This is a genomic window from Bradyrhizobium sp. CB3481 (genome assembly GCF_029714305.1).
In the GTDB taxonomy this organism is placed as follows: Bacteria; Pseudomonadota; Alphaproteobacteria; order Rhizobiales; family Xanthobacteraceae; genus Bradyrhizobium.
The window spans coordinates 3,503,500-3,617,001 of sequence record NZ_CP121647.1; the positions used below are offsets into that span (position 1 = coordinate 3,503,500).

The 113,502-nt window shown below is 60.5% G+C and carries 102 protein-coding genes, 1 tRNA gene and 5 pseudogenes (1 of these 108 only partly in view); 57 read left to right on the top strand and 51 right to left on the bottom strand.

The window, feature by feature from the left end:
- The first annotated feature begins 117 nt into the window (after window positions 1-117).
- The 3 genes from QA643_RS16945 to QA643_RS16955 all read left to right on the top strand — a co-directional run bounded on the left by QA643_RS16945 (window position 118) and on the right by QA643_RS16955 (window position 2,793).
- Window positions 118-702, top strand: coding sequence for a MarR family transcriptional regulator (locus tag QA643_RS16945; protein WP_283034235.1), 585 nt, complete (start codon window positions 118-120; stop codon window positions 700-702).
- A gap of 82 nt (window positions 703-784) precedes the next feature.
- Window positions 785-1,360 (top strand): DUF4166 domain-containing protein, encoded by a 576-nt coding sequence (locus QA643_RS16950; protein WP_349253289.1) that lies wholly within the window; start codon window positions 785-787, stop codon window positions 1,358-1,360.
- Window positions 1,357-2,793 carry a TIGR01777 family oxidoreductase gene (locus QA643_RS16955; protein WP_283034237.1) on the top strand — a complete coding sequence of 479 codons (1,437 nt, stop codon included), beginning with the start codon at window positions 1,357-1,359 and terminating at the stop codon, window positions 2,791-2,793. The genes QA643_RS16950 and QA643_RS16955 overlap by 4 nt, the downstream gene beginning before the upstream one ends.
- 10 nt (window positions 2,794-2,803) lie before the next feature.
- Here the strand turns inward: QA643_RS16955 and QA643_RS16960 are convergent, their stop codons facing one another.
- A complete protein-coding gene (locus QA643_RS16960; RefSeq protein ID WP_283034238.1) occupies window positions 2,804-4,327 on the bottom strand; it encodes a PAS domain-containing sensor histidine kinase in 1,524 nt (507 codons plus the stop codon).
- A gap of 82 nt (window positions 4,328-4,409) precedes the next feature.
- A complete protein-coding gene (locus tag QA643_RS16965; RefSeq protein ID WP_283034239.1) occupies window positions 4,410-5,264 on the bottom strand; it encodes a LysR family transcriptional regulator in 855 nt (284 codons plus the stop codon).
- Window positions 5,265-5,382: 118 nt separating this feature from the next.
- Between QA643_RS16965 and QA643_RS16970 the strand changes: the two genes are divergently transcribed.
- Window positions 5,383-5,805 (top strand): 4-oxalocrotonate tautomerase family protein, encoded by a 423-nt coding sequence (locus QA643_RS16970; RefSeq protein WP_283034240.1) that lies wholly within the window; start codon window positions 5,383-5,385, stop codon window positions 5,803-5,805.
- Window positions 5,806-5,826: 21 nt separating this feature from the next.
- Here the strand turns inward: QA643_RS16970 and QA643_RS16975 are convergent, their stop codons facing one another.
- Window positions 5,827-6,126, bottom strand: a complete 300-nt coding sequence (locus tag QA643_RS16975; RefSeq protein WP_283034241.1) for a hypothetical protein — start codon at window positions 6,124-6,126, stop codon at window positions 5,827-5,829.
- Between the two features lie 89 nt (window positions 6,127-6,215).
- Window positions 6,216-6,944, bottom strand: coding sequence for a lipoyl(octanoyl) transferase LipB (lipB, locus tag QA643_RS16980; RefSeq protein WP_283034242.1), 729 nt, complete (start codon window positions 6,942-6,944; stop codon window positions 6,216-6,218).
- Between the two features lie 63 nt (window positions 6,945-7,007).
- Here lipB and QA643_RS16985 point away from each other — a divergent pair, with 63 nt between their 5' ends.
- Together QA643_RS16985 and QA643_RS16990 are read left to right on the top strand one after the other, a co-directional pair.
- Window positions 7,008-7,250 (top strand): FliM/FliN family flagellar motor switch protein, encoded by a 243-nt coding sequence (locus tag QA643_RS16985; RefSeq protein WP_171712315.1) that lies wholly within the window; start codon window positions 7,008-7,010, stop codon window positions 7,248-7,250.
- A gap of 94 nt (window positions 7,251-7,344) precedes the next feature.
- Window positions 7,345-7,429: transfer RNA gene (locus QA643_RS16990), tRNA-Leu, on the top strand.
- 731 nt (window positions 7,430-8,160) lie between these two features.
- Here the strand turns inward: QA643_RS16990 and QA643_RS16995 are convergent.
- Window positions 8,161-9,039 (bottom strand): GNAT family N-acetyltransferase, encoded by an 879-nt coding sequence (locus tag QA643_RS16995; RefSeq protein ID WP_283034830.1) that lies wholly within the window; start codon window positions 9,037-9,039, stop codon window positions 8,161-8,163.
- 316 nt (window positions 9,040-9,355) lie between these two features.
- Between QA643_RS16995 and QA643_RS17000 the strand changes: the two genes are divergently transcribed.
- From QA643_RS17000 to QA643_RS17010, 3 genes are all read left to right on the top strand, one after another.
- On the top strand, window positions 9,356-10,279 hold the full coding sequence (locus tag QA643_RS17000; protein ID WP_283034243.1) for a glyoxylate/hydroxypyruvate reductase A: 924 nt from the start codon (window positions 9,356-9,358) through the stop codon (window positions 10,277-10,279).
- A gap of 11 nt (window positions 10,280-10,290) precedes the next feature.
- Window positions 10,291-10,647, top strand: a complete 357-nt coding sequence (locus QA643_RS17005) for a cupin domain-containing protein (RefSeq protein ID WP_283034244.1) — start codon at window positions 10,291-10,293, stop codon at window positions 10,645-10,647.
- A gap of 209 nt (window positions 10,648-10,856) precedes the next feature.
- Window positions 10,857-12,314 carry an NAD-dependent succinate-semialdehyde dehydrogenase gene (locus QA643_RS17010; RefSeq protein ID WP_283034831.1) on the top strand — a complete coding sequence of 486 codons (1,458 nt, stop codon included), beginning with the start codon at window positions 10,857-10,859 and terminating at the stop codon, window positions 12,312-12,314.
- A 134-nt stretch (window positions 12,315-12,448) separates the two neighbouring features.
- Here the strand turns inward: QA643_RS17010 and QA643_RS17015 are convergent, their stop codons facing one another.
- On the bottom strand, window positions 12,449-13,138 hold the full coding sequence (locus QA643_RS17015) for a haloacid dehalogenase type II (protein WP_283034245.1): 690 nt from the start codon (window positions 13,136-13,138) through the stop codon (window positions 12,449-12,451).
- 314 nt (window positions 13,139-13,452) lie between these two features.
- Between QA643_RS17015 and QA643_RS17020 the strand changes: the two genes are divergently transcribed.
- Window positions 13,453-14,829, top strand: coding sequence for an aspartate aminotransferase family protein (locus QA643_RS17020; protein WP_283034246.1), 1,377 nt, complete (start codon window positions 13,453-13,455; stop codon window positions 14,827-14,829).
- A 13-nt stretch (window positions 14,830-14,842) separates the two neighbouring features.
- Here QA643_RS17020 and QA643_RS17025 read toward each other — a convergent pair whose 3' ends face one another.
- From QA643_RS17025 to QA643_RS17035, 3 genes are all read right to left on the bottom strand, one after another.
- A complete protein-coding gene (locus QA643_RS17025; RefSeq protein ID WP_057859868.1) occupies window positions 14,843-15,319 on the bottom strand; it encodes an Lrp/AsnC family transcriptional regulator in 477 nt (158 codons plus the stop codon).
- A gap of 114 nt (window positions 15,320-15,433) precedes the next feature.
- A complete protein-coding gene (locus QA643_RS17030) occupies window positions 15,434-16,759 on the bottom strand; it encodes an FAD-binding oxidoreductase (RefSeq protein WP_283034247.1) in 1,326 nt (441 codons plus the stop codon).
- Window positions 16,760-17,028: 269 nt separating this feature from the next.
- Complete coding sequence (locus tag QA643_RS17035; RefSeq protein WP_283034248.1) at window positions 17,029-17,169, bottom strand: hypothetical protein; 141 nt, start codon at window positions 17,167-17,169, stop codon at window positions 17,029-17,031.
- Here QA643_RS17035 and QA643_RS17040 point away from each other — a divergent pair.
- From QA643_RS17040 to QA643_RS17085, 10 genes are all read left to right on the top strand, one after another.
- Window positions 17,168-17,308: a hypothetical protein gene (locus QA643_RS17040; protein ID WP_283034249.1), complete on the top strand. Its 141-nt coding sequence runs from the start codon at window positions 17,168-17,170 to the stop codon at window positions 17,306-17,308. The genes QA643_RS17035 and QA643_RS17040 overlap by 2 nt on opposite strands.
- 141 nt (window positions 17,309-17,449) lie before the next feature.
- Window positions 17,450-19,141, top strand: a complete 1,692-nt coding sequence (locus QA643_RS17045) for an ABC transporter ATP-binding protein (protein ID WP_283034250.1) — start codon at window positions 17,450-17,452, stop codon at window positions 19,139-19,141.
- Window positions 19,138-20,805, top strand: a complete 1,668-nt coding sequence (locus QA643_RS17050; protein WP_283034251.1) for a peptide ABC transporter substrate-binding protein — start codon at window positions 19,138-19,140, stop codon at window positions 20,803-20,805. Before QA643_RS17045 ends, QA643_RS17050 begins: the two co-directional genes overlap by 4 nt.
- A 74-nt stretch (window positions 20,806-20,879) precedes the next feature.
- Entirely contained in the window at window positions 20,880-21,830 is a 951-nt protein-coding gene (locus tag QA643_RS17055; RefSeq protein ID WP_283034252.1) for an ABC transporter permease, read from the top strand.
- A gap of 38 nt (window positions 21,831-21,868) precedes the next feature.
- Window positions 21,869-22,747: an ABC transporter permease gene (locus QA643_RS17060; protein WP_283034253.1), complete on the top strand. Its 879-nt coding sequence runs from the start codon at window positions 21,869-21,871 to the stop codon at window positions 22,745-22,747.
- A 44-nt stretch (window positions 22,748-22,791) separates the two neighbouring features.
- Window positions 22,792-24,102: an FAD-binding oxidoreductase gene (locus tag QA643_RS17065; protein WP_283034254.1), complete on the top strand. Its 1,311-nt coding sequence runs from the start codon at window positions 22,792-22,794 to the stop codon at window positions 24,100-24,102.
- Between the two features lie 205 nt (window positions 24,103-24,307).
- The gene (locus QA643_RS17070; RefSeq protein ID WP_349253277.1) at window positions 24,308-25,135 is read left to right on the top strand and encodes a GNAT family N-acetyltransferase; all 828 of its coding nucleotides are present in this window, start codon (window positions 24,308-24,310) and stop codon (window positions 25,133-25,135) included.
- A gap of 11 nt (window positions 25,136-25,146) precedes the next feature.
- Window positions 25,147-26,340 (top strand): alanine racemase, encoded by a 1,194-nt coding sequence (locus tag QA643_RS17075; RefSeq protein ID WP_283034256.1) that lies wholly within the window; start codon window positions 25,147-25,149, stop codon window positions 26,338-26,340.
- An 84-nt stretch (window positions 26,341-26,424) separates the two neighbouring features.
- Entirely contained in the window at window positions 26,425-27,888 is a 1,464-nt protein-coding gene (locus QA643_RS17080) for an aldehyde dehydrogenase family protein (RefSeq protein WP_283034257.1), read from the top strand.
- 170 nt (window positions 27,889-28,058) lie between these two features.
- A complete protein-coding gene (locus QA643_RS17085) occupies window positions 28,059-29,381 on the top strand; it encodes an FAD-binding oxidoreductase (RefSeq protein ID WP_283034258.1) in 1,323 nt (440 codons plus the stop codon).
- A 324-nt stretch (window positions 29,382-29,705) separates the two neighbouring features.
- Here QA643_RS17085 and QA643_RS17090 read toward each other — a convergent pair whose 3' ends face one another.
- The 3 genes from QA643_RS17090 to QA643_RS17100 all read right to left on the bottom strand — a co-directional run bounded on the left by QA643_RS17090 (window position 29,706) and on the right by QA643_RS17100 (window position 32,326).
- The gene (locus tag QA643_RS17090; protein WP_283034259.1) at window positions 29,706-30,125 is read right to left on the bottom strand and encodes an FAD-linked oxidase C-terminal domain-containing protein; all 420 of its coding nucleotides are present in this window, start codon (window positions 30,123-30,125) and stop codon (window positions 29,706-29,708) included.
- Window positions 30,028-31,149, bottom strand: coding sequence for an FAD-binding oxidoreductase (locus tag QA643_RS17095; protein ID WP_283034260.1), 1,122 nt, complete (start codon window positions 31,147-31,149; stop codon window positions 30,028-30,030). The genes QA643_RS17090 and QA643_RS17095 overlap by 98 nt, the downstream gene beginning before the upstream one ends.
- Window positions 31,150-31,387: 238 nt before the next feature.
- A complete protein-coding gene (locus QA643_RS17100) occupies window positions 31,388-32,326 on the bottom strand; it encodes a LysR family transcriptional regulator (protein ID WP_283034261.1) in 939 nt (312 codons plus the stop codon).
- A 210-nt stretch (window positions 32,327-32,536) separates the two neighbouring features.
- Between QA643_RS17100 and QA643_RS17105 the strand changes: the two genes are divergently transcribed.
- The 6 genes from QA643_RS17105 to QA643_RS17130 all read left to right on the top strand — a co-directional run bounded on the left by QA643_RS17105 (window position 32,537) and on the right by QA643_RS17130 (window position 38,432).
- Window positions 32,537-33,619, top strand: a complete 1,083-nt coding sequence (locus QA643_RS17105; protein WP_283034262.1) for an ABC transporter ATP-binding protein — start codon at window positions 32,537-32,539, stop codon at window positions 33,617-33,619.
- A gap of 35 nt (window positions 33,620-33,654) precedes the next feature.
- On the top strand, window positions 33,655-34,371 hold the full coding sequence (locus tag QA643_RS17110) for an HAD family hydrolase (RefSeq protein WP_283034263.1): 717 nt from the start codon (window positions 33,655-33,657) through the stop codon (window positions 34,369-34,371).
- A gap of 15 nt (window positions 34,372-34,386) precedes the next feature.
- Complete coding sequence (locus QA643_RS17115) at window positions 34,387-35,694, top strand: FAD-binding oxidoreductase (protein WP_283034264.1); 1,308 nt, start codon at window positions 34,387-34,389, stop codon at window positions 35,692-35,694.
- A 27-nt stretch (window positions 35,695-35,721) separates the two neighbouring features.
- Window positions 35,722-36,768 carry an ABC transporter substrate-binding protein gene (locus QA643_RS17120; RefSeq protein ID WP_283034265.1) on the top strand — a complete coding sequence of 349 codons (1,047 nt, stop codon included), beginning with the start codon at window positions 35,722-35,724 and terminating at the stop codon, window positions 36,766-36,768.
- Between the two features lie 69 nt (window positions 36,769-36,837).
- On the top strand, window positions 36,838-37,650 hold the full coding sequence (locus QA643_RS17125; protein ID WP_283034832.1) for an ABC transporter permease: 813 nt from the start codon (window positions 36,838-36,840) through the stop codon (window positions 37,648-37,650).
- Complete coding sequence (locus QA643_RS17130; protein WP_283034266.1) at window positions 37,647-38,432, top strand: ABC transporter permease; 786 nt, start codon at window positions 37,647-37,649, stop codon at window positions 38,430-38,432. Before QA643_RS17125 ends, QA643_RS17130 begins: the two co-directional genes overlap by 4 nt.
- A gap of 816 nt (window positions 38,433-39,248) precedes the next feature.
- Here the strand turns inward: QA643_RS17130 and QA643_RS17135 are convergent.
- Together QA643_RS17135 and QA643_RS17140 are read right to left on the bottom strand one after the other, a co-directional pair.
- A complete protein-coding gene (locus tag QA643_RS17135) occupies window positions 39,249-40,316 on the bottom strand; it encodes a methyltransferase (protein ID WP_283034267.1) in 1,068 nt (355 codons plus the stop codon).
- A 6-nt stretch (window positions 40,317-40,322) separates the two neighbouring features.
- The gene (locus tag QA643_RS17140; RefSeq protein ID WP_283034268.1) at window positions 40,323-41,606 is read right to left on the bottom strand and encodes an amino acid ABC transporter substrate-binding protein; all 1,284 of its coding nucleotides are present in this window, start codon (window positions 41,604-41,606) and stop codon (window positions 40,323-40,325) included.
- Window positions 41,607-41,821: 215 nt separating this feature from the next.
- Between QA643_RS17140 and QA643_RS17145 the strand changes: the two genes are divergently transcribed.
- Window positions 41,822-43,372, top strand: coding sequence for a winged helix-turn-helix domain-containing tetratricopeptide repeat protein (locus QA643_RS17145; RefSeq protein ID WP_283034269.1), 1,551 nt, complete (start codon window positions 41,822-41,824; stop codon window positions 43,370-43,372).
- A gap of 69 nt (window positions 43,373-43,441) precedes the next feature.
- Here the strand turns inward: QA643_RS17145 and QA643_RS17150 are convergent, their stop codons facing one another.
- A complete protein-coding gene (locus QA643_RS17150) occupies window positions 43,442-44,374 on the bottom strand; it encodes a helix-turn-helix domain-containing protein (protein WP_283034270.1) in 933 nt (310 codons plus the stop codon).
- Window positions 44,375-44,470: 96 nt separating this feature from the next.
- Between QA643_RS17150 and QA643_RS17155 the strand changes: the two genes are divergently transcribed.
- Window positions 44,471-44,950 carry a nuclear transport factor 2 family protein gene (locus QA643_RS17155; RefSeq protein ID WP_283034271.1) on the top strand — a complete coding sequence of 160 codons (480 nt, stop codon included), beginning with the start codon at window positions 44,471-44,473 and terminating at the stop codon, window positions 44,948-44,950.
- 221 nt (window positions 44,951-45,171) lie between these two features.
- Here QA643_RS17155 and QA643_RS17160 read toward each other — a convergent pair.
- A pseudogene (locus tag QA643_RS17160) lies at window positions 45,172-46,551 on the bottom strand (IS1182 family transposase).
- Window positions 46,552-46,951: 400 nt separating this feature from the next.
- Between QA643_RS17160 and QA643_RS17165 the strand changes: the two are divergent.
- The gene (locus QA643_RS17165) at window positions 46,952-48,049 is read left to right on the top strand and encodes a hypothetical protein (protein ID WP_283034272.1); all 1,098 of its coding nucleotides are present in this window, start codon (window positions 46,952-46,954) and stop codon (window positions 48,047-48,049) included.
- Between the two features lie 297 nt (window positions 48,050-48,346).
- Here QA643_RS17165 and QA643_RS17170 read toward each other — a convergent pair whose 3' ends face one another.
- Window positions 48,347-48,583, bottom strand: coding sequence for a DUF1127 domain-containing protein (locus tag QA643_RS17170; RefSeq protein ID WP_283034273.1), 237 nt, complete (start codon window positions 48,581-48,583; stop codon window positions 48,347-48,349).
- 163 nt (window positions 48,584-48,746) lie between these two features.
- Here QA643_RS17170 and QA643_RS17175 point away from each other — a divergent pair.
- Window positions 48,747-48,938, top strand: a pseudogene (locus tag QA643_RS17175) (winged helix-turn-helix domain-containing protein); the annotation flags it as partial.
- On the opposite strand, the gene QA643_RS17180 reads toward QA643_RS17175, so the two are convergent.
- Entirely contained in the window at window positions 48,851-49,825 is a 975-nt protein-coding gene (locus tag QA643_RS17180; protein ID WP_349253278.1) for a hypothetical protein, read from the bottom strand. The pseudogene QA643_RS17175 and the gene QA643_RS17180 overlap by 88 nt on opposite strands.
- 382 nt (window positions 49,826-50,207) lie before the next feature.
- Here QA643_RS17180 and QA643_RS17185 point away from each other — a divergent pair, with 382 nt between their 5' ends.
- The 5 genes from QA643_RS17185 (at window position 50,208) to QA643_RS17205 (ending at window position 55,105) form a co-directional block, all read left to right on the top strand.
- On the top strand, window positions 50,208-51,212 hold the full coding sequence (locus QA643_RS17185; RefSeq protein ID WP_283034274.1) for a hypothetical protein: 1,005 nt from the start codon (window positions 50,208-50,210) through the stop codon (window positions 51,210-51,212).
- Between the two features lie 14 nt (window positions 51,213-51,226).
- Window positions 51,227-51,577, top strand: coding sequence for a hypothetical protein (locus tag QA643_RS17190; protein ID WP_283034275.1), 351 nt, complete (start codon window positions 51,227-51,229; stop codon window positions 51,575-51,577).
- A 680-nt stretch (window positions 51,578-52,257) separates the two neighbouring features.
- The gene (locus tag QA643_RS17195) at window positions 52,258-52,725 is read left to right on the top strand and encodes a hypothetical protein (protein WP_283034276.1); all 468 of its coding nucleotides are present in this window, start codon (window positions 52,258-52,260) and stop codon (window positions 52,723-52,725) included.
- Between the two features lie 260 nt (window positions 52,726-52,985).
- Entirely contained in the window at window positions 52,986-53,885 is a 900-nt protein-coding gene (locus tag QA643_RS17200; RefSeq protein ID WP_283034277.1) for a hypothetical protein, read from the top strand.
- Complete coding sequence (locus QA643_RS17205; protein ID WP_283034278.1) at window positions 53,882-55,105, top strand: caspase family protein; 1,224 nt, start codon at window positions 53,882-53,884, stop codon at window positions 55,103-55,105. Before QA643_RS17200 ends, QA643_RS17205 begins: the two co-directional genes overlap by 4 nt.
- A gap of 254 nt (window positions 55,106-55,359) precedes the next feature.
- Here QA643_RS17205 and QA643_RS17210 read toward each other — a convergent pair whose 3' ends face one another.
- The 5 genes from QA643_RS17210 to QA643_RS17230 form a co-directional block, all read right to left on the bottom strand.
- On the bottom strand, window positions 55,360-55,845 hold the full coding sequence (locus tag QA643_RS17210) for a hypothetical protein (protein WP_283034279.1): 486 nt from the start codon (window positions 55,843-55,845) through the stop codon (window positions 55,360-55,362).
- A 182-nt stretch (window positions 55,846-56,027) separates the two neighbouring features.
- Entirely contained in the window at window positions 56,028-56,627 is a 600-nt protein-coding gene (locus QA643_RS17215; protein ID WP_283034281.1) for a hypothetical protein, read from the bottom strand.
- Window positions 56,628-57,811: 1,184 nt separating this feature from the next.
- Window positions 57,812-58,639, bottom strand: a complete 828-nt coding sequence (locus QA643_RS17220) for a hypothetical protein (RefSeq protein ID WP_283034282.1) — start codon at window positions 58,637-58,639, stop codon at window positions 57,812-57,814.
- 274 nt (window positions 58,640-58,913) lie between these two features.
- A complete protein-coding gene (locus QA643_RS17225) occupies window positions 58,914-60,179 on the bottom strand; it encodes a hypothetical protein (RefSeq protein WP_283034283.1) in 1,266 nt (421 codons plus the stop codon).
- The gene (locus tag QA643_RS17230) at window positions 60,151-61,014 is read right to left on the bottom strand and encodes a hypothetical protein (RefSeq protein ID WP_283034284.1); all 864 of its coding nucleotides are present in this window, start codon (window positions 61,012-61,014) and stop codon (window positions 60,151-60,153) included. Before QA643_RS17230 ends, QA643_RS17225 begins: the two co-directional genes overlap by 29 nt.
- 147 nt (window positions 61,015-61,161) lie before the next feature.
- On the opposite strand from QA643_RS17230, the pseudogene QA643_RS17235 reads away from it, so the two are divergent.
- Window positions 61,162-61,281 (top strand): annotated as a pseudogene (locus QA643_RS17235) (GMC oxidoreductase); the annotation flags it as partial.
- A gap of 52 nt (window positions 61,282-61,333) precedes the next feature.
- Here the strand turns inward: QA643_RS17235 and QA643_RS17240 are convergent.
- From QA643_RS17240 to QA643_RS38675, 3 genes are all read right to left on the bottom strand, one after another.
- A complete protein-coding gene (locus QA643_RS17240; protein WP_283034285.1) occupies window positions 61,334-61,516 on the bottom strand; it encodes a hypothetical protein in 183 nt (60 codons plus the stop codon).
- A gap of 265 nt (window positions 61,517-61,781) precedes the next feature.
- Window positions 61,782-62,279, bottom strand: a complete 498-nt coding sequence (locus QA643_RS17245) for a hypothetical protein (RefSeq protein WP_283034286.1) — start codon at window positions 62,277-62,279, stop codon at window positions 61,782-61,784.
- 1,321 nt (window positions 62,280-63,600) lie between these two features.
- The gene (locus tag QA643_RS38675; RefSeq protein ID WP_349253279.1) at window positions 63,601-64,122 is read right to left on the bottom strand and encodes a septal ring lytic transglycosylase RlpA family protein; all 522 of its coding nucleotides are present in this window, start codon (window positions 64,120-64,122) and stop codon (window positions 63,601-63,603) included.
- 391 nt (window positions 64,123-64,513) lie between these two features.
- Here QA643_RS38675 and QA643_RS17255 point away from each other — a divergent pair, with 391 nt between their 5' ends.
- The 3 genes from QA643_RS17255 to QA643_RS17265 all read left to right on the top strand — a co-directional run bounded on the left by QA643_RS17255 (window position 64,514) and on the right by QA643_RS17265 (window position 67,621).
- A complete protein-coding gene (locus tag QA643_RS17255) occupies window positions 64,514-65,062 on the top strand; it encodes a cell envelope biogenesis protein TolA (protein ID WP_283034834.1) in 549 nt (182 codons plus the stop codon).
- Between the two features lie 49 nt (window positions 65,063-65,111).
- Window positions 65,112-66,329, top strand: coding sequence for a Ku protein (locus QA643_RS17260; RefSeq protein WP_283034287.1), 1,218 nt, complete (start codon window positions 65,112-65,114; stop codon window positions 66,327-66,329).
- A 146-nt stretch (window positions 66,330-66,475) separates the two neighbouring features.
- On the top strand, window positions 66,476-67,621 hold the full coding sequence (locus QA643_RS17265; protein WP_283034288.1) for a DNA topoisomerase IB: 1,146 nt from the start codon (window positions 66,476-66,478) through the stop codon (window positions 67,619-67,621).
- Between the two features lie 78 nt (window positions 67,622-67,699).
- On the opposite strand, the gene QA643_RS17270 is transcribed toward QA643_RS17265, so the two are convergent.
- The gene (locus QA643_RS17270) at window positions 67,700-69,361 is read right to left on the bottom strand and encodes a helix-hairpin-helix domain-containing protein (RefSeq protein ID WP_283034289.1); all 1,662 of its coding nucleotides are present in this window, start codon (window positions 69,359-69,361) and stop codon (window positions 67,700-67,702) included.
- A gap of 1,822 nt (window positions 69,362-71,183) precedes the next feature.
- Window positions 71,184-71,678 carry a DUF4142 domain-containing protein gene (locus tag QA643_RS17275; RefSeq protein ID WP_283034290.1) on the bottom strand — a complete coding sequence of 165 codons (495 nt, stop codon included), beginning with the start codon at window positions 71,676-71,678 and terminating at the stop codon, window positions 71,184-71,186.
- Window positions 71,679-72,434: 756 nt separating this feature from the next.
- On the opposite strand from QA643_RS17275, the gene glgX reads away from it, so the two are divergent.
- Entirely contained in the window at window positions 72,435-74,666 is a 2,232-nt protein-coding gene (glgX, locus tag QA643_RS17280) for a glycogen debranching protein GlgX (RefSeq protein ID WP_283034291.1), read from the top strand.
- Here glgX and QA643_RS17285 read toward each other — a convergent pair.
- The 3 genes from QA643_RS17285 to QA643_RS17295 all read right to left on the bottom strand — a co-directional run bounded on the left by QA643_RS17285 (window position 74,663) and on the right by QA643_RS17295 (window position 79,581).
- Window positions 74,663-76,228 carry a putative maltokinase gene (locus QA643_RS17285; RefSeq protein ID WP_283034292.1) on the bottom strand — a complete coding sequence of 522 codons (1,566 nt, stop codon included), beginning with the start codon at window positions 76,226-76,228 and terminating at the stop codon, window positions 74,663-74,665. The genes glgX and QA643_RS17285 overlap by 4 nt on opposite strands.
- 5 nt (window positions 76,229-76,233) lie before the next feature.
- Complete coding sequence (locus tag QA643_RS17290; protein ID WP_283034293.1) at window positions 76,234-78,168, bottom strand: alpha-1,4-glucan--maltose-1-phosphate maltosyltransferase; 1,935 nt, start codon at window positions 78,166-78,168, stop codon at window positions 76,234-76,236.
- Window positions 78,169-79,221: 1,053 nt separating this feature from the next.
- Window positions 79,222-79,581, bottom strand: a complete 360-nt coding sequence (locus QA643_RS17295) for a hypothetical protein (protein ID WP_283034294.1) — start codon at window positions 79,579-79,581, stop codon at window positions 79,222-79,224.
- Window positions 79,582-80,068: 487 nt separating this feature from the next.
- Here QA643_RS17295 and QA643_RS17300 point away from each other — a divergent pair, with 487 nt between their 5' ends.
- The 3 genes from QA643_RS17300 (at window position 80,069) to QA643_RS17310 (ending at window position 81,812) form a co-directional block, all read left to right on the top strand.
- Window positions 80,069-80,308 carry a hypothetical protein gene (locus QA643_RS17300; protein WP_283034295.1) on the top strand — a complete coding sequence of 80 codons (240 nt, stop codon included), beginning with the start codon at window positions 80,069-80,071 and terminating at the stop codon, window positions 80,306-80,308.
- A gap of 168 nt (window positions 80,309-80,476) precedes the next feature.
- On the top strand, window positions 80,477-80,662 hold the full coding sequence (locus tag QA643_RS17305) for a DUF3606 domain-containing protein (protein WP_283034296.1): 186 nt from the start codon (window positions 80,477-80,479) through the stop codon (window positions 80,660-80,662).
- An 862-nt stretch (window positions 80,663-81,524) separates the two neighbouring features.
- The gene (locus tag QA643_RS17310) at window positions 81,525-81,812 is read left to right on the top strand and encodes a hypothetical protein (RefSeq protein ID WP_283034297.1); all 288 of its coding nucleotides are present in this window, start codon (window positions 81,525-81,527) and stop codon (window positions 81,810-81,812) included.
- On the opposite strand, the gene QA643_RS17315 is transcribed toward QA643_RS17310, so the two are convergent.
- Complete coding sequence (locus tag QA643_RS17315; RefSeq protein ID WP_283034298.1) at window positions 81,790-82,071, bottom strand: DUF2934 domain-containing protein; 282 nt, start codon at window positions 82,069-82,071, stop codon at window positions 81,790-81,792. The genes QA643_RS17310 and QA643_RS17315 overlap by 23 nt on opposite strands.
- A gap of 201 nt (window positions 82,072-82,272) precedes the next feature.
- Here QA643_RS17315 and QA643_RS17320 point away from each other — a divergent pair, with 201 nt between their 5' ends.
- Both QA643_RS17320 and QA643_RS17325 read left to right on the top strand, forming a co-directional pair.
- A complete protein-coding gene (locus tag QA643_RS17320) occupies window positions 82,273-82,638 on the top strand; it encodes a hypothetical protein (protein WP_283034299.1) in 366 nt (121 codons plus the stop codon).
- A 378-nt stretch (window positions 82,639-83,016) separates the two neighbouring features.
- A pseudogene (locus QA643_RS17325) lies at window positions 83,017-83,545 on the top strand (Ku protein); the annotation flags it as partial.
- Window positions 83,546-83,571: 26 nt separating this feature from the next.
- On the opposite strand, the pseudogene QA643_RS17330 reads toward QA643_RS17325, so the two are convergent.
- The 9 genes and pseudogenes from QA643_RS17330 to QA643_RS17370 form a co-directional block, all read right to left on the bottom strand.
- Window positions 83,572-83,770: pseudogene (locus QA643_RS17330) on the bottom strand (NYN domain-containing protein); the annotation flags it as partial.
- A gap of 306 nt (window positions 83,771-84,076) precedes the next feature.
- Window positions 84,077-84,487 (bottom strand): hypothetical protein, encoded by a 411-nt coding sequence (locus QA643_RS17335; protein ID WP_283034300.1) that lies wholly within the window; start codon window positions 84,485-84,487, stop codon window positions 84,077-84,079.
- 194 nt (window positions 84,488-84,681) lie between these two features.
- Complete coding sequence (gene groL / locus QA643_RS17340) at window positions 84,682-86,301, bottom strand: chaperonin GroEL (RefSeq protein ID WP_283034301.1); 1,620 nt, start codon at window positions 86,299-86,301, stop codon at window positions 84,682-84,684.
- Between the two features lie 38 nt (window positions 86,302-86,339).
- Complete coding sequence (locus QA643_RS17345) at window positions 86,340-86,654, bottom strand: co-chaperone GroES (RefSeq protein WP_283034302.1); 315 nt, start codon at window positions 86,652-86,654, stop codon at window positions 86,340-86,342.
- A 257-nt stretch (window positions 86,655-86,911) separates the two neighbouring features.
- Complete coding sequence (locus QA643_RS17350; protein ID WP_283034303.1) at window positions 86,912-88,027, bottom strand: glycosyltransferase family 4 protein; 1,116 nt, start codon at window positions 88,025-88,027, stop codon at window positions 86,912-86,914.
- Between the two features lie 41 nt (window positions 88,028-88,068).
- Window positions 88,069-88,971, bottom strand: a complete 903-nt coding sequence (gene rpoH / locus QA643_RS17355) for an RNA polymerase sigma factor RpoH (RefSeq protein ID WP_283034835.1) — start codon at window positions 88,969-88,971, stop codon at window positions 88,069-88,071.
- A gap of 211 nt (window positions 88,972-89,182) precedes the next feature.
- Window positions 89,183-89,386, bottom strand: coding sequence for a hypothetical protein (locus QA643_RS17360; RefSeq protein WP_283034304.1), 204 nt, complete (start codon window positions 89,384-89,386; stop codon window positions 89,183-89,185).
- A complete protein-coding gene (locus QA643_RS17365) occupies window positions 89,377-89,676 on the bottom strand; it encodes an NADH dehydrogenase ubiquinone Fe-S protein 4 (protein WP_283034305.1) in 300 nt (99 codons plus the stop codon). Before QA643_RS17365 ends, QA643_RS17360 begins: the two co-directional genes overlap by 10 nt.
- 310 nt (window positions 89,677-89,986) lie before the next feature.
- On the bottom strand, window positions 89,987-90,226 hold the full coding sequence (locus QA643_RS17370; protein WP_283034306.1) for a hypothetical protein: 240 nt from the start codon (window positions 90,224-90,226) through the stop codon (window positions 89,987-89,989).
- A gap of 504 nt (window positions 90,227-90,730) precedes the next feature.
- On the opposite strand from QA643_RS17370, the gene QA643_RS17375 reads away from it, so the two are divergent.
- The 3 genes from QA643_RS17375 to QA643_RS17385 all read left to right on the top strand — a co-directional run bounded on the left by QA643_RS17375 (window position 90,731) and on the right by QA643_RS17385 (window position 92,286).
- Window positions 90,731-91,183: an Hsp20 family protein gene (locus tag QA643_RS17375; protein WP_283034307.1), complete on the top strand. Its 453-nt coding sequence runs from the start codon at window positions 90,731-90,733 to the stop codon at window positions 91,181-91,183.
- A gap of 99 nt (window positions 91,184-91,282) precedes the next feature.
- A complete protein-coding gene (locus tag QA643_RS17380; RefSeq protein ID WP_283034308.1) occupies window positions 91,283-91,768 on the top strand; it encodes an Hsp20/alpha crystallin family protein in 486 nt (161 codons plus the stop codon).
- Between the two features lie 155 nt (window positions 91,769-91,923).
- Complete coding sequence (locus tag QA643_RS17385; protein ID WP_283034309.1) at window positions 91,924-92,286, top strand: SPW repeat protein; 363 nt, start codon at window positions 91,924-91,926, stop codon at window positions 92,284-92,286.
- A 1,062-nt stretch (window positions 92,287-93,348) separates the two neighbouring features.
- Here QA643_RS17385 and QA643_RS17390 read toward each other — a convergent pair.
- From QA643_RS17390 to QA643_RS17415, 6 genes are all read right to left on the bottom strand, one after another.
- A complete protein-coding gene (locus QA643_RS17390; protein ID WP_283034310.1) occupies window positions 93,349-95,193 on the bottom strand; it encodes a reverse transcriptase family protein in 1,845 nt (614 codons plus the stop codon).
- A gap of 352 nt (window positions 95,194-95,545) precedes the next feature.
- Window positions 95,546-97,213, bottom strand: a complete 1,668-nt coding sequence (locus QA643_RS17395) for an SWIM zinc finger family protein (protein ID WP_283034311.1) — start codon at window positions 97,211-97,213, stop codon at window positions 95,546-95,548.
- Window positions 97,210-100,365, bottom strand: coding sequence for a hypothetical protein (locus QA643_RS17400; protein WP_283034312.1), 3,156 nt, complete (start codon window positions 100,363-100,365; stop codon window positions 97,210-97,212). The genes QA643_RS17395 and QA643_RS17400 overlap by 4 nt, the downstream gene beginning before the upstream one ends.
- A 375-nt stretch (window positions 100,366-100,740) precedes the next feature.
- On the bottom strand, window positions 100,741-100,947 hold the full coding sequence (locus QA643_RS17405; RefSeq protein ID WP_283034313.1) for a hypothetical protein: 207 nt from the start codon (window positions 100,945-100,947) through the stop codon (window positions 100,741-100,743).
- A gap of 640 nt (window positions 100,948-101,587) precedes the next feature.
- The gene (locus tag QA643_RS17410) at window positions 101,588-101,896 is read right to left on the bottom strand and encodes a hypothetical protein (protein WP_283034314.1); all 309 of its coding nucleotides are present in this window, start codon (window positions 101,894-101,896) and stop codon (window positions 101,588-101,590) included.
- A gap of 147 nt (window positions 101,897-102,043) precedes the next feature.
- Entirely contained in the window at window positions 102,044-102,454 is a 411-nt protein-coding gene (locus QA643_RS17415; protein ID WP_283034315.1) for a hypothetical protein, read from the bottom strand.
- A 371-nt stretch (window positions 102,455-102,825) separates the two neighbouring features.
- Here QA643_RS17415 and QA643_RS17420 point away from each other — a divergent pair, with 371 nt between their 5' ends.
- The 4 genes from QA643_RS17420 (at window position 102,826) to QA643_RS17435 (ending at window position 104,405) form a co-directional block, all read left to right on the top strand.
- On the top strand, window positions 102,826-103,095 hold the full coding sequence (locus tag QA643_RS17420) for a hypothetical protein (RefSeq protein ID WP_283034316.1): 270 nt from the start codon (window positions 102,826-102,828) through the stop codon (window positions 103,093-103,095).
- Entirely contained in the window at window positions 103,088-103,384 is a 297-nt protein-coding gene (locus QA643_RS17425) for a hypothetical protein (protein WP_283034317.1), read from the top strand. Before QA643_RS17420 ends, QA643_RS17425 begins: the two co-directional genes overlap by 8 nt.
- Before the next feature lie 14 nt (window positions 103,385-103,398).
- A complete protein-coding gene (locus tag QA643_RS17430; RefSeq protein ID WP_283034318.1) occupies window positions 103,399-103,683 on the top strand; it encodes a DUF1488 family protein in 285 nt (94 codons plus the stop codon).
- Between the two features lie 350 nt (window positions 103,684-104,033).
- Window positions 104,034-104,405, top strand: a complete 372-nt coding sequence (locus QA643_RS17435) for a hypothetical protein (protein ID WP_283034319.1) — start codon at window positions 104,034-104,036, stop codon at window positions 104,403-104,405.
- Between the two features lie 166 nt (window positions 104,406-104,571).
- Here the strand turns inward: QA643_RS17435 and QA643_RS17440 are convergent, their stop codons facing one another.
- The 3 genes from QA643_RS17440 to QA643_RS17450 all read right to left on the bottom strand — a co-directional run bounded on the left by QA643_RS17440 (window position 104,572) and on the right by QA643_RS17450 (window position 106,447).
- On the bottom strand, window positions 104,572-104,832 hold the full coding sequence (locus QA643_RS17440; protein ID WP_283034320.1) for a transcriptional regulator: 261 nt from the start codon (window positions 104,830-104,832) through the stop codon (window positions 104,572-104,574).
- A 95-nt stretch (window positions 104,833-104,927) separates the two neighbouring features.
- Window positions 104,928-105,137: a cold-shock protein gene (locus tag QA643_RS17445; RefSeq protein ID WP_283034836.1), complete on the bottom strand. Its 210-nt coding sequence runs from the start codon at window positions 105,135-105,137 to the stop codon at window positions 104,928-104,930.
- A 254-nt stretch (window positions 105,138-105,391) separates the two neighbouring features.
- The gene (locus QA643_RS17450; protein WP_283034321.1) at window positions 105,392-106,447 is read right to left on the bottom strand and encodes a LacI family DNA-binding transcriptional regulator; all 1,056 of its coding nucleotides are present in this window, start codon (window positions 106,445-106,447) and stop codon (window positions 105,392-105,394) included.
- A 148-nt stretch (window positions 106,448-106,595) separates the two neighbouring features.
- Here QA643_RS17450 and QA643_RS17455 point away from each other — a divergent pair, with 148 nt between their 5' ends.
- The 5 genes from QA643_RS17455 to QA643_RS17475 are packed head-to-tail and all read left to right on the top strand — an operon-like array spanning window position 106,596 to window position 112,665.
- Window positions 106,596-107,612, top strand: coding sequence for a TRAP transporter substrate-binding protein (locus QA643_RS17455; RefSeq protein WP_283034322.1), 1,017 nt, complete (start codon window positions 106,596-106,598; stop codon window positions 107,610-107,612).
- 31 nt (window positions 107,613-107,643) lie between these two features.
- Window positions 107,644-109,524 (top strand): TRAP transporter large permease subunit, encoded by a 1,881-nt coding sequence (locus QA643_RS17460; protein WP_283034323.1) that lies wholly within the window; start codon window positions 107,644-107,646, stop codon window positions 109,522-109,524.
- A 27-nt stretch (window positions 109,525-109,551) separates the two neighbouring features.
- The gene (locus tag QA643_RS17465) at window positions 109,552-110,091 is read left to right on the top strand and encodes a VOC family protein (RefSeq protein ID WP_283034324.1); all 540 of its coding nucleotides are present in this window, start codon (window positions 109,552-109,554) and stop codon (window positions 110,089-110,091) included.
- 1 nt (window position 110,092) lies between these two features.
- Entirely contained in the window at window positions 110,093-111,373 is a 1,281-nt protein-coding gene (locus QA643_RS17470; RefSeq protein WP_283034325.1) for a ribulose-bisphosphate carboxylase large subunit family protein, read from the top strand.
- Window positions 111,370-112,665 (top strand): four-carbon acid sugar kinase family protein, encoded by a 1,296-nt coding sequence (locus QA643_RS17475; protein WP_283034326.1) that lies wholly within the window; start codon window positions 111,370-111,372, stop codon window positions 112,663-112,665. Before QA643_RS17470 ends, QA643_RS17475 begins: the two co-directional genes overlap by 4 nt.
- Before the next feature lie 24 nt (window positions 112,666-112,689).
- Here the strand turns inward: QA643_RS17475 and QA643_RS17480 are convergent, their stop codons facing one another.
- A protein-coding gene (locus QA643_RS17480) for a DUF2182 domain-containing protein (RefSeq protein ID WP_283034327.1) crosses the window boundary here: on the bottom strand, window positions 112,690-113,502 show its 3' portion. The gene runs 9 nt beyond the window's last position; only the last 813 of its 822 coding nucleotides appear in the window; the start codon falls outside the window, past its right edge; its stop codon occupies window positions 112,690-112,692.

The following is a 113,502-nucleotide window of genomic DNA, read 5'->3' on the forward strand; positions in this document are numbered from 1 at the left end:
ACGGAACCAGACGAGCGAATTGGGTTCCATCGGGGGAACCTCGGCGCGGGCCGGCCGCGACGGACTGGACGGGCGACAAGGCTTGACATCTGTCCAGTTCCGTCAGATATTTCTGTTATGACAGAAATAACCGACAAGAAGAAACTCCCGGCCGTCGTCGAACGGTTCATCCTGCACTGGGGCGACATGGGAGACGAGTGGGGCGTCAACCGCTCCGTCAGCCAGATCCACGGCCTGCTTTATCTGGCCGAGGCGCCGATGACAGCGGAGGACATCGCCGAGACGCTCGGCATGGCGCGCTCCAACGTCTCCAATTCGATCAAGGAGCTGCTGGCCTGGAATCTGATTCGCCGGGTGCCGATCCTCGGCGACCGCCGCGATCATTTCGAGGCGGAAACCGACATCTGGGAAGTGGCGGCGCGGATCGCCGCCGGCCGCAAGGAGCGCGAGATAGATCCCGCCGTCGATGCGCTGCGCGCCTGCGTTTCCGACGCGGCCGATGATCCGACCATCAGCCCGGTCGCCGCCAAGCGGCTGAAGGAGATGCTGGCTTTCACCGAGCTGGTCGACCGCTGGTACACGCAGATGCTGAACGTGCCGCGGCCGCGGCTGGTCGCGTTGATCAAGCTTGGCGAGAAGATCGTCAGCTTCCTGCCGGCGGGAAAAACAAGTAGGGCAGAGGGGCAAAGCAGGAGTGTGTGATGGCGTCCACGAGAATACCAAGGTCTCTCGCAACTTCCGCCTCGAACACCATCCTGCTCGCGACCATCGCTTCCACGATCTCTTGCCCGACGAGGCATGGGGCCGTCTGCCGCTGGCGATCTGGCGACGCTTCTCAAAACGTTTTGCCGACGGCGAGACCGTTGTCTATGTCGGCACCATCGAGGAAGCGAGCTTCACACCGATCGGCTGGTGGCTGGCGCAGCTCGCGCGCGTCATCGGCGGGCCGCTGCCGCTATGCCGGGAGACCGGCGGTCCCATGGTGGTGACGGTGACGGAAGCGAGCGGCGGCCAGATCTGGACCCGTATCTGCGCGCATAGCGACGGATTTCCGCAGGTCATTCACTCCGCAAAACGTTTCGCCGGGCCGACCGGGCTGGAAGAATATGTCGGCTACGGCGTCAGCATGGCGCTGACGATCTCGGTCGAGCGCGAGGCGCTGGTGTTTCGCAGCGTCGGCTACTCGCTGCAGATTGGGCCGCTGCGCCTGCCGCTGCCGTCTTGGCTGACGCCTGGCGATCTCACCGTGACCCATTCCGATCTCGGCGGCGGCGCCTTCCGCTTCTCGCTCGATATCGTTCATCCGCGCTTCGGAAAACTCATTCGTCAGTCCGCCGTGTTCGTGGAGGCCGCACCATGACGTCGCTGCTTTGGACCCTGATCGCCATTCAGATTGCGATGGGCGTGTTCGACACGTTCTATCACCATGAGCTGACCGAGCGGCTCGCCTGGCGTCCCTCGCAGCGCTACGAGCTTCAGCTCCATGCCGTGCGCAACATGTTTTATGCGCTGCTGTTCCTGGTGCTCGGCTGGCTAGAGGTGCACGGCGTCTTCGCCATTCTCATCATGGCCATTCTGGTCGCCGAGATCGTCATCACGCTGATGGATTTCGTCGAGGAGGACATGAGCAGGAAACTGCCGGCCAGCGAGCGCATCAACCACACGCTGCTCGCGATCAACTACGGCGCCATCCTGGTGCTGCTCCTGCCGGTCCTGATCGGCTGGGCGGCGCAGCCGACCGGGGTTAAATCGGCTTATGACGGCTGGCTCAGCCTGGCCGCTGCAGCGGCGGCCGCAGGCGCCGCACTATGCGGCCTGCGCGATTTCGCCGCGGCGAAGCGCCTTGCGCGCATGACCTGCGGGCCTGCGGCAAAGCTGGTCGAAAAGCTCCCGGCGCGGCAGACGGTGCTGGTCACCGGCGCCACCGGCTTCATCGGCAGCCGCCTGGTCGCTGGCCTCAGCGGCGCGGGACATCAGGTGATCGCGCTAGTGCGCAATCCCGCGAAGGCCGACATGCTGCCGCCACCGATCACGCTGATCACGAGCCTTGACCAGCTTCCCGCAGACACCAGGATCGATGCGATCGTCAATCTTGCCGGCGAGCCGATCGGCAACGGGCTGTGGACCGAGGTCAAGCGCCGCAGGATTCTGGAGTCCCGCATCAAGATGACCCGCGACGTCCTCGGTCTGATCGCGCGGCTCGAACGCAAGCCGAAGGTTCTGGTCTCGGGCTCGGCAATCGGCTGGTACGGACTGTGGCAGGACCAGGTGTTGACGGAATCGGCCAAGTCGCACGCCTGCTTCAGCCACGAGCTCTGCGAGGCCTGGGAGAACGCCGCGCGGCCGGCGGAAGACCAGGGCGTGCGCGTCGTCTATCTGCGCATCGGCCTCGTGATCGGCACCGACGGCGGTTTCATCACGCGGATGCTGACGCCGTTCGAGTTCGGCCTTGGCGGGCCGCTGGGTTCGGGAAGGCAGTGGATGTCCTGGATCGAGCGCGACGATCTGATCCGCCTGATCGCCCATGTGATCGTGCACGAGGAAATCGCCGGCCCGGTCAATGCGACGGCGCCGATCCCGGTCACCAATCTGAAATTCACTGAAGAGCTCGGCCGCAGGCTGCGCCGTCCGGCGTTCTTCCGCATTCCCGATCCGCTGTTGCGCCGAGTGGGCGGCGACTTCGCCAGCGAATTGCTGCTGGGCGGTCAGCGCGTGTTGCCGAACAAGGCGCTGAGCAACGGTTTTGTATTTCGGCACGAAACGCTGCGCAGCGCCTTCGAAGCGATCCTGTGAGGACGGTGGATCAGCGCGGCAGTTTTGCGATCGCCTGGCTGAGTTCGTGGATTTCGTAGGGCTTGCGCAGGATGGGAAAGTCGCCGCGCACGTTCAGCGCCGCATCGCTGTAACCGCTGGTCAAGAGGATCGGCAGCCTGGGCCGCACCGCTTTCAGGTGGCGGGCAAGACCGAGGCCGTCCATCTTGCCGGGCATCACGATGTCGGAGAAGACGAGGTCTATGCCGTCGAGTTCGAGTTCGCGCAGCGCGGCTTCGGCATTTGCCACCCGGCGGACGGTGTAGCCGAGCTGTTCGAGCAAGCCGGTGCTGACGGCGGCAACGTCAGGATTGTCCTCGACCAGCAGTACGGTGCCGCTGCCGCCGGTTTCGACCGCGTTGACGTCCTCGGCCGCAGGCGGCCCGTTCTTCCGCGGCAGCAGCATCGTCATCCTGGAGCCCTTGCCGAGCTCGCTCGTCACCTTGACCGTGCCGCCGGCCTGATGCGCGAAGCCATGAACCTGCGACAGGCCCAGACCGGTGCCCTTGCCGATCGGCTTGGTGGTGAAGAACGGGTCGAAAATCTTGCCGAGCACATCGGGCGCGATGCCGCTGCCGGTGTCCTTCACCGAGATTGCGACATGGCCGCTCGTATCGGCTTCGCCGGCGGACGTCTCGTTGTGCGCCGAGATCGTGATGACACCGCCGCCGGCCATCGCGTCACGCGCATTGATCACAAGATTGACAAGGGCCGTCTCGAATTCGGTAACGTCGACCATGACCGGCCAGATGCCCGGTCCGACGTCGAACCTCAGGGTCACCGCGCTGCCGACGGCGGCATCGAGCACTTCACGTACCGCGTCGATCCGCTCGGCGACGTCGACCGCCTGCGGATTGACGCTCTGCCGACGCGCGAATGTCAGCAACTGGCTGGTCAGCGAAGCGCCGCGCTTGGTCGCTGCCTCGATCGCCGACAGCGCCCGCTGGCATTTGGCGTCATCGCCGACCACTTTCTTCAGCGTGTGCAGGCTGCCGCTGATGATCATCAGGAGATTGTTGAAGTCGTGAGCGACGCCGCCGGTCAGCTGGCCGAGCGCGTCAAGCTTCTGCGATTCCGCCAGCTGCTTGTGCATCTGCTCGAGCTTGAGCTGGGCATCGCGGCGCTCGGTGATGTCGCGGGTGATCTTGGCGAAGCCGACGAGGCGGCCGTCTTCATAGATGGGATCGATGACGACGCTGGCCCAGAAGAACGTGCCGTCCTTGCGGACGCGCCAGCCTTCGTCCTCGTAGCGGCCCTGTTCCCGGGCAATGCGAAGCGCGCGGGCCGGCTTGCCGTTGGCACGGTCGACGTCGGTATAGAAGCGGGAAAAGTGCTGCCCGATGATCTCGGTGGGAGCGTAGCCTTTGATCCGCTCGCCGCCGATGTTCCAGCTCGTGATGACACCGGTCGGATCCAGCATGTAAAGCGCGTAGTCGGCAACACCTTCAACCAGGAGTCGGAAATTACGTTCGCTTTCGAGCAAATCCCTTTGCCGCTGCTGATCCTTCTTCGACATCCGACCTGCCCATTTAACTGGCGCAAACGCGTGTCGCGCCGATTGGTTCCATGGCAGTTGGGCTTTTTAACGAAATGGTGGGTTACCGCCCGGCGGCCACGCCTTTGAAGGTCGCCGCCAGCGTCCGGAGGGCCATCCGCTTGGCCGGATCGCTGACCTTTGAATGCAGCATCACCTTGGAGGAGGGCAGGCGCGGGAGCCCCTCGGCCGGCCCGATATCGACCAGGCCCGGCGGCGCGATCCGGCGGGCCAGCGGCGCGACGGCGAGGCCGGCCAATGCGGCGGCGACCACCGCAGTGACGCCGCCGCCGATGAAACTTTCGTTCCAGGCGATGCCGGCCTTGTCCAAGGCGCGGACGGCGAGGGCACGCACGCCGCAGGGCGGCGCCAGCGTGGCCAGCGGCAGCGTTTCGCCGCGGCGCCAGGCCAGGCGTTTGGTGGCGAACCAGCCGAAACTGTCTTCCGCGAGCTTCTCGCCGCCGCGGCGGCTGCCTTCCTGCCGCACCACCACGGCGTCAAGTTCACCGGCATCGTAGGCGTCCAGCATCTGGCGCGAAAAGCCGATCGTCACGGAAAGCGCCAGTTGCGATGACATCGCATGCAGGTGTTCCAGCAGCGGCACCAGTTCGCCACCGGCGGCGTGATCGCTTATCCCGAGCGATAATTGCTGGCGCGCCGGCGCATCGCCCGACAGCGCCCGGTCATGCGCCTCCATCAATGCGCGGGCATGGGGCAGGAACGCGGCGCCCTCAGCGGTCAACGCCACCGCGCGCGGTGAACGCTCGACCAGCCGCTTGCCGGTCACACTCTCCAGCCGCTGCAGCTTCATGCTGACCGCGGCCTGCGTGGTGCCGAGCGCTTCCGCCGCGCGCGTAAAGCCCTGCAGCTCGGCGACCCGCAGGAACGCCTGCACCGTATCGATGTCCAGCAGGCTCATAGCATCATCACCGTTCGTTATCATTGATATGAGAAGAGATAAGATACCAAAATGATGGAGGCGCGTCTAGATTTCGGGGGAGCGCAAATGTCAGCGCGGCCAGAGAAGGAGAAAGACCATGCCGCTCATTACCGTTACCTATTCCACCGTTCGCAAGACGCCGGCGCTGAAGGCCGAGATCGCTTCCGCCGTCAGCGATCTCACCGCGCAAATCCTGCGCAAGGACCCGAAGGTCACCGCCGTCATCGTGAAGGCTGTCGACGCCGCCGACTGGTTCGCCGGCGGCAAGTCGCTCGCCGAGCAGAGCCTCGCGAGCTTCTGGCTCGACGTTCACGTCAGCGAGGGCACCAACACCAAGGACGAGAAGGCGGCCTATCTCGCCGCGCTGTTCCAGCGCATGGGCGAGCTGCTCGGACCGCTGCACGAGGAGAGCTACGCCCATGTCGACGAGGTGAAGGGCGACGCCTACGGTTTCGGCGGGCTGACCCAGGAGCGCCGCTATATCGCAGCGAAGCTCGAAGTCGCACGGAAGGCGACCTGAACCTCGTCGGCGGGCAATGCGTCACGCCCTTAACAAGCCGAGCACGGCCGCCGTCGCGGCGACAGCCGAGAGTGCGATGACGGTTGCCCGCCAGAGCAATTGTTGCCGGGCCGCGCGCCGATCCTGGAACGCCAGCCAGTCCCGGACAAAGCCGGCCGGAACGTCGAGCACGACGTTCCGCCGGTTGGGATGCCGGGTTTCGTGATCAACGAGCATGGCCCGGACGTTCGCCACGCCCAGGCGGTCGAGTTCGCAATTCCATTGCAGGGCGTTGGCGTTGTTGGTCCACCGGTTCTCGAAGGGAAGCCTGTGCGACGTCATCGCGACCTCCTCTGCACAACCGTGCCTGCCTCTGGATATGTGGCGCAGATCGCTGCCGCGGAAGACCTTGCGGCAGCGCAGCGGTTGTTTCAGGGGGTCGCTTCCGGCAGGCGCGCACTGGTTGCCCCGAACACCTGTTCAAAAGCCTGCCGGAGCGCGACGTCGACGTCCTCCATCGTCACGGGCAGGCCGAGATCGACCAGCGAGGTGACGCCGTAGCGCGGGTCGGCGACGCCGCAGGGCACGATGGCGGAGAAATGCGACAGGTCCGGCTCGACATTGATGGCAATACCGTGGAACGACACCCAGCGACGCAGCCGCACGCCGATCGCGGCGATCTTGTCCTCGTAGCCAACCCCCTTGTCCGGGCGCCTGACCCAGACCCCGACGCGATCTTCGCGCCGCTCGCCGCGGACGTTGAAGGCGTCAAGCGTGCGGATGATCCATTCTTCCAGGCCCGCCACATAGGCGCGCACGTCGGGCCGCCGCCGCTTCAGGTCGAGCATGACATAGGCCACCCGCTGGCCGGGCCCGTGATAGGTGAGCTGGCCGCCCCGGCCGGTGGTGAACAGCGGAAAGCGCGGGTCGAGCAGGTCGGTCGGTTTGCCGCTGGTGCCGGACGTGTAGAGCGGGGGATGCTCCAAAAGCCAGACCAGCTCGGTCGCCTTTCCCTCGGCGATCGCGGCAGCGCGGGCCTCCATCTCGGCCACGGTCTCGCGGTAGGGCGCGGAACCGGCCGAAATCCGCCATTCGACCTCGCCGCCGCCCTGGGCACGCGCGAATGTCGTCAAATCAAGGCTTTGGCGGTCATTAACCATTGGCTAACCATAACGTGGTCAGGTGGAACCACAGCAATCTAGTCCCTCTGTGGCGGTTCAGAAGTGGCGACCCTCGATAAAGTCAGCGTCAATCTCATGGTGGTGCTCGGCACCACGACCATGCCCATCCACCAGGTGATGCGGCTCTCCCGCGGCGCCATCATCGAACTGGACGCCACCGAGGCGGATGAGGTCAAGATCCTCGCCAACAACCTGCCGGTGGCTTCCGGCGTCGTCCTGGTGGACCGCAACCGCATCGCGGTCGAAGTCAAGCAGATGCTGCCGAAATCCCCTGATGTCAGGTAGTTATCGGAGCACAAAACTTCCTTGTCCCCCCATCCCTGATTTGTTACATCGGCGCCGTTGATCCGGCCGGAGCTTCATCCAGCCGGTGTCCCAAGCGCTCGTGGCGGAATTGGTAGACGCGCTGCCTTGAGGTGGCAGTGAGTAAAATCGTGGGGGTTCGAGTCCCTCCGAGCGCACCAACGGCAATAAGCCGTTGATACAAAAAGTATTTCCGCGACTTCTCACTCCCACATTGTTACTCACGGCGGAACGCTGGTACTTTGTCCCGCGCAAATACCCCTGCTTGATCTCACGTTTTGGTCCAGTGGCTGCTCTTTCGGTCGTCGCGTCTTCATTTGAATCAACGCCCCGCGAAGGAAAACTGCTATTTGCTGACGAGAGGGCACTGGCGTAGCCCAGCGTAGAAATCGGCGGGCTATTGCCCTTATCCGTGAGCGCGGCACGGTCTCCAAAGGCTCGGGCGGCCGCGGCGCCCGCAGTCAGCGCTTGCGCTTGACGACCTTCCTCGTGCTGCGAGCCTTCGGCGCGGGTGGCGTCAGGCCGTAGCGTCTGCCGCGACTAGGTTGCAAGGTTCGAGATGTCTGTCGCAACAGTCATTCATCAGCAAGGCGATCAACCGTGCGACAAGATTAGCGAGTGCCCGTCGTCAGCAAGCCGACCAAGAGAGGTCCCCCGGGAGCATCGTCCTACTTGTATGCCCAGACGCCACTCACAAGAATGCAACCTGATTGCTTGTCTCGCATTATCTGAAACTGTTGAGGGTCGAACCCAGGGGTTTGGGAGTTGCTGACATTCGGGGGCTTATGTTCGACGGTTGGTTCTTCACGCCGTGAGGTACAGCGCGCAGATCAATTGATCCCGTCCCTTGCGCATCGTGAGATCGGACAGCAGGGCGAGCGAAATGGACGCCTCAGCTCAACGCGTGCCCGGCTAATCCGTAGACCCACGATTCGTTTTCCTTTCGGTTGAGAAATCGGCGCCCTTTGGACATGGTCGTGACAGTGTCGATCATACCGAGACGGCTCTGCTGAAGGAAGTCGGCAAACGGACCCGTCTGCTCCCGCGTATCGACCCGGGCGAACCGTCCGACGAGATCTTTGAGATGCACGGCCGTGAGATGGATCGCGTCACGATCATTGCTGGCGACGATCGGGCCGATCACGTGACCACGTCCGAATTCGCGCTGCATGGAATAGCCGGAGATCTCCCCGCCGCGGCGCAGAACGCAAATTGACGCGCCCTCTGAAAGCAATGCAAGCAACCTCTGACGGCTTGTTCCGAATGCTCGCTCATCCAGTGCTGCGATTTCTTCAACATTCTGCGCGGCCAGCGATGTCAATTCACCGTCCAGAACTGGCACTGGCGGGACGGGTGACATGACCTCACCCTGCCACTGATACACGACTGCTTCCTTCCTGAAGCCCAGCGAAAGGTAAAGATGATAGGCTGCGTCGGTCGAGTTCAGGCTCAAATTCCGCTCGCCACACCGCTCAAACACCTGCTTCATGAGCCAGCGGCCAGTACCTTGTGCCTGGGTACGGGGCGATGTGATCACCAAACCGACGGTGGCGAATTCGCGCCCATGGGGGAACCACATCGCGCTGCCGAAAACGCGCCCGATGCCATCAACAGCGACGATGCCTTGTCCGGCGCGTCGCAGGAAATCCCAGTCCTTGGGCCGATGTGGCCAGCCAACCGCGATGGAAAGAGCATGCAGTAGCTTCACATCAACGTCGTTGATGTCCCTCGCGGCCAGTTCAAACGACTTTACGCGTACCGTTCGCCCCATTTCAATTCGTCCGTTCTTCTCGCGGATGCTGGTCTCTGGCACATCGCGCCTTTTGTCCTCCCACGACAATAGGGCAGCAGGCTATTTCGCCACAGTATTGCACGGAAACCCAGCAGGTTTCCCCTGTTTGGGCCGTCTTTTCGAAATCTTCGGCTTGTATTGCATCGCAATTCGGCAGGGAAAGCTCCGGCTTGCAGCTACCCTCTCGATGTTCGGCAAATCGTGCAGGCAGAGTGGGCCGCCGTGAAGGCTCGCGCGAGGCTAATCGCTTTTCCCGGCGTCGTCGACATGCCGAGGAAGACAGGGGCGTGCATCGATGGCATTTCTGTTCAATTCTGATTCTGCCAGGGGGGCAGTCTTCCGCCAGGCTTTTGCGCGCGAGCTCCCCGATCTGGAATTCTACCATTGTAGCGAATCTATCGACCCGGAGAAGATACGCTACCTGCTGACCTGGAATGTGCCGGACGACGTCTCGCGCTTTCGTAATCTGGAAGTGCTCTTTTCGCTCGGCGCGGGGGTTGATCAGTTCAAGGCGGAGGCGATACCCGGCCACGTGAAACTCGTGCGCATGGTCGAGGATGGCATCATACGCATGATGCAGGAATACGTCGTCCTTGGCGTGCTGACCCTCCACCGCGACATGCTTGCATATCGCGAGCAGCAGAGCAGGGGCCTTTGGCAAGCTCTTGCAACGTCCCAGGTGACTGATCGGCGTGTGGGCTTCCTGGGCCTTGGGATGCTGGCGCAAACTGCGATCGATCGCTTGAAGCCATTTGGATTTCCCCTTGCCGCGTGGAGTCGCAGCAAGAACGTGGTCGAGGGTGTCACCTGCTTCCATGGCGAGGATCAGCTCGGCGACTTTCTGCAAGGAACGGATATCCTCGTCTGTCTTCTGCCCCTGACGGAGCAAACGAGCGGTATCCTGAACTCAAGGCTCTTTTCGCTGTTGCCAGCGGGAGCGAGGCTGCTGCATGTCGGCCGCGGCCCGCAGCTTGACCAAAACGCACTCATCGAGGCGCTCGACAGCGGGCACCTGGCGGCAGCGATGCTTGACGTCACCGATCCCGAGCCGCTGCCAGAAGGCCATCCTCTTTGGTCCCATCCGAAGGTGATCATCACGCCGCATATCGCATCCGTGACGCAACCGCATACGGCAGCACAAGCCGTCATAGAAAACATCCGGCGCCACCGTGCTGGACGCAATCCGGTCGGCCTTGTCGACCGAACCCTCGGCTACTAACAGGAAAATCCATGTCACTTCTGATCAGCATCGACACTAATCCGGATTTCGCACCGAAGAACGCTGTGCCCGCTCCGGAACGGCTCATTTCAGGTAACCCATCATTCAAGACCTGGGCGCAAGACGCTTCGAAGAGCGACAAGGTGCTGACCGGCGTCTGGGAAGCTACGCCCGGCGAGACTCATTCCATCAAGGGCACGACCTGCGAGTTCTGTCACATCATTTCGGGTCTTGTCGAAATTGAGGAAAAGGGCGGTGAGACGAAGACTTACCGGGCTGGCGACAGCTTTGTGATGAAACCGGGCTTTGTCGGGGTCTGGCGCACGATCGAGACAGTGCGAAAGATCTACGTCTGCCATTACGACTGAGGGCGATGCTCGGATCGGCCCCGAGGCATCCGTCAGAATAATCGACGTGCGAGGCCGCGTCTGACCACATTGAACGACCGTCAGACCATTCATTCTCAATGAAAAATGCGGCGTGCGGTCCTGTATTGCTCGGATGAGCCGCCTTGTCTCGCCAATTGCAAATCCAAGTAGCGTTGGCAGGTTTGGCCAAAAAGCAAAGGAATAAGTCCATGATAGCATTGAAGGACAGAGAACTGTTTCGCCAACAGGCGCTGATCGGTGGCAATTGGCGGGATGCGAGTACGAAAGCTACCGTCGATGTGATCGATCCCGCTAGCCAGAAAGTGCTTGGCACCATACCCGACATGGGGCGTGACGAGACCAGGGCAGCAATCAACGCCGCCGCTGATGCGTTCAAACGTTGGAAGACCAGGTCTCATGCAGAACGTGCAGCGCTGCTGGAGCGTTGGTATGAGCTCATGCGACGTCATGAGCAGGATCTGGCGCTTCTGCTGACGCTGGAACAAGGCAAGCCGCTTGCTGAATCGCTCGGAGAAATCCGTTACGGGGGATCCTTCGTCAAATGGTTTGCGGAAGAGGCTCGCCGGATCAATGGATCGACAATCCCGGCGCCCACGATCGATCGCCGCATTCTGGTTCTGAAAGAGCCGGTCGGCGTCTGCGGAATCATCACGCCATGGAATTTCCCCAATGCGATGATTACGCGCAAAGTGGCGCCTGCTCTTGCCGCGGGCTGCACCGTGGTCATCAAGCCCTCTGAATTCACGCCCTTTTCGGCCCTCGCGATCGGTGTTCTGGCGGAGCGGGCGGGAATTCCCGCGGGCGTGATCAACATCGTGACCGGCATGCCGGCGGAAATCGGCAAGGAGCTGATGGCCAATGAAGCCGTTCGCAAGATCTCGTTCACCGGATCGACCCGCGTGGGCGCGCTGCTGATGAAAGGCGCCGCCGACAACGTCAAGAAGCTCAGCCTCGAGCTCGGCGGCAATGCGCCGTTCATCGTCTTTGACGATGCCGATCTCGACCGGGCCGTCGAGGGCGCGATTGCATCGAAGTTCCGCAATGGTGGACAGACGTGCGTCTGCTGCAATCGCATTCTCGTGCAATCAGGCATTTACGACGCCTTCGCACAGAAGCTCGCCAGCCGGGTCGCGAAAATGAAGGTCGGCGCCGGCACGGAAGAGGGGGTCGCAATCGGGCCTATGATCAATGGCGCGGCGATCGAAAAGATCAGGCGGCACGTCACCGACGCGCTGGACAAGGGCGCGAAGATCATCGCGCAGAGTGAAACGGTGCCGGAAGATCGGCAGTATGCGCGCCCTATCGTGCTTGGTGGCGCGACGACTGAGATGCTGCTCGCTTCGGAGGAGACTTTCGGTCCGGTCGCACCGCTCTTTCGCTTCGAGACGGAGGACGAGGCGATTGCGATCGCAAATGGCACGCCGTTCGGCCTTGCCGCATATTTCTACACTGAGAACCTCAAGCGCTCATGGCGTGTTGCCGAGGCTCTGGAGTTCGGCATGGTCGGCCTGAACACCGGCCTGATCTCGACGGAGGTTGCGCCTTTCGGCGGTGTAAAGCAGTCGGGATTGGGACGTGAAGGCTCCCAGCTCGGGATAGACGAATATCTCGAGATCAAGGCGCTCCATGTCGGGGGGTTGGACTGAGCGATCCTTCGGACCGGTAGCTGAAACAAGAAAGGGGGCGGTCGAACCGCCCCCCTTTCTTCTTCACAAATGCATCGATCGTTATTGCAGCTTAAGACCTAGAGCGCTGCGAACGATCGCGAAAGAAATAAGCTTCACGCGCTCTTACGAAACGGCTCCAAGCCGACTGCCGCGGCCAGCCCCCCGATGTCAGCGACCTCGGTGTATTCATAGAAGGGATTCGCGGGCTCGTGACCGCGGTTCACCCAGACCTTGCTCTTGATGCCCAAGTCATAGGCCGTCATCAGGTCGTAGCGGAACGAGGATGAGACGTGGGTGATGTCTTCCGGACCGCAGCCCAGCTTGTCAAACATGTACTCAAAGCCCTTCATGTGCGGCTTGTAGGCGCCGGTTTCCTCGGCCGTGATCACCGTGTGGAAGGGCGCGCCGAGCTTCTCCACGTTCGACATGATGAGGTTCTTCATGGAGTTCGACAGGATGACCAGGGGAATCTCCCTCGCAACTTTGGCCAGACCCGCCGGGACGTCAGGATGTGGGCCCCATGTGTGGATCTCTTCGTTGATGCGCTGGGCATCCTCCGGCCGAAATACAACACCATTGCGCTTGCACGTACGCTCTACCGAATTATGCACGACCTCGAAGTACGGTTTCCACGCGCCAAGAACCTCGTCCAGGCGATAGGCAGCGAAATCCTTGATGAAATTTGCCATCGTCGTGGCGGGAAGCTGGGAGCCGTAGACTCTCCTTGCCGCACCGGCCATGTCGAAATTCGTCAGCGTGCCGTAGCAATCGAAGGTGATGTATTTCGGTCGGAACTTCGTCATGACGTGGAATCCTCCAATCCTCTCGGCACTGCGTGCCGGTACGACAAGCATCATAATGATCATCTCGCATGATAAAGCGCCGCTTTCGCGGGAGCCGGAAGCAGATTGTGTCGTATCGGGTCGAAGCTTTGGCAGAGAGTTGCGCCGGGCAACCTTTCGAATTGAGCAGCACCGCCAGGCGCTGGACCTGCTCCGGCATTAGATGCGGCGTCAATCACCAATGAAAGTCAAAACTCCTTTGATCCAGGCTCAGCTTGGGAGGAACTGCTGGCCTCGATATCCTAATTTGTTTTCGGGTTGATATGGAGGTCGACATGTTAAGCAATTCGCTGATCGAGCTGGATCGCGCGCATCTGGTTCACCCGGTCGCATCCTACCGAAGCCATGAGGCGTTAGGTGTGCGGATGTTAAAATCGGCGAAGGGCGCGACCCTGACCGATGCCTCGGGACGCCAATTGCTCGACGGGTTCGCCGGCCTGTGGTGTGTCAACGCCGGGTACGGACAAGATAGCATCGTTGAAGCGGCGGCGAGGCAGCTCCGCGAACTGCCTTATGCGACGGGCTATTTCGGACTAGGCTCCGAGCCGGCTATCCGGCTGGCCGCCAGGCTGGCCGAATTGGCGCCCGGTGATCTGAACCATGTCTATTTCACCTTGGGTGGCTCGGATGCCGTCGACAGCACGATCCGATTCATCCGGTACTATTATCATTCCAAGGGTACACCACAGAAGGACCAGTTCATTTCCGTCGAGCACGGCTACCATGGATCGTCGACCGCGGGGTCTGGCTTGACCGCGTTGCCCGCTTTTCACACGGGTTTTGGAGTACCCTATAGCTGGCAGCACAAGATTCCCTCGCACTATGCCTATCGCAATCCGATTGGTACCCATCCCCCGGCGATCATTGCTGCGTCGGTCGCGGCCCTGCGGGCCAAGATCGCCGAGCTCGGAGCTGATCGCGTTGCTGCCTTCTATGTCGAGCCGATCCAGGGCTCGGGAGGCGTCCTCGTTCCGCCGCCGTCGTGGCTGAAGGAAATGCACGCTGTTTGCAAGGAGCACGATATTCTGTTCGTTGCCGATGAGGTTATCACCGGCTTTGGCCGTGTCGGTCCGCTCTTCGCCTGTGAAGAGGATGACGTCGTGCCGGATCTCATGACCACGGCAAAGGGGCTGACCTCGGGCTACGTGCCGATGGGGGCCGTTCTGATGTCCGACCGCGTCTACGACTCGATTGCCAATGGTGCCGGCAAGACGGCCGTCGGCCACGGCTACACCTATTCCGCACACCCTGTCAGCGCAGCCGTCGGGCTTGCGTGCCTTGACCTCTACGAAAACGGCTTGCTGGAGAACGGCCGGAACGCCGGGCACCGCCTGATGGAAGGCCTTCGCGCGTTGGCCGATCATCCGCTCGTCGGAGATGTCCGCGGTCGTGGCATGCTCGCCGCAATCGAGCTTGTCACCGACAAGGAACGTAAGACGCCCCTGCCGGTGGCGGCCGATCCTGCGCGCCGCATTTTCGACCGCGCATGGGACAACGGCCTCGTCATCCGCGCCTTTGCCCAGGGCGTGCTGGGCTATGCCCCGCCGCTCTGCTGCACGGCTGCGGACATCGATGGCATCATTGAACGGACCAAGACCACGCTCGACCAGACGCTCGAAGACAGTGACGTGCGCGCGGCGATGAAAGGATAATCACCGCTGTTCCTCAGCTACTGAAGATGCTTTCAAGCGGCAGATGGGATTTCACGATGGGGGATTTCAGCACGACAAAGCTGAAGTATTTGTCGATGCCGATATCCATCTCCACGAGGCGTTCCATGACCGCCTGGTATTCGCTGATCCCTGCCGTGATGAATTTTACTAGATAGTCGTACCCACCCGAAACGAGATGGCATTCGACGACGGAATCGATCTTCTCGATCGTCGTGAGAAAGCGAGCGAAATCGATCTGCCGATGATTCTTCAGGGTGATTTCGGCAAACACGGTCAGAGTTTGGCCGAGCTTGGAGACGTCGATCTGGGCGGAATAGCCGGTGATGAACCCCTCTGTCTGGAGCCTCTTGACGCGCATCAGACACGGGCTAGGCGAAAGGTTTATCAGCTCCGAGAGCTCGACGTTGGAAATCCGCCCGTTCTTCTGCAGTTCGCATAAAATCCGGATGTCGATCTTATCGAGCTTCATAGCAGGGCCATGGGATAGGGGCGACAACGGCGTCAAGGCTTTGATGCTTCAGCGTCATTCGCATTGTCATAGCACCAACCGGTATCTTTTCCCACCGGGGCGGACGACTGGATCTTAGAACTCGCTGACCTTGCCCCAGGCGCTCATTTTCAGCCGCTCCGGCCTGTAGGGGCGCGGGTCGACGATCGGTGCGCTACCCGTAATGATGTCGGCGATCATATGTCCCGCGCCGGGACCAATCCCGAAACCGTGACCGCTGAATCCCGCCGCAAGGATGAAGCCTGGAATTGACTCAATCTCACCGATTGCCGGAATGCCGTCCGGCGTACTGTCAATGTAGCCGGCCCAGATGTTTGAGATTGCGACGTCCCGGAGTTTGGGCACCAACTGGCAAGCTCGTTGATGTGTCAGCCGAATCTGCCTCATGTCGGGACGGGGACTAAGTATCCTGTTCAGCTCCATCGGAGTCACCTCATCGAGCGCCCATTTCGCCAAGGTTTCATGGCCTTGCCGAAAGCCTTCGAAGGCCCCAGGGGCAAGACTTCGCCACCGTCGTGCGAACATGGGTAGGAATTCGCGGCCGAACCTTAACTGCTGCGGCGTGGGATCGAATCGCGCGCGCCCGCTGATTGCCAGCGTGTATCCGCCGTTGCCACGCCGCGTGAGCGACGCCAGCGCAGTGTGCAGGGCATCAGGCAGGCCGGCCGCGCCAGGAGCCACGGCGAGAATGGACTGGCGCACGGACGCCTGTGGGAAGCGAATTCCGAGCTGGTTGCAGAATGAAGAAGCCCACGCGCCTCCTGCCATGACTACTGTCTTCGTCCGAATCGTGCCCGCTTCGGTCACCACGCCGCTGACCCGGCCGGCGCTGAGCTCTACGCCGCGAGCCGCGCAATGCTGGTGCACCGTGCCACCCGCCGCCATGATCGCACGCGCGGCGATGGGCACGGCCTTTGAGGTATCTGCCGTTCCGTCGGTTGGAGAGAAGACGCCGCCTTTCCACTTGCGGCCCGTCGTCTTGCCTCTCTCGCTCGCCTCTTCCGCGCTCAGCATGTGTGTCGTAACGCCGGCGGTCGTGGCGAAATCGCGCCACTTTGCCCAGCCTGCCAGCTCTTTTTCGTCGTTCGACAAATACAGAAGGCCGCAGCGGCGGAAACCCGTATCTTCACCGGTCTCCTGGGCAACTCGTTCCCAGAGATCGAGGCTCTTGGTCGCAATTGGCAGCTCGCGCGCGTCGCGGTTCTGCTGGCGGCACCATCCCCAGTTGCGGCTGGACTGCTCGGCAGCAACACGGCCCTTTTCAAGCAACGCGACCTTAACGCCGCGACGGGCGAGATAGTAGCTCGTGAACACCCCCACCACTCCGCCGCCGATGACGACGACGTCTGCCTCTTGAGGCAGGGTTGGACTGGATTCGATATGCATGAGCGGCGCGCTCATTGGGCGAGGACCTCCCGTGGTTGCGGTATCGTAACGGGGGAAGTGCGGCAGCCCCCGCGGACTTTCGCGATTGGACGGAATATCCTGCGGTTTGCCGCCTTGGACACAGGCTATTATTGCGAGAATACTTGGCTTGCACCGCAGGTCGCAGTGTGGAGACCGAAGCACACCATCCGCAATCGGGGAGGCCACGAGACAAGTAAGCATTGATCCGGCGCGCGTCAGCGGGTCTCGCGATGCAGACTGAAATGCCAAATCGGACTTCGTTTTCAGAAGTTCGTGCTGCCCGGATGCCGCGTTTCGGCGACTCCAGGGTGATTGAAGTCGTCAAAATCGGGAGAACCATTCAAGCTCGATCGAAACCATTCAAGCTCGATCAATAGGTCGATGTCCGAGGAGGCGAACTGCATGAGCCTTGTCCAGGAGCAGACCTTGGTGGAAGCGATAGAGCTGCCGATGCTCTATCGGCTTCCTCGCGGTGGCGGTGGCCAACCTTGCCGGCGCTACGATCTGAGCATCCGCTCTTGCTTATTGCGCAAGCGGGCCTGAATCATGTCCCGGCTTCCAATGAAGGAATGGCAATTTGAGCGGCGAATTGTTGAGCTGTCCAGGGAGCGCGGGGACGCGAGGAGCCGAAGGCCCGGCCCGCATCAGCAAGATCGGACCAGCTTGAAAGGGGAGGATTGCCTTATGGGCTCTGGCATCCAGGCTGTAACCCCCGCCGATGTGGCGCTCTCGGTGCGCGACCTGACCGTAAGTCTGCCGGGAAGAATGGAGCGGGCCTACGCCGTCGAAAACATCTCCTTCGATCTGAAGCGTGGTCAGATCCTGTGTATCATCGGTGAATCTGGATCGGGTAAGTCGGTTACCGCCAATGCGATCATGGGGCTCCTGCCGAAGGTGATCCGTGTCTCTTCGGGTGCGATCCACCTCGATGGAATGAACATCGTCGGCCTCTCGCCCGACAAACTCCGCAGCCTTCGCGGCCGGGTCGTGTCGATGATCTTTCAGGACCCTCTCTCAGCGCTCAACCCACTGATGACCGTGGGTGCGCAGATCGAGGAGGTGATGGCGGCGCACGATGTTGGGACGCCGAAATCCCGTCGCAGCCGAGCCATCGAGCTGTTGAGTGAAGTGGGCCTGCCCGATCCGCAGCTGATGTATCACCAGTACCCATTCCGGCTTTCGGGCGGGCAGCGGCAGCGGGTGATGATCGCCATGGCCCTGGCTCTCGAGCCCGCGATCCTGATTGCGGACGAGCCGACCACCGCGCTGGACGTGACGACCCAGGCGCAGATCCTTCAGTTGATCCGCGACATTCAGCGCCGCAAGGGAATGAGCGTCATGTTCATCACCCATGACTTCGGGGTTGTGGCGGAAATTGCCGATTACGTCGTCGTGATGGAGAAGGGCCATTGCGTGGAGCAGGGCAGCGCCGAGCAGGTCCTGAAGTCACCTAGCCATCTCTATACGCGACGCCTGATCGCGGCCGTGCCGCATCTGACCGGCAAGGACCGTGTTCCGTTGCAAGCCGCGGACCGGTTATCGATCCTTAAGGTTGAATGCCTGGCAAAAACCTATCGCAGCGGCAGCGCGCTGTTCGGCAAGCGGCGCATCGTGCCCGCGGTCAACGGCGTGACGTTCGATCTCACGTCGGGCCGCACGCTGGGCGTTGTCGGGGAAAGCGGTTCGGGCAAATCATCGCTCGGACGGCTGCTGATCAAGCTCATGGCGTGCGATAGCGGTTCGCTTGTGTTCGAGGGCCACGACATCGCTAGGCTTTCCGAAGCCGAGTTTCGGTCGCTGCGGCCAAAAATCCAGATGATCTTCCAGGATCCCTTTGCGTCGCTCAATCCGCGATCAACGGTCGGGCACATCCTCACAGTTGGTCCGGTCGCGCATGGGATGCCCTACAATGAGGCTTGTGAGCGGGCTCGGGAACTCCTGTCCCATGTCGGGCTGGATTCAGGCGCCTTTGACCGCTATCCCCACGAGTTCTCCGGCGGTCAGCGTCAGCGCATTGGCATCGCAAGGGCGCTGATGTTCAAGCCGAAATTGCTGATTGCCGACGAAGCGGTCTCTGCGCTCGACGTGTCGATCCAGGCCCAGATCTTGAAGCTGCTGGACCAGATTCAGCGGGAGACGGGCGTCTCTATGATTTTCATCACCCATGACCTGCGCGTCGCAAGCCAGATCTGCGATGAAATCGCCGTCATGCATCGCGGACAGATCGTCGAGCGCGGACCGCCGTCCCAAATCTTCCTCGAGCCGAAATCCAGCTACACGCGAGAACTGGTGGCAGCGATCCCCGGCGAGCAGCACGGGAGCATGCCTCGAGACGAAGGCCACGTCGGACACCACAAGGGAGGAGAGACGTTATGACCAAGCGTTCTGCGACTTCGAACTACTCGCGGCGCGATGCTCTGCGAATGGTGGCGATCGGCGGAGCTGCCAGCGTCTTCGCGCCAAATCTCTTGGGCAAGCCTGCCCTTGCTCGCACTTCTACAGCAAAGCCGACCGGCCGCGTGATCGTCGGACTCGGTCAAGAGCCAACTGTATTCAATCCGCTGATGGCACACATTGAAGTCGATGATGGCGTGCATTTCTCGGTTTTCGACGCGCTTTTCCGCATCGATCCACAAGGCGTCATTCAGCCCAACCTCGCCGTGGAAGTGCCGAACCAAAAGAACGGCGGCATTTCGGAGGACGGCCTCAAATGGCGTATTCGTTTGCGTGACGATGTCCGTTGGCATGACGGCAAGCCTTTCAGCGCCGAGGATGTGAAGTTCACCCTCGAACTGATCATGAACCCCAACTTCCGGAGTTGGCGCACGGCCGGCCATGCGCTCGTGCGCGACATCACGGTGATCTCGCCCACGGAGATCTCGTGGCGAATGGAAGAGGCCTTTGCGCCATACTTGTCGTTCCTGACCGAAACCTTCATCGTCCCCAAGCACATCCTCGAGAAGGAGGCCAATCCAAGCAACGCCGCCTTCAATCAGGCCCCGGTCGGCACCGGCGCATTCAAGTGGGGCAAGCGGGTCCCGGGCGATCATCTTGAGCTCGTGGCTAACCTCGAATATTTCGGTGAAGGCCCTCACATCGAGAGGCTGGTCTTCAAATACATTCCCGATCTCACCGTCCTCTACACTCAGTTCAAGAGCGGCGATGTGGATCTCGTGGGGCAGCCTTACATCACCCCTGACCATTATCGGGAAGCCAAGACGCTGCCGAACCGCGTTGTGACCCTGGTTCCAAGGGCCTCATTCGAGTCCTTTTACCTGAATCTCGAGCGTCCCCAGTTCAAGGAACTGGCGGTTCGCGAGGCGCTCTACGCGGCGATCGACAAGGAGGCGATCATCCAGGGACTCTATTACGGAGTGCCGGCGCCGACGGAAACCTTCATGCCGAAGCAATCCTTGTACTACAACCCCAACCTGCCGGCACACGAGTATAATCTGGACCGCGCGCGCAAGATCCTCGACAAGGCCGGCTGGGTGCCCGGACGGGATGGCATTCGCGCCAAAGGCGGCGTCCGCCTGTCCTTCGCCAACTCGACCACGTCAGGAGATCCGCTTCGCGAGCAGGCGCAGCAGTTCCTGCAGCAGACATTTGCACAGTTAGGTGTCGAGATGAAGATATCGAACTTGCCTGCCGCCGTGATGTGGGGCGAGTTCTGGCAGCAATCGCAATTCGATTCCGTGATCGTCGGCAGCACGTATCTGATCGGGGCAGACCCGGACGTTACCAATCGCCTGCACTCACGTTCGATCGCCGCAAAGGGCGGGCGTGGTTCGAACAACGCGCAATACGCCAATCCGGAAGTCGATGCCTTGCTCGACAAGGGAGCTCGCACCTTCGATCCGGAAGCGCGGCGCGCGATCTATCATCGCGTACAAGAGCTTGTCCGTCAGGACCTGCCGTTCCTTCCGCTGTACCAGAGCAATTCGGTCCAGGGTCAAAAGAAGGGGATTTCGGGGGTCATGCCAAACGGCAACACGCGCACGGAATCCTGGAACGCGCTGGCTTGGCATTGGGCGAGTTGACGTATCGACGCCCGAGGCCGGCCTAGCCAGGTGCGGCGACCGACTGGCCCTATCAAGGTAAAATGGAGACTCGAATGTCGGGATTCCTGCTCAATCGTCTCTCGCAAAGCATCGTGCTGCTGGTGATCGTCTCGATCATCGGCTTTACGGTTCTCAATCTCATGCCGGGCGGTCCTCTTGCGCAATTCGGGCTTGATCCCGGCATGACCCAGAAGGACGTGGAGCGACTTGCAGAGCAGCTAGGGCTGAACCGGCCGCTATGGATTCAGTACCTCGACTGGGCTTGGCGGTTAATTCAGGGTGACTGGGGACACTCCTTCCGGGACGGCTCTTCGGTGTTGACGGTGATTGGACGGCATCTGTCGGCGACGCTGCTGCTCATGGGGACGTCTACCGCACTTGCGATCGCGATTGGCTCCTGGATTGGCATCCGCGGCGCCACCCACCGCTATTCTCTCTTCGACTATTGCGCGACGGTCGGTGCCATGGTCGCGCTGTCGGTCCCAACCTTCTGGTTCGGCCTCATCGGCATCTACATCTTCACGCTGAAACTCGGTTGGGTTCCTGCAGGCAACATGTACACGATCGGCGACGGCTCGGTGCTGGACTATCTGCATCACCTGATCTTGCCGAGCTTGGTGCTGTCGCTGGTTCATGTCGCGATCTGGAGCCGTTACATGCGCACGGCGACACTCGACGCGCTAAGCCAGGATTTCATCAAGACGGCTCGCGCCAAGGGCGTAAGCGAGCGCCGCATCTTGCTGAAACATGTGGTCGGCAATGCGCTGTTGCCGATGATCACGCTGGCAGGGATGCAACTGCCCAGCATTCTGACCGGCGCATTGGTTACCGAGACGGTCTTTACTTGGCCGGGAATGGGCCGGTTGTTCCTCGATAGCCTCGGTTATAGCGACTATCCGGTCGTAATGGGCCTACTGATATTCTCAGCCATCCTGGTCGTGCTGGGCAATCTGGTCGCAGACATCGTCATCGCTACCGTCGACCCGCGCATCCGCCTGGCCTGAGCCCGCGGACCCACGCCTGTTAACAGGAGGCAGCAGATATGACCGCCATTGCCGTCCATGCAACTCCAACTCGCTGGTGGCACAGCCGCGCGGTGTACCGCTTCATGCGTCATCATCTGGCGCTCGTGGGGATCGCGATGATCACCCTGCTTGTGTTGGCGTGCGCCATCGGTCCCTATGTGTTGCCATACGACTCGCTCCAGATCGATCTGCGCGCCCGCTTTGCTCCACCTCTCAGCGGTAATCACTATTTCGGCACTGACCCGCTTGGGCGTGATTTGGCGGCGCGGCTATTGATGGCCGGGCAGGTCTCGCTGCTGGTGGGATTCTCGGCGATGCTGCTGTCGACGCTGATCGGCACGCTGGTCGGCGTGACGGCGGGCTATCGGGGAGGCTGGGTCGGGGCGGCGCTGATGCGCACGGTGGACGGCTTCCTTTCCTATCCCTCGATCTTCCTCGTCCTGGCCCTGGCCGCAACACTGCGGCCCAGCGCGGTGATGATCACCGTGATCATTGCCGTCACGAGCTGGATGGAGACCGCCAGAATCGTCGAAGCCGAGGTCCGTTCGCTGCGCGAGCGCGAGTTTGTCCAGGCTGCGCGCATGGTGGGGCTGAGCCGCAGGCATATCATGTTCCGCGAGATCCTGCCCAATGCGATGGGCCCAATCATCGTCGCCGCGAGCCTGGCGGTCGCCCGCGCCATTCTTCTGGAAGCCTATATCAGTTTTCTCGGCTACGGAATCCAGCCGCCGATGCCGAGCTGGGGCAACATGCTCAATGGCGCCCAGCAATATTTGGCCAGCGCTCCATGGCTCGCCATCATTCCCGGTGCGGCGATTACGATCGCGGTGACCAGCTTCAACTTCATCGGCGACGGCTTGCGAGATGCCCTCGACGTTCGAGACGATCACATTTGACGATTTGAGCCGAGCCACAGTTGGATATTTGAGAAGCAAACGCCATGCACGCGCCCAGAATTGAAGAGAAGGCGACGCCCTACTGGTGGGAAGCCGCCCCGCTCAAGCCGCTGCCTCAGCAAGCCTTGCCCAAGAAGCTCGACGTGCTGATCGTGGGCGCCGGCTATGCCGGGCTCTCGGCCGGGTTGGCGCTGGCGCGCGAAGGACGCTCGGTTGCTGCCTTTGATGCAATGGATCCCGGGGAGGGCGCTTCGACGCGCAACGGTGGAATCACCAGCGGAAGCATTCGGCCGGATTACGCGACGATCTCTCGACGGTTCGGCGAAGAGAAGGCGCTGGCGATCGAGGCGGAAGGCAAGACCGCACGCGAATTCCTGTACGATCTGATCAAGACGGAAGGGCTCGCGTGCGACTTCCAGCCGGTGGGCCAGTTCAAGGGCGCATTCGGATATGAGCAATACGAAACCATGGCGCGCAGCGCGGAGGCGCTGGCGAAGAAGCTTGGGATCGAGGCCTACGCCGTCCCCTATGCCGAGCAGCGCAATTACATCGGCACCGATGTCTACCGCGGCGGCACGGTTCGGATGGACATCGGCGGGCTGCATCCGGCGAAGTTTCACTCTGAACTCCTTCGAGTGGCGCTGGCTTCGGGGTTGACCGTCCGTGCGCGAACACCGGTCGTTTCAATAAAGAGGAACGGCTCCGGATTCCGCGTCGTGACCGCGGCCGGTTCGGTGCAGGCGCGTCAGGTGCTGGTTTGTACGAACGGCTACACCGATGGTGCCGTGCCCTTCCTGCGCCGGAGGCTGGTCCCGGTTCGCAGCCGGATCATTGCGACCGAGGAGCTCGCGCCCGAAGTCATGGCACGGCTGATGCCAAAACGCATGATGATTATCGAGAACCGACAGGTCGGCTTCTATTACCGGCCCTCACCCGATGGCAGACGCATCCTGCTGGGCGGACGTGACAGCTCCCGCGCCGGCGATCCGGTGGCTCCGAAGCTGCTTCTGCGCAAGGGCCTGGTAAATCTGTTTCCGGAACTGGAGGGCGTTCGCCCCTCACATAGCTGGTTCGGCAATGTGGCCATGAACCGCGACATGCTGCCCCGCATCTTCGAGAAGGACGGCATCGTCTATGCCACCGGCTTCTGCGGTTCGGGCGTGGTCTGGGCGCCGTGGATCGGCATGCATGCGGCTTACAAGCTCATGGGACATGACGAGCGGGCGCGCACTGCCTTTGACTTCCGTCCACCGGCGTTCATCCCGTTCTATCGGGGCAATCCGTGGTTCATGCCTGCCTTCATCCAGGGCTATCGGATGCGCGATCGTATTGCGCTGTGGCGCGCCAGCCGCTGACAGCAGATTGGGCGTCGAGGCGCATCATCAATGAAATACTCTGCCGAACTTCGCTCGAGTCTGATTGCGTAATGCTGTCGGGCCCAAGGTACGCTGAGGCCATCGCCCGTCGGGCACTGGCGAGTAGCCCGGCAACCCGAACAAGAGACGTTGACCGATCATGACAAACGCAGCTCACCAGGCCGGAGATCGTGTCAATGAGGACGTGGTCCTGCTGCCATTCGCCAGATCGCATCTGGAGGGCGCGCTAAAACTATCGCAAGAGATGTCCTGGCCCTATCGGATCGAGGATTGGGAAGTCGCGCAGCAGTTGGGTCGCGGTTTTGTTCTGCAGCGCGCCGGTGTGGTGATTGGGACCGCGTGCTGGTGGCCCTACGGCGAGACCCATGCTTCAGCCGGGATGATCATCGTCTCGAAAGCTGCTCAGGGACGCGGTTACGGGGCCCGACTGATGGACGCGCTGCTCGCCGCGGCACGACCACGGATCATCACGCTGAATTCGACGACCGAAGGCATGGCGCTTTACCAGCGCCGCGGCTTCGTCCCCATCGGGGTCATCCACCAGCATCAGGGAATTCCGAGGGAGCGACATGAGGCGCCGCTGCCGTGCTTCGTCAGGGCAATGGCTCCGGCCGATTTTGAAGCGATCGTGAGCCTCGATCAGGAGGCCACCGGCTGGACCAGACGCGAGATGTTGAATCGGCTGGTGGTGGTCGGCGACGGCTATGTCTTCATGCGTGACGGCGTACCCCGCGGCTACGCCATTTCACGTCATTTCGGCCGCGGGCATGTCATCGGTCCTGTGGTTGCAAAAAGCCGGACCGATGCACACGCCTTGATCGAGGCCGCGCTCGCGCATCTCGGGCGCGTGTTCGTGCGGATCGATATCTCTACCGCCGCGCAACTCGGGGACTGGCTCGAAGGCATCGGGCTGCCGAAGGTCGGCGACGCCACCACCATGGTTCTTGGAACGCAGATGCCATCGAGCGGGCCGGCGCGCATGTTCGCGCTCGCCAACCAGTCATTCGGCTAGGAGACATCGGGATGCCGCGCTTGGAGATGCAGGGAACGGATATCCCGGACGCTGGACCTGGCGAGGCGACCAAGACGCTCGGCGCGCTGGCGACCCCGGCCCTCCTGCTCGACAGAGACCGGCTGGATCGCAATCTCACCGGTCTGTCATCTCGCATGGCTGCGCGAGGTGTCGTGCTGCGTTCCCACATGAAAACCGCGAAATCCATTGACGTCGCCCGACGCGCCTATCGGTCCGAGCCGGGGCCAATCACTGTCTCGACCTTGGCGGAGGCCGAGTACTTTGCGCGGCACGGTTTCCGGGACATGACCTATGCCGTGGGTCTGGCACCGCATACCGCCGAGAGAGCAATGCGTCTCCGGAGAGCAGGAATCGACCTCAAGGTGCTGCTCGATTCGCCCGAGCAGGCTACGATGCTCGGCGCGGCTGGTCGCGCAACTGGTGTGACGCCGTCCGCCTTCATCGAGATCGACTGCGACGGTCACCGCGGCGGGCTGACCGCTGAGGATTCCAAGCTCATCGTCGTCGCGGCCGCCCTGGTTGAGGCGGGCGTCAGGCTCGCCGGCATTCTCACCCATGCCGGCGAATCCTACAGCCTCTGTGCGCCCGACGCCCTTGTCGCGGCTGCGGAGAACGAGCGCGCCGTTGCCGTCGCCGCCGCAACGAGGTTGCGGGCGGCGGGGCATGAGTGTCCAGTCGTAAGCGTCGGCTCGACGCCGACCGCCCATTTCACCGAAGACCTGACTGGCGTTACGGAGATGCGGGCTGGCGTCTACATGTTCTTCGATCTGGTGATGCTCGGTGTCGGCGTCTGCACCGTCAACGATATCGCGATCTCTGTTCTTGCTACCGTGATCGGCACGAAGCCGGAGAAAGGCTGGATTCTGGTTGACGCCGGCTGGATGGCCCTGTCGCGCGATCGTGGCACGGCGGCGCAGAGGGTCGATCAGGGTTACGGTCTCGTCTGCGATGTGTCCGGCAACGTCTATTCCGACCTGATCGTCGCGCAAGCCAGCCAGGAACACGGCATTCTCGCCATCAGGTCCGGATCTGGCGAAGCTTTGCCGGATCTTCCTATCGGCACGAAGATCAGAATCCTGCCCAATCACGCCTGCGCGACGGCGTCGCAACACGAGCTGTACAATGTCGTCTCTGCCGGCAGCGACACGATCGAAGCACGATGGCCGCGGATGCGCGGCTGGTAGGACTGGCCGGCCATTCCCGGCAACCCCGGCCCCCTGGTTCCTGCCGCTGATCGGCGCCTATTACCGGATCAAGGATCGCTTCCAATGACCTCGCCCCTTCGACACCTGACAGAAGCCGGATTCCTCGGAAAATTCTACATCGACGGCGAATGGCGGAAGCCGATCGGATCAGTCGTGGCCGCAGCAACCGTCGTCAATCCGGCGACGGAGCAGCCGATCGCCGACGTCGCGCTCGGCGATGACGATGATGTGGACTGCGCGATCGCAGCCGCCAGGCGAGCCTTCGCCGGCTGGTCCATGACACCGCCTGCTGAGAGAGCGGCGCTGCTCGACCGGATGCACGCTTTGCTCCTTGAGCGTCTGGAGCTGTTCGCGCAGGCGCTTACCTGCGAGATGGGAGCTGCGATCACCTATGCGCGCCGCGCTCAGGTGCCGTTGGCCGCCGAACATATCCGCGTCGCCCGCGACAATCTCGCGAATTATCCGTTCATCGCCGCGCGCGGCAGCACCGCGATCATGCGCGAGGCAATCGGCGTCTGCGGCCTCATCACGCCGTGGAACTGGCCTCTCTACCAGATCACCGCCAAGGTCGGTCCGGCGCTCGCGGCTGGCTGCACGGTGGTGTTGAAGCCTAGCGAGCTGTCGCCGCTGAGTGCGTTGCTGTTCGCTGAGGTGATGGACGACGCCGGCTGTCCGCCCGGCGTATTCAATCTCGTCAATGGGACAGGTCCAATCGTGGGTGCCGCTCTGGCATCGCATCCGCAGGTCGACATGATCTCGATCACCGGCTCGACGAGGGCCGGCGTTCTCGTCGCGCAAGCGGCGGCGCCCACGGTCAAGCGCGTCGCCCAGGAGCTCGGCGGAAAATCGCCGAACATCATCTTGCCGGACGCCGATCTCAGCCGTGCCGTTCCGCTCGGCGTCGGCGCCGCCTTCCGCAATCTCGGCCAATCCTGCAGCGCGCCGACGCGCATGCTCGTGTCTCGCTCACACATGGAAGAGGTCGAGACTTTGGCGGCAGCGGCCGCTTCGGAACTGATGGTCGGCGATCCCCTTGCCGAAAGCACGACCCATGGCCCGATCGCTAACCGGCCGCAGTTCGAGCGCGTGCAGACCATGATCGGCGTCGGCCTGGAAGAAGGCGCCAAGCTCGTCATCGGCGGGCCGGGGCGGCCCGGCGACCTTCAGATTGGCTTCTATGCGCAGCCGACCATTTTCTCGAACGTCCGTCCCGACATGAGAATCGCGCAGGAGGAGATCTTCGGCCCGGTGCTGTCGATCATTCCCTACGACACTGTGGACGAGGCGATCGCGATCGCCAATGACACCGTCTACGGTCTCGGCGCCCATGTGCAGGGCACTGATATGGAGAGGGTCCGGACAATCGCCGGGCGGATCCAGTCGGGTCAAGTGCATCTTAATTATCCCGACTGGGACCCCAACGCACCTTTCGGCGGCTACAAGCGCTCCGGCAACGGTCGCGAATACGGCCTCGAGGGCATGGAGGAGTATCTCGAGACCAAGGCCGTCCTCGGATTTTACCGATGAATGCTGCGGTAACGTCGGGCTTGAGCAGCTTCGTTCAATCAAGCGGCCAAAAACCCGAACATCTTGCGAAGTCCTAGATGATTTCAGCACATTCTATCGCGCGCAGGATGCGATGAAGGGCTGATCGGAAGTTTGCTTCCGCATTCCTGGCAGCCGAGGGTCGTTGGAACATGTCGCCCCACGTCGAGCGCATTCACAGCGATGAGCGTCTTCCGGCCGCGGCCGACGTCGTTATCGTCGGCGGCGGCATCCTCGGCTCTACCGCCGCCTATTACCTGGCGAAGCGCCGCCTCTCTGTGGCGCTCCTCGAGAAGGGCCACATCGCCTGTGAACAATCGAGCCGAAACTGGGGTTGGTGCCGCCAGCAGAACCGCGACCGGCGCGAACTGCCGCTCTCGGTGATCTCCATGCGGCTGTGGGACGAACTCACGCGCGATATTAATCGGGACCTCGGCTTTCGACGCTGCGGTCTCGTCTATGCGACACACGACGAGGCTGTGCTCGCCGGCTGGGAACGGTGGCGCGAGGTCGCCAGGGAATACGACGTCGACACCCGCATGCTGAGCCGGGCGGAGGTGGCCGAGCGCGTCCCCGAAGCGCGCGACAAATGGGTCGGCGGGACCTATTCGGAGCGGGACGGTAAGGCTGAACCTGCGCTCGCCGCGCCGGCGATCGCCGATGCGGCCAGAGTTCTGGGCGCCACGATCCACCAGGGTTGCGCCGCGCGGGCGTTCGACTCGGCCAATGGCAAGATTGCGGGCGTACACACGGAAAAGGGCTATATCAGAACCAGCGCGGTGCTGTGCGCCGCCGGCGCCTGGTCCTCGCGCTTCCTTCGGCCGCTCGGGATCAGTTTCCCCCAAGCGAGCATCCGGCAGACCGCGCTGCGTTCTACCCCGACAATCAACATAGGCGAGGCGGTCTCCACACCCTACTGCACGATCACGCGCCGACTGGACGGCAGCTACACGCTCGCGATCAGCGGCAAGGCGAACCTCGAAATTACGCCTCAGGCTATCAGATATAGCCGGGAATTCATGCCGCAATTCTTGCGTCGCCTAAAGAACGTCAGGCTCGGCGTCGGCCAATCGTTCGTTTCGGGGCCGGATTCAATGCCGGCGTTGCTGAGCAACGACGATCGGATCTTCGAACAGAATCGCGTGCTGGATCCTCCGCCGTTGAATTGGCTGGTGAGCCAAGTGGTGGAGAGTGTCCGGAAAACCTTTCCCCAACTCGGCGAGCTAGAGATCGATAGCGCCTGGGGCGGCTTCGTCGATTGCACGCCGGACGCAGTGCCTGTGGTATCGCAGGTGGAACGGGTGAAAGGCCTGGTTCTCGCGGCGGGCTGCTCGGGTCACGGCTTCGGTTTGGGCCCGGGGCTCGGCTATCTGGCCGCAGAGCTTGTCGTCAACGATACGCCTTGCGTTGATCCCACACCATTCCGGCTGTCGCGTCTCGTCGACGGCTCGAAGCTGGACATCGCCGCCATCTGAAGATCGAGCCGGAAGTCATCCCTGACGCGTACCGTGGCGAGCAAAGGATTCGGAACTGTGCTCGAAGATCCTCATCTGCGTGCGGGACGTAATGTTCATCGCAGACGGCTACTTTCAAGGCCCGCGGCCGAGAGTCTCTGTCTGCCATGCTCCCGATCGAACAGGTCGCGGCCTGATCGCGATTTAGCAGTCCTTAAGGGGCGTTTCCTCCCCAACTTGAGCCACTCCTTCGGAGTGGCTCTTTCTATATGGACAAGACGATTTGGCTGATCGAGGTGCATCGGTCGAAGACCCACCGCTTGGAAAACATCGCCAACTCGCCGGCTATGGTTCAACGGCAGACTTCTCTCCCAATGGGCAAACGATCGCGCCGGCGTTCATGATGTCCGCCGGATCAAAGGCGGTCTTGATCCGGCGCATCGCCGCGATACGCCCAACGTCACTGTACCGCTCCAGAAGGTGCTTCTTGAACCGACCGACGCCATGCTCCGCGCTGAACGTGCCGCCGAGCGCCGCCGCCGTGTCGTAGAGTTGCAGCGACAGGCTGCTTTCGATCCGTTTGGTGAACTCCATCCGGTCGACGTCGGGCGGAACGAGCACGTTGTAGTGCAGATTGCCGTCGCCGACGTGTCCGTAGACGGACAGCTCAAGGTCGGCGTCGTATGACCGCACCTGCGAGTCGGCTAAATCCAGAAAGCGCTGAATGGCGGAAAGCGGTACGGAAATGTCGTGCTTGACCCCCATTCCGGCGCTTCTCGCCCTCGGGGATCGTCTCGCGGACCCGCCACATCGCAGTCCGCTGCGATCCGCTCTGGGCCAGAAAGGCGTCCTCGATCCATCCGGCCTCGATGGCCTCGGCCAGAACGGCTTCCATCAGTTCGTCGAGATCGAGATGGCGCGAGGAAGAGGCGAACTCGGCGAGTACGGCGCCTCCCGAGCCGGGGCGGACCGAGGGCGGGCTGGTCATAGCTTCGGTCGCGAGGGCGATCGATCGGGCCGTCATGAATTCGAACGTGTTCAGCAGCTCCGCGGATTCGCGACGGACCAGGGCGAGAAGCTCGGCGAGCGGCGCGCCACTAGAGAGCTTGAGCCAGGCGGTCGTGCGGCGGGTCGGCATGGGCGCGAGACGCAATACCGCGCCAGTGACGATGCCCAGAGTTCCTTCGCTTCCGACGAAGCACTGCTTGATGTCGTAACCCGTATTATTCTTCCGCAGTTTGCGCATGTCCGAAACCACGGTGCCGTCCGACAGGACCGCCTCGATCCCGAGCAGCAGATCGCGAGTCATCCCGTACCTAACGACTGACAGCCCGCCAGCGTTCGTCCCGATGTTGCCGCCGATCCGGCAACTGCCTTCCGCGCCGAGGCTGAGCGGCAACAGAAGCCCGGCCGTTGCCGCAGCGTCCTGTACATTTTTCAGGATGGCGCCAGCGTCAACAGAGATGCTCATGGAGACGGGATCGAGCTCGCGGATTTTGTCCATTCGCTCGAGGCTTACGATGATCTGCCGTCCGGAAGCGTCCGGCGTCGCACCGCCGCAGTAGCTGGTATTGCCGCCCTGCGGAACGACACCGATGCCTAGTCGCCCCGCCAACCGCACGACAGCGACGACCTGCTCCGTCGTCGCCGGCCTCAATACGGCAAGCGTGGACCCTGTGAAGAGCTGGCGTTGATCTGTCGTATATGCGGCTATCCGCTCCGGATCATCAACGACGCCTCCGCAGTCCAGGAGATTCCGAAAGGCGTGAACATGTTGCAGGTGGGACATGCTTTAGTTTCCGATTGGCATCGGATCATCTTTGCGCGTTTGTTCCGCATTGCTTGCTGTTCGGTGCTCATTCCGAAGAGATCAATGCCGAAACGTCGTCATGTTCGGCAGTTTGCGCCGCAGGCGAACTTTGGAGGCTCTACGGCTACCTGTTCCGGAGCGAGTTCGGTTCATTCGTGGACCAGTGGACTCTCTTCGGCATCGGGTTGGGCCGAAAAGGCGAATCCATCCCGCAAGCTCAGTAGCAGGCAGACATCAATCCAAGTCGCGGATATTGCCGGTCGATTGCAGTCACTTCGTTTCGCATCTGTATGATGATCCAATCCCGGATCTCGGCGGCAATGGGCCGCATGGACCGGTTGCGGGGCGGCAAGAACTCGCAGAAGCGTCGCGTGGTGGCCAGTGTATCGGAGGCCGGCACCAGTGCGCCAGTCAAAAGCCAATGCGAGGTCACCGTCAGCCAGCCGAGCGCGATGCCCTGGCCGAGCAGGGCGGCCTGCACCACCACGGCATAATCGGTGAAGCTCAACCCCTTGGCCACGCCGCGGCGCCCGGTCAGAAGCGATGCGTAATCCGCGGCCCAGTCACCCGGCGTCTCGGCGAGACGGATGATGGTGTTGCCCTCAGCGGGATCGGTCTCCCCGAGATAGCCAGGGCTGCACATCGGGAGCATGACCTCCTTCATCACCAGCGTGCCGCCGGACGACGGCTCGTCGCGATCGCGGAAGCGCATGCCGAGATCGACATTCTCCACCGGTCCGCGCAACGCGCCGGAGATGAGTTGGAAGCGGAGGTCGACTTGCGGAAACTGCTTCTGCAGCTTGTCGATGCGCGGCATCAGCCAGTGCGTGGTGAAGGCGGAGGAGACCGACAGCGTCACCGTCTCGGTGCCCTTGCGGCGGCGCTCGATCTCGACGAGCCCGCTCTCGATGCTGCGGAAGCCTTCCAGCACCCGGCGATAGAGCAGCTCGCCTTCCTCGGTGAGCACGGCGCGGCCCGCCTTGCGATCGAACAGGCGAACGCCGAGATGCTCCTCGAGCTGGCCGAGCATGCGGCTCACCGCCGGCTGCGTGACGTTCAGTTCTGCGGCGGCGGCGGTGAAGCTGCCGTTGCGCGCCGCTGCGTCGAAGACGAACAGGGCATTACTCGAAGGAAGCATCCGGCGCAGCTCGGGCATAACGCCATGTTATGAGCGCGGTGAGAATTTGGCAATTGCCGAGTTTTGCCAAGTCTGGTGTCATTAACGTGACAGCCTAAAGACAGGGCTCGCGAGCGAAGAGTTGGTGCGGCGCACCCTCGATCCGCGATTGGTCAATGTCCCTGTCTATAAAGCAGGCTTATGGCGTGCAGTGAGGCACGCCAGCTAGGGACATGGCGAGGTCGATCGTTGGGCAAGCGAGCGGAAAGCGTCGAGATCAGGTCAGCCAGCAAGGCCTATGGCGCCGTTCGCGCCCTCGACGACGTTTCGCTCAATGTCGGCGCCGGTGAGTTCGTCTCGCTGCTCGGCCCCTCCGGCTCCGGCAAGACCACGCTGCTCGGCATTCTCGGCGGCTTCATCCTGCCGACGTCGGGCACCATTCACTTCGGCGGCCGCGACGTCACCTGGATGCCGCCGCACAAGCGCGATATCGGCGTGGTATTCCAGAACTACGCGCTGTTCCCGCATATGAGCGTCGGCGAGAACGTCGCCTTTCCCCTTCGCGCGCGGCGCCTGCCGAAATCCTCGTGGCCGGAGAAGGTGCGCGCGGCGCTCAGCATGGTCGGCCTCGCCGGCTATGAGGCGCGTGGCATCGCACAGCTCTCCGGCGGCCAGCGCCAGCGCGTGGCCCTCGCACGCGCCATGATCTTTGAGCCGCGCCTGATCCTGATGGACGAGCCGCTCTCCGCGCTCGACAAGCAACTGCGCGAATCCATGCAGATCGAGCTGCGCGCGCTGCACAAGCGTATCGGCGCCACCATTATTTACGTCACCCATGATCAGCGCGAGGCGCTGACCATGAGCGACCGCGTCGCCGTCATGAAGGATGGCCGGCTGATCCAGATCGACGAGCCGGCGCGGCTGCACGATCATCCGGCCGATTCTTTCGTCGCCAGCTTCATCGGGGAAGCGACGATGCTGCCGGTCCGCCGCGTCGATGCCTCAAGCGTCGCGCTCGGCAATGCCTTGCTGCGCAGCGCACGCGCCATTCCCGATGGCGATGACCTGATGCTGGCCGTGCACAGCGAGAAGCTGCTGATCGACGACGGCGCGCAGGATGCCGTCTGCAACCGGCTGACCGGGACCGTCACCGACATCGTCTACCAGGGCGAGAGCCTGCGCATTTTCCTCGCGCTCGCCGACGGCATCGCGCTCAGCCTGCGCCAGCCGAGCTACCACCAGGCCTATCACCGCATTCCGCCACTCGGCGGCAGCCTCACCGTCACGCTCCACCCCGAGGACACGATTGTCGTCCCCAGGGTGGGGGACTGAACAAAAGCCTCATCCAACCCGAGAGAAGAAACGACATGTCGACCCAAGCCGCGTTCAGCAATTTCAAGGTCCTCACCTTCGACGTCGTCGGCACCTTAATCGATTTCGAGACCGGCGTGCTCTCCGCGGTGCGCAGGATCTCGGGCAAGACGCCGGCCGAGCTCAGCGACGAGCAGATCTTCGAGCCTTACAAGCGCGGCCGCGACAAGCACTATGAGCGCTCCAGCGAGGCGATGTTCCACGTCTATCGCCATCTCGCCACGGAGCTAGGGCTACCCGCCGACGACGCTGCCTGCGATATGTTCCAGCTTTCGGTGCTGCGCTGGGGGCCGTTCGCGGATTCGGTCGAGGCGCTGAAACGCCTGCGCACAAAGTTCCGCCTGGTCGCGATGACCAATGCCGACCGCGTCGCGCTGTCCTGCTACGCGCACGCGCTCGGCAATCCCTTCGACGACACCGTCTGCGCCGACGATACCGGCGTGGCAAAACCCAATCCGGAATTCTTCGCCTACAACAAGGGCCGCCAGTCAGCCTTCGGCTACAAGCAGTCCGATATCCTGCACGTCGCGCAGAGCCAGTATCACGACATCGGGATCGCGCGGAAGCTCGGCTACAAGGTGTGCTGGATCGAGCGCCGTCAGGGCATCGCCGGCTTCGGCGGCACGCCGGCGGTGGAGACGCTGACCAAGCCGGACTTCCATTTCCCGACGCTGAAGGCGCTTGCCGACACTGCGATCGGTCCGGCGGCGTAACGGATGAGCGGCGGCATGACATGGAACTGGCGTGCGATGCCATCGGCCAATTCGCTGTGGGAAGCCACGGCGGAGCCGGCGCGCGACTATCCCGTGCTGTCGGGCGAGCAACAGGCGGATGTGGTGATCATCGGAGCCGGCTATACCGGCCTCTCCGCGGCGCACCACATCGCGAAGAGCGGCTTGTCACCCGTCGTGCTCGAGGCCAACCGTCCCGGATGGGGTGCGAGCGGGCGCAATGGCGGGGTGATCACCGCAAAGTTTCGCCTCTCGTTCCGCGACGTCGACGCCGTGCACGGCCGCGCTATGGCGCGGCGCATGTACGAGATCGCACATGAATCGACCGACATGGTCGAGGAGCTCGTCTCCGAGTTCGGCATCACCAGCGCGAATCTGACGCGCACTGGTCAGGTCAAGGCAGCCCACAACGAGATGACGTTGAAGGCCGCGATCGACGAAGCCAACTGGATGACGCGCGAGATGGGCTCGGACGCGGTCCGCATCCTCGACAAGAACAGCGTGCGCGAGGAGACCGGCTCCGACGCCTTCGTCGGCGGCGTGCTCAATCCTGGCTCGGGCGGCATCCATCCGCTGAACTATCTGCTCGGCCTCGCCGACGGCGTGGCGCGCCGCGGCGTGCCCATCTTCCAACAGTCGCCGGTCATCAAGCTGCGGCGCGAGAACGGCGGCATCCTCGCCGAGACGCCGCAAGGCGCCGTGCGCGCAAAACAGGCGATCATCGCCACCAACAGCTACTCCGACCTGACCAGTGCGACGGCGCATCTGCAGCGCACGCTGATCCCGTTTCGCAGCGCCATGATCGCAACCGAGCGGCTCCCCGGCAATCTCGCAGGGCGGCTGATGCCGACGGGGCGTACCTATACCGAGACCAAGCGCATGATGCGTTGGTTCCGCATGGTCGACAACCGCGTCATCTTCGGTGGCCGCGGCGCCTTCGGCAAGCAGGACTCTCAAGCCGCGTTCGACGCCTTGCGCAATGCGATGGTCGGCATCTTCCACGATCTCGCCGACGTTCCGGTCGCATACAAATGGTCGGGCCTCGTGGCGATGACGCTGGACTCGGTGCCGCATATCGGCAGGCTCGACGACCGCACGCTGTTCTCGGTCGGCTACAACGGCGCCGGCGTTGCGATGGCGAGCCTGATGGGCCGCTATCTCGCCGCCTTCGTGCGCGGCGAGACGCCCGACGTCGGCCTGCTCGATGCACGGCGCATGAAGGCGATTCCGTTCTATCCGCTGCGCGAGCCCGCCGTGCGCATGGTTGCCGGCTGGTACCAGTTTCTCGATGCGATCGGTCAGTGAGATCATTTGGCGATGGAGGAGGCGAGGATGAATATGAAGCGAAATTTTGGAGTGGGCTGCGCTCTGCTGGGCGCAATCGGATTTGCCACCGCGGCTGATGCGGCCGAGCAGATCACCTTCGTCTCGCAGGGCGGCGCCTATCAGCAGGCGCAGACGGTGGCGATCCTTGACCCCTCCGCCAAGAAACTCGGCATCACCATCAACCAGGACTCGATTCCCGACGCCTGGCCCGCGATCAAGACGCAGGTCGGCAGCGGCAAGCCGATCTGGGATGTCGTCGACACCCCGACCGGCAACTGCCTGCGCGGCGGCGAGCAGGGGCTGATGGAGAAGCTCGACTTTTCGAAGATTCCAAACGGCGCGGCGATGCCGGAGGCCTATCGCAGTCCCTATTCGGTGTCCTACGAGTTCTATTCCAGCGTGCTGTCCTACAGCCAGAAGACCTTCCCGAAGAACGCGCCGAACAGCTGGGCCGATTTCTGGGACGTCAGGAAATTCCCTGGTCGCCGCGCGCTGCGCAACCACCCGTTCGCGACGCTCGAGGCGGCGCTGATGGCCGACGGCGTCGCGCCCGACAAGCTCTACCCGCTCGACGTCGACCGCGCCTTCAAGAAGCTGGAAGAGATCAAGCCGCACATCACGGTGTGGTGGACCTCGGGCGCGCAGTCGGCGCAGCTGCTCAATGACGGCGAGGTCGACATGGAGATGGCCTGGAACGGCCGCGTCAGCGCGGTGGCCAAGGAAGGCGCAAAGGTCGCCTACACCTATAACCAGGGCATCCTGCAGAGCACTTCGCTCTGCATCCTCAAGGGCGCGCCGAATCTGGAAACCGCGGTGAAGTTCCTCAACGAGGCCGTCGATCCCGTTCATCAGGCCAATCTGCCGCTGCATATCGACTACGGCCCGGGCAATCCCAAGGCGTTCGAGACCAATGTGATCAAGCCCGAGCGCGCCGCGCAATTGCCGAGCGAGCCAGCCAATGCCGCCATGCAGGCGCTGATGTCCTATGCCTGGTGGTCCTCGCCCGCGGGCGAAGCCGCCGAGAAGCGCTGGGCGTCGTTCATGCAGAAGTAAGGCGAGGCAGCGTTGATGACATCCGTGCCAGATCCCTCCCAAAAGCATCAGCGCCGCGAGCACGGCCTGATGCTGGCATTGGTGTCGCCGGCGCTGCTGGTGATCCTGGCCCTGATCGTGCTGCCGGTCGGCTGGCTCGCCTGGCAGTCGGTCTATCATGACGGCTTCACGCTGGAGAACTATCGCCGCGTCTTCACGGAAGACGTCTACTGGCGCACCTTTGCGCTGACCTTCGAGATCAGCCTCGCGGTCACCTTTATCGCGCTGCTGCTCGGCTATCCCGTGGCATATCTCGCCGATTCGGTGCCCAAGGGGTGGAGCATCCTGATCCTGTCGCTGGTGGTGCTGCCGTTCTGGACCAGCGTGCTGGTGCGCGCCTATGCCTGGCTGGCGCTGCTGCAGCGCACCGGCGTGATCAACCAGTTCCTGCGTTATGTCGATGTGATCTCCGAGCCGCTCGCGCTAGTCCACAATACGTTCGGCACGGTGGTCGCGACCGTGCACATCCTGCTGCCGTTCATGGTGTTGCCGCTCTATGCCACCATGCAGAAGATTCCGAACGATCTGATGCAGGCCGGTGCCAGCCTGGGCGCGAGCCCGTCGCTGACCTTCATGCGCGTGTTCCTGCCATTGTCGCTGCCGGGCGTGCTGGCCGGCTGCACCATGGTGTTCGTGCTGTGCCTCGGCTTCTACATCACGCCGGAATTGCTCGGCGGCGGACGCACCGTGATGGTGTCGATGCTGGTGAGCCGCAACGTCGAGCTCTACAACCAGTTTGGCGCGGCGAGCGCGGTTGCCGTGGTGCTGCTCCTGAGCGTGCTCGCGATCTTCTTCGTCGTCAGCCGCTTCATCTCCCTCGATCGCGTCTTGGGGCAGAAATGATGCGCGCCTCGCCCGCACGGATTGCCCTCTACGTTATCAGCGCGCTGGTGCTGGTCTATTTGATCATCCCCGTTCTGATCATCGCGCCGATCTCGTTCTCCAGCGCGCGCTTTCTGACCTTCCCGCCGCCGTCCTTCTCGCTGCGCTGGTATCAGCAATACTTCTCAAATCCCGCCTGGATGCAGGCGACGCGGGTGACGCTGACGGTCGCGCTCCTCACCGTCGTGATCGCGACCCCGTTCGGCGTGGCCGCCGCCTATGCCGTCAGCCAGTCGAAGCTGCGGATCATGCGCCTCATCCACATGGCGCTGCTGCTGCCGTTGGTGGTGCCGATCATCATCACCGCGGTCGGCATCTTCTTCGTCTATGCCAAGATCGGCCTGGTCGCGACCATGCCCGGCCTCGTGCTGGCCAACGTAATGCTAGGCCTGCCCTATGTCGTCATCTCCGTCCTCGCGGGCCTGCAGAGCTTCGACCCCGCGCAGGAGATGGTGGCGCGCAGCCTCGGCATGAACCGCCTGCGCAGCTTCTTCGCGGTGACGCTGCCGCAGATCAAGTCCAGCGTGGTCGCCGGCGGTATCTTCGCCTTCATCTCGGCCATGGACGAGACCATCGTCGCGCTGTTCATCTCCGGCGGCCAGTACCAGCCCTTGACCAAACGGATGTTCACGGCATTACGCGACGAGATCGATCCGACCATCGCCGCCATCTCCACGCTGATGACTGCAGCCTCGTTCATGCTGGTTCTGCTCGCCAGCGCACGGCAGGGGAAGAATGCGTAGCGCAGCGGGGCGTTCGCGAGGGCCAGGTTCGACCCGAGTTCGCTCTCCATATGAGCCGAACAAAGTCGCGTTCAAGCGCACGCCTTGGAAGGCTCTCCCCGTTGCAGCGTCGCTTCCAGGCGGCCGACTCCACCAAGTGCGTGGGAGGGTTTACGTGCGCCCGACCAGTGGATACCGCTTGGGACAGCTGAGCTGACGCGGAGTCCGGTCAGCGTGCACTGTGGGTGCCAGAATTCCGCTTAGACGAACGCCGCTCTCCCCACCTCCAGCTCAACGGTTACCAAGTCTAGCAACGAAAGCCAGCCGGCCGGAGGTTTAGGAGAGGCGGCTTGATCCCAATTGAAAAGCTCTCAAGGGCTTGAAAGGTCCCTTATCGATTGCCGAGCTCCGATAAGTGATTGAGATTGCAGCAAATGCGACCGCCCTCCGAGCGCACCAAGCGGCATAAGTCCTTGATGCGAAAAACGATTCGCCAAAACTTATTCCCACATTGTTACCCACAAGGAACGTTAGTACTGTTCTGTAGAGTTCCTTTTTCCGCGTGCGTCTCGCTCCTGTCTAGCGCGTCTCGTGGTCATCGCAGTTTTGTTTGAACGACGCGCCCGCATCTGAAAACCATGATTTGCTCAGGAGAGGGCAGGGGCGTAGCCCAGCGTAGAAATCGGCGGGCCGGAATTCTTGCGGCGGTTTGCAGGTTTGGTCAGCAAGGGTTCTGTCGCCGAACATCGAGGCCTCCCGACGCCATGCGGATAGCTGGGAATGTCTGCAAATGGGGCCCATTGCGGACCCCGGGTCGCATCCGGTGTATTTGGCGGGCTAAGTAGGAATCGCTTCTATCACGCTTTGATGTGTCCCTGTTGGATGGACCTGCGAAAGTGCGAAGCCGGATTTCGCGAGAATTCGGGCGAACTCACCTCGACTACGCTCGACACCGCCAGTGACGGTCAGCATCAGAAGGTCCATGAGCTTTCCGTGATGCGGCGTGTTTCCGTCCGGCAACACGGCTTCAACGATTAGCAATCGCGCTTCGGAAGACATCGCCTCACGGCATTTTCGCAGGATCGTAACGGAATCATCATCGTTCCAATCGTGCAGCACGTGCCCTAGCACGTAGACATCATGGCCAGGCGGGACATGTTCGAAGAAGTTTCCACCCTGGAACGCGCAGCGTGCGTCAAGCCCTGAGGAAGCGAGGAATTCGCGCGCGGCTCTCGCCGTTTCCGGCAAGTCGAACAAGATCCCGCGCATTTGTGGCTGATCCTTCAGGATGGCGTTCAGTAGCGCGCCCTTCCCACCGCCGACGTCGACGATGCTTTTGAACTGTGAAAAATCACAGGCGGCGGCGACAGCGGATGCGACCGCTCCATGCATGCCGATCATCGCATCATTAAAGCGGGCGCTGTGTAGGGGCTCGTCGGCAAGAAAGCCGAACAGATCCTTTCCAAACGCAGCCTTCATGCCCGATTCACCCGTTCGCAGCGCCTGCAGGAACTGATCCCAGGCTTTCCACTGCCAGGAGCCTGCAATCGTCAGGATCGTGGCGCGTGCCGAGCCCGGCGCACCCTCGCGTAACGCATCGCCGAGCGTTGTCGTCATGAACTGGCCATTCCACGTTTCCTCGATCAGGCCGCAGCTTGCCAGCGCCCGCAGCAGCCGGAAGAGCGACGGGGCATGCGTGCCGGTTCTGACTGCGAGTTCAGCCACCGAACACGGTCCGTCCGCCAGAATGTCGGCGATCCCGAGTTCGGCCGCAGCATAGACGGCGCGTGCTTGCCATATCGCCACGCCCATCTGGATCAGTTGAACGTGAGGGGGGACACCTGCCGGCGGAAGTGCTTGCGCGTCTGGTACATTGCTGTCGAGTTGGGAAACGACGGCCACCATTATTCCTCACCTCCCGACTTCTTGGGCGCGTGCAAAAGGCGCAATGAGATCACCCGACTTCAATTCCGGCGGATACAGGATCACTTGTTTGCCCGGCTGCTTGAATTGCTCGAGGTCATTGCCTTTGATGTGCTGGTACTGGATCGTCAAGATGCGGGTTTTTTCCCATTCGCCGAGCGGCCCGAATTTCACCTCCCCTACGATAGTATTGAACCGCGCCTCGTGCAGGTACGCCGCAAGTTTCGCCTGATCGAAGCCGCCGGTGGCCGTCACTGCCGCCCCGAGAATCTGCAGCGAAGCGTAGGCAAACGGCGCCAGAAAGTATCCGAGCTTGTCGACGCCTGCTCCGGCCGCACGCTCCTGGTAGCGGCGCAGGAAGTCGTCAACGCCGGGGAATTTCATGGTCGGCTCGGGGACGTAGTTATCGTTGGTGACAATACCGTTGAGCGCCGAACCAAATTGCGCTTTCACGGCGGCGAAGGACAGGCCGATCATCGCGCCTCCAAACATCTTCGGCCGGTAATCCAGTTCGTTCACGCTGCGCACAATGCCGGCGGAATCAGCCGGATAGGACGCCACAAACACGATGTCGGGATTTCTTGCCTGAATGGTGCGAACGATTTGCGTGAAGTCGGCGGTATTTGGCGGATAACTGCCATCGTACACAATTGTCAGACCCGCTTGCCCGATGTTGGCGCGGGCGCCCGCGAGGACGTTCTTTGAAAACTCCGCATCCGCCCCGACTATGGCAACGGTCCGAGGTCGCGGGGTCATACGCATTGCAACGTCGAAGAAGCCGGTCGAGAGGCTGCGCTTGGATTCTGGACCATTCGGCAGGATCTGAAAATACCGATCGTATTTGAAGCCGTCGTTCACGCCGGTGCCAAACAGCGCCATGTACACCCGCTTTCTTTCAATCACCATCGGCATCGTCGGGGCGATCTGGTTGGTGGCGAAGGGAGAGACGAGTAGATCGACCTTATCGACGTCGATCAGCTTGGCATAGAGAGCGGGCACATTGGCGGGATTGCTCTGATCATCGTAGTAGACGAGCTCGACCGGCCGCCCGATCAGGCCCCCCTTTGCGTTAACCTCGTCCTTCCAGACCTCCATGGCCAGCAGACACTGCCTGCCGCCAGGCGCAAGCGGTCCCGTCAGCGACATTCCGAAGCCTATCCGGATAGGGTCGGCGGCCAATGCCGTTCCATTACCAAGCGTGATCGCCAGGGGCATCGAGGCGACCACAGTCAGCAGCCGGCGGCGATTTACAGAGTTCCAGAGTACGGTCATACTTTGCCTCCATTTGGAAGAAAATTAGCGATCTGATAGCTTTATGAAATCTCTCATGTTTCTTGATAATGATAAGAGCAGCGGTGGGGGCGCGCTTTAGGGAGGGATTTGCGAAGCCTTTGGATTTTCTGGAATTGTGTTTGGAATAGTCCCGCGGCGAGCATTGGGCCCGCAGCTGAACGAAAGAACCTGGTTAGTGAGCGAGGCGAGGACTCATGCTCTATTTCGATCGCTTTTGTCTGGATTCCGGCCGCCGTGAGCTGACGCGCGACGGAAGCCCCGTGGCCGTCGAGCCCAAGGTTTTCGATCTGATTGCCTGCCTCGTTGAGCAGCGTGACCGGGTCGTCAGCAGGGATGACCTGATCGGTTTCGTCTGGGATGGCCGCATCGTGTCCGATTCTGCGCTTGCGACCTGTATCAACGCGGCGCGCGCGGCACTTGGTGACAGTGGTGAGGAGCAGCGGCTTATCAAGACCCTTCCGCGCAAGGGTTTCCGTTTCATCGGCACGGTCCGGGATGCCGATGCCAAACATCCGATCACCGTTCCACAGGACGGGCAGACTCGTGTGCCACCTACCGACCGGCCATCGATTGCCGTGCTCCCTTTTCAGAACATGAGCAGCGATCCGGAGCAGGAGTACTTCGCCGATGGTGTCGTCTCCGACATTATCGCCGGACTGGCACGGATGAAATGGCTTTTCGTTATTTCACGCAATTCGAGCTTTGTTTACAAGCATCGCGAGGCCGACGTGAAGCAAGTCGGCCGCGAACTGGGCGTGCGATATGTGCTCGAAGGCAGCATTCGCAAAGCTGGATCCCGGGTGCGCATTGTCGCACACCTGATCGACGCAGCCAGCGGAGCTCATGTCTGGGTCGAGCGCTATGATTGCGAGCTGGATGACATTTTTGCGCTGCAGGATGATATCTCCGGACAGGTCGTCGGCGCGATCGAACCCAGTTTGCGTGATGCCGAAGCAAGCCGCTTGCGACGTCAACGACCCGAAAGTCTGGAAGCCTATGATCTGGTGCTGCGCGCGCAGCCGTTTGCCTACAGCCATCTCGCAGATGACGCCGCAATAGCGATACCTCTACTCAACAAGGCATTGGCGATTGAACCGGACTATGCGGCAGCCCATGCCCCGCTTGCTCTCTGCCATCATAGCCGCTTCAGCCGGGCTGGGCTCAACGAGGCAGATCGCACCCTGGCGATCCAGCACGCCCACGCTGCGATCGCCTGCGGGGCAGACGACGCGGCGGCGCTCGGCGTTGCCGGGTTCGTCATCGCACTGGATGCCCATGACCGCGCGACAGCGCTGAAAGCGTTTGAGCGGGCGCTCGCACTCAGCAATTCGAACTTCTTTGCACTCTGTTCCAGTGCTCTTGCGCTATCATGGATGGGAACCACCGAGATCGCAATCGATCGCGCAAAGCGCGCGCTGCGGCTCAGTCCATTCGATCCTCTAAATTACCTTTCCTACAATGCGCTTGCGATCTCTTATTTGCACACACGGCAATTCGATGAAGCCCGCGACGTCGCGGCACGTTCGGTTGAGCTCAACCCGCGTTTCAGCGTCTCTCGCGCGTTCCTGGTCGCGGCGCTTTCCCGCCTTGGTCGTGTCGATGAGGCAAATGAGGAAGCGCGCCGCCTGCTCGAGATCGATTCAGGCTTTTCGATCCGGCGTTTTTCTGTGACCGTCGATATAGAACCCGCGGTCTTCAAGCCGATTGCCGAAGCATGGCAGCAGACTGGTCTGCCGGCGGGTTGAAAAAACGGTCCGCTTTTGGACCCAAAGCGGACTTCGATGAATTGTCTCTCGTTGAACGACAAAGATGGGTCAGCCTGAATGAGGGCCGGGGAATTTTACTCGAAAGTCAAGCGGACGCATCCCTCCGTGCCGTCTGAAAAATTTCACGAAATTCGTTGGCTCACTGAAGCCTAGCTCTGCGGCAATTGCTTCAACCGTGAGACCGGTGTGTGCCAGCAAGCGTTTAGCTTCCAAGATTAGGCGTTGCTCTATCAGAGATTTGGGCGAGCAATCGCTCGCCATCATGCAAGCTCGCCGGAGAGACTTCGCCGAGCAACCGATTGCTTCCGCGTAGTCCTCAACGGTCCGCGTTTGTGTGAACTTCGCCTCGAGAGCTTGACGGAATCTCTGGAATATCATGCTAAGACTATCGGTCATGCGGCGCGCGTCGCACTTGAGGTAATAGATTGCGATCGTGAGGAGCACTGCATGCAGGAGGTGCTGGAGGATAGTGGCCGATAGCTTCGAGCCATCTGCTTTACTATACGCTCGCTGTATGGCCGACATGACGCTGACGACGCTTTCCAATGCATCAGGCTGAAGATCCGTCACGTCTTCAGGAACGATATCATCGATCAAGGGTCCAAATGCTGCTCCGTCCGGCGCTGGAATCGCGGGAAAGAGGAATTCTGACGTGAAGAGTAGGACATCCGCCTCTAGTGCTTGTCCGAGGACGAACTGCTGAACCTGTCCGGGGCGGGCATGGACTAGCGTGCCTGCCTTGCACCTCACACGACGAAAATCGAGGAAGTGATCCCCGCTGCCGGAAGTGAATAGCATCAACAAATGAAAACCGGGCCGCTGCGGCGAGGCAAAGTGGCTAGGCGGTACGCGTCCTAAAAGCTCAGATAAGCATAATGATTCAATGCCAAGCTCCGGAAACTTGGGATTGGCGTAGTCGACTCCCAATATGGACTGTTGCGGCAAACCTTGCATGGCGCGAGCCTGTCCATTTTTGACCATCGATTGGTATCACCTTGACCTGTCGAGGTGCAACGGAGGCAGTCATTGTAGATCGTAGAAACCCGGGCCTAACTGCATCGTTCTCAGGAGAAAGCCATGATCTGGAGCCCTTCTTTCCGACAATTGATGATCGCCACCGGTCTCATTTTCACTCTAGGAACGGTCAATCTGCACGCAGAGCAAAAGTCAGATATCGAAGCCGTCACAGCGGCCAATCTTGCTTTCGATACGGCCCTGTCGGCCCGCGACATCGATGCGATGGAAAGGGTTTGGGCGGCTGAGCCCTACGTCATTGCCGTGCATCCAGCCAGCAAAGCTTTGATTGTCGGATGGGATGCGGTCCGCAAGAGCTGGGAGGCGACTTTTGGTCGCTTCGCCGAGATTTCAGTATCGATGAAAGAGCCGCAAATCCACGTCGCCCAGAACGTGGCGTGGGTTGTCGGAATGGAGAGTGTTCAAGGGAAGTCCAAGAACGGGGAGGCCGTGAGCTTCATGGCCTTCACAACCAATATGTACGAAAAACGGAAAGGGCGTTGGTTGATGGTGCTGCACACCACGTCGCGAGTTCCGCAATAGCTCAAACGACACGTCCGCAGCGCCAGACCATTGCCGCCGACCAATCTGGCCACGCACTTCCGCTTCTGGCCGATTTTGTTGCAGAAGTCGGGAGGATCGACGCTCTCAGCCGAGGCTGAGATCTGAAAATTTGGCTCGCGATCTCTTGGCCGCCTGCCCGGCATGGGCTGCGGAGACGCCCGGGCACTGATGCCTGACGCAACCAACGCGACGGACGCCACTTACGCAACGCATGGTGCGGCCGTGTCGGGTGGATGGAGCGCCAGCTTGGCAAAGCGACGAAGGTTCTGAGCGATTGCTGCAAGCGTAAATTCGAACCGCGCGCCGGCCGGTCCGCGCAGTCTCAGGCGGCCGAGCCGCAGGATCCGCTTCAGGTGCGCAAACAGCATCTCAACCTTCTTGCGATCTCGTCAGGTCTGATCGTAGGCAGGCGTCTTGGCGATCGCGCGGGCGACATCGCGCGCTGCCTCGTGCACGTGGCGTGTGATCTTCCGGCTCGGCGAGTTTGGACAGCATTTGGACTTGAGCGGGCAGTCGCGGCAATCGGCGACACGCGAGAAATACGAGATAGCGTCATCTCCGCGTGGTCCGCGTGCTCCACTTGAGCGCGGTAGGATCTTGCCGCTGGGGCAGAAATATTGATCGCGCGCCTCGTCATAGATGAAATCGTCGCGGCTGAACGTGCCGTCGTCGCGCTGTGACTTGTCGATCACCGGGATGTGGGGCGCGATCCCCTTCACATCGACCAGGAAGTGGAGATTTTGGGCCGCGCCGTAGGCCGTATCCGCGACGAGCCAGTCGGGTTTGATGCCGAACGTCTTCTCAGTCCTTTCGATCATCGTCTGGGATGCGCCAACCTCGGATTGGCGGATCGCCCGGGACGCTTCGACATCCATGATAATACCGAACTTGATGTCGATGAGGTAATTGTCGGCGTAGGCGAAGAACGCGGCGTTGCGCAGTGCGCCAGTCCACTGCGCGGCTGGGTCGGACGGCGCGACAAACTTCGGCACGACGTCGGTCGCACGACCCCATGCTGGATCGTCGAGATTGGCGAGGTAGTCCTGAACGGCGCGCCTAGCCCTCGTCGGGTCGATGTCGAGGCTCCATTTATCGCCCGGCGTCGAGCGGCACTTATTGGCGTCCGCCGCGATCAAGCTGGCATCGACGGCGAAACCATTGCCGCCGACAAGGCCAGCTTTGATGCACGAAACGACGACGTGTTCGAAGACATGACGAAAGACATCATGATCGCGAAAGCGCTCGTTGCGGGCGCGCGTGAATGCCGAGTGATCCGGGATCCTGTCTTCTATGCCAAGGCCGCAGAACCAGCGATAGGCGAGATTGAGCTGAACCTCGCGGCATAGTGCGCGCTCCGAGCGGATCGCGAATACGTAGCCAAGGATGAGCATCCGGATCATCAGCTCTGGATCGACCGAGGGTCGACCAGTGTTGGAGTAATGCGGCGCAAGCTCGACGCGCACCCACGAGAGATCGAGAACTGCCGCAATTTGCCGAACCTGATGGTCGTCCGGCACTACGGCCTCGAGGTCGAACGCATAGAACAGTTGACCCTGCTCACCCTTGCACCGCCCCATCATCGAAACTCTCCGTCGATGGCCGCTTCACCTCGACGGAATCACGGTTCGCTCGGCTCCTCAAGACAGTTCTGCAACAAAATCGGCCCATCAGAGAAGTGACCGCGGCTCTCGGTCTGCTCAATGGGTACAGCCGACTAGTTTTGCTCCGATTGAGTTCTTCGCATTGTGACCCAACTCGGACTTAACAAACCTCCTTACATATCTCCGCCGTCGATCTCAGAAATTTGCATCCGCCCACGTGAGCCGGTTCACATCCACCGCGCACGTTTGATTCCACCGTCAGCTGGGGCACTTTCAACGTGTGCCTCGGGGGCAAATTGCACACACTAGGAGGGAATGCCATGAGATCAAATTACAAAGTGTGAACAGCACAACAGGCGAGAACCGTGGAGAGAAGTCGATGAGTCTTTATCTTTCACCAATGTTCTACGGCATTGAGGACCATGTTGCCCCGCACATCTCGAAGCCGTTCGCCGTTCGGGTTTACTACCCAACTGACGACGACTTACTACTCGGAGCACCTCTGCTAAGCGGGCCGCACCCTTTAGTTATATTTGCGCATGGACAACGCAGTAGCTTCACTATGCCCAAAATGTGCCCGGAGGACTACACTAGGGACCATCGCCGCTGGGGAGTGGTGCTCGGCGGGATCGCACGGTCGGGCTACGTGGTGGCCGTACCGGACTTGTCGGACGTGTTCTCCTCGGGCGTCGAAAGCGTCGTTGCACGCATCGATCAGACCATCGACTGGATGCGAACCCAGTGGCACGGTCGCCGCACAATACTGACCAATCCTGTCATCGAGGGCCGTGCGATTTCGCAGGTCCCTTCCCAAGCGGCTGACCTTGATGCTCCGCCCTCCGATGTTCAAGAAGCGAAACTAGCGGCCCGCGTTCACATACCGCCGCCGGTCTTTCCAGGTAATCCGACGCCGCTCGCCTTAGTCGGTCATTCGTGGGGAACTCGCGCGGTTTGTACATACGCCGCGACACATAGCGGCGTCGCTGCCGCGGTAACCATCGCCGCCACGTTCGACGACAACACGTCGGTCCCGAACATCATTGGGGCCGGGATTCCTACGCTAATGATATGTGGCAAAGCCGTCGAAGAAAGTATGAATTTTGCTCCGATGGATTCAATCTGGCCGGAGTTGCCCACGCCGAAATATCAAACCGCGTTTCAGGGAGTGGGGCATTGGGATTGGTTCGGCCGCTTCGGCGCCATCCGCCGGTGCGATGGCACGCCGCCGACTTGGCGAGAAACCGGCCACATCGCAAGTGAGCTGATCGCCGGCTTCCTGGCCCGTCATGTGGCTCGCGTGGCGTTTCCGCCGCCTGACCTGGTGCCAATTCCGCTACTCAGACCAAACCACTTGCCATGGTACGACATCGGAAGCGCCATCCAAATGCGCTGGGACGTTCCAGGCGAGAATTTCGATACGCTTCCTTCCACCGGCGATGGCATTCTCGGCCTCTGGACCGAAACACCGCCTTGGTAGGAACTTCGAAGAAAAGGGCGCACAGCTGGGCGCGTCTCTCTTGAGTTGCTGCACCTCGCACGGAGGTAGACGTCAGCAGTGAAGACGAACTGCTCGACGACGGCCGCTATTGGGCCCTCAGCCGAACTGCCTTTGAGCGGCCGCAAGGACCGCTCCCAGAACCGGACCTGACGAGATGGGTGGCCGGACCGCCGCTGGTGACCCCTAGCTGGTGACCCCTACAGGAAGTCGGCCTCTGGGCAATGATGCGTCTGGTCGTGCCGACCATCCCATCCTTACTCGGCAGAAATCGCACGATCATTCGGCGGATCGGATGCCCCGCGGGTCGATACCCCTGTTCGAGGCGACGTAGTCGATCTCGCCGCGCGTAGTACCGATATCCATTAGCTCCCTGTCGCTTAGGTCGCACAAGTTGGCTATCAACCTCTGGCGTTTGCGCCGTTCCTGAAACGCGCCCCAATATGTCATGAAAAAACTGGAGACGCGCTGGGTCGATACGGCCGACTGTCCCAACCCACCATAGGTCGTGCTCATGGCGGAATCTCCTGGGTGTTATTTCTACCTGGACGAGGGTACCAAGGCATGAGCGAGCGCGCTTGACATTCGGCTTACATTTTCCTTACCGGCGGCTTATTCTTTGCGTTCCAAGCGGTGCTAGAGGCCCCGACGATCGGAGGCCGCCTGAGGGATTGGCAGCTTGCGCTATCTCTTCGAGGAGTACGCAATCGACACTGACCGGCGCGAGCTGCATCGCGGGGCGGACGTCGTCTCCGTCGCGCCACAGGTTTTTGACCTGCTCGACTACCTGATCCGCAACAGGGAGCGCGTCGTCAGTAAAGACGACTTCATCAATGCCATTTGGAACGGCCGTATCGTGTCCGATGCGGCTGCTAGTTGCTTATTAGCCTTCTGGGCAATGCTGAGCGCATAATCGACGATTTCCCAGGATTTCGTGTTCGTGTCCGTATAGAGCCATCCCGGCTCGGCCGTGCATAGAATGATCCGCGATCCCGGCAGCAATTCCTTCGACCTAGCAATGGTGGTGAAGTAGTCGGCCTGCGGCTGATCCATATCCTCCGCTAGTTGGATATCCATTCCCCAAAGCCACCATGTCTCAGTGAGCTGAATGGCGAAGTAACTTCGCCTTTGTTGGGAACGCCAGTTGCCAAAGTGGGTTTTTCGCTCAGGCGTGAAATATGCAAGGAATTGAACCAGGCCGTCGTACCAGTCGTGATTGCCTGGTATTGCGAACAGCGAAACGCCTTCGTGGTCTTTCCTGTCATGGTCGGGAAAAGCCCACGAATAAGGCTGCCAGAGCTGATTGCGGTAGGTCTGGGCGTTTGCAAGAGGATAGACTTCGTCGCCGCCCATGATGAGCATTTGACCGCGAGGCAGCTTGTCGCCATCGAACTCCCATTCCTTGCGTGCCAGCACGCAGGCGACCGCAAACGTACTATCGAAGCCGTCACCGAGATCAGCTACAAAGTCGAACCAAACAGGACCGTCCCGATTTGGATTGAGTGTACCGACCGGTGCTGTGGCGCGCTTGAGATGTTCCTCCGGAGCCTGGGTATCCAGCGCGGCCACGATCAGCCGGCGGTCGGCGTACTGACCGAACATTGCTGATGTGATGACATTGTTCAGAAGACGCAACAGGAGGATCGGATTGAACCAATGGACCATCTTGGGATAGGTCCTGTAATCCTTCAAATATTGGGCGCCTCTGCGTCGAGAGCTAAGCAGGTTCAGAATCGATGAGAGCAATCCGCGAAACATTTCTTGGAGTCCTCCGGGCATAAGCGGGGCAAGAAAATCTCATTCGCAATGGGTAGAAGATCAGCGCGGCACCGCGCCGTTCTCCAACGTACGCCACCGAACCGGTTGCTGTTGGGAATAATATTGGCACACTTTCCGGTTGTCTGGCCAGAAACTTCTCTGCTAGCCTTAGCTTCGGATTGTGGAGCTTGGCGTCGCTCACGTGATGATCTTTTCCGATCTAACGGAATGGCGGATAATGCATCATCAATTGGAAATGGAATTGAAGCTCGTACATTCGGCACATTGACGCTGCAACTGCCGCGTATCAGAGTATTGACCTTTGATTTTTTGTTGCATCATTACTTCATGGCTCATTCGCAATTGCACATGAGGGGGCATTATGGATTTGGCAATTTTTCGAAACTGTCAGCGGATTTTTTCAATAGCTCTGCTCGGACTCGGCAGCTGTGCGATCAATCCAGTCACCGACGATTACGCCCACATATCCGCTTCAAACATCGCAAGGCAGGTTCGTTGCGAGGCCCGGCAAGCAGTGATTGATGCGACGATTGGCTTCCTAGCCGACAGGACCAACAACGAAAACAAGAACAAGGTCGATGATCATTCCCATGCAATCGGCTTGTGGTTGAGGGACCATCCCGAAGCGATCACAACGTTCGACCCTTCGCAGCTGACAGGCTTCGCGCGTACCGTTGTTCAACTGATCTATGGCATAGGCATTGCCTATTATTACGATCTAACTGGTCTGGAGACAAACAACATCGATCCGACGGCCAACCTGATCCGGCCAACGCCGCTGACTTCCCTTGTGACGCTTAACCTAACCGGCAATTTCGACCGGCAACGGCAGAATGAGTGGACCTTCACCATCACCGACAAGTTTGGCGACCTCGTCCAAAAAACCAGCGAAAGCTATTGCACAGGTCACTTGGTCAGGACTGAAAACTTTGTCTACCCGATTGCCGGCAAGGTCGGCCTCGCGAAGATGATCAAGGAATTCACCTTGATGAGCCTTTTCGAGAATCTGGATGCGCTCAACAAGGACGTGGTCGCCGTGAAGGATGGCCCGCCCAGCATGGTGCAGCAGTTGCTCTTCACCACCACGATCGGTGGGGGCGCCACTCCGAAGATTGTCTTCGCGCCGTCCGGCCCGAACGTGCAGGTCAGCGAGGCCACCTTCCCAGTGACGGTGTCACGGAAGGACACGCATCAACTGACCGTGGGCCTCTATCTCGACAAGGGCGAGGCCAAGAAGCTGGGCGGCGTGCGCACTACCCTCATCGGCGGTTCGCTTCTGACGGCGTCGGGCGGACGGGCGCAACAAGGGGCGGCTAATGCGGTTCAACAGTTCCTCGCGCTGAAGATTTTCAAAGCACCATTTTGAGGGAGGAGGCAGCGATGGCCGTCAAAGCGAAGAAAGGCAGCAAGGCGAAGAAGGCTCGCAAGACAAAGGCTCGAAAAGTGAAGAAGGTCGCGGTTGGCAAACCTGCACGCCCGGGAGGAACTCACGTCGACTTCGGTCTGCACGGTCTAGGAAAAATCATGCGTGCGGTCCACGACGCGGGACTGGTCGACAAGCTCAATGATCACCTTGGAAAGCCGAGGCAGTTCGCGAAGGTGAGCCGGAAGACCCTGACCGAAATCAAAACCTTCGTGAACTCGGAGAAGAAGCTGTCTGGGCTGGCCGAGGAGATCGACAAGTGCGACTGCCCGGCCTGGGATCCGGGCTGCGTGTACATACCCGGCTGAGCGGCTGAGATAACATCCCTTGATCGGCTGTGAGTGTGTTCCAGTGGGAGTTTCGTGAGACCTGCAAACGGCTCGATCGCCGCGCCGACGGCGTGGCGAAATTTTCCGCCGCAGTAGACCGGGCCGCGAGCGTCTCTGATGCTTGCCGCACGGGCAACCGCGTGCCCTGACGCTTCGACTGCCCTTCCGCGAGGGACCGAAGGCCGGGCGCGCTTGCGCGTAGACCCCGGTCGGGTCCACCGACGCGTCCGGCGAGACTTCGATGATGACACCTGCTATTTCCCGAAATTTCGGAAGAGAGCCAAAGGATTGCAAATACGCATTCGGTGGAGTCCGGCCTTGGAAAAGAATGCTGAGACAGGAAATTCCTTGCGGCCGGGCTGTATCGAGACAGCCCTACTGCCGCGTATTGGAGATCGACGCACAATGGGGGATAGCCCTGAAACGCAATAGGACTGCGCTAGGATGCGAGAGGCGGAGAGGGAGGGGAGGGCCGGCCGTAAGAGCTTTGACAAGCGTAGCGGAGCAATAGACGAGCTTCGGTGAAGCTACAACGGTGCCCGTGCGCAATTGGGCTATGCCGATACCGCAGTTCGCGGTAATGTCCGTCCGTCACAATCCCTGCGTGAGACTATGCTCAGTGGGGCAGCTCGAGCGACAGGTCTTCTGGGAGGTCAGCAATGGAAGCATTGATCAAACAAGCTCAGGCTGCAACTGACGAATTACTCGAAAAGGACGAGGATGAACTATTTGAGCGGCTAGCGGTGAACCTGCGAGCAATAGCCCAAGAGCCTGCGCAGAGTGGTAAGTTTGAACTCAACGCTAGTCTCGACGTCGAAAAGCTCGGTCCTCTCGACGGGCTTGCTGACCTTGGGAAGCGGTACTTCCAAAACGTGGAGGCGCAGATTCACTCGGTCGTATGTGGGGCGGCCGACTCGCAAACGCGTGCGCAACTCGCTAACAGCTTTGGACTCGGTCGAGAGGCAGTCGCCGCGACCATTGCGGCTCTTCTCGTGTCACAGGTAGGTTTTGCTCCAGCTGTGGCGGCGGTGTTGGGCACCCTTACCATCCGCATTTTCTTCGATCCCGCCCACAAAACGATGTGCGAGAAGTGGAGCGAGAGGATTGAAGGAATGAAGCGAGCTTAGTGGCGATGGGGCTAGTCTACCAACGCTCTGGCAACGACGATCCGGCTACCCACGTTTTCATAGCCGGGGTGGATGCGTACCCTTGGATACGGAACGTCCGTGCCGAATACGAGCCTCTCACATTTTGTTGTCGGTCAGCGCTCGCCTTTTACGATTGGGTGATCAACAACTACAGGAACCGAACAGCGCCCTTGAGCTCGGTGCGGCTCCTCCTGTCGCCAAATGAACATTCTCGCTTGGAAGGGAGGAGTGTTCCGGGAATGAAACCGGCGACAATGGCTAACTTCCTGGATGATTGTGCGTCTTGGGCATCATCGCTCAGAAGTAACAAAGACAATATCGGGATTTTTCTTTTCAGCGGGCACGGCATCGGCGTCGGATTCGACCGAAGAGTCTTGACCCTTGAAGATTTCGGGAAATTCGAGGTCGCACCTTTTCAAGGTAGTGTCAGCCTGGACAATATATATGCCGGTTTGGCCCCCAATGAGAGAAGCCCGGAGATAGCGCGGAAGCAGTTCTACTTCATAGATGCGGGCTCGGGGGAATGGCCCATTCCCGATCACTTGGAGCGCAATGCTACCCATATCTTTCCGGTAGGGTTTACGTCGGTGCGCGACGATCGCGAGGCGTCGCTCTTCTTTGCGTCAGCTCCTGGGGGCTTTGCCTACGCGAAAGCTGATGAGCTAACTCTTTTTGTTCGGGCACTTCTTAGCTGTTTGAACGGCCAAGGCGCGGAACTCTCTCGCGGCCAGGCTGGCTACGCGCCTAATTCGTGGGTTGTTACAAGCGCGTCGCTGACATCGGGGCTGCAGGCAAAGGCAAAAGCGGATCAGGAGGGAACCGGCCTTCCTGTCAGTTTCGTGACCAACGGAAGTATCGGCAGCGCGGTCCTTCACGAGTGCCCTACAGCTCCAATCGTTCCGGTATCGGTTCGCAGCGAAGATGCACCAAAAGAGTTTCATCTCGAAATCGTCAGTCTAGAAGGCGACGATGACCACGTCCCGATACCGCAGTATTACGATGGTTCAACGTCGCCCAAGTTCACCATCGATCTGCCGGCCGGAATGTACCGCTTCCGAGTGCGAATCGCCGGCAGAGAGAAGTTTCGCTCGAGCCAATTTGTTTTCGTTCAACCGCCTGAAATCATCTTCCCGATATGAACGACAGCACAGTGGGCCTAGTAATTGACAACCGTGCCGCGTTGCGCGGCGAGCCAGGCCTGCACGCATTCATTACGGGCGTTAGCGATTATCCCTATCTGCCAATAGCTACGCGCGAGAACCAAGCGGACCATTCCGAGCCGCACTATGGTTTAAGGCAGCTGGCGTCACCAGCGCTGAGCGCCTACCGTTTAGCGCGCGCATTGCTGCTATGGGCGCCAAGCCTAACTGTTCCTATTGCAACTGTAAGGCTGCTTCTCGCACCGTCTAACGATGAACGCCTCCTTGAAATGCGCCTCGCTCGCCGTGCAGCGCCTGCTACTTGGGACAACTTCGCCATTGAGGCCAAGGCTTGGCGTCAGGATGTTGCCACCCATAGGGAGAATGTTGGCTTATTTTATTTCGGTGGGCATGGACTGCAAAGGTACGTCAACGACCAGATCTTGCTTCTCAAGGACTTCGGTGATGGGAAGGGTGCGCCCCTCAACCATGGTGTGGATTCCCAACGCCTGCTTCGCGGAATGGCTCCATCAGACCATTATCCGGAGATGGGGCGCCGGCAGCTGTTCTTGTTCGACGCTTGCCGCAACACACCACCCGCCGCTCTAGAGAGGGACGTCGAGAGAGTCCGCGACATCTGGGCGATCCATAAGACAGAGGTGGACAGCCGGAGTTGCGCGATTTTTTATGCTACGAGTCCCGGATATTCGAGCTATGCGAACCGTGGGGATAAAACGGTCTTTGTCCGCGCATTTATCAACGCGGTAAACGGTGTTGGCGCCGAAAGGAGCGGTGGATTCATTAGTGACAGAGCGGCATGGACGGTCAGCGCCACCGGAATGGCAAACGCAATCGCGGAGCTTATTAAGAATGACCCAACGCCGTTTAGTAAGGACCAGGACATGGTGCCATTGGGCGCCCGTTCGGATTTTATTTTCCGAGAATTCAAACGCGCTCCGCGAGTGAAGTTCACCATCCGCGTAAGTCCGGCGAAGGACCACAAGCGGGCGCGACTCGCTCTCAAGGACGATCGGGCTGGTTTAGTCTGTGAAACGGGCGCACCGATTGCTCCATATCCTTTCGAACGAGTGTTGAATGCGGGAATCTACCTGAGTGAGCTTCAGCTTGAACTATCGGAAGAGCGGACATCGCCCGTTCAAGTGCGCGCCTTCGAGGTGCATCCGCTTAGGCGCTCGGTGTTGTTGCGATCAGGTCAGTAACTTGACCGGTGCTTTCGCGGTCTGGAGGAAGGCCGGTTGCTCAACCGGCGGCAATTCAACAAACGATGTTAGCTTGAGAGCCTCGTGCTGAGTGAGCTTGTGGCTGTGGCCCTGCCTGCGGCACGAAAAACCTCTCCCCGAGATCTGAAGAGGTAACTTTCGCGTCGAGCCGATGCGCTACTTGTTGCACATATTAACCTCCAGCGGCAGGCCGGCGCACTCAAGCTAGGTAGTCGCGAGCCAGCGCGCAAGGTTCACTTGCAGGCACGTGACTCACCCAAGCCAAGCTTATCTCGCTGAAATTGCACAAAATAGCTTGCCCGAGCCCGATCTTTGTTAAAGCCATCAACCACCTCGATTTCAAGCCTTCCGAACCAATCCCGCAGCTCGGCCGGCTTGGCGCACTGCACATAAGGGATCATTGGCAGCGTTTTCTCTCCTGGACTCTCAGGATTTCCCATCGCTACCAATGCTTTTTCGAAACCAGGGCTTTTTGCCGCACCGAAATCCTTCCAATCCTCCGCGTGAGTGAGGGTTCTCGACGTTGACCAAACCTGGTGGCCGTCGGCTCCCAATCCTATGATGCGATAGCTAACGTCTATGGCGCCGTCCGGTTTTCGTGCGAAGTTACGAACGACAAATCCCAGAGGAAGAAGGAAGTCACCGGCGCTAGTTGCGCTGATGACGTTTTCCGCCCGGAGCTCACGTACTTTCGGACGGCAGAGTCTCAGCGCGCGCACTCTCATCCCGATTGCGCTTGCGCGGCGTGGTCGCGTTTCTCGGGTTAATGCGGCCACGCTTCCCGTTTCAAGATCGCCCGATCAGAGCGGCAGGGACAAACATCCGATTTGCTGTGTGGCGCGCGGCAAATGATGGTGCTACGAATGGCCAAGTATTGAGCGCCGGCTTGCGATCCAGATGCCTATTTCAGTGACTTAATGTAATCCGCTAGTTTGTTTGTGGCAGCGAGCGTTTCCCGACTGAGCCTAGAATATTCTTTGGCCATTTGTTCCAACGCTGCCAATTCCTCCGGGCTGGTCGGCCGACTAATGCTACGCAGTTGAACCAAAATGGAGGCTCTGCCGGAAAGAGCTTGTTGCAAGGTGCTATAAGCCTCTTCCAGCACAAAATCACTCCGGGTGCTTCCAAGGCTCTCTAAGAGAGTATTCACTTGGGTGCCGACCTCTGCGATCTGAGTGATAACGGCGTCCCAACCGCGATCCGACGGGTTCTTCAAGTATTCTTGGATTCGGTTGGAGAAGCTGAAATTACTCGCATGCACCAGCGTCAATAACTTCTTCCTAAGCTCAATCAGTTCCGCATGAGTCCTTCTCGCCGCGACGGCGTCATATCCTTGTGTACCTAGCTGCGAAATGTGAGCGACGCTGTCGCCTAGCTTGGCAATTGATTCAGCGGCTTTGCTCAGGAATTCTGCGGCAGCGGCAATCGCAGGTATGGATAGTCCTGCAGCCTTGGATACCTCGCGAGTAGTGGGAATAGCCAAAGCCGCCAGCCCAAACAAGAACATCCTCCTTCCGACAATTAAGTGCATGGTAACTGCTCCAACGGTTGCTGTTTGGAACCTATGCAATCAACGCATGCTAAGTCACCGCGTAGGACGTGCAATAAGAATTTGAGGTCACTCACATCGGCTTAGTTGCTTTCCGAAGACCGGACGCCGAAAATTCCCGGGAAAAGACTGGCCGCGCTTGGCAGAAGCGGGGAAGGCCCCTATATTTTAAGGGTGACCTTCCGAGTCTTCATAGACGACAACTTCCACTACCAAGACGAAAGCGAACGGGTCACGCACGGGCTGTTCGAAACGGCCCCCGAAGCTATCGCGGCCTGCCAGTCCATCGTAGATGACTTCCTAGCGGGTGCATTCGAGCCAGGCATGTCCGCTACGGCCCTGTACGGCCTCTACACTGGTTTTGGCGAAGACCCCTTCTTGTGGCCACTGATCCCACAGCCGCACCAGTGACCTTCTCAGCGTGGCGGTATGCCCGTGCGCGGTGTGAGGAAATAGCGGGCTAGGGCGCCTCACCAATAGCCGCAACTTCGGACGGTCTCCTTGTCGTGCATTGCCCGCGCGACGTGTCGCCTCCTGCGGGTTCAAGTTCGCATGCCAGCCATTATTCGGTTGCGACTTGGGTCAAATCCTCACTCGTTTACTTTGATCCCGTACAAAGCACTTCATACATGCTATAGCCGCATTTATTTCCGCCGTAGGTAGTCAATTGCCTCACGGAGTAGGATGCGCATCGCTCCCTGGCCCAGCTTTCTGGAGGAACATAGCAATACAAGTAAACGTCATGGGGTTGGCAAGCACGCTCGTACTCGCCCGTGCAAATTCGATATGGTCGCGTGATTGCTTGAGGGGTTGGTGTCGTACTAGCCAACTGGGGCGCGATTCTTGTAATGCATTGCGCATACAGGCGATAACCGTCAATACGTTTGTCTTCTGGAATCAAAAGAAGATAGTCCGTAGCGCTGCGCAAGACTTGGCGCGAGGCTTCGTCCGCGTATAGGGCTCCCAGCGAGTCGATAATCTTCGAATCAAGGTTGATGTTCTGCGTCATGTTGCAAGCTCTCAGGTCCCGGCCAAAGTCGTCAGGGCTCGGAAGACCTTGGGCTAGAGCCTTTGAGCAAATCAAAAGCAGCGATAATATTGCGACTTTTCCCGGGGGGAGAAGTTTTGCTTTCATGTTATCGTACCCCCGACGACTCGGCCTTCGGCTTCCGGCCTAGGAATGTCTGAACTGCCTCCGCAAGTTGAGTTAGCACCAAAATCACGAGAGACGTGCTAAAGCCAAAAATAAAAGGCAACAGAAGGAAAACTGCCTCTTGAGCAATGTCAATCGCCCCAAGCTTCGGATCATAAAAAACTGATGGTCTCCAAGCGAGCTTGCAAAACTTTACGAATTCCGGGAAACCAAATGGAAGGCTTAGAACCACTCCGAAGAGTGCGCCGAGTGAGATACGCAAGGACATCAGTCGAATATTGGTTAGATCGAACGTAATGTCATCTTGAAGGGATAGCGCGTTCATGCCTATGAAAGCTGATGCGCCAATTGCTCCCAAGCTAACCAACCAGATTAAGTAATCAATGAACAAAAAGTATTCGGGCCAATCCACCGCATTCATAATTACCATGGCGAGCACAAGGGATAATACTGCAAATCCCAAGAAATAGACAGGCAACCACGCTGCGACCCACGGCGTTTCCCCCATTAGAAACTTTCTTCTCATTGCAGGGGTGAAGATACGGAAGATCGCTTGCGTCCGGGCTTCTACCTTGGCCCATTCCTCCGCAGTTGGCATTCTGCCTCTAGGATCGGGATGAAGCCCGCTCAAATCTCCCATAGTCAACGCGTCGATGTTCGACGTATCGATCGGAACTGCTTCGGCATATAGAAATTCTTGCAATTTCTTTAAACGAACAAGATGCCGGTAAAACGTTTCGTCCCTTATCGCTAGCGCAAGATCATCCAATTCCTTTTGCCTATCGTCGGCAATATCGTGAACGTCAGCCATGCAAACGCCCTCCCCAAAAGCGTCAACCATAGCGCACAAAATGTGATCGACGCAATCATACTTGCAGCGGAACGGCCTCGAGGCCAAGAGTGGGCATCCGCGGGGGGTATGCAATCTTTGCAACTTTGAGGGCCAAGACCGGCGGGTGGTAAAATTCACACATCCGCAAAATGAGCGTACCCGGCCTCGTCCATCTGGCGATCGTCAAAGCAGGGCTATCGCTCCTCCGGCAGCAAAACCAACAGAGAATTGAAGCTTGCTTCCGGTCACGAGATCATCGAAGTTGCCCAAAGTCATTGCATTTCGATGCAAGAATACATTGGGGCTTCCCCGGTTGAACGAACGCGTAATCGGCCGACTTTGCCGATATTTTGCCGGAGAAGATCGCAGGCTGACCGTCCTTGGTGATGATAAGCATCGGACTAATCCGCAAGCGTCTTGGCAGGTCTAGAGCTTTCAAATCGTTTTGCAGATTCTTGTATTTTTCAAATCGTCTGGATCGCCAATACTCTCGAAGTAAGTACAGTCGGGGCATCAACTGGTTGTCTTCGTTATCGAAAGCCGACTCAAGAAGAGATGTGGCGTCCGCTCCAGATTTCAGCTCTGGATGCTCGGCCAACAGTTTTCCAAGTTCAAACCTAAGTTCTTTCGATGGAGCGCGCGACAGCGTCTCACTCAGGGTATCGACGGCTTCTTGCAATTGTCCTCCATCAGAGAGAATGCGAGCGAGACGCAGCGCAATCGGAGTGACTGTGTTGTTCAGTTCATATGCGCGCTTAATTGCCAGCAAGGCTCTTGCGTCTTGATTAACTTCAGTCCGAAAGCGAGCTTCTGCTTGAAGGACGAACGGATCGGCCTCCGACCGTGAGCGCGCAATCATCAAAGCCTTCTCAATGTCTTGAATCTTGTTTGCAATCGCGCGATCGGTGAGGCTTCCTTGCGAAGCGCTCTTCAATAAGTCTACAAGCTCGTCAATCTGAATGTTGAGTCCTAACGTGTAATCCCGCGCTCCTTTCGATCTTATCTGATTGAGAACCGCATTGGCATCTGAGCGAAGATGGGACTTCTTGACCTCGTTATTCGCTCTATTCGCCATGTGACGCAAGATATTGGCTTTGGTATTGAGTTTGCCCTTTGTCCAAGTGCCGGGCTCATCATCCGCAGCGAGCGACCGGTTTATGAAATCCAATGCAACATTTAAATCTCCGTCCGAATGTTGGGTCTCAAACACAGCCCTCTGATGCAGAATGAAAGAGTCGCCACCGGTGATCTCCAATCCCGCATCTAACAGCTCACGCGCTAGGTCTCCGTTAGAGAAGATACTGCGCAGAGTTGCGTCATGCATGAGGGTTTCGAACGCTTCATTATCTGCAAGGTAGTCGCGGTTGATTCCCTTTAGTAGACGAAGCAGTGCATCATATTTCTGCTTTTGAGTCGTAAGCACTTTATCGAACACAATCTCTGCAATCCTTTGGTGCCTCGCTCGATAGAGGTGATCACCGCCATATTTGTCAGTGCTTACGAAGACAACGTTTTTCAAGGGGCCTAATCAGCCGTGCGTTAAATTCGTCAAAAGATACCCCGCCGATTCGTGAGATAAGACCGGCTCGTAGATCGGCGCCCAATCTCTGAAAAGTGCATATATCGAGGTAAAGAAGTTGCGCCTCTATCGGTATTATCCGGTTATATTCGTCGATCACAATGTCTTCGAACGACTTCCCCTTTGTAGCTTCATGCAGGGCTACAAGTATCTGGCGATCCAGTTTCTGCTCTATGATGTCCCTGCACTCTTCGTCGGTTTTATCCGACATTATGCCCAGCGCATTTGACGATCTTAGCTTTGCCACTAATTCGGTTACTTCACTCCGATTTAGCCGCGTAAGCTCTTCCTCAAAATTGACGTAGCGTTCAAGTTTATCGCAGCGGGCATTCCATTCGTTGTGTCGTTCCGCAATAATGACTGTGAGTGGTAGTTTATCTGCGCGAGCGCTTTGTAACACCTCCTCGATCTCATCGACGTGATAGGCAGCGCGATCAACGAAAAGAAATATCCGTGAAGAAGTAAGAGTTCGGATGTCGCTAAGTGCGCTATAACGGAGTGCGCCGGTTCGACGATGATAAAGGCAAAGGCAGTCAAATTGCGTGGCTGCCTCCCATGCAAGCCTTCGAAGAAAGACGTATTTTCCCGATCCCGCAGCGCTTTTGATCACGCAAAGCTCCACCGTAGCAGAGCCGTCCTCGACGCGGAAAAACATATCTGACAAGAGCGCGTCCGTCTTCTTCGAACGGCGAACGTCCAGGTTGTTTACGATTGGGTAGAATCCAAGCGGAACACCTTCGTAGAAGTCGGTCTTCTTACCTTCGCCGATGGGCACCCATGAAGGCCGGACCAACTTTCTCTGAGCTTCAAGCGGAGTTGGCCGCAGCTAGGCAAGGTCTATGCTTTCGATCTCCTCTGGCGGGATGGCGACCTTCGCAAGCTGCCGCAGATCGAGCGCAAGCAGCTTCTGTTGGACTTGCTAGACGCCTCGCTGGCAAAGGCCGCCGGCGATATAGGCACCACGATCTTCCATCCTGTCGGCACCGCCAAGATGGGCACGCCGAATGATCCCATGGCTGTCGTCGACGAGCGGTTGCGGTTTCTTCCGATCTGCGGAGAGCCGGGGCCAAGTCTTGCGAGGAACTAGAAAAGCGTCAGATAGCGTCCCACTGCTCAACCACGAGCGGAGCCTTGTAAGTCGCCATCACTTCGGTCGGATTGATCGACATCGATGCGGTTGTCGCTTGCAATGGCGTAATGGTATGCGACCACGCAATCGATGCTGCAACCGCAATCCCGATGCCCATTATGCCCGTTGAGAAGAATAGCTTGAACATGACGGCAACCCCTTGAGCTAGTGATCATGCGATCATGAGCCGGTGGGGTTTCCGGACTATGGCGTGGGCTCCCAGAAATGATGTCGAGTTCAATTGTTGTATTTCGTAGGGCCTGCCCAAGATTTCGTCCCACGCCGCAGACGAAACAGCTTCACCGAGCCGTGACCAGTTGCCGACGAAGTGGTGTTGGTCCAGCACGCGCCCGCCGCGCGGGTGTTGCGGTGGGCTGACCTGGGAGATCCGATCATGTCCTACGTGTCATTCCTCAATACTGCCGATATGCCATCTGAGCAGACTCCTTCATCTCGGCTACAAACTGGCGAACGTTCATGCTTACCGCCCGCATAGTTTGCCAAGCCGCAGTGGCCTTAAGCCAGCCCTTCGCTTTTTCGAAATTTGTGTAAGCCCAGCGGAAGGCTGGAATTATCATGAGCTTGTCTCGAGTAAGCCTGAACAGGCGCTCGACCAGCACGAGCTTTAGAAGTTCGCCGATGACAAGCGTTGCGATGCTGCTCATCATTTGCCCCGTAGCAGCCAGATAAGCCGCGACGGGTTTTACCGGTTCCAAAATGACTACGGGAACCGCAAACAACGCGAGCGAGGGATACGGTCGCAAGGATCTGACCCAGGCACACACTCGCCTCAGCACCACCCGTCTCGAAAGCCAGTGCGCAATTGGCTTGGCGATTGTCATGAAGATCGCGTCCGCCAGAAAATACAGGGCGGCCAGGATATAGCTGACGGGCTGTAAAATTCGCTTCACGCCAAATCTCCGAGCAGATCTCAACCTGCGAGGAGGGGGGATGGTTTCACTGCAAGAGTAGCCCGACAAGAGCGATCTATAGGTGACGCGGCGTCCACCCCTGGTGAACCCGGGGGCGCGGAAGCTGCTGCATCAATTCGCCGCGCAGCATCAACGCGTTCATGAACCTAACAGAGGGGCTTCAGCGTTGTGGGTAAGGGGCAACAACAAGGAAAAAGAGGCAACAATGCACATCCGCAAAGCCATTTTGGGTGCAGCGAGCGCACTAGCTCTTGCTTCACCTGCAGGGGCGTCCGATCTGCCGGTAGCTCCCTATGTTAATGTGCCGAGTTATGAGCGGTACACTCATACGTACGAGTATCGAACCGCACATCCTGTGGTAGTGGCGGAGCCAGCTCCGGTCGCTTCCGAAACCATCATCATTCGCCGGCCCGTGGCTGTGGCACCGCGAGTGGTGGTTGACGAATACCCCGTCTATTCGGCGCCGCGGGTGTATGTGGCACCTCCCGTGTATGCTTACGCGGGGCCGGGCTGGCGGCACGGATGGCATCATCGGCACCACTTTCACGGCGATTGGTGAGCTTATGAGTTAGATAGGGACGCCGCACACCTTAGACTCGGGCATCCGAACTGAAGTGCGATCGGCTAACCTTTGGTGTGGCCGACGACCGGCGGCGATGCCGCGATACTGGTTCAGCCATCGGGAAGAGCTGAACGCTCCAAGAGCCTCAGCTCTGAGCGCCTCGAGTTGGGACTTCATGGTGCGCCTCGGAAATTGCTTCGTCATAACTTGAGCCCTCCACAACCGAATTGAAGTACGTGCGCAGTTACAATCTAGTTCGTACGTAAATGGGTATGTGAACGGGTCCTCACCGCGCGTGGCGGATCATCCCTCAAATAGGCTGGCAATCCCGGATAGTGAAGCAGCGATCCAGACGTAATAAGCCAAGCCGGACGGTTTCCAAGTCAGTCGCTGCTCCTCAATCTCGAGTCAGCATGCCACGAAGGTGCACTTTCAATTAGCGTGAGCGCGGCCGGCTCCGCCATCGGCGCGCCAATTGGCCAACCGCCGGACTTGGCCGATCACTTGATCGATTTCGCGCTTTACGGCACTGCACAGCGCACCAAGCTATATGAGTTGCTGGTGACACAGGAGGCGTCAGCGACGAGGCGGTCTGCGAGCCCTCATAGGTGGACGCCAGTCAGGCCGCTCGATCTACCGGCAACCCGACATTTGCCGAGTGCAGACTGCGGGTGAGCTGACCCGCCATTCCCGCCATTGCACTGTTGCTCGATCGCGCCGGTGCTTGTTTGCCGGGTGCTAGAGCACCTCCGCGCGAACTTGGGCCACGCCACGGTCTGTGATTCCCAAGCTGCGAGCAGCAGCGCGCGAAAGATCGAGGACGCGGCCTCGAACCCAAGGTCCTCGGTCGTTAATACGGACGACTACGGATTTGTTGTTCGTCGTAGCGGTGACACGAACCCTCGCGCCGAATGGCAAGCTGCGGTGCGCAGCGGTCAGCGCGTCTCGATCGAACGAGGAGCCGCTCGCCGTTTTCCTCTTTAAGTATGAATAGTAGGACGCTTTTCCGGAAAACGAGCGGTTGAAAGATCGAGATGTCGAACGACGCGACGGACGGTAAGTCCGCTCTCCTTTTGCCGAAGGTTGCTCTTGCAGATCTTGCTTGCTCTCGGTGGGCGGCTCGGGAGCTGGCTCCGCGTGGGCCTTAGGAATGATGGACCATCTATCGTCGAAGGACTGCGCTGCAGTAGGAGTTACCTGTAGCACCATCCAAGAAGCGACTGCAGTAATCGCGAGTATTCCAAAATGAAGCGTACGCATGACAGGCCTCAAAAACAAAATGCACGGATGAACAATGCAAATTGGTGAGGCGGTGTTCCCGCGCGCGGATGGTCGCGGCGGTGAGCGGTTAAGCGATACCAATAAGGCCGGTCGAGCCGCGGCAAAATGCCAAAACGACGCATGAAGCCTGATGCCATCAGGTCACAGTGCTGAGGATATTGGCCGATTGTCAGCCGACGTGCAGACACCGATAGTTCAGCTGGTAGCTTTCGTTGCAATGCAGCGGCGTCGGCGGTGCGGACTCGTGGAAGGTGCCCTCCAAGCTTGAAGCGGGTCCGCCCTTTTCCCAAGCCGCCGGAGATCTCAGAGCAAGCTGAAGACCTACGAGACATCATTGGGCTTTTTCGACCTGGCGATAGCGGCGCCTTCGATGAAGGCGGCTTTGGAAGCCTGGGGCGCGGACAGCAATCTCTTTCACCAGGGCGCGGCGAAACAAAGTGAGGATCCCGACGTAATCGCAGCGACGATGGCGGCGCCGGGCGTCGTTTTGAAACGGCCCGTCGGATCCAGCGGACCCTTCATGGAGCACGCCGAATTGCCTACTGATCTCACCGGCGACCGCGGTTCGAAGAGGTCAGACCGCAAGTCCCAGGGCCGTCAGGCACACAAGCCTTCGAGGCGAGGCAACGACGACGCGGCTGATCGGAAGGCCGCACGCGCTTTCGAGAAGGAGCAGGATCGCCGCGCGCGCGAGCAAGCGAAGGAAGAAGCGGCCCTGGAGAAGGAGCGCGAGCGGCGGCAGCATGCCATCGACAAGGCGCAAGGCGCCTTGGACACAGCCCGTCGAAAGCATGACGAGAGAGTAGCAGGCATTCGGGCGGAACTCGAGGCTCTCGAGGAGGAATCGCAGACCGAAGAGGCGCGTTGGCAGAAGGAAATGGCGCGACTGCAAGCTGCGTTGCGGCGGGCGCGAGGGTAAGCCGCCCCTCTGCCAGGAGGACACTGTGAACGGGCGTGGAAAAGGCCGGATGCCGATTTCGGCAGCAGAAGCCTTACTGCAGCGCATGCTCGACCAGATCGGAGAAAGCTTATTCGGGGAAGGGCCATTCGGAGCATTCCTGCGTGAACGCAGGCCGCCCCTGAAACTTCCGCTCCTTACTTCCGTTGACTCCCCGGCCATAACTCGGCTTGGCCCTTGTAACCTGTTGCGTTGGAGTTTCCCGGTGCCGGCATCCCGACCCTATTGGAAGGGCTATCTGAAACTGTCCTTCGTGTCGTGTCCTATCGCGCTCTACCCCGCAATCTCGGCGGCGGAGCGGATCTCCTTTCGGCAGATTAACCGGCGCACGGGCCATCGCCTCAAACAGAAACTCTTCGATTCCGTTACGGGAGAAGCGGTAGAGACAGCCGACAAGGCGCGCGGCTATGAGGTCGGCGAAAACGACTTTCTGCTAGTCGAAGACCGAGAGCTTGCGCAGGCGCGACATCAGCGGCGGGCCCCTGGTGAGGTGGAGCTTGTCACGCCGGCTCACTGTGAAAGCCCGCCAACCGTCCCCGTCAGCCTGCACGACGATGCTGCCAAAGCGGGCGCCGCTGACGATGATGAAGAGGAGGAGCAGGAGGAAACCATCACTTTCCCGCGGCCGCAGAATACGCGCACGATCGAAATAGAGCGCTTCCTTCCGGCCGGGCAGATCGATGTGCGGTATTTCGAGAAGCCGTACTACATCCTGCCTCGCGAGGAGATCAGTCAGGAATCTTTTGCGGTGATCCGAGATGCGATGAGCCGGGAGGCGGTTAGCGGCTTGGCTCGCATAGTGCTGTCCTCACGCGAGCGGCCGTTTCTGCTCGAGCCGATGGGCCGAGGCCTTCGCGGCGTAACGCTGCGCTTCGCACACGAGGTCCGAAACGATTCGGAATATTTTAGCGAGATTCCCGAGATGAAGCTTCCGCCCGAAATGATGAAGCTCGCGCAGCACATCATCCGGACCAAGTCAGCCGATTTCGATCCCAGTATGCTGGAGGATCACTATCGCAGCGCGCTCGTGCGCATCCTGCGTAAGAAGCAGGCGAAACGCCCTGCGAAGATCCCTCCGGTCAAGCCCTCACGCGAGAACGTCGTCAACCTCATGGATGCGCTCCGCCGAAGCCTTGCAGCGGAGCGCTCGCCAAAGCCTGCTACCCGTGGCGGCTCCCGAAAGCGGACCACTGCAGGCCGCGGCACGCGACAGCGCAGGACCGGTTGACCCAACGCGATGATACCTCTCCAGCCGATCGTTTGGACCAGAGCTCACCTGCGGCTTGTCTGATACTAGGTACGGCAGCCCGGCACTTTAGGCCTCTATTAGGAACCGCCCCTGCTCAGGAAAGTTCATCCACAGGAGGTGGCGTATTGCTAGTCGATTCACCCGATGCCGCGCAGACGATCGTCGATCCGCGTGATGCGGCCGAATCTGTTGGCCTAAGATACGTGTCCGACGATCAGCCCGGAATTCGACGCAAGAAGGCGGGGACCGGATTCAGCTACGTACGACCCGACGGCTCGAAGCTGACCGGACCTGACGCGCTGAAGCGGATCAAGGCACTCGCGATCCCGCCAGCATGGACCGACGTGTGGATATGCCCTTCTGCAGATGGCCACATCCAGGCAACCGGCCGAGACGCAAAAGGACGTAAGCAGTATCGCTACCATGCCCGCTTCCGCGAAGTGCGCGAAAGCACAAAGTATGAACGTGTGGTCGCATTTGCGGACGCACTTCCTTCCATTAGGCACACCGTGCGCGAGCACATGGCATTGCGCGGCTTGCCACGCGAAAAAGTCCTGGCAACCGTCGTGCATCTCCTGGAGACCACGTTGATACGTGTAGGCAATGACGATTACGCCAGGCAGAACAACAGCTATGGCCTGACGACGTTGAAGAACCGGCACGTGGCGGTCGAGGGAAGTGAGGTTCGCTTTCGATTCACGGGCAAGGGAGGCAAACAATGGTCGCCGCGCGTACGAGACCGGCGCATCGCCAAGATCATCAGGGCCTGTCAGGAGCTCCCTGGACAGGAACTGCTTCAATATATCGATGAGCAGGGTAATTGCCAGGACGTCACGTCGACAGACGTAAACGAGTATCTCAAGGCAATTACCGGAAAAGATATCACGGCAAAGGATTTCCGAACCTGGGCAGGAACGGTGCTGGCGGCCATGACCCTGAGCGAACTTCAGAGCTTCGACAACGCCGCGCAGGCCAAGCGCAATCTGCGCAATGCAATCGAAAAAGTCTCCGCGCGGCTCGGCAACACACCGACGATCTGCAGGAAATGCTACATTCACCCGGAGGTACTTAACTCTTACATGGATGGAAATTTGGTCCTTGAGATCAAGTCACAGGTCGAGAATGAGCTTCGGAGTGCTGTCGAAAACATGAAGCCCGAGGAAGCAGCCGTGCTCGCCTTACTCCGCGGGCGACTAGCCAAGCAGGCAGAGCAGTCGGAACACGCCGATATCAAACAGTCGTCCAGCAAGCGGCGTGCGCACGCTGCATGAGTTGGACCATAGTTGGCGGAGGACCCCGCATAAGTATCTCTCTTGCAGATCAGTAGCAGGATGCGCAGGAGAGATTGTTTACCGACGCCGCTTAATATGCCTCATGAGCTGTGGCAGGCTCATCGCATTCAATACGCGATCCGCCGGTACGCCGCCTTTGCGGGCCATCTCGACGCCCCAGTGCATATGATCGAGCTCTCGGATCGAGTGGGCATCCGGATTGATGCTCAACATGCAACCGAAATCGAGGGCAGCCTGATGCCAGCGCCAGTCGAGATCGAGTCTCCAGGGATGAGCGTTGATCTCTACAGCCACGCCGTACCGCGCGCAGGCGCGCAGTACCTTTTCGATATCGATGTCGTAGCCTGGACGGCGCATGAGCTGACGTCCGGTCATATGACCCAGGATCGTGGTGTGTGGATTCGAGATCGCACGGAGCAGGCGGGCGGTCTGTGCTTTCCGGTCGAGCTTAAAACGGCCATGAACACTCGCGACGACGAAGTCGAATCTACTAAGAATTTCATCAGGGTAGTCGAGGGAGCCGTCGGCTAAGATATCGGACTCGATGCCCTTGAGGATCCGGAATTCTTTGCCGAAGCTCTTGTTGAGCCGGTCGGCTTCGCGGTGCTGCACCTCGATCTCCTCAAGCGAGAGTCCGCCTGCGTAATGCGCTGACTGCGAGTGATCCGCCACGCCGAAATACTGGAAGCCGCGCTTGCGCGTGGCCGTCGCCATTGTCTCCAGTGTCTCAGTCCCGTCAGAGGCATCCGTGTGACAATGCAGGATGCCACGCAGATCGCGATCGGCGATCAACTTTGGGAGGTTGCCCTTTAGCGCACGCTCTATTTCGCCGCGCCCTTCGCGAAGCTCCGGCTCGACGAATGGAAGGCCGAGTGCGCCATAGATTTCCTCTTCCTTCGCAGCCACCAGACGCCGACCCATTCTCAGCCCGTTCGCCTCAAGCTTCATTCCCTTATCCTCTGCTAGCGCCCGAAGCTGATCAAGGTGATCCCTCGATCCTGTTGCATGAAGCAGGATCGCGCCGAAGTGTTTCCGGTCCGTGACATGGACTGTGAGTCTGTCCGACTCCAGAGCGGTAGGCCCGTCCTCCGCATCGGGCGCTACGGCGACAAGAGCGAGATCGCCCACCAATTCGCACCCACGCCGGAAATCGCCAGCGATGGTGACATGCCTTAGATTGGGCCGCGTCTCCTGAAGCGATGCCTTCGCATGTTCAAGGAGAGCGGCCGCGCGGTGCAGATGCAGCCGGCCGTCGCCGCTTTTGGCGATGGCCAGATTCTGCAGGATCTTGGCCTGCAATGAGGCGCCAAGCCCCTTGGCCCTCTTGATGCGGTCGCCCTTGGCCGCAGCCTCGAGTTCCGCAAGAGAGGTGATGCCGAGGTCCTTGTAAAGCCGAAGCACCTTCTCGGGCCGCAAGCCCGGTACCGTTAGCATCTCAAGAACGCCGGCTGGAATTTCCTTTCGGAGCTTGTCGAGGCTCGGATGCGCTCCCGTCCGATGCAGCTTTTTGATGATATCGGCGATAGCTTCTCCCACTCCGGGGATTTCGGTGAGGCGATCCTCCTCGACGAGCACATGGAGCGGGACCGCAAGCGCGGAAAGACTGTCCGCAGCGCGGGAGTAGGCCTTTGCACGATATGGATTGCCGCCGCGCAAAGCAGTTCGCTGCGCATATTCCCGTAGCAGCCTTGCGACTGTCTGGCTGTCGGCAACCATCACCCGACTCGTCTGCCGCCGGACAGCCCCATTCTTCCCGCGGTGAACCCAATTCTTCGCGGGCGCCGCTTCCCTTGACAATTTTGCCAAGCCCATCAATCGAGCGATTTCTCGAGCTTTTGCGCCACCCGAAAGTCATCCATGTGATGTAGGTTCGGGCCATACGCGGCTTCCTTCGTCAGAAGGTGATAGATCCTTGCTGTGGCAACCTGAAGTGGCCTCATCCGTCCTACGGGCATCGCCCGAGCGTTGCAAAGAGCTCGCATAGCATGGGCCCGGAAATAGTGAAACGCGTCCGACATGCGGATCCAACGTCGGTCGGGGATTTTAGTTCTTCCGGCCACCCGTCCAGGAACCCCGCGGAGATCACCTGGTTGAAAGGGCATGACAAGAGTTCTCTACGAAAGCGCCAACGGTGACGTCTGGCGGCTGGTCCGCGATCCGCAATCGGGGGTCGCTAAGATAGAACACGAGCCGAATGCCAGCTCGGGGGGACGCGCGTCCCTGATCGAAATTGGAAAATTCCTTCGAGCTGGCGCCAACGGTCCCGAACACCAAGCGCTACTCCAGTTGATCGGCTCCCTGGTCGACGACTGACGAGCCTCAGGAAGGCTCGGACGGGCGTCGCCTGAACGGTTTCGGAATTGCCCGATTTGGATAGCTGTCTAAACTGGGTTTAACGCAGCCGCACCGCGAACCATGTTCTTCTTTTTCTCGAACCGTCTAGGCTGTTTGGGGTCGCTGCTGATCTCAGCTGTTGTCACGGTCGGGCTGCTTTTCATGTTGGGGCTGCTGCGCTTCTGAACAGGCATTTGCAATGCGCCAAATGCGTCGAGAGCGCTGAACATCTTTCATTAAAGGCACCGCAAAGGAGATCCAAGATACCCTTCACGATTACGCAGGCCGGTACGGCTAAGCAAGAAACCAACATCGGAGCGCGATCGATAAGAACAAAGTCTATCTGGTCCAGTGACAGATTACGTCTTCTAGTGAGGGGGATCGATGGGGACCCAAGCAACCCACTCGCCGTCCTCGTCCGTAACCAAAATCGCGAAGCTGCGATTTCTAAGTTGCGGACGATCGTCCCACAGCCGTTTCGCGACTCTTTCTGCCGTATCATTATCAGGAGACAATGGCCACCTTCGTCAGCGGCAGTCTTCGAATCTACCAAGTCAAAGTGGTAACGTGGCATAGAGGATTGTTCGCGTTCGCGGACCGATGCGGTGAGGATAAATTTGCTGCTGATCGCCGGTGTGGGCTGATGCTGTTTCTAATCCATAACAAATGTTGCAGCTGACATGCACAGCGACCGAATATTGTCTTCCAAGTTAGCGAATGCGCATCCCATGGTCGCGCTGAAATTGCGAGACGACCGCTGCGGCGCATTGTCAGCTGAACCAGCTATATACATCTGGCTCTGAAAAGAGGTGACGAGGGTGTGTCCTACGCTCAGGCGACCAGGCTGCGATCCCCGTAGACCTCTGACGACAAAGCAGTCGAATAGATGCGGTGCCCTTAGGGCGACAAGCGGGCTCATCGAGGCTGGAGGAAATCTCGACGAGCCCGCAGACGCCGCGCCGCTAGTTCCCCGACCAGCCTACGGTTCCACCTAGCGACCTGTCCGTCAGTGCGCTTTCGGACATTTCCGCTGAAATAGCCGCACTGTGGCAATGCAGTCGCACCGATGATGCCTTTCGCCCTAGCTTGCCGCTCCTTCGAAATCGCTCCTTGTGGAAATGACCAACGTTCCTATGCCGGCGACAACTTTGGTTCTCTCTTTCTCCGAGGGCAGTTTCGTACCCGGCTGCTAGCGAGAGCACAGGTCCTACCTGCTCGAGGTCTTCTTTGAGGTCAATGACTTCGCGGTCTCTAGATGCTTCTGTAGAACCGCAATATTCCCCTTCGCATACTCCCCGGCAGGATCGGCGTTTTTTGACGCTTTCTTATACTCTGCGATATCCTTCTGATGGTCGGCGACCATATGAGCTGCGAAATCGCGATCGAACTTTGGCCCGGACATTTTTGACATTTTTTCGTAATCAGCCTTTTGCTTCGCATTCGGGCCGCCCGGCGGCGTCACGCCCATGGACTTTGCTACGTCGATGGCCTTCTCATTTGCTGCTGTGTGGTCGGCCTGCAGCATCTGGCCGAAGTTCTTCACATTTTCGCTCTGGCCGTTCTGTTGCGCCAGTTTCCCCATCTCGACTTCGGCGTAGTTGCCTTGAATGGCTTTCTTCAGGAAGGACTGGCTCGGCTTTTCCGCAGCGGAGGCGGAAGTTGCAAGAAGGAGTGTGAGAAAAGTGAGTGCTGTACCCTTCATGGGAAGTATCCTTGTTTGATTGTCAGTGTGGCCATCAAATAAGGATAGTCGAGCGTCGTTCCACTTTTGCGTGCAGAACTGCATCAAGACCTGCTGAAATGCCCTGAAACCCAGAAGTCGCGGGTCAGTGAAGCGGGAACTTGCTCGGATGAAGAGGGTTCTTCCTGACTATGGGCACTTTTGCCCCGCGAGCGCGTGAACTGGCGCGTGCCGCGCGGACAGATCATGGTCATCACTGCAGACGTCCATGGTCGTCAACTGAAGAGCCGATAAAAGCCCGGCCGGACACACATGTGCCCCGCCGCGGCACGGGAGGTTCGCATGTGCGATTTGTGCCGCGAGCTGGACTATAAGATCGAAGCCTGCCGCAGCTTGGAAAGTTCAACTAACGACGAGCTAACGCGCGAAGCCGTCGCTGACCTCATCAGGAAATACGAGGAAGACAAAGCCAAGCTCCATCCAGACCAGTCGAGCGAAGCATCGCGAAGTTGACTCAATTAGCAGTGTCCAGTCCTGCGCAAGTCTTTGCTCGGGGATAGAACGCGGATGGCCGGCCGGATCGCTTTAAATCAAATAGCGCCTAGCATCGAACGGCCTTAAAAGACTTTGGATTGTTAGAATGCGAGACTTTGAAAGAGCCGCTTCGAACACGGGCGGAAGCGTTTGCGTGTCGTGGCTCGCAGGAACCAAAGCATACGTAATGCTTTTAATGCCTGGGCGAAAAGCTGCCCTCGCCGAATGCGGCCGGGATTTCTCATGAGCAGGCCCAAAGTTGAGAGGCTGGCCCTGACGGCCGCAAGCCTTCGGCATTCCGCGGTGCTGGAAGGTAAGCCCTTTCCGCTTGGGGCAACCTGGGACGGCCTTGGTGTTAATTTCGCGCTGTTTTCGGCTCATGCGACGAAGGTCGAGCTCTGCCTCTTCGATGACAGCGGAAAGAAGGAGATCGAACGCATCGAGCTGCCAGAATACACCGACGAAGTCTGGCACGGCTATTTACCGACCGCACGACCGGGTACGGTCTACGCCTATCGGGTCCACGGCCCTTACGAGCCCGATGCGGGGCACCGTTTCAATCCGAACAAGCTGGTGATTGATCCTTATGCGAAGCAGCTCGTGGGGGCGCTGCGTTGGGGGCCGGAGTTATTCGGTTATGAGCTCGGTCACTCAGAGAAGGATAAGTCTTTCGATTCACGCGACAGCGCGCGCCTTATGCAAAAATGTCGCGTGATCGACCCCGCCTTCACCTGGGGCCGTGCGGCAAAGCCTGAGGTGTCCTGGGATCGCACTACCTTTTATGAGATGCACGTCAAAGGCTTTACCCAGAGCCATCCGCTTGTGCCGGAAGGCGACCGCGGTACCTTCGCCGGACTTTGCGATCCCCATATCCCTGCCTATCTTCGAGCGCTTGGGATCACGAGCGCTGAATTTCTACCCATCCATGCTTTTGTTGACGATAGTTACCTTGCAGATAAGGGCCTGCGAAACTATTGGGGCTATAATTCGCTTGCGTTTTTCGCGCCAGAGCCGCGCTACCTCAAGACGCCTTTTGCGAATGAGTTCAAGGAAGCCGTCAATCAATTCCATGCCCATGGTATCGAGGTGATTCTCGACGTTGTCTACAATCACACTGCCGAAGGCAACGAACTCGGGCCGACGCTGTCCTTCAAAGGCATCGATAATGCGAGCTATTATCGCCTGCTTCCAGATCAAAAGCGCTACTACATCAATGATACCGGTACCGGAAATACGGTAAACTTGTCGTACCCGCGCGTGCTCCAGATGGTCGCGGACAGCCTACGCTACTGGGCGACCGAAATGCGCGTGGATGGCTTCCGCTTCGACCTTGCAACCATTCTCGCGAGGGAGCCCTACGGCTTCGATGAAGGCGGCGGCTTTCTGGATGCCTGCCGGCAGGATCCGGTCCTTTCGTCAGTCAAGCTGATCGCCGAGCCCTGGGATATAGGACCGGGCGGCTATCAGGTCGGCCAATTTCCCCCTGGATGGGCGGAATGGAATGATAAATTTAGGGATGCGGTGCGGCGCTTTTGGAAAGGGGATGAAGGCATGGCGCCCGAATTTGCGCGGCGCATCACCGCTTCGGGCGACCTCTTCAACAAGCGGGGCCGCAGGCCATGGTCATCCATCAACTTCGTTACGGCGCATGACGGGTTCACCCTAAACGATGTCGTTTCCTATAATGATAAACACAACGAGGCCAACGGCGAAGACAATCGCGACGGACACTCGGACAATCACTCCTGGAATCACGGCGCAGAAGGGCCGACCTCTGATCCAGAGATCACCAAGCTTCGCGAGCGGCAAAAACGCAATCTTCTCGCGACGATGCTGCTGTCGCACGGGACCCCGATGATCCTCGCGGGTGACGAGTTTGGTCACACCCAGCGTGGTAACAACAATGCCTATGCCCAGGACAATGATACCACATGGCTCAACTGGCTCGGGATTTCGGCCGAAGGCCGAGCCTTGCGGGAATTCGTCCGCAAGTTGATCGCGACGCGGCAGGCCTTTCCGATCCTGCACCGTTCAAGATTTGTCATCGGCAACGTCAATGAAGATCTGGACGTCAAGGACGTAAGCTGGCTCGCTCCGAGCGGCCGGGAGATGACAACGGAGGATTGGGAAAATCCGGCCACGCGATGTTTCGGTATGCTGCTCGACGGAAGAGCGCAGGAAACCGGTGTCAAACGGCAAGGTTCGGATGCAACGCTGCTGCTTATCTATAACGCGCATCATGATTTAGTCGAATTCGTCTTGCCCGAAGTGCCACAGGGCCGAGCCTGGGTCGGGCTCATTGATACGCATGCACCGGATGTGACGGTGACGGTTTATCATTTTGGCCACCGCCTAAACGCCGCTGGCCGATCAATGCTGGCGCTCGGCCTCGCGACGGAAGAGACAATGACGCGACGGCTCCGCCAGGGTCTGAGTGCCATCATGGACATTGCCGAGTTTCCACTTACGGTCTAGCCCACGCCTCCTTCTTCGAGAACGCGCAGGACGCCTTGCAGTGGCACGGAAATCCAAGCCGGCCGGTAGGAAAGCTCGTATTCGACCTCATAGAGCGCCTTTTCGAGCAAAAAGAAATTCAACATCGCTTTCGTATCCTCAGTGCGGTCGGGCCACAGAACCGAAGCGCCCATCGCCTCCTGATAAGAGCTCAGAAAGCCGTCTGTGGACTGCTGGCGCCATGTGAACAGCGCTCGCGACGTCGGTGGGTTGAGCTTTTCTGATTTCTGTCTCTGCTGCTTCGAGGCCATGGCGGCGTAATCCAGTGAGCGTAACACACCTGCGACATCGCGCGCAGCGGGAGCCTTGCGCCTCCGCTCTGCCAAGGGTCGGCTGGGCTCGCCCTCGAAGTCAATGATGATCGCGTCCTCATTGGCTACAAGGACCTGGCCCAAATGCAAATCGCCGTGATGGCGTATCTTGCAGCGGCCCAGCGAAGGACGGATGAGGTCAGCTGCGTAATCATGCAGTCTGGGTTTGAACTGAAGCAGGCGCTCCATGAGGGGGCGGTCGTCTATGTCCAGCGACGATCCCTCCAACCTGTCAAAGATGCGAGCCGAGCGCTCCATGACATCGCCCACCCAAAAATCGAGATCGCCTTCGTCGATCGGCTCAGGCTTGAACGGGAGTACATCGTCGCGGCTCGCCAAGGAGCGATGCATCTCCGCCACACGACATCCCAGACGCCGTACCCACTGAAGATAATCCCGCCGTGCGGTGATCGCGCTGTCGCGTTCTTCAGAGCCTTCTGCAATTGAATCGAGGTAAATGTTGAGGCGCTCGGCCGACCAGGTCCAGGCATCACCGCGGTTCGGGACAAATGCGTGGACGATACCTAGGGCGTAGCTCGTGGAAGTATGAGCAGCCTCGAGGTGGCCGAGCAGCGCAGGCGTATGGGGAAAATTCGCCGCCTCGGTCAGAAAATGTCCCATCTCAACTTCAGGGTTTTGGCCGGGCTCGATTTGGCGATACAGCTTGACCACATAGTCCTGGTCAACCAACGCAGTACTGTTGGATTGCTCGCCGGCAATGGCCCGGACCCGGGATGGAGTGTTCGGTGGCTGGCTCCCGAGTTTGCTCGTGGGCTTGAAATCCAGCCGCCAACCCGAGCCGGCAATGGAAGCCTCGCGCCGAAGGTGATCAAGGAGCCGCCGGATGAAAGCCGGATCCGCAGCGACGTCGCACAGCAGTCCTTCGCGCTCGCCCTGGTGCAAGCGAGCCACGATGGATTTGTCCAGCTCGGGACCGGCCTCAACGGACCAGTCGACCCGTAAGGGCAGGAGATAGCGGGCGCGATGGTTGGTCTCGATAACGACGAAGGTGGTTGAATCCGCGGCGAAAGGAAGGCTTGCAATGATCTTTGGCTTGATTCGTCTTTCGGAGTTGCCGGGGAACCACCTGGCTTTGGCGAGAAAGGCAGGAAGAAAATGTCTTTCGAGAGCTTCGGTTACCTCGCTGTTCGCCACCCATGAAGAAGCTTCTGGTATTTCCAAGAATGCGAGGTGCTCACCGGTAGTGCCCATGTCCGTTATCCCAAGCACCGGAAAAGCAGCACAGGATCGTGCACGGGATCGATCCAAAGCCGCATACCGCCATGGGCGACGGGTGAGGTCGGACCAGATTTCAGGTTTTCGAGCGCGGTCACGGGCTTCAAGTCGCCATGGCCTAGCCGTACCTGCACATCACCGAGCGGAAGCCAGAATTCTCGGAAACCGCCTGTCAATGCGATGACCGCTACAACTACGTTTGTCTGATCGGCGGAATGTTTGACGTAGGCGATGACCGAGTTGTCCTCCACGGGCAGGAACCGGATTGCGGAGGTCTGTTGCAGTGCCGGGTTTTCGCGCCGGATACGATTGATCTGGGCGATATAGGGCTTGATATTTCCGGGCTTGTCCCGATCGCGGTATTTCAGCTCGTATTTTTCGGAATTGAGATATTCCTCGCGGCCCGGTATCGGCTCATGCTCAAGAAGTTCGAAACCGTTATAGATGCCGTAGTTGCTCGATAATGTTGCAGCCAGCGCAAGCCGCGTCTTGAACATCCATGGCTCGCCGCGCTGAAGGTGGTACGGCAGGATGTCGGGCGTGCTAACAAAAAAATTAGGACGATAAAACTCGCGCTCGGGGTAGCCCGCGAGCTCGTTCACATATTGCTCGATCTCCCATCTTTCTGTTCGCCACGTAAAGTAGCTGTAGGACTGCGTGAAGCCGAGCTTGGCAAGCCCCTTCATCACTTTGGGCCTGGTGAATGCCTCTGAGAGGAAAAGCACGTCAGGATCGCGCGCTTGCACTTCCTTGATCAGCCATTCCCAAAAGCGAAACGGTTTGGTGTGGGGGTTGTCGACACGAAAGATCTTGACGCCCTGCGAGACCCAGAACAGCACGACATCGCGCAAGGCCCGGTACAACCCTTCAACATCGTCCGACTCGAAATCGACATTCACAATGTCTTCGTATTTCTTTGGAGGGTTCTCCGCGTATTTCATCGAGCCATCTGGACGGCGTTTGAACCATTCCGGATGCTGCTTGAGCCAGGGGTGATCCGGTGAACATTGGATAGCGAAGTCGAGAGCAACCTCCATGCCGGCGGCCGCGCATGCCGCAACAAACCGACGAAACTCCTTCAGGCTTCCGAGCTCCGGATGGATGGCATCGTGTCCGCCCTCATCTGAGCCAATCGCGTAAAAGCTGCCCGGGTCACCATCTTCGGCTTTGAGAGAATTGTTGCGTCCCTTGCGATTCGTGCGTCCAATCGGGTGGATGGGCGTCAAATAGATGACGTCGAAGCCCATAGCCTGAATGTCGAGAAGACGATTGATGCAATCGTTCCAGGTGCCATGTTGTCCTGGCTGAGGACTTTGGCTGCGAGGCACCATTTCGTACCAGGAGCTGCAGCGGGCCTTGGGCCTATCGACGATGAGTGTAAGAGGCTTCGACCGAGTGAGATCCGTCCGATCTTGCGCTTCGGCCATTGCTTTTTTAAGGTCATCGGCGAGCAGGCTCTCGCACTTGCCCGACTGTAAGAAGCTCTCAGATGCACGCGCAATCTTTGCTGTGACTTCCTGACCGCCGCTTAGAGCCCGCGTAAGCAGGGAAGCCCCCTCCATAGCGTCAACTTCTGTCGCCACATTGGCGTTGCGTTTTTGCTCAAAGCCATGTCGCCAGGTCGCGAATTCGTCAGTCCACGCCTCGATCGCGTAGCTGTAACGGCCGGTCTTCTCAGGCACGAAGGATCCCACCCAGCGGTCATTGCCATGGTGAATCATGACGGTCCGCTGCCAATCGGCGTCCGGCTCGCGGCGCCATATCAAGGCGGCGGAAACGACATCATGACCGTGGCGATAGATATCGGCCCAAACTTCGACGTTCTCGCCCACGATCCGTTTAACTGGAAAGCGGCCGCAATCAATTGAGGGGAAGATTTCCTCGATATGAAAAGCCTGCTTTACAGGAGCGCTCATGGCATGATGGGGACACAGCATCACAGAGACTTACGTACGAATGCTGGAAGTGCCGGATTGTTCCCGTGTGCTCGCGGTACCACAGGAAGGAACTATTGGGGCATCGCAAGGTTAGAGCTTGCGGACGTCTTCGACGACGCATTGAACGACCAGAAGCGCTCGAAATACGAGTTGCCTCAAGTCAGTGTTGTCCCCTTGCCACCGCTCCTTCGAACGAACTGCTTGCGACGGGTGAATGTGCCCTGCCAAACAGTGCGTGGCTGCGTTCGTCCACAGATCGGCAACTTGAAAAGGAGGGCGCAGACGTGCCGGCTCATGGTGGTACATGTCCCATGATGCGATGCCTCAGCGTGGGCCTGAACGCAACGGGCGCAGTCTCGAGGCAAGGCGGAGAATTGCCCGTTCCTATTGCGCGCGGCACAATTCTGAGCAACGCAGCCCCTCGATCCCGGGAGCCTGTCTCTACCTATCGCGCCCTTCGCGAGACGTGCTCGCGCAGCGGGCCGGCGGGGAGCAACTGGGCTTGTTCGCGCAGGGCCTTTGCTTCTTCGGCTAGGTCATTGAGAGTTTGGTTCTGCCGGAAAGGCAAAGGCTGATCACCATGCGTTGGCCGTCCATTGCATGAGAAATGTGAGAGCGCGATGGCGCGTTCTCATCATCGATGGATGCTAAAGGCCGCGCGGTGATGAGAGAAGTGTGCGCGTTAGAACGAGCTCGGACATAACAAAGAATATCTGCTCAATATTTTGTTTATTACGGCTCAGCTGCGGACGCGCAGTGAACTAGGCGCCGGGGGGCGGCAAGTCGCCAGCATATCGATTCACGACAAGATCTGGTGATTGCTCCTCGGCAGTGGTGATGAATAGCTCCGCATCGCCGAAATGCCGGATACGGCACCATATGCCCGGCCGACATGCAAGACTCGCGTGTGGTCGAGAAGGGCTTGTGACCGCGGCGGCGCCGGCCCGCCCTGTCCAACCTGCAACAGAACCGATCCGGCGGAAGAGGTCCGGTTCGATCTCGCCTTGCTCGAAATCGGAAAGAAAGATGCCGTCAACGCGTCGTGCTAGCAACCGCGCTAGATTGTTCATACGTAGATGTTAGATGTAACGGCAGTGAACGAAGGTCCTCGCCCTGCATGGCGAGGATGTCGAAGGCGTAAACGTAAAGATGTATCTCGTCATTGTGCTTGCGGTTATGCAGGCCATTGAAATCGGATCGGCCGTCGACGCCGAAGAGCACGGCCTCGCCGTCGATGCGGTTGCGACGCGCGGCCTCGGTGATCAGCGGAAAGCGGTCGCTCCAATCGTTGCCGTTGCGGGTGAACAGCCGCACGCGCTTGCCCTCGCATTGAATGATCAGCCGATAGCCGTCGTGCTTAATTTCGTGGATCCAATCGGCGCCGGCCGGCACCTTTGTCCCCTGGGTGGGGATGCAGGGCTCGTAAACGGGTTCTCGCATGCGGGAAAAATAGCTTTCCGGATAGAAATGCGAATCTAGATTTACGCTAGGCGAAGCGTTAGTTGCCGCCGATCAGGTGCGGCACGGCGCTCAACAAAATTTATGAGCGAAGGCGGCGGTTCGCACGTCTTTAGATCGCGGTGCCTGGCGCAGTTCGCGGACGACATCTTCGGAAAAAATCTTCTGACCATCGCTCAGTCCTGTTGCGGGCGACCACGTCCCAATCGGACCTAACTTCGGACCACTGAGGTACCTCCCAATAGACGGACGTTCAGCGGGAAATTGCGGTAATTGGTTGGTCATCGGCCGCTCGCTTTCGCGTTGCCGCGGTTGAAATGAGGCTGCCCCGCAGTCCATTCGCGCAGTTCGGCGTGCAAAGTTCACCCCTGTTCGCGATATAGAGGCCCGTTTTTTCCAAGTTGATGCTTAGGAGGCGCCGATGTCGCGTTACTATTTTGACATCCGCGACGGTGAAGACTTCACCAAAGATGACGAGGGGATAGAGTTGCCGGGAATTGCGGACGCCCAATTAGAGGCCGCCGCAGCCTTGGCAGAAATTTGCAAGGACTTTCATACGAAAGATCCCAACCCATTGGGGTATCCCTTGTCCGTTGAGGTTAGAGATTCGAACGGCCGCCCCATGCTGGAATTAGCGTTTCGGTTTGTCGCGCGCCATTAGAATTAGTCGCGAGATGCGCAGCCCCATTGAGCCGAGACGCAGGCTCTGGCAGGCTGCACGATCAGTATCACTCTCTAATTTTTTCCCAGCGATGAGCTTGCGCCTTCGGGAAGAAAAGGAACCGGAAACATTGTGCCGCGTTGCTAGCGCAACAGGAGGTATCGCGGGATGGCGACGGCAAAGAAGAAATCCAGCCGCGGGCGCAAGCAGGACCGGGCGCGCGTGGCGGGCGGTCAAAATTATGAGGTGCGCTATGAGGCAAAGAAGACGGGACGATCGGCGAGCGCGGTAAAGAAGGCGGTCAAGAAGGTTGGCAGCAGCCGGAAGCGCCTTGAGCGGCAGCTTGGACGTTAGGAACGCCAGTCAGGGAAGTGGGTTGACCCGCGTCGCATCTTCACCCGATGCGACACCTCAGCCCGAGAAGGGGCCTCAGCGGACGATCTGAGGCCCTTTTCTTTTGGACGGGGAAAGTCATGCAGTACTGTGTGCGGTGTGACAACAATCGCTGGGTTTGTGAGAACCATCCCGATCGTCCGTTCTTAGGCGAGAAGGCTTGCGATTGCGGTGGCGCCGGCGCGCCCTGTCCGACCTGCAACAGAACCGATCCGACGGATCCGTCTGAGATTCCGGCAATGCCTCCCGGCTTCACCCCAACAAGGGATTAGCCCTTCTTCCATTGACTTTGATCAAGGCCTTTCGTTCGGTAGTCCGCCTCCATTGCGCATGAGTTCGCCTGAAGAGAAGCCTTCGCCGCCGGCGTCCCACCTGAGGCGCATGCTTGAGGCCGATGCTGCCGATCGGGCGATCATCGAAAAGCTGCGCCGTAAGCTCGATTGATCAAAAAAATACGGCCCTGACGGGAGCTCTAATCACGTCAGAACCGTCAGTGATCCCGAGCTTGCGCAGCGGGACCATTTTAGTTTGTGAGTGTGTCCCACCATGCGAGGGGACAATGACTTAAATCGGCGTGCTGCACTGTCGTTCCTAGCTTGTTGCTGCAAAAGCAGAACGTTACGAAGGTATTTAGGCACTATCTATTTTCGAGCGTTTTGAGCGTTCTTGAAAAGTTCTGCCTCCCGATAAAATTAAACCGCTGGTGCTACGATCGCCCGACACGCATACTGTTTCCGTCACCGCGTTGTCCCGGGCATCTATCGGTGATGAGAACGCCGATAGCGCTCCCGCCTAGCCAAGCGGCAGGGGATGGAGATGAGCTATGGAGCGTATTAATCCGCCTCAGTTCGACGAACGGCATCCAGCCGAGCACGCGCAGCAAGCTTGTACGCAAGGTTATCGCGCCTTCATTTTGGGTGATGACGGCCATGTTGAAGGTCGTGTCGATCTGCAATGTAGCAGTGATAGCGAAGCCATCAGGATGGCACGGCAACTCGTTGACGGGCATGACGTCGAGTTATGGCAACTGGATCGGAAGATCGAGACATTCAGCCACGTTTCAACTCCCCACCGAAAGACTGAGCCGGTCAGTCCTCGTCACGTTCGCTAATTTCGGTCTCGGCGCGGAGCCAGAACTCCAAGTCCCGGCCTTCCGGGCACCCGTTCTGCTCCCAAAGCTCGCGGGCGCGGGCCCTGATCTCATCCTGGGTTCGGCGCGCGGCTCGACGCTGCCGCAGCTTAGCTCTCAGATCCCCAACGAACTGAAGCAATCGCTGTACGGTCGTCTGGTCGGTAATCCTGCTGGCGAGCCGGTTGGCTTGCTCGATTTTGCGCTCTAGTTCGCGGGGATCGATCTCGCTGGAATTCATTGATCATCCTCCGTCTAATATGACGGTTGATGACGGGGATTAGTTCATGTGGGCGGGTGCTCGCGCCTGAAATGGTTGATCGGCGCTGCCACTAAAGGCGAAAAGGCTCTGGGGAACTTGTTCCCCGGAACAGAAGTTCCCCTGAGCGGGCTGGGAGGAACTCATGCAAGCAGCCATTGATCACGTCACGCACACATACGGATGATGGTCAATCTTACACCCGCACAGGAGCGCAAGGCCCGCGATAAAGTGACCACCTTCCTTGTCGACAAGGCAGGTACTGAACACACGCTAGGGCTTCCTCAAGAAGTGAGTGTCCGGCGGAATGTAGGATGGATCGTGCCCAGAAACCATTACGACATTCAGCCCCGGAAATTGGCGCTTCGCATATTGCGCAAGTTGGACGCCGGATCATTCCCTGAGTATTCGCTAATAGCCACGTTCAAGCCGTTGCACGCCGCATTGGCCCAGCCGGAGCTGTTTGCCAACACCGTGATTGAGTGGATCGATCAATCCAGTCCAGCTGTTAAGAGGCTCGTAGGATCGCTGCAGAAGCAATACGTCTAATGATGACGCATGAATGCCGCGCTTCAAGGTGGCATTGAAGAGTTGCCGTCTGACAGAAGGTTCATCGCGATGCTTCTAAGAGAAGGGTTCAGCCGCACGTCCTCCTTATCGCTGGGCAATTTGGGCGCGGAGTCTTGATCGTCTCAGCGGTTGGGTTGGCGGGATAGCGCAGAGGCGAAGCATCACTAGGCCGGCTGGATGCACTCGACCGCCATGGCGTCTGCTATTAGGCATTCGACCATCGGGGCATGTGCACGGACGCGCGGTGGAATAATAGGCCTTCCGGCTGGCGGCCGACGATTAGCGCGGCGATGCCGCGCCTGAAGTGCCTCCACCCTCTGGTTGCTCCCGGTCGGCGGTGATCGATCTACAAGATTCCGCGAGACCATCCGGGAGATGAACAAGGTCGCGATCGGCCGCGTGGTCTTGACCAATCGCGAGCACATCATTGCGCTTGAGCCGCTGGATAAAGGGCTGGTCGGTACCTTGTTACGCTACCCCTACGAAGTGCGCTCCGAACAGGAGTATTTCGATGACATCCAGGACGTCAAAGTTACGAGGGACATGCTCGATCTCGCCAGGCATATCGTGAACCAGAAGTCTGGACGTTTCGAGCCGGAGAAATTTGAGGATCAGTACGAAACAGCCCTGATCGACCTCATCAACCAGAAGCGTGCCGGCAAGCCGATCACGTCAAAGGAGCGGCCGCGCGGCGAAAACGTGGTCGATCTGATGAAGGCATTGCGACGAAGCGTCGGCGGGGCTGCGGCCGAAACGAACGCTACGAAGAAGCCGGTGAAGACGCCGCGCAAGGCGGCAGCCGGACAGAAGGAAATGTTGATGCCGATCGCCGGCAAAAACGGCGGCAAGAAAGCCGGCAGCCAGGCCGCAGCGCAAGTCCGCCTGATTGGGATACCGCGTGATCGGAGAAACGCGCAATTCGTCGGCGATCATCGGCGGCCGGCTCGATATCGTCGAGACAACAGTCACCCGGACGCCGCGGCGCTGTACCGCTTCGATCAGTGAGCGGAAGTCGCCGTCGCCCGAGAAACTGGATCATCTGATCGATATTCCCGGCGAGCTCCACGGCGTTGACGGCGAGCTCGATAGCCGTGTTACCCTTGAGCTTGCGGTGACCACACCTAGTCCGTCGGTCAGTCGCATTGGTCGTTAGTCCTGCTGATGAGGCACTCCGACGACGACAATCCATTCGCGGCAGTCGGCTCGTCCCCGAACAGGCTTGGTCGAGGCGTTCGTACCCAGTTCAGTCGCGCCAAGGAGGTTGTTGTTACCCTGCTACGCGGATGCAATTGGCGGGCTGTCGGCACTCTCCGAGCCGCCCAGAGCAGCGCCGACGTCTCGTGGGTCCCCCCGGGGACTGAAGGCCCGCCGAGGCCCTGGTCCGGCGGGCGGAGTTTCAGGCGGCTGCAGCCGGTGATCATAGCACCGAGACTGCAAGCAATGTCGGGCGCGCGATGTTCGCCGACGCCGGGATCTCGGGGTTCAAGAGCTGAACGACGGTGCCGTGAACTCGTGTGGCACCGGCGCGAGCCAATATGGGCGTCTGCGGCGGCCTCAGCGTATCGACCTTCAAGGTGTTGACGCCCGCATTCCACGTCATCCATGGCATCGACTCGAGATGGGGAATCGGCGGGAGCGCGATCTTCTTTTCGAAGGCGTCGGCCGCAGCAGGTTTGCCCGGCATACGATCCATTCCCCAGGCCGGCAGCGACGGCAGCATGAGTAGCGCAGCCATCGACGCCGCGAGTATCCGCCGCACCAGGCGTTGCGCGGGGACCATCTGGGATTTCTCCGCCCGAGCGGAGATAATGGTGTGATCGGCGATCATCTCATCCTCCTATCGTTCGAAAAAGACTGATCCAGGCGATCGTGGTGCAGCTCAGGGTGAACATCAGCCAGTGCACGGCGGCCGCGCCATTCCTACGCAGCCTTCGCTGAAGATTTCTGCTCATCTGAAAGCTCCTAATTGTCGATCTGTCCTTTCCTGGTTCGAGGGATAGGTCTGTTGGCTTGTCCGCCAAGCTAGAAGTCCATCGGCGGCGCGGCCGGGGCTTCCGCCTTCTTCGGTTTCTCGGCGACGAGCGCCTCGGTGGTGATCAGGAGCGCGGCGATAGACGCGGCATCCTGCAAGGCCGTGCGAACCACCTTGGCCGGGTCGATCACGCCGGCCCGCACCAGATCCTGGTACTCGCCGGTCGCCGCGTTGAAGCCCCAATTGTAGTCACTTTTCTCAATCAGCTTGCCGACTATCAGCGAGCCGTCTTCTCCGGCATTCTCGACGATCTGCCGGGCCGGCATCTGGATCGCGCGCCGCACGATGTCGACGCCGGCTTTTTGGTCGGCGTTGGCGGTCTTGACGCGTTCAAGCGCCTTGAGCGCGCGCAATAGCGCCACCCCGCCGCCCGGCAGGACGCCTTCTTCCACCGCGGCGCGCGTCGCATGCATCGCATCGTCAACGCGATCCTTACGCTCCTTGACCTCGACTTCCGTGGCGCCGCCGACCCGGATCACGGCGACGCCGCCGGCGAGCTTGGCAAGCCGCTCCTGCAGCTTTTCGCGATCGTAATCCGATGTGGTCTCCTCGATCTGCAGCTTGATCTGGGCAACGCGCGCCTCGATGTCCTTCTTGGCGCCGGCGCCGTTGACGATGGTGGTATTCTCCTTGTCGATTACCACCTTCTTGGCCCGGCCGAGCACGTTGAGCGTGACGTTCTCGAGCTTGATGCCGAGATCTTCGGCGATCATTGTGCCACCGGTGAGGATCGCGATGTCCTCCAGCATCGCCTTGCGGCGATCGCCGAAGCCCGGCGCCTTGACGGCTGCGATCTTCAGCCCGCCGCGCAGCTTGTTGACGACCAGAGTCGCCAGCGCCTCGCCTTCGATGTCCTCGGCGATGATCAGCAGCGGCTTGCCCGACTGCACCGCCGACTCGAGCAGCGGCAGCATCGATTGCAGTGCGGACAGCTTCTTCTCATGGATCAGGATGTAAGGGTCTTCGAGCTCGGCCCGCATCTTTTCGGCATTGGTGACGAAATAAGGCGAGATGTAGCCGCGGTCGAACTGCATGCCCTCGACCACCTCCAACTCCGTATTGAGGCTCTTTGCCTCCTCCACCGTAATGACGCCTTCATTGCCGACTTTCTGCATGGCCTCGGCAAGGAAGCGGCCGATCTCGGTGTCGCCATTCGCCGAGATCGTGGCGACCTGGGCGATCTCGTCGTTCGCGGTGACCTTCTTGGCGTGCGATCGGAGATCCTTGACGATCGCCTCGACCGCGAGGTCGATGCCGCGCTTGAGGTCCATCGGGTTCATGCCCGCAGCAACGGATTTCGCGCCTTCCTTGACGATCGATTGCGCCAGCACGGTCGCGGTCGTCGTGCCGTCGCCGGCGATGTCGCTGGTTTTGGACGCCACCTCGCGAACCATCTGCGCGCCCATGTTCTCAAACTTGTCTTCGAGCTCGATTTCCTTGGCGACCGTGACACCGTCCTTGGTGATGCGCGGCGCGCCAAAGGATTTGTCCAGCACCACGTTGCGCCCTTTCGGCCCGAGTGTCACCTTGACGGCGTTTGCCAGCGTATCGACGCCGCGCAGCATGCGGTCGCGCGCTTCCGTTGAGAATTTTACCTCCTTGGCAGCCATGACGTTCTCTCCTTTCCCCTTCAATGACTGTCAGCGCTTCAAGCGACTTTCTTCGTTGCGGAGCTCTTCTCGACCACACCCAGCAGGTCGCTCTCTTTCATGATGAGAAGTTCTTTGCCGTCGATCTTGACCTCCGTACCAGACCATTTGCCGAAAAGGACCCGATCGCCAGGCTTCACGTCGAGCGGCATCAATTGGCCCAGTTCGTTACGGCCTCCCGGACCGGCGGCGATCACCTCGCCCTCCTGCGGCTTTTCCTTCGCGGTGTCCGGAATGATGATGCCGCCGGCAGTCCTCTCCTCGGCATCGATGCGTCGCACCAGAACGCGATCGTGCAATGGACGGAAATGCATGCACATCCTCCCTGCAACTCAGCAATGTCATCAGAACCGGGGCCGTAACCGGCCCTCCGGCAAAATCGACCTAGGCGCGGCAAAGCTGAGGTCAAGAGGAGTTACGCAAATTTTTTCGACACCGCCGGCAGAAGTTTCCGCGACGACGTTGCCGCGACACCGCGGAGCCGTCACCTGGGTGATCTCAGGCGGGACGGCGCGGCTCTCCTTGCCGATTTTCCGCAGTGCCACAGGTCCGTCCCTTCAATTTACGCGGCTTACGCCGCCGTGGACGCTTCCGGGGCCGTGTCCATGGAGGGCGGCCGAACACGCAGCGAGTGCCGATAGCCGGAGCTGGGCGTCGGAAGCCTGCGAAGCATCCTCTGGTAGATTCGGCCGTACTCCGCCGCCATGCGGGCGGAGGAGAAACGTTCCTCGAACCGGGCGCGGACGGCCTTGCGGTTGAGATGCAGCAATCCGGGAACGGCGCGCACCGCCTCGTTGACGTCGGACACGATGCGTCCGGTCAGTCCGTCCTCGACGATTTCCGGGACCGACCCGCAACGGAAGGCGAGCACCGGCGTGCCGCAGGCCATGGCTTCAATCATGACCAGGCCGAATGGCTCCGGCCAGTCGATTGGGAAGAGCAGCGCGGCCGCTTCGCCGAGAAATTCGCCTTTAGCGTTCTCATTGATCTCGCCGATGAACTCAATTCCCGGTTCGTTCAGCATCGGGGCGATGACGCCGCGGAAGTAGGCGTCGTCGGCTTTGTCAACCTTCGCCGCTATCTTGAGCGGAAGGCCGGCTGCCCGCGCAATCGCGATGGCACGGTCGGGACGTTTCTCCGGTGAGATCCGGCCGAGAAACGCCAGATGGCCGCCTTTCGGATTGTAGCTCGGAATGTGCAGATCGAGCGGAAGGCCATGATAGACCGTCGCCACGAAGTTCGCGCCTGGAAGCGGCGACCGCTGCGCGTTCGAAATCGAAACCAGCGGCATGTCCGCAAACCGGCGGTAGAATGGCATATGATCCGGAAGATCCTGCCTGCCGTGCAGCGTGGTCAGCGTCCGGCCGCGTTCAGATCGGAACAGCGGAAAATGCAGATAGTCGGTGTGGAAATGGAGAATGTCGAACTGGTCGGCGCGCTCGCGCACCTTGTCGAGCATGATCATCTGGTGGGGAAGAGCGTCGCGGACGTCGGGGTCGAGGCGCAGCGCGCGAGGCGTGCAGGGGACGAGCTCGGCGGAGGTGATGGAATCCTCGCTCGCGAACAGCGTCACCTGGTGGCCTTGTCGGACCAACTCCTCGGTCAGCCAGGAAACGACCCGCTCCGTTCCCCCATAGAGACGGGGCGGGACGCTCTCGAATAGCGGGGCTATCTGTGCAATCCTCATTTCTGTCTCTCCGGAATAGCCGCTGCGCCAGACGGGGGCCTCTATCCGCTGGGAAAGCCAGGAGACAATCCATCCAAGCGAGCCCCGATCGCGCCCCTGATCTTTTGTAGTGCGCGAACCTCGATCTGGCGGACGCGCTCGCGTGACACGCCGAAAGTGGCGGCGAGCTCCTCCATGGTCTTCGGCTGTTCGGCCAGGAATCGCGCGCCGACGATATGGCGCTCGCGGGGGTTAAGGAGCGCAAGCGCGTCGTCCAGTGCGCTCCTTACCCGGTTGCGATCCTCCGTTTCCGATAGCAGCGTTTCCGGGTCCGGGGCCGGATCAATCAGCCAGTCCTGGATTTCTTCGGACCCGTCCTCCCGAGTCATGGGCAGGTTGAGCGAAGTATCACCCCGGATCCTCCCATTCATCTCGACGACCTCACGCGGAGCTACTTTCAGTTCGCCGGCGATATATTCGGCCTGCTCCGGCGATAGGTCGACGTCCTCGCTTGCAGAAATCCGGTTCTTGAGTTTTCGCAGGTTGAAGAACAGCTTCTTCTGGGCTGCAGTGGTGCCTATTTTCACCAGCGACCAGGACCTGAGAATGTATTCGTGGACTGTCGCCTTGATCCACCACATCGCATACGTCGCGAGCCGAACGCCTTTGTCCGGCTGGAAGCGCTTCACCGCCAGCATCAAGCCGACATTCGCCTCCGAGATCAGGTCGGCGACGGGAAGGCCATAGCCGCGATACCGCAGCGCCAGCTTGGCGGCCAACCGGAGGTGACTTGTGACCAGGCGATAGGCCGCTTCGCGATCGCCGTGCTCGCGCCAGCGGCGCGCGTATATTGCTTCCTCGGTGGCGCCCAACAGCGGAAACTTGCGAATGGTGGTCAGGTAGCGGGACAGCCCGCCTTCCGAACGGATCGCGGGCAGATTCGATAGGGCTGAAAGGGTGCTCATTTCCAATTCCTCCTCGGAGCAAAGTGGGTGAGCTACCGAGCATCCGCCTGGACCCGGAAGCGGCGCCCAAGCGCGTCATGCCGGCGGCGTCCACAGAATGTCGAAGCCTGCGGATTGTTCCCTTCGGATTTGTTTGAAAGTTGAGGCCGGTCAGCGCGGCATCGGATCCGCGGCCGTGATGACCTCGCGGCGGCTTAGGCAGCCTGTGCGGTCATAGGCGCCGCGCTCTCCGCCGTCGCGGTGCCGCGCTCGAGCGCCAGCAGCGCCAGCTCGACCTCGTGAAGGCGGGAGGGCCGGCCACCTCCGGCATGCGTTCGTTGGTCGCCTGATCGATCAAATATTCGGCCCATGCCCAATCGATCAGGATCGAGCGCTTCGCATCGATCGAAAGGCCGGCATCGCGCACTACCGCCATCGGCGAACTCCAAGCTTCCTCGCCGCGCCGATCCTGCCGGGCTTCCGCGCCGGCGACGGCCTCGTCATAGCTCTCGGGAGGGAACCTAATCCGAGGCGTTTGAGGGTCTCATCGGAGAAGGCATGCTTCATCCCGCGGCGCACCGACTGTCGCTGATTTGAGTCAGGCTCGGTTGCGTTCTCGACGACATAGGGGACTCGCTGACTTTCGGCATAACGGATCGCCGCCCGGAGCGTCGGGAAGCTGAGCTCGACGGTCGCGAGCGGGTCGTCGTCGCCGGTCCAACCCATCAGCGGCTGAGGGAGCGCTGCGGCGCTCGAAGGTAAGCCGCCAGCCCTTGCTGCGGGCCGTTCCCGAGGTCATTGCTGACCGCTCGGGCCGAAAGATGCGGGCTACCGCATTCCGTGGGAACGGCGATGGGGTCAAGCGCCTGTCCGGCGTGTGATTGTCGTTGGCGGCGCATGCCGCCTCTGGTGTGGTCTCGTTCACTCCATCGATCGTGGCCATCTTCTCCCTCCCATTTCTGGCGAAGGAAAATCGCTCGCGGCTCGGCATCTATCAAGCCGCGCGCATCATTCATCTGTGCAGGTGGGCCTCCGGTCAGGAGCACCCCTTGCAGATGTCCGGTACAATGTCCTCGGCGCGAAAAGGCCGGCTCGCGCCGGTCGCGCGGTTGGACCCTGTGCTCCGGCCACCGGACAGCGTCCGCTCCGGTGCCTCGCTCTGGACGACCGCGTTCGAACCGCCATACTGCTTCGGCTTCTTTTGCTGGGCGCCGATTGCTTCGCTTGCGCTGAGCAGCATGGCGAATACGACGGCAACTGCGAGTAAACCGCGCATCATTCTCCTCCCAACATTAGCTGTTGCGAGGAGAGAGCCTGATGCGCAGGTTCCTGGATGACGCCGCTATCCGGCCAGCCAGCCGCTGCAACAGACGGGTAACTCCCGTGCTCCAACGAAGCACAGATTGGGCGTGATATGTCGTCTTCATGACCACATCCTCCTGAAAGCAACGTGGATTCCACAGCGCCTTCCCCTTGAGGGGCCGGCGTGCCAATCCTGCTCAGGCCTTGGCAGCGGCCGATTTAGGTCGGCTGCGCGCGGCGTCAAGATCCTGGCGTCAAGAGGTGTGACGTTCGGACGCGCCGCCCTCTTTTGGAGACCGGCCGCGGGCAGTAAAAAATGTAAATGCCCGTGCCGGTTGCAGCCTTGAAATCAAACCGGCTCCTTCTAATTCTTGTAGTGCCACAAGTGTGGCGCCGGATGCCGTCAGGGTCCGGCCAAGGCCGCCGGAAATATCCCGGCGGCGCTCCTATCCATGTTGCTCAAGAGGAGGATATGGCTATGAGAACCTACGATCTGTCCCCGTTCTGGCGTTCGACCGTTGGGTTTGATCGCCTGCTCGACCTCGTCAACGACACGATGAACGACAGCGACAATTATCCGTTGTACGACATCGAGCGTACCGGCGAGGACCAGTACCAGATTTCGCTGGCGCTGGCCGGCTTCAGCCCGGAGGAGATCATCATCACCGCGGAGCAATCGACGCTCACGGTTGAGGGCCGTAAGGCCAACAAGGGTGATCACAACTACCTGTATCAGGGCATCTCGATGCGGCCGTTCCGCCGTGTCTTTAACCTGGCGGACTATGTCCAGGTCAAGGATGCGACGTTCGACAACGGCATGCTCAAGATCGTTCTGATCCGCGAGTTGCCCGAGGCGATGAAGCCGCGTCGCATCGCGATCGAAACCGCCGGCAACGACAACCAGCAAATCGAACAGAAGCAGGCCGCCTGACGCAATTCCCGGCAAGGCTGTCGAACTGCCTGTGCGGGGCTTGGTCGCGCGCAGGTGAGGTCTGTCCAGTGAACATGATGAACAGAAAGGAGGATATCTATGGCACTACGTGATCTCATTCCGTGGAATGACGGCTCTCGTGATCTGAGCCTGCACCGCAACGAGCCCACTCCGTTCCTCGCGCTTCACCGCGAGATGAATCGGCTGTTCGACGATGCGTTCCGCTCGTTCGACATCGCTCCGTTCAGCTCCCAGGCGATGGGCTGGCCGAAGCTCGAGGTCAACGAGACCGAAAAGGAAGTCAAGGTTATCGCTGAACTTCCCGGTCTCGAAGAGAAGGACGTCAACGTCGAACTGAGGAGCGGCATGTTGACGATCAGCGGTGAGAAGAAGAGCGAGACCGAAGATAAGGAGCGCCGCTTCAGCGAGCGCTACTACGGGCGCTTCGAGCGTTCGATCCCGGTCGATGATATCGATCAGGATAAGGTCGGAGCGGCGTTCAAGAATGGCGTTCTCACCGTAACGCTGCCGAAGCTACCTACCGCGCAGCAGAACGTGAAACGGATCGCCATCAACGGCAAGTAACCGCGGGGGCGGGCGGGAGCAATCCGCTCTCGCCCGCGTCGAGGGTGCTGCCAACAACGATACAGGTCAATCGAGCTCGCTCTGGATCGGACGAGGCGCACTGACCTGTGCAACAGAGGAAATTGAAAAGGAGACAAATGTAAGGAGTTGCAACCATGAACACCGTCTGGAAAAAGGACATGATCGCTGATGTGGTCAACCTTGTAATCGGTCTGGGCTTGTTTGTGTCGCCATGGGCCTTCGGGTTCGCCGCTGAAAGTCCCACGAACTGGAATGCCTGGTTGAGCGGCATCCTGATCGCTGCGCTGGCCGTAGCAGCGCTGGCGATCTTCGCCGAATGGCAGGAGTGGATAGCTCTTGCCGCCGGCGTTTGGGTCGCCGTGTCGCCTTGGGTGCTGCACTTCTCGGCCAAGGCAACGGTCACACCGCTCCATGTCATCGCCGGAATCCTGGTGGCGGCTGTTGCTGCTTTGCGAGTCTGGCAACTGCACCAGAGCCATCCGCGTGTGACGGCCTGACGCTCCGCGAGGGGAGGTTGCTGCCAGCTTCCCTTCGCATTTTATCTGCTCGACAGCGCCATTTTTGCTGACCAAGCTTGTTGCCCGCGAGATGAACGATGATGGGTGCTGCAGTGAAAGGGAACACGCCAGTAGCTTCTCGGTCGGCCGTTGCGCCAAGCGGAGAAGCCGTGCTGCTGACTTCGTGCATGTACACGCTTGATAAGAAGCGTCGCCGAGTCCCTGCGGGCCTTACCCCCGAGGAGACGACCGAATTCGAACTCAGCGGAGCAGGACAAGACGCCCGTTGCATATTTTCTGGAACAAACGCCGGCCGACATCGATGCGCCGAAATACCTCCCTGGTGATGCAAAGGACGTTGTCGTTGCCAAAGCTCGTTTCGATGAAGGTTCTGGTGTGTTCTGGCTAGGTGGCCGTCACTGTGAATTCTGCACCAACGATATATTCGGAGCGCGCCTCAAGATCGTTGAGGTGCCGATGGGCACCTGAGCGACGCAGGCATCGCAATATGGAACATATTCCTATAGCGGCCAAATCGGTCTCACCACCAAAGCTAAAGCGGGCACACGTGGGGTTGTCTCACGAACGACGCGGACTTCTGCTGTTGGCCCATCGCCGACCTTCGTTCGGAAGGCCGCGATGTCCGCTCCCGGGAGATGAGGGGACAAGGTCAGGCAAGCTGCCGAGGTCGGCTTGTGCGACCATCGCCAACACAAATCGAGGTTTGCAACTGGCCGACAACCGAGCGAAACAGCGGAGATACGAAGTTCATGATTTCCATCCGCCGGTTCGGCTTAGAAGTCAGGCTGAAACGAACTCTTCGGCTCGAAATGCACCAAACGTCTTTGTCCACTCCGGCAAGCCATTGAAATTGCAGTAAATGCGACCGCCCTCCGAGCGCACCAGCCCAAATATCTTCGAATCGGTCGAACCGGACCTGCCGAGCGATGGCTCGCCATGGCGAGGTGACCGGCTGAACTAACCGGCAGGGCTGTGCAGTTCCCGAAGGGAATTTGCCAGTGAAAAGAGGTCTTTCCCGGTTGGTTCAGACCGAACGGTGGTTCAACGCTTCCACCACCACCTGAAATAGGCAAACAGCATGGCGCCGGCGATCATTGCGCCGCCCGGCCTGATCGCGAGCGCGAGGATCACCGCCAGCAGGATCACCAGCGCCGTGACGTACCACGGCTGTCTCTTTTTGGGTGTCGCCACCGGTCTCGCCGGGGCAGCTGCCTGCGGGCCGGCGGCGCGCGGCGCGCCCCACGGCGACGATGGGGGGACGTTGGGCGGGCGCGACATGCTGGGCGCCGCGGTGCGCGCCTGTGCGGCTCGGGCCTCGGCGGCTCGCTTCTTTTCTTCCTGTCGCGCCAGCGCAACCAGCACCGGGTCGGGTGGTGGAGGCGGCCGCTCGGCGGGATTCCATTGCCGGCCGGGCGGCGTCTGGCCGGCGCTTGCTGCCTTGCGGAATGCGGCGCGGGTCGGAAGCCGCTCGGAGCGGGTGGGGGCGTACTGTGCGGCGAGGCGCTGCGCCCGCTGCAGCAAGGGCGTGCCACTTTCCGCATCGACCATCATGGCGAAATGGCCGAAGCCTAGCAGGGATCGGATCAAGTCCTTGCCGGGGCCGAAATGCTTGCCATCAGGCCCGTGGCGCTCGACTTGCTGCAGCACGGCGCGGTAACGGCGCAGCAGGTCGCGCGGCACGGCCACGGCCTCGTTGACCGTGAGGCCGGTAACCTCCTGGCGCGTCGAGCGGCGCATCACCCGCGTCTTGTCCGGATGAATCCTGAACCCTTCGGCCTCGACAATGCCGTGCACCGCCTTGAGCAGGGTGCCGATCTTTTTTACCGCTTCGCCCGAGCAGGAAAAGGTCAGATCGTCGGCATAGCGGCTGTAGACAAAGCCGAGCGTGCGCGCGAGGCCCATGAGGCGCCGGTCGAGCCTGCGGCAGATCAGGTTGGTGATCGCCGGGCTCGTCGGTGCGCCCTGCGGCAGCAGCCGCGGGCCGTCGGCGATGAAGTGGCGCTCGCCGTCGAGCGTCACTTCATCGACCATTGGCTCGGTGCACAACAGCGCGAGCGGAATCGCGACCGCTTCAGCATAGCCCAGGCCCTCGAACAGACCCTTGACGCGGGCGTAGGTCAGGGTCGGGAAGAAATCCTTGAGGTCGAGATTGATCACCACGTCGCGGCCGACATGGTTGCGCGCATTGGTCAGGATCGAGCGCTGCGGCGCAAAGCCGTGCGCGGCATCATGCAGCGGCGCCCGCGCGAGGATGTTGTCCAGAACCCAGTACTGCGCGCGCTTGAGGCGTGGCATCGGCGCCGAGATCAACCGCTCGCCGCCGCTCTTCTTGGGGATCGTGAAGCGCTGATAGTGATTGACCGACGCCACCTTCCTGTTGAATGCGAGGAAGCGCAGCTCGCCCAGCGGTATGCCCATCGCGTCAGCCAGCGCCTTGGCATCGGCGAGCGGCGGCAAGCCGTCGCGCAACGGCGTGGTGGTCGTGCGGCTGTGAAGGCCACGCGAGACATCCTCGCCAAGGTAGAGCACATCGCGCTTGCGGCGTTCAAACCAGGCAAACGCCCGCGTCTGTCGCGCCTCGGCGTTGCGACGCTTCGTCTCCTGCCGTCGCGCCATCGCTTCGGCCTTGCGGCGCTTGTGCATTTCCTTGAGCGCGCGTACGGGATCGCCGAGGGCGGCATTCTGACGCTGCAATTCGCTGAGCTCGCGCATCGCCTCTGCACGCGCGCGTATCGCGTCCGCAGCAGGCGCCGGCTCGTTTTCGCCGTCGGGCCAGAAACCAAGGCGGATCATCTCCTCGAGGATGACCTCGTCCTTCGACGACTGGCGGATACGGTCGTAGAGTTCCTGGCGCGTCAGCGTGCCGGGAGAAACTGTCTCGGTCACGCGGCCAGCCCTCCGGTCAGGAACGTGGCGGCGGCCACGCGGAGGAGGGGGATCGGAAAGGGCGCAGGCCGGATTGCCTTCGTCTCATCCAAGAACTGGATCGATCCACTCGACGCCGGGGCGTCCACCCATACGCAATTGGGTTCAAAGAACCCATTCTGCGATTGCGTATGGGTGGACTGCCCCGGCCCAGTGAAGATCGGGCCAGTGACGCATGCATGGTCATGGTGCAAGGACGGCGATACGCCGCCCGGGTTGCAAGGTCCTGACCAGCCTGCGCCCTTCCGATTACTGTGATACGCGAATTGCCGTCTCCGGTTCAAGCCGGGTCTGATGGCGGCCTTCATGTCGCTCATGTGGCGTGTCCATCCTGGGCGACGCCCTCGACCTGGGCATGGAAGATCCGGCGCAGCGCCAGCATGTGCTCGCAAGGGCCGCGCGCCATCTTGTTGTGGCCGTAGAAATGACAGCTGCAGCGCGCCTCGACGAGACGGTCGTCGTCGTCGATGACGAGGCTCACTTGCTCGGTGCGGGCGTTGTCGAGCACGCTGCCGTTGACGGCGCGAGCGCGTTGGTTGCGATCAATGCTGCCGATCGTCACGAGGTTGGCGTTGATCAGGCGGTCGGCCTTCTCCTCCTGCGGGCTCGCGAAGCGCAGCTGCGCAGGCGACAGCGGCTCGCGCGTCAGTTCGCGCAGGCGGTAGAGCGACTTGTCGAGGTCGAACATGACGCGTCCCGCCTGGGTGTAGGCCATAAGCGCTGCATGCACGAGCGTCTGGTCAACGCCGGTCCAGCGCGCCAGCTCGGCGGCGGTCGCCGCATGGGACTTGCCGAGCGCCGCGAAAATGCGTTGGGCGGTGTCGTTGTCGACCTTGTGGCGCGGCGCGAGCAGGTCGAACTGCCCGGCGGACGACCAGTCGTTCGCGGTCCAGCCGGACAGACCGAGCGTGAAGCGCAGACCGCCGAAATCGACGACGAAGAACGATGGCAGGCCGCTCTGGGTCAGATGCACGCGCACCGACCGCGCCAGCGGCAGCGCCCGCCCCAGGATCGCAAGCCTTCGCCGGCCCCAAATGCGGATCTCGGCAGGGTCCTTGCCGCGATAGATCGAGCGGCGGAAGGTGAGCTTGTCGTGCCACGGCTCGATGACCACCTCCACGGGCGCATCCGGCTTCAGCACAAAGCGCAGCGAGCGCGGACCTGCCTTTTCCTTTTTCTGCGCAAGGCGGGTGAGAATGTTGGCCATGTCCACCGGATGCAGGTCGAACACATGCGCCGGCAGAGTCATGGCGCTCGACACCTGCAGGAAGCCGCGCACCCAGCTGTCCGGCAGGTCGATCTTCTCCTCGCGGAAGTCGAGGTCGTCGCCGGTCTGCACCTCGAAGCCGGAGGGATCGATGGTGAGCGTGGTGTCGCGATAAGAGCGGATCTTCTGGAATTCGTCGTAGAGGGCGTGGCTGTAGTCGATGTTAGTGGTGCCGAATGCCATCTCGCCGAGGCTCTCGAACACGTCGTGGTCGCATGACAGCCGCCCGTAGCTCGATTCGTCGAGGCTGAAGCACTCGAAGAAGATCTCGTCCGGATGCACGGTGATGACAGGATCGAGCACGATCCAGGCGTCGCGGTTCTGCTTGTAGAGGTAGTTGAAATAGGCCTGCCGCGCCGTCCAGAACGGCTTCATCAGCCGATCGTGTGCGCGGTCGAGGCCGCGGATACGGTCCTGCAATTCCGCGATGCGCGGCTTGAGCGCTGCAGACTGCGCCGTCGCCTCGGCGAGGAAGTTGGCCTCGTTCTGTCTCAGCCACTCGAAATAGGCGGTACGGTCGCGCGGCTTGAAGCGCAGGTCCGATACGACGACATGATGCAGTGCGGAGATTGCCTCGCGGAACGCGAGATGGCGCGCGACCTTGCCGGTGAAGAAGGTCGGCTGGCGCAGCGTGTCCGGCGCGAAGGCGAACGACGACGAGGCGGCGTCTGACGAGGCGCTGGTGCTGCCGAGAAATCGATAGGCGAAATTCATGCGGCGTTTCCGCTGGCTTGCGAGCCGCCGACCGGCGGCGTGCGGCCGGCGCGCGCCACGGTGACAGGCAGAGGGAGGTCCGGCCAGGCACGGGCGATGTCGCGCAGGATCATCAGCGCCGGCGCCTTGTCGCGCAGGGTCACGCTGAGCGTGAAGTCGTGCAGCAACTGCGCGATATCAGCGGCGCGGTCCTTGTTCGCCAGCGCCTCGTTGCGCAGTGCCGTGAAGATCCGGTCCTTGGCGATGCGGCCGCGGTTGATCTGCATCAGGATGATGCGGGCCTGGGTGAGGAATTTGGCGAAGATCGCAGCATCCGCGAGCGAATTTCCTGTTATCAGCTCGGTGACGAAGAGGTGAAAGCTGCCAGAAGGGTGTTCGAGCACGCGCCCCAGCACCTCGGCTACATCGCCCTCGGCGAGACTGCGCCGGAGCAGCAGGCGGGCGCCGTCCTGCACCGATGGCACGGTCGAGTCCGCCATGACGGCCAGCGCCGCCGCCGGCAGCGCGTCGCTGGGCCATGCTGTAAGGCGGTTCACCGCGGTCGTTCGTACATCGTCCCATTCGCTCTCGACCAGCAGCACGGCATTCTGCGGGTCGGCGCGGAAACGGGCCTCGTCGGCTGCAAACGCTTGAAGCGCGAAGCGGCGCACGGCAGCGAACGGATGGTTGCCGAGGCGGGCAAGCTGGCGGACCGAGAAGCGCTGTGGATTGCGGCTCTCCAGCAGCTTTGCGCCCATCATGCGCGCGCCGCCGGCGCGTGCCTGCAGCAGTCGCCACAGCGTGCCGTCGTCGATGGCGGCCGCCGCTTGCGGCAAGGCATCTGCGAACAGTATGACCATGTCGGCGGCATGGCCCTCGATCGGCTCGGCGCGGAAGAAGCCGGCCATCAGCATATCGCGCAACCGGATGGCATAGGTTTCGTCGGTCGCCGCAAGGCGCGCGACCAGCGGCCGCGCTGCCGCTCGCAGCCCGGCTTGGGCGCCGGTGGCCGCCAGCGTGATGCCGTCGCGATGCTGCGCGAGGGCGTCGTCGTCGAGCCGTGCTAGCAGGGCCATCGAGGCAATGCGGATTTCCGGTGCATCAGCCTGCAGGATTGCCTGCCAAAACGCCGCCGGCAGGTCGCCAGGCCGCGTCGGGGTCACGGCGATGAGCTGGATGCTGGCTGCCTGGACCTCGGGGCTGGCGTGGCCGGTCAGGCTTTCGATGATCTCCGGCTGCAGCGGGCAATCGCGATCGGGCCATAGCTGTGGCAGAAGTGCAAGGGCGGCCGTGAGGCCGGCGCGCGTGGGGTCGTCGAGTTCGGGCGGCAACAGCGCAAGCCAGGCCGCGAACGCTTCCGTCGCGCGGGCGCGCTGGTCCCGCGAGGGCGCGCGGTCGCGCAGCCAGCCGCGCGTCCGGCCTTGCACATGGTCGTGCGGGCTCGTCAGGGCGGTGCGGGCGAGCGCGGGGTCGGCCCACGGCCAGTCGGCGCGCTCGTCGATGGCGCGGATGGCGAGGTCGCGCATTTCCGGTGCGGTCGCCTCGAGCAGGGCGGCGATCAACGCCGCCTCGGCCTTGCCGGCATCGATCAGCCGCCGCGCGATCGATGCCGCGAGCGCGGTGACCTCCGGATACGGCGAGGCCAGCAGGCCGCCGATCGCGGCCGCGTCCATCGCTTCAGGCCGCGGCGGGCCCTGCCGCAGCGCCTCGGCCGCGAAGCGCGCCGCCGCGTGATTGCGTGCCGATGTCGCGATGCGCAGCAGCCGCTGCGGCTGGGCATCCCATAGCGCGGGGAACGCTTCCTCACGCCGGTTCGGTGCACGCGCGCCGACATGGCGATGCGTGAGCGCGTTGGGATTGAAGCGGCTGGTCTCAGCTGAGGCATGCAGCAGGTGGCTGACGCTCCAGACCCGGCTCAGCGCCTCGCTGGCATGCGGGGCAGGCTGATAGCGGCCGTCGATGCGGACATACTCGGTCCATGTCGCCGGCTTGCCGCCGTCGGCATCGGTGAAGGCGAGGAGGAGCTCGCTCGCCATCGCCGTGAAGGCATCCTGTCCGAGTTCGGCGCGCTTGCGCAGCATGCGCCAGGCGCGCCGCTTGAAGTAGAGCAGGGTCTGGTCGGATAGCGCGATGCGCGGATTAGCGCTTCCCAATTCCTCGCTGAGCTTCAGCACCTGGCGCGAACCGGGCACCCAGACGCGGTCATTATAGACGCGGCCGCGACGGTACATCGGCGTCGCCAGCTCGAACTGCCGCGCCGTTGCGGCGAACAGCGGACCGTCGTCGGTGAGGTCGGCATATTTGAACAGGCGCCGCAGCACCTGGACAAAAGGCGGGCGGGGGGTCATTGCGCGCACGGCCGCGAGCAGCGTCTTGCGCGCCGCGCCGTCGGCGAGCGCATGGTGGGCAAGGGCGATGAGGAACTGATTGGCGAAGCCCGGATGTGCTGAGCTCGCCGCCAGCAGGGCCTGCAGCAGCCCCGCGCCATCGCCGTTGGTCAGCGCCATCTCGATGTCTTGTGTCGCCGCGGCATCCGTCGTTCGCGGCAACGACAGCCGTGGCGGCTGCCGCCGCTCGCCCATCAGTTCGCTGGCCAGCGCATAGGCAGCGTAGTCGCGAGTCACGAAACTGACATTGACGTCGGCGCAGCTACGCAGCAGATCGACGGCATCAGCACCGCCACAGCGCGCCAGCGCATAGACGAGGCTGTAACTTGCGTTCGCCGCGCCGACCTTCTCGGCGATGGCGGCGAGTTGGGGATAGGCGGCGGCCAGCCGGATCAAGCCGAGGCGCCAGAACAGCCGGTCGCGTTCCGTGTCAGGCCATACACTGCGCGCACAGATCGCGAGCTTCTTGAGTAGCTCCGTGTTGCGTCCGTCGGCAGCGGGGCCTGTGTCGAGAACCGCCAGCGGTGGTGTGTCACCGTCGATGCGGCGATAACCGCCGTTGATCTTGGACACCACGACGCTATCGAACAGCTTTTCGGCGTTCGAGCGGGTGACCGGCGACGAAGTCTTCGTGCCATCCCTTAATGAGGTGCCGCGACGGCCATATCTGAAATTAACGAGATAGCGTGCGTCGTCCGGGCGTTCGAGATCGACCAGATCGACTTCATAGAGCTTGTCTGATCTGCCCTCCTTCATCCAGAGGCGAACGGAACGGACGACTTGCATGCACGACCCTGGATTGTCGGGGCGGCTAACATGGCAAGACAGGCGCGCCGGGTCAACGGCGATTGGTGCGACGGAATATGGCGATGCTGTAGGTCGCAGATTGTGGAATGACGACGTCGCCGGTTTGGCCCATCAGCGATTTGCATTGCGCCGGTATTGGCGGAAAAGCCAAGATCTAGCGCGCCTCACTCAAGCGGCCCCGATCCATGGGGTACACCGGCCCCCGAACCGCATCTAACGTCTTTGCCCATCTGAATGACGTATTGAAATTGCAAACATCATCTCCGCCATCCGAGCGCGCCGACGGCGTAAATCGTTGATACGAAAAAGCATTCGTGAGCGCATTCCTATGATGTCGGCCCGCGCACTCCCCCGTCATTGCTGTCGCGAGGGCCGCAAGGCTTCGACAACATCAGCTTTCATTTTGGCCTCTCGATCCAATCGCTCCATTTTTAAGCGCTCGCGGTTTTCTTGAATGGATTGTTGCTCCTTCGCGTAGTCAGTGATGGCCTTCTTGCATTCGATCTTCTTGAATGCTGCGTTCGCATCGCGCAGGGCGCGAGTAGCATGAAATGTTCTCATTCAACCTCTCTTGCAGACAAGTAATACGATAAGAAAAAAGCGTCGGACTGGCGTCCGTTCATGTCCCGAGCTATCGCCGGACCCTGCCTTTCTTGGAACGGTCAACCCGAACGCGATTAAATTCTTCTGGCCCGTTGAGCAGCTCTCGCTTGCGGGTAGCCCTGTCGTCGGCTTCGGCTGTGGCGTCGCCCACAATGTCGATCGTGTCAGCAGCCATCTTGCGAGCGCGCCGCCGTTGGCCACCGCCAAACCGGCGCCCGTCTTCTCTGATTGTGAGACCTAGTTCGACCAAGCGGCCAAGCGCCTCCGACAGCGTGGGCCTTTCGGGCTGGTGCTCCGCCCATTTGATTATTGCCGCTCGCAGCGTTGGGGTTGGCCGGAAGCCCATGAGGGGTTCGAGGCTCGGACGCTTCTTGGACTTACTGGTCATCTGCAGCGCAGGGTGACTGGGGTCAACGACATTAACACCCGCTGTTTGATATCGGCCAAACTATGCAGCTGTATAACGGGCGGTGTCTGTATCTGTTCCCACAGAACCTGCGATCGCGATGGTCAGTAGGAGTATCAGAAACTCGCTGCCGCGGTTCCAGCGCGATTAGGGCCAATCGGACCGGGAGCGAGACGCACAATCGGTAAGAAGCTAGTTCACGCGAAGTTGGCGTCCTTGATTGTAAACCAACTTCCAAATCTCAGTTGCGTCTTCTGAACTCAGGTTGCGTGCAAAAAGCTTTTTGGCGACTTCATTCGCAAAGCCGTCGCCGTCTGGCGGCTCTCGGGGAATGATCCGATAGCGATCCAACGAGGGGTTTCTCGGCATTGCCGTTACTAGCCGTCGGCAAATGCTTGCAGCCACGGCAACGCCATCCGCCGTACCTATGCCTTTCACGTCAAGCAGGACTTGCACGATGATTCGTTCCGCTTTGCCCGCATCTATTCGAAGCTCTGACACTTCAGCCTCCTTTCAGAGGAAGCCGCCGCTTGTGCCCACGCCGACCCGGCGTAACACCACGCGACGATTTGTAGTCGAAATATTCTCTCACAAGCTCGGTGAGGGTGGCGTTCGGCCACAGTCCGGGGTTTGCGTCGCTCGGGGCGCCTATTTCTTTTTGCCGGAGCCCAGGGTGGGTTGCCAGCCTCCGATCTTCTGGCTGGGCGCCGCGGCAATCACCTTGATCTTCTCTTTCTTCGGTTTCTTGACTTCCCGGTTGCCTCGCCGCTCGCCTTTGGACATATCGATCTCCTGCTGACTTTCGAGATGATTGAATTCGTCTTCCAAAATAACCTGCCCGCGCGGGGTGCAGATCCTCACGTCCAGATAGCCCTGGCGCAGGAGCTGCCTGGCCTTCCTGACGGCCGCCGCCGCCGTGGCGCGGCGGAGATTTTCGCGAAGGCCTTCACGATTACCGCCAACCAGGTATTTCAGTTCCGACCGCCCGGAGGCAGCCCGCGCTTTTGTTCGTGATGCGTCCGCCTTGCGGGAACAATCGCCGGCGCGTCTCGAAACCATTCTAGGCATGGAGGACGGCCGCTGCGATCACAAGGATCGCGAGCAAAAACGGGACGACAATGGGCGGCACGACCCACTCGGCGAGACGAAATTGCTGCAAGAGAATGCTCCTGCTCTTCTCGGCGGGAGCGCGCGGCCCTCAGTCACCGGTGGATGCCACGAAAATGCGGTGATAGCTGACCCTACGCTGATATTCCCTCGATAGCGAGCGCCAAAGCACTTTGCGTCGACCGCGGCATGAGCGCGCAGGTCGCGACCAGAGCCCCTTATTGGCCGTGTGGCAAGAAAGTGATGGCTATTGAGATGGAAGGGGCGCATGCTGCATTTCGAGCAATACCGGGCGCAGGCGTTTTCGAGAAAGGCAGGCGCACGTGACTATCGTGTCCAAACGCGAAGTCGTCACTTTCACGCACCCGTTCCGGATCAGAGGCATCGATCGCCTGTTGCCGGCAGGCGACTACGAGGTCGTCACCGATGACGAGGCAATCGACGGACTATCGTTCGCGGCGTTCCGCCGCGTCGCCACCATGATCATGGTGCCGGCGAAGGACTCCCGCGGCCTTGCGATGGAGATGATCTCGATTGGCACGAGCGATCTGGCTGACGCGCAACGCATCGATGCGAGTGCTTCCAATGGCTGACAAGCCGCTCGACCTCGACAGCCACCGCGGCATGATGGCTCAGAAGGCGACCGACCTGCGCCGTGCGCTGGGCGAGGTGGAGACCCATGCGCTGGAGCTGCGCGAACGCCAGGCGGAGATCGAACATCACCTGTTGTCGATTCCTGCCGCATCGTGGGCGGAGGCTGCCGTCAAGGCGCGCTACGTCCTCAAGCTGTATGCCGCAGGGCTGCCGCCCGACGACACACTGCATCGCGACCTCGTCGCCGCCATCCTTGAGGATTTTGCCCGGCTCACCAAGCAGGATTGAAGGAGGGAAGACACATGACGCTCCTGCGCGGTCGCTTCATCGGCTATGAATACGACAGGATGGTCGTCCTGTTCTCGATGCTCGACGGAGAGAGGGAGGTCCCCTGCGCAATCTCGACCTCCGCCATGGATGAACTTGAGGGTGTGGTGCGTGCGAGAGCAGGCGAGCGCGAGGCTCAATTCATGCGGCTGCGTGAGTGCATCGAAATCTGCGCCGACGGAAAATATCAGGCGAGCGAGCTCGAGGGAGCGCCGGCCGGCATCATCCTGCGCAGCATCGATTTCAGGAAACAGCGATAGCGGAATCCCTCCGCACCGTTTGACATACCCAACGCAGCCGGAACCAAGTTACTGATGGCTGCAATCGGAGCCTGACACCGCACTCCGAGAGATGGTGCTACTACACACTTACGACCGACCAAGAACGTGCTGTACAGCACTATGCCAATAGTCTAGCGTCCAACTAGAGGCAGCGGTTGCTGATCTCAAAGCTGTCCATGAAGCAGTGACGTCCGAAGTCGCTGCTCGTCTCTTAGCGGCAGCTATCGTGCCATCGGAAGGCGCAATCTCATATTCTGGATGCTTTTGCGAAGCGCGGATGCGAGCAGCTCTGCGGCTGCAGCGCTCGTGCACAATCAAAGGAGACCGTCATGAGAGTGCCGGCAATTTTGCAGGGTGAAGCGCGGACCCGGCTCCTCCAAGGTATGGCGTTCGGCGCTGTTGCGGCGGTGACGATCGGATTTATGTGGGGCGGCTGGGTCACCGGCGGTACTGCCACGGCGATGAGTTCGATGGCAGAGAGCAAAGGTCGAATGTCGGTCCTGGTCCCGATGTGCGTCGCCCAGTTCACCGCGGCAGATGGCGCCGTTGCCAAGTTTAAAGCGGCGGGACCCTATTCGAGGGATAATATCATAGGCGAGTTTGTGAAGAACGTTGCCTCCACGAGCATGGACTATTCATTCGCCCGGGCCTGCGCAGCCGGCGTGGAGGCCGAACTCTCAAAAGCGGCGACAAAGAGCTGAGCAATAGCGTCACCAGGCGTGGCATCTGGCAAAATGGATAGTCACAGATTGGGACAGCGTTCTTATCTTATGTACTGCCTGTTGGCAGTCGTTCTGCTTGGTTGTTACGTGCTGTTCGCCGGCTTCCAGGAGGACAATTCCGCAACGATGGCGCCGAATTTGACCCTCATTCGATGACGTGTCGGGATGCCGACTTCTTCCGTTTCTTCTTGGCTAAGGGGGCGTCGGGCTGATTGCGCTTTTCTTCGATCTGTCTTGCTTCCTCGGCTTCCCGCAAGGTTCGCAGGCGCGCCATGTTCCGGCGAACCGCAATGGCTTGCCGTTCGACATCGACCAACGCCTTCTTTCCATCTTCGGCTGCGATCTTCAGGCGATTTGCTCTCGCAATGCTTTCAGGGGAAGGTTCGCCCGATTTTCTGCTAACCATGTTCTTCCCCTCAAGTTCACGACGAAAACCCGCTCAACCCTTGGGCCGAGCGGGCACAGCGCTTTCCAGTACATCCGTGGAAAACGCCACGAGCCTCAGGCGAGCGAGAGATTGTCCGCGCTCACCTTGCCCCGCATCCTGTCGGTCTTTATTTCGAAAGTGACCTTTTGGCCTTCGGCCAAGCCCGCGAGGCCAGCGCGCTCGACCGCGCTGATATGCACGAACACGTCACTGCCGCCGTCATCGGGCTGAATAAACCCGAAGCCTTTCTGGCCATTGAACCACTTCACGGTACCTGTTGTCATTCTCTTCTCCAAAGGCAGCTCACACGCCAATCGTCCGAGCAGATTCACTTTCATCGATGTCTTTGGAAAAGGAGCCCGCGGGCGCATTCAACAAGGCACAGCGGCTGATCGAATAAAACCCAACATATACCCATTCCGGGGTGTTGCAATGGGCGCAGCCAAAATAAATCCCGCCACAGAGGTCAACGTACATTCTCTTCGACGGTTTAAAATCAGGCCCCGCTTTTGCGATGCCGCGTTTGCCGTGTGCCCGTTTACGGCAGGTTTTCCCGCAGGATCAACTCGGTGCGTGAACGCGTTGTGGCGTCCTGCGCCGGGCGTCCGGCGCGCAGATTGGCGAAGATCGTCATGCAGTCCATCAGCGATGATTGCGGGTTTTGGGTGATGACGGCATCCATCGTGCCGTCGATCAGCATTTCGCGCGTGTCCGGCGACAGGCCGTGGCCGACGAACACGACGTCGCGCTGCCGGCCGGCTTCCTTGAGCGCGCGGCCGATGCCGTCGGCGCCGCCGCCGATATTGTAGATGCCGGCAAGGCCGGAATGCTGCGCCAGCAGCAATTTGGTCTGGCGATAATTGTTGGCCGCATCGTCATGGCCTTCGCGCAAGCCCACGACCTTGATCTCGGGAAACTGCTCCTCGAACAGATGCATGAAGCCCATCTCGCGCTCTTCATGGGCGCGATAGCTGCGGCTGCCCGCGATCATCGCTACCTTTGCCGATCGGCCGCCGATGAAGCGTGCGATCAGATAGCCCGCGGTCCGTCCGGCTGAGCGATTGTCGAGGCCGACATAGGCGACACGGCGCGTATTGGCGATGTCAGAGATCAGCGTGACCGTCGGCACGTCGCGCTCGGCCAGCAGGTCGACGGCTTCGCGCACCGCCGGATGTTCGATTGCCATGAACACGATGCCGTCGACTTCGCGCCCGACCCGGCGCAGCTCCTGCGCCAAAAGATCGGGCTTCAGGCTTTCGATCTGCTCGACGCGGGCGCGCATGTTGAAGGATGCGAACTGGTCCTGAGATGAGCCGATCAGACGGCTCAGCATGTTGAGAAAGCGGTTGGTGCCGGCCGGCAGCACGAAGGCGAGACGCCACGGTTTCAGCGCCTGCGCCGGCAGCGCGCCATCCGCGACATAGCCGAGTTCGCTCGCCGCCTTCAAAACCCGCTGCACCGTCGTCGCGCGCACGCCAGGCCGCTGGTTCAGCACGCGATCGACGGTCGCGGTCGATACGCCGGACAGGCTGGCGACGTCGTCGATCCGCGCCAAACGGCGTCGGCGTGGCGGCTCGATCGTCGATTCAGTCATCGCGAAAGTCCTCCGTCGTCAGCGGTAAATGACATCAAAAACCATCAATAAATGAGTTTGACGGCCATCATTAGCGGTCTCTATCGTTCCTGCAGCCGTCCGGCAAGGGCTCAACAAGCCGGCCAAATCAGAAAAAGGGAGGAAGATCATGTCCAAGGTGAGCCGACGCGCCGTTCTTCGCGCACTCGCGAGCGCTCCCGCCGTCTCCGTGCTGGGCGCGCCGATGATCGCGCGGGCCGCCGAGATCGAGCTGCGTTACGGCAACAACCTTCCGTCTTCCCATCCGCTCAATGTCCGTTCCCAGGAGGCGGCCGACCGGGTCAAGGAAAAGACCGGCGGCCGCGTCGAGATCAAGATCTTCCCGAACAACCAGCTCGGCGGCGATACCGACATGCTGAGTCAGGTGCGCTCGGGCGGCATCACCTTCTTCACGCCGTCGGCGCTGGTCATCGCGACCCTGGTGCCGGTGGCGGCGATCAACGCGGTGGGCTTTGCGTTCGCTGATTACGGTCAGGTCTGGAAGGCCATGGACGGTGCGCTCGGCGCCCATGTCCGCGCCGCCATCGAGAAGGTCAACCTGCACGCCTTCGAAAAGATCTGGGACAACGGCTTTCGCCAGATGACATCGAGCGCCAAGCCGATCGAGACCGCGAAAGACATGGCGGGGCTGAAGATCCGCGTCCCGGTCAGTCCGCTTAGCCTGTCGATGTTCAAGGCGCTCGATTCAGCGCCGACCAGCCTGCAATTCAGCGAGGTCTATACCTCGCTGCAGACCAAGATCGTGGACGCGCAGGAAAATCCGCTTTCGATCATCCAGGTGGCCAAGCTTTACGAGGTGCAGAAGTTCTGTGCGCTCAGCAATCACATCTGGGACGGTTTTTGGTTCGTCGCCAACGGCCGCGCCTGGAAAGGACTGCCCGACGACGTCAGGGGGATCATCACCGAAGCGATCAACGACGCCGGCATGAAGCAGCGCGAGGACGTCAAGGCGCTGAACGACTCGGTGCAGGCCGACCTGCAGGCCAAAGGCCTCGCCTTCAACAAGACAAACCCGGATTCCTTCCGCGCCAAGCTGCGCGAAGCCGGCTTCTACAAGGAGTGGAAGGAGAAGTTCGGCGCGGAGGCCTGGGGCCTGCTGGAGAAGGAGGTCGGCGCGCTCGCCTGACCGTATCGCCGAACTGCCTGAGGAGTTCCGCATGGACAGTCATGCCGTTGCGCTTCCGGCGCCGGGCCTGCCGGCGTCTGCCGCGATCCGCCTTGGTCAAGCCATCGAGACGGCGATCGGCGCCGTCGTCGAGGCCGTTGCCGCCGTCATCCTGGTCGCCGAGATCATCATCCTCGGCGCCGGCGTGATCGCGCGCTATGTGCTGCATGCGCCGCTGGTCTGGTCGGATGAACTCGCTTCGATCCTGTTCCTGTGGTTGTCGATGCTGGGCGCCGTGATCGCGCTTCGCCGCGGCGAGCATATGCGGATGACCGGCATCGTCGCCCGCGTCACGCCGCAGACACGCGCGCTGCTGGAAGCGGTGGCGCTCGCGGCCTCGATCGCGATCCTGCTGCTGATGCTTCCGCACGCAATCGAGTATACGCAGGAAGAAAGTTTTGTGGTGACGCCGGCGCTGGAGATCGTGAACTCCTGGCGCGCTGCTGCCATCCCGACCGGCATCGCGTTGATGCTGCTGGCCGCGGTGCTGCGCCTCGTGCGCACCACTGCGTTGCGGCCAGCATTGGTCGCGGTCGCGCTGACCGCTTTGTTGATCGCGCTGTTCTGGGCCGCGGGGCCGATGCTGAAGCCGCTCGGCAAGCTCAATCTCGTGATCTTCTTCGTCGGCGTGGTCGGGTTCAACGTGTTCGCCGGCGTGCCGATCGCGTTCTCCTTTGCGCTGGCGACCTTCGGCTATCTCTCGCTGACCACCTCCACGCCGATGCTGGTGATGGTCGGCCGGCTCGACGAAGGCATGGGCCATCTGGTGTTGCTGGCGGTGCCGCTGTTCATCTTCCTGGGAAGCCTGATCGGGATGACCGGAATGGCGACCGCCATGATCCAGTGCCTCTCGGCGCTGCTGGGTCACGTCAGGGGCGGGCTGTCCTATGTGCTGATCGGCGCGATGTACCTGGTCTCGGGCATCTCGGGCTCGAAGATCGCCGACATGGCGGCGATCGCGCCGGTGCTGTTCCCGGAGATGCAGAAGCGCGGCGCCAAGCCCGGCGACCTCGTCGCGCTGTTGTCGGCGACCGGCGCGCAAACTGAAACCATTCCGCCGTCGATCGTGCTGATCACGATCGGCTCGGTGACCGGCGTCTCGATCGCGGCGCTGTTCACCGGCGGTCTATTGCCGGCGTTGGTGCTCGGCGTCGCACTCTGCGCGGTGGTCTGGTGGCGCTATCGCAACGAAGACCTCAGCCATGTCGTCCGCCAATCCTGGCGCGAGACCGGGTACCTCGCGCTGATCGCGTTGCCGGCCATCGCGCTACCTTTCGTGATCCGCTTCGCGGTAGTCGAAGGCGTCGCGACGGCGACCGAGGTGTCCACGATCGGCATTGCCTATGCGGTCATTGTCGGGCTTCTGGTCTATCGGCAGTTCGACTGGCGGCGATTGCCGGCGATCCTGGTCGAGACGGCGGCGCTCACCGGGGCGATCGTCTTCATCATCGGCTGCGCCACCGCGATGGCCTGGGGCCTGACGCAATCCGGTTTCTCGAAAAACCTTGCCGATGCGATGGCCGCGATTCCCGGCGGAGCCTGGGGCTTTCTTGCTATCTCGATCCTGGCCTTCGTCATTCTCGGCAGCATTCTCGAGGGTATTCCGGCGATCGTGCTGTTCGGGCCGTTGCTGTTTCCGATCGCCAAGCAGGCCGGCGTGCACGAGGTGCATTACGCGATGGTGGTGATCTTCGCGATGGGCGTCGGCCTGTTCTCGCCGCCGTTCGGCGTCGGCTATTACGGCGCCTGCGCGATCAGCAAGATCAATCCCGACGAGGGCCTGCGCTACATCTGGGCTTATGTGCTGGCACTGCTGGCAGGGCTCATCGTGGTCGCCGCTGTCCCCTGGATCTCGATCGGCTTCCTGAACTGAAATGATTGTCTGCGGAAAGGTTACCTCATGAGCCGCTTTTTCGGCGAAATACGTCAGGCCGGATATGTCGTGCCTGACATCGAGGCGGCGATGGACTACTGGTCGCGCGTGCTTGGCGTCGGTCCGTTCTTCTACAATGAACGGGTGCCGATCAAGAACTACCGCTACCGTGGCGAAAGCTACGAGCCGCACAATTCGGTCGCGCTCGCCAATTCCGGTCCACTGCAGATCGAGCTGATCCAGTGCCGTAACGACGTGCCGTCGATGTATCGCGACTTCACAGAGGCCGGTCATTCCGGACTGCAGCACGTCGCCTACTGGACGGAAAACTACGACGCCGATCTCAAGCGCTTGCTCGCGCAGGGCTTCAAACCTGTCATGAGCGGCGAGGTTGGCGAGCGCGGCCGCTTCATCTATTTTGACACGCACTATCATCCGGGCACCGTGATCGAGCTTTCGGAAGTGCAGGGGCCGAAAGGCAAGATGTTCCGCATGATTCGCGAGGCTTCCGCGAACTGGGACGGCAGGGATCCGGTGCGGCCGTTCCCCGACCTCAGCAGGCTCTGACATGGCAAGCGTTGCGTCCGACCGGCTCGAGGCGAGCTATCTGATCGAGACGCCGCTCGATCCGACTGATGTCGCCGACGTGATGGCGGGCGAGCAGTCCTGCGGCACCTTTACCCGTGTCGAGGGCGAGACCGATGCGCTGCGCGAGCGCGCACGCGCAATCGTCGCCGCGATCGAAGAGCTGCCGTCAGCCGAGACGCCGAGCCTGCCGAACGCGTGGCTGTCGCGCAAAGGCGCGCATGGCCCCTACCGCAGGGCGCGCGTCACGATTTCGTTTCCTTGCGCGAATGTCGGCGCCAATCTGGCGACGCTGGCATCGATCGTGGCGGGCAATCTCTACGATCTCGGCGAGATCACGGGCCTCAAGCTTGATACGATCACGCTGCCTGCGGCCTACCGCATGCGGTTCGCGTTACCGAAGCAAGGCATCGCAGGAACACGCGATCTGACCGGCGTGGGGCAGGGGCCGCTGGTCGGCTCGATCATCAAGCCGAATGTCGGCTTGAGCGCCGAGGAAACCGCCGCTTTGGTCGGGCGGCTCTGTGCCGCGGGCATCGACTTCATCAAGGACGACGAGATCTCGGCTGACCCGGAGCATGCGCCGCTGGCGCAGCGCATTCCGGCCGTGATGGCGGCGGTGAAGCGGCACCAGGACGCCACGGGCAAGCACGTGATGATCGCGTTCAACATTACCGGCGAGACCGATGCGATGCGCCGTCATGCCGACCTGATCGCCCGTCACGGCGGGAGCTGCGCGATGGTGTCCTTGAACTGGTGCGGCTTCTCCGCGGTCGAAACCCTGCGGAGGTCTACCGATCTCGCGCTGCATGGCCACCGCAACGGTTTTGGCGCGTTCTCGCGCCATCCGCTGCTCGGCATCTCCTTCCAGGCCTATCAGACGCTGTGGCGTCTTGCCGGCGTCGACCACATGCATGTGCACGGGCTGCGGGGCAAGTTCGCGCAAGCCGACGAGGAAGTGATCTCGTCCGCAAAGGATTGCGTGACGCCGCTGACTGCCGGCGCCGACGACCGGGTGATGCCGGCGTTCTCGTCCGGGCAATGGGCCGGCACGGCGCCGGCGACGTTCGATGCAACCGGGCACACTGACCTGCTGTTTATGGCTGGCGGCGGCATCATGGCCCACCCCGGCGGACCTGCGGCCGGCGTCGCCAGCATCCGCCAGGCCTGGGACGCCGTGACCGCGGGCATCCCACTTGATCAGGCGGCGCGTGGGCATGCCGAGTTGCGCCAGGCCATCGAAATGTTCGGTAAGGCGAAGTGAGCACGGTGCAAGCAACGCGGCCGCGCTTCGGCTGGTACGGTGACGATTTCACCGGCGCCACTGACACGCTGGCAACCTGGGCCGAGCACGGCTATCGCGCGCTGTTGTTCCTGCGCGCGCCGACCGCAGCCCAGCTCGCCGCCGTCGGTCCGCTCGATGCGATCGGGCTTGCCGGTGCGACCCGTGCGATGTTGCCCACGGCTGCGAAGATCGAGCTCGACAAGGCCGGCTGCCTCTTCGCTGCGCTTGGCGTCGAGCTGCTGCACTACAAATGCTGCTCGACCTTTGATAGCGCGCCCGATGTCGGCAGCATCGGCATCGCCGTGCAGACGTTGCGGCGGCATTTCCCCAATGCGTTGCTGCCGATCATCGGCGGCCAGCCCAATCTCGGCCGCTATTGCCTGTTCGGCCACCTGTTCGCGGCGGCCGGGACCGGCGGCACCGTGCACCGCATCGATCGCCATCCGACCATGAGCGTGCATCCGGTGACCCCGATGGGCGAGGCCGATCTGCGCCGGCATCTAGCCGCGCAGGGGCTTCAGCGCGTCGCGATGCTGGACTATCGCGCCTATCAGGGCGTCGAGACCTCGGCGCTGCTGGACGCCTGTCTGGCCGAGCAGCCGGAGGCGGTGCTGTTCGATGTTGCCGCGGAGGCTGATCTCGCCGTGATCGGACGGCTGATCGCGGACCGGATCGCCGCCGGGCCGATGCTGGCGGTCGGCCCGAGCTCGGTCGCACGCGCGCTTGCGGCGGCAAGCGACATGCGTCCAACCGATACACCGGTGCCCGGCATATCTTCCCGCCGGGATGGTGCGGTGCTCGCTTTGGTCGGGAGCCTGTCGCCGGTGACGCGGGCGCAGGTCGAGGCTGCGGAGGGCTATCAGCGTATCGATGTCGATCCGGTCAGGCTGCTCACGGAGTTCGGCTATTTGCAGTCGCTCCGCCGGCAAGCGGAGGCAGGCCTTGCGGCGGGGAATGTGATGATGGTGACGGACCCTGCACAGGCGGCGCCGGCGCAGATGGAGCGGGTCGCTGCTGCCACCGGGATGCTGCTGAGCGCCGTGCTCTCGGAAACGCAGGTCTCGCGGGTCGTGGTCGCAGGCGGCGATACGTCGAGCCATGCGGTGGCCGCGCTCGACATCTGGGGCCTGTCCTATCGTGCTGCCATGGTACCGGGGGCGCCACTGTGCCGGGTGCATAGCGATGATCCGCGGCTCGACGGCCTCGATATTATCTTGAAGGGCGGCCAGATGGGGCCGCCGAGCTTCTTTGTGGATGCCGCACGTCGGTGAGCCGGCGCGTCGCGGCGCGGCCGATCACACCGGCGAGGACACCAGCAGCCAAGCACCGGCGGCGACACATGCGATGCCGGCAGCGCGCGCGATCCATCGTCCGATCGGCGTCAATTTCTCCAAGAGGACAAGCAGCGACAACAGCGCAATCCAGAGCACGTTCATCACCCCGACCACGAACAACAGCGCCATCAAGACCCAGCAGCAGCCGACGCAATAGGCGCCGTGCCGAAGCCCCAGCAGCACGCAGCCTCGCAGATCGTCGCGAAAGCCGCCGTGGCGCATCAGGAAGTGAAGCGGCGACTGGCATTGGGCGAGACAGACGTCCTTGAGCGGTGTCCATTGATAGACGCCGGCCGCGACCAAGATGGTTGCGCCGAGGAGGTTGCCAGCGATCGCCATCTGCGAATCCAAGAGGGCCGCCCGCTCAATCACCCATTGCAGAACGGTGGCGGCAAGCGAAAAGCTGCACCAGGCGAGGAGATAACCGGCCGCGAACCAGCCGGTCGCGGCGTACGGCTTGCCTTCCGATTTCCACCGCCGGCCTACCCGGGCATACATCAGGATCATGGGCGCCGCCGAGGGCGCCATCATTCCGACCATCATCACCGCCCACATCAGGAACACATAGGCGAACTCGATCGCGCGCCATGGCTCGTTGGCCGGCAGCATGATTCCGATTCCGGCCGGGATCATGCGAAACCCGGTCATGTCCATGCCGCTCATGTCCATGTCGCGGGCGAGCCAGAGCACATAACTCCATGCCAGCGCGACAATGATGCCGATCGCGCCGCCGATGAGCCAACGGTCGCGCCGAAGCACGGTTTCGAGGGTGCT

What these genes read in the sequence shown, in the direction of transcription:
- QA643_RS16945 (WP_283034235.1), top strand. Translation starts at nt 118, where the DNA reads ATGACAGAAATAACCGACAAGAAGAAACTCCCGGCCGTCGTCGAACGG.
- QA643_RS16955 (WP_283034237.1), top strand. Translation starts at nt 1,357, where the DNA reads ATGACGTCGCTGCTTTGGACCCTGATCGCCATTCAGATTGCGATGGGC.
- QA643_RS16960 (WP_283034238.1), bottom strand. Translation starts at nt 4,327, where the DNA reads ATGTCGAAGAAGGATCAGCAGCGGCAAAGGGATTTGCTCGAAAGCGAA.
- QA643_RS16965 (WP_283034239.1), bottom strand. Translation starts at nt 5,264, where the DNA reads ATGAGCCTGCTGGACATCGATACGGTGCAGGCGTTCCTGCGGGTCGCC.
- QA643_RS16970 (WP_283034240.1), top strand. Translation starts at nt 5,383, where the DNA reads ATGCCGCTCATTACCGTTACCTATTCCACCGTTCGCAAGACGCCGGCG.
- QA643_RS16975 (WP_283034241.1), bottom strand. Translation starts at nt 6,126, where the DNA reads ATGACGTCGCACAGGCTTCCCTTCGAGAACCGGTGGACCAACAACGCC.
- lipB (WP_283034242.1), bottom strand. Translation starts at nt 6,944, where the DNA reads ATGGTTAATGACCGCCAAAGCCTTGATTTGACGACATTCGCGCGTGCC.
- QA643_RS16995 (WP_283034830.1), bottom strand. Translation starts at nt 9,039, where the DNA reads ATGGGGCGAACGGTACGCGTAAAGTCGTTTGAACTGGCCGCGAGGGAC.
- QA643_RS17000 (WP_283034243.1), top strand. Translation starts at nt 9,356, where the DNA reads ATGGCATTTCTGTTCAATTCTGATTCTGCCAGGGGGGCAGTCTTCCGC.
- QA643_RS17005 (WP_283034244.1), top strand. Translation starts at nt 10,291, where the DNA reads ATGTCACTTCTGATCAGCATCGACACTAATCCGGATTTCGCACCGAAG.
- QA643_RS17010 (WP_283034831.1), top strand. Translation starts at nt 10,857, where the DNA reads ATGATAGCATTGAAGGACAGAGAACTGTTTCGCCAACAGGCGCTGATC.
- QA643_RS17015 (WP_283034245.1), bottom strand. Translation starts at nt 13,138, where the DNA reads ATGACGAAGTTCCGACCGAAATACATCACCTTCGATTGCTACGGCACG.
- QA643_RS17020 (WP_283034246.1), top strand. Translation starts at nt 13,453, where the DNA reads ATGTTAAGCAATTCGCTGATCGAGCTGGATCGCGCGCATCTGGTTCAC.
- QA643_RS17025 (WP_057859868.1), bottom strand. Translation starts at nt 15,319, where the DNA reads ATGAAGCTCGATAAGATCGACATCCGGATTTTATGCGAACTGCAGAAG.
- QA643_RS17030 (WP_283034247.1), bottom strand. Translation starts at nt 16,759, where the DNA reads ATGAGCGCGCCGCTCATGCATATCGAATCCAGTCCAACCCTGCCTCAA.
- QA643_RS17040 (WP_283034249.1), top strand. Translation starts at nt 17,168, where the DNA reads ATGAGCCTTGTCCAGGAGCAGACCTTGGTGGAAGCGATAGAGCTGCCG.
- QA643_RS17035 (WP_283034248.1), bottom strand. Translation starts at nt 17,169, where the DNA reads ATGCAGTTCGCCTCCTCGGACATCGACCTATTGATCGAGCTTGAATGG.
- QA643_RS17045 (WP_283034250.1), top strand. Translation starts at nt 17,450, where the DNA reads ATGGGCTCTGGCATCCAGGCTGTAACCCCCGCCGATGTGGCGCTCTCG.
- QA643_RS17050 (WP_283034251.1), top strand. Translation starts at nt 19,138, where the DNA reads ATGACCAAGCGTTCTGCGACTTCGAACTACTCGCGGCGCGATGCTCTG.
- QA643_RS17055 (WP_283034252.1), top strand. Translation starts at nt 20,880, where the DNA reads ATGTCGGGATTCCTGCTCAATCGTCTCTCGCAAAGCATCGTGCTGCTG.
- QA643_RS17060 (WP_283034253.1), top strand. Translation starts at nt 21,869, where the DNA reads ATGACCGCCATTGCCGTCCATGCAACTCCAACTCGCTGGTGGCACAGC.
- QA643_RS17065 (WP_283034254.1), top strand. Translation starts at nt 22,792, where the DNA reads ATGCACGCGCCCAGAATTGAAGAGAAGGCGACGCCCTACTGGTGGGAA.
- QA643_RS17075 (WP_283034256.1), top strand. Translation starts at nt 25,147, where the DNA reads ATGCCGCGCTTGGAGATGCAGGGAACGGATATCCCGGACGCTGGACCT.
- QA643_RS17080 (WP_283034257.1), top strand. Translation starts at nt 26,425, where the DNA reads ATGACCTCGCCCCTTCGACACCTGACAGAAGCCGGATTCCTCGGAAAA.
- QA643_RS17085 (WP_283034258.1), top strand. Translation starts at nt 28,059, where the DNA reads ATGTCGCCCCACGTCGAGCGCATTCACAGCGATGAGCGTCTTCCGGCC.
- QA643_RS17090 (WP_283034259.1), bottom strand. Translation starts at nt 30,125, where the DNA reads ATGGGGGTCAAGCACGACATTTCCGTACCGCTTTCCGCCATTCAGCGC.
- QA643_RS17095 (WP_283034260.1), bottom strand. Translation starts at nt 31,149, where the DNA reads ATGTCCCACCTGCAACATGTTCACGCCTTTCGGAATCTCCTGGACTGC.
- QA643_RS17100 (WP_283034261.1), bottom strand. Translation starts at nt 32,326, where the DNA reads ATGCCCGAGCTGCGCCGGATGCTTCCTTCGAGTAATGCCCTGTTCGTC.
- QA643_RS17110 (WP_283034263.1), top strand. Translation starts at nt 33,655, where the DNA reads ATGTCGACCCAAGCCGCGTTCAGCAATTTCAAGGTCCTCACCTTCGAC.
- QA643_RS17115 (WP_283034264.1), top strand. Translation starts at nt 34,387, where the DNA reads ATGACATGGAACTGGCGTGCGATGCCATCGGCCAATTCGCTGTGGGAA.
- QA643_RS17120 (WP_283034265.1), top strand. Translation starts at nt 35,722, where the DNA reads ATGAATATGAAGCGAAATTTTGGAGTGGGCTGCGCTCTGCTGGGCGCA.
- QA643_RS17125 (WP_283034832.1), top strand. Translation starts at nt 36,838, where the DNA reads ATGCTGGCATTGGTGTCGCCGGCGCTGCTGGTGATCCTGGCCCTGATC.
- QA643_RS17130 (WP_283034266.1), top strand. Translation starts at nt 37,647, where the DNA reads ATGATGCGCGCCTCGCCCGCACGGATTGCCCTCTACGTTATCAGCGCG.
- QA643_RS17135 (WP_283034267.1), bottom strand. Translation starts at nt 40,316, where the DNA reads ATGGTGGCCGTCGTTTCCCAACTCGACAGCAATGTACCAGACGCGCAA.
- QA643_RS17140 (WP_283034268.1), bottom strand. Translation starts at nt 41,606, where the DNA reads ATGACCGTACTCTGGAACTCTGTAAATCGCCGCCGGCTGCTGACTGTG.
- QA643_RS17145 (WP_283034269.1), top strand. Translation starts at nt 41,822, where the DNA reads ATGCTCTATTTCGATCGCTTTTGTCTGGATTCCGGCCGCCGTGAGCTG.
- QA643_RS17150 (WP_283034270.1), bottom strand. Translation starts at nt 44,374, where the DNA reads ATGGTCAAAAATGGACAGGCTCGCGCCATGCAAGGTTTGCCGCAACAG.
- QA643_RS17155 (WP_283034271.1), top strand. Translation starts at nt 44,471, where the DNA reads ATGATCTGGAGCCCTTCTTTCCGACAATTGATGATCGCCACCGGTCTC.
- QA643_RS17165 (WP_283034272.1), top strand. Translation starts at nt 46,952, where the DNA reads ATGAGTCTTTATCTTTCACCAATGTTCTACGGCATTGAGGACCATGTT.
- QA643_RS17170 (WP_283034273.1), bottom strand. Translation starts at nt 48,583, where the DNA reads ATGAGCACGACCTATGGTGGGTTGGGACAGTCGGCCGTATCGACCCAG.
- QA643_RS17180 (WP_349253278.1), bottom strand. Translation starts at nt 49,825, where the DNA reads ATGTTTCGCGGATTGCTCTCATCGATTCTGAACCTGCTTAGCTCTCGA.
- QA643_RS17185 (WP_283034274.1), top strand. Translation starts at nt 50,208, where the DNA reads ATGGATTTGGCAATTTTTCGAAACTGTCAGCGGATTTTTTCAATAGCT.
- QA643_RS17190 (WP_283034275.1), top strand. Translation starts at nt 51,227, where the DNA reads ATGGCCGTCAAAGCGAAGAAAGGCAGCAAGGCGAAGAAGGCTCGCAAG.
- QA643_RS17195 (WP_283034276.1), top strand. Translation starts at nt 52,258, where the DNA reads ATGGAAGCATTGATCAAACAAGCTCAGGCTGCAACTGACGAATTACTC.
- QA643_RS17200 (WP_283034277.1), top strand. Translation starts at nt 52,986, where the DNA reads ATGAAACCGGCGACAATGGCTAACTTCCTGGATGATTGTGCGTCTTGG.
- QA643_RS17205 (WP_283034278.1), top strand. Translation starts at nt 53,882, where the DNA reads ATGAACGACAGCACAGTGGGCCTAGTAATTGACAACCGTGCCGCGTTG.
- QA643_RS17220 (WP_283034282.1), bottom strand. Translation starts at nt 58,639, where the DNA reads ATGGCTGACGTTCACGATATTGCCGACGATAGGCAAAAGGAATTGGAT.
- QA643_RS17240 (WP_283034285.1), bottom strand. Translation starts at nt 61,516, where the DNA reads ATGTTCAAGCTATTCTTCTCAACGGGCATAATGGGCATCGGGATTGCG.
- QA643_RS38675 (WP_349253279.1), bottom strand. Translation starts at nt 64,122, where the DNA reads ATGCGTACGCTTCATTTTGGAATACTCGCGATTACTGCAGTCGCTTCT.
- QA643_RS17255 (WP_283034834.1), top strand. Translation starts at nt 64,514, where the DNA reads ATGAAGGCGGCTTTGGAAGCCTGGGGCGCGGACAGCAATCTCTTTCAC.
- QA643_RS17260 (WP_283034287.1), top strand. Translation starts at nt 65,112, where the DNA reads ATGCCGATTTCGGCAGCAGAAGCCTTACTGCAGCGCATGCTCGACCAG.
- QA643_RS17275 (WP_283034290.1), bottom strand. Translation starts at nt 71,678, where the DNA reads ATGAAGGGTACAGCACTCACTTTTCTCACACTCCTTCTTGCAACTTCC.
- glgX (WP_283034291.1), top strand. Translation starts at nt 72,435, where the DNA reads ATGAGCAGGCCCAAAGTTGAGAGGCTGGCCCTGACGGCCGCAAGCCTT.
- QA643_RS17285 (WP_283034292.1), bottom strand. Translation starts at nt 76,228, where the DNA reads ATGGGCACTACCGGTGAGCACCTCGCATTCTTGGAAATACCAGAAGCT.
- QA643_RS17290 (WP_283034293.1), bottom strand. Translation starts at nt 78,168, where the DNA reads ATGAGCGCTCCTGTAAAGCAGGCTTTTCATATCGAGGAAATCTTCCCC.
- QA643_RS17300 (WP_283034295.1), top strand. Translation starts at nt 80,069, where the DNA reads ATGTCGCGTTACTATTTTGACATCCGCGACGGTGAAGACTTCACCAAA.
- QA643_RS17305 (WP_283034296.1), top strand. Translation starts at nt 80,477, where the DNA reads ATGGCGACGGCAAAGAAGAAATCCAGCCGCGGGCGCAAGCAGGACCGG.
- QA643_RS17310 (WP_283034297.1), top strand. Translation starts at nt 81,525, where the DNA reads ATGGAGCGTATTAATCCGCCTCAGTTCGACGAACGGCATCCAGCCGAG.
- QA643_RS17315 (WP_283034298.1), bottom strand. Translation starts at nt 82,071, where the DNA reads ATGAATTCCAGCGAGATCGATCCCCGCGAACTAGAGCGCAAAATCGAG.
- QA643_RS17320 (WP_283034299.1), top strand. Translation starts at nt 82,273, where the DNA reads ATGATGGTCAATCTTACACCCGCACAGGAGCGCAAGGCCCGCGATAAA.
- QA643_RS17335 (WP_283034300.1), bottom strand. Translation starts at nt 84,487, where the DNA reads ATGATCGCCGATCACACCATTATCTCCGCTCGGGCGGAGAAATCCCAG.
- groL (WP_283034301.1), bottom strand. Translation starts at nt 86,301, where the DNA reads ATGGCTGCCAAGGAGGTAAAATTCTCAACGGAAGCGCGCGACCGCATG.
- QA643_RS17345 (WP_283034302.1), bottom strand. Translation starts at nt 86,654, where the DNA reads ATGCATTTCCGTCCATTGCACGATCGCGTTCTGGTGCGACGCATCGAT.
- QA643_RS17350 (WP_283034303.1), bottom strand. Translation starts at nt 88,027, where the DNA reads ATGAGGATTGCACAGATAGCCCCGCTATTCGAGAGCGTCCCGCCCCGT.
- rpoH (WP_283034835.1), bottom strand. Translation starts at nt 88,971, where the DNA reads ATGAGCACCCTTTCAGCCCTATCGAATCTGCCCGCGATCCGTTCGGAA.
- QA643_RS17360 (WP_283034304.1), bottom strand. Translation starts at nt 89,386, where the DNA reads ATGGCGGTAGTGCGCGATGCCGGCCTTTCGATCGATGCGAAGCGCTCG.
- QA643_RS17365 (WP_283034305.1), bottom strand. Translation starts at nt 89,676, where the DNA reads ATGGGTTGGACCGGCGACGACGACCCGCTCGCGACCGTCGAGCTCAGC.
- QA643_RS17370 (WP_283034306.1), bottom strand. Translation starts at nt 90,226, where the DNA reads ATGCGCGGTTTACTCGCAGTTGCCGTCGTATTCGCCATGCTGCTCAGC.
- QA643_RS17375 (WP_283034307.1), top strand. Translation starts at nt 90,731, where the DNA reads ATGAGAACCTACGATCTGTCCCCGTTCTGGCGTTCGACCGTTGGGTTT.
- QA643_RS17380 (WP_283034308.1), top strand. Translation starts at nt 91,283, where the DNA reads ATGGCACTACGTGATCTCATTCCGTGGAATGACGGCTCTCGTGATCTG.
- QA643_RS17385 (WP_283034309.1), top strand. Translation starts at nt 91,924, where the DNA reads ATGAACACCGTCTGGAAAAAGGACATGATCGCTGATGTGGTCAACCTT.
- QA643_RS17395 (WP_283034311.1), bottom strand. Translation starts at nt 97,213, where the DNA reads ATGAATTTCGCCTATCGATTTCTCGGCAGCACCAGCGCCTCGTCAGAC.
- QA643_RS17400 (WP_283034312.1), bottom strand. Translation starts at nt 100,365, where the DNA reads ATGCAAGTCGTCCGTTCCGTTCGCCTCTGGATGAAGGAGGGCAGATCA.
- QA643_RS17405 (WP_283034313.1), bottom strand. Translation starts at nt 100,947, where the DNA reads ATGAGAACATTTCATGCTACTCGCGCCCTGCGCGATGCGAACGCAGCA.
- QA643_RS17415 (WP_283034315.1), bottom strand. Translation starts at nt 102,454, where the DNA reads ATGGTTTCGAGACGCGCCGGCGATTGTTCCCGCAAGGCGGACGCATCA.
- QA643_RS17425 (WP_283034317.1), top strand. Translation starts at nt 103,088, where the DNA reads ATGGCTGACAAGCCGCTCGACCTCGACAGCCACCGCGGCATGATGGCT.
- QA643_RS17430 (WP_283034318.1), top strand. Translation starts at nt 103,399, where the DNA reads ATGACGCTCCTGCGCGGTCGCTTCATCGGCTATGAATACGACAGGATG.
- QA643_RS17435 (WP_283034319.1), top strand. Translation starts at nt 104,034, where the DNA reads ATGAGAGTGCCGGCAATTTTGCAGGGTGAAGCGCGGACCCGGCTCCTC.
- QA643_RS17440 (WP_283034320.1), bottom strand. Translation starts at nt 104,832, where the DNA reads ATGGTTAGCAGAAAATCGGGCGAACCTTCCCCTGAAAGCATTGCGAGA.
- QA643_RS17445 (WP_283034836.1), bottom strand. Translation starts at nt 105,137, where the DNA reads ATGACAACAGGTACCGTGAAGTGGTTCAATGGCCAGAAAGGCTTCGGG.
- QA643_RS17450 (WP_283034321.1), bottom strand. Translation starts at nt 106,447, where the DNA reads ATGACTGAATCGACGATCGAGCCGCCACGCCGACGCCGTTTGGCGCGG.
- QA643_RS17455 (WP_283034322.1), top strand. Translation starts at nt 106,596, where the DNA reads ATGTCCAAGGTGAGCCGACGCGCCGTTCTTCGCGCACTCGCGAGCGCT.
- QA643_RS17460 (WP_283034323.1), top strand. Translation starts at nt 107,644, where the DNA reads ATGGACAGTCATGCCGTTGCGCTTCCGGCGCCGGGCCTGCCGGCGTCT.
- QA643_RS17465 (WP_283034324.1), top strand. Translation starts at nt 109,552, where the DNA reads ATGAGCCGCTTTTTCGGCGAAATACGTCAGGCCGGATATGTCGTGCCT.
- QA643_RS17470 (WP_283034325.1), top strand. Translation starts at nt 110,093, where the DNA reads ATGGCAAGCGTTGCGTCCGACCGGCTCGAGGCGAGCTATCTGATCGAG.